This is a genomic window from Aurantimonas sp. NFXS3, from assembly GCF_049132005.1.
Taxonomy (GTDB): Bacteria; Pseudomonadota; Alphaproteobacteria; order Rhizobiales; family Rhizobiaceae; genus Aurantimonas; species Aurantimonas coralicida.
The window spans coordinates 739,169-852,914 of the sequence record NZ_JAGDDZ010000001.1 but is presented as its reverse complement, the minus strand read 5'-3'; the positions used below and the strand labels follow the sequence as shown (position 1 = coordinate 852,914).

The window sequence follows — 113,746 nt, the reverse complement described above, 5'->3', positions numbered from 1 at the left end:
CCTCGCGCCGCCATCTCGCCCAGGAATATCTCGACCTCGTCGACAGCGTCGATCTGGAAGCGCCGGCCGACGAGACGACGGCGGTCGCGCTCAGCCGTGCCTTCGCCGCCTATCTGCAATCCTGCCGCGCCGACAGCGCCGCCCTCTCGACGCTGCCGCCGGGGCGCTTCCTGATGCCCGGCGACCTCGAAGGTTCGCCGGCCCTCACCTTCGCGCCGCTGCCGGTCGAGCCCGGCCGGACCTATCCCAAGGGCTCGCTCGCAGCCCATCTCGCGCGCCGCTACGAGGCCTACAAGACTGTCGTGGTCAAACCTTTCTTCCGCGATCATTTCGCCCGCCTCGACCGGCAGATCCTGCTGGTCGACGTGATGCAGGCGATCAATGCCGGCCCTGAGGCCGTCCGCGATCTCGAAACCGCCCTCGCCGACATTCTCGGCTGCTTCCGCCCCGGTCGCTCGACCTGGCTCGGCTCCTTCCTGACGCGGCGGATCGACCGCATCCTGGTCGCCGCCACCAAGGCCGACCATCTCCACCGCGACAGCCACCGGCGGCTGGAGGGCATCGTGCGCCGGCTGCTCGACGACGCCATCGCCCGCGCGAAGTTCTCCGGCGCCCGCACCGACGTCCTCGCCCTTGCCGCCGTGCGCGCCACCCGCGAGGCCAGCGTCGAGGATGGCGGCGAGACCCTGCCCGTCATCGTCGGCACGCCGGCCGAGGCCGAGACCATCGGCGAGGAAACCTTCGACGGCCGCACCGAAACGGCGATCTTCCCCGGTGACCTGCCCGCCGACCCGGCGCGGCTGTTCGTCGACGGGGCTGAACCCGACCCGATCCGCTTCGTGCGGTTCAAGCCGCCGCGGCTGGAGCGCGATGCGGCGGGGCTGACCCTGTCGCTGCCGCATATCCGCCTCGACCGCGCCCTGCAGTTCCTCATGGGAGACCGGCTGTCATGACGAGCGACGACACGCAGGACGGTCGCCGTCCGCGCCGCCGGCCCGGCGCCTTCCGCCTTGACGAGGCCGGGATGCAGCCCGAGCGGGCGCCGGAGGCAGAAGCCGCGACGGCGAGCCGCACGCCGCGGGCCATCGAGAATATCGCGAAGATCCGGCTCGACCCCGAGGACGCCATCGAGCGCGAGGCGGTCGCGGTTCTCGACGACGAGCCGGCGGCCCGGCGCAAGCGGCGCTTCTCCTTCGGCAAGCTGTTCCTCGCCGCGCTGGGCCTGCTGGTCTCGCTCGGCATCGGCCTCGCCGTCGATGCCCTCGTCCGCGATCTCTTCGCCCGCTGGGAGTGGCTGGGCTGGGGCGCCGTGGCGCTCGCCGCACTTCTCGTCGTCGGCGCGCTGGGCGTCGCCCTGCGGGAAGTGATCGGCCTGATGCGGCTGGCCGCCGTCGACCGCGAACGCCAGGCCGGCCGCGCCGCCTATGAAGCCAACTCGACCGAGGATGCCCGCAACGTGGTGCGCGGCCTCTCCACCCTTCTCTCCGGCCGCCCCGAGACCGCCAAGGGCCGTGCGAAGATGGCGGAGCTGAAGGACGAGGTGATCGACGGGGCCGATCTGGTGGCCCTGGCCGAGCGCGAGTTGCTCGGGCCGCTCGACATGAAGGCCCGCGCGCTCGTCCTCGCCTCCTCCAAGCGCGTCTCCGTTGTCACCGCCGTCAGCCCCAAGGCGCTGGTCGACGTCGCCTATGTCCTGTTCGAGACGGTCAAGCTGATCCGCCGCATGTCGGAGCTCTATGGCGCCCGGCCCGGCACCCTCGGCCTGATCCGCCTGACCCGCGACGTGGTCGGCCATCTCGCCGTCACCGGCACGATCGGCATCGGCGACGGGCTCGCCCAGCAATTGCTCGGCCATGGCGTCGCCGCCAAACTCTCCGCCCGGCTCGGCGAGGGCGTTGTCAACGGCCTGCTCACCGCCCGCGTCGGCCTTGCCGCCATGGACCTCTGCCGGCCCTTGCCGTTCCTCCGGCTGCGCCGCCCGTCGATCTCCGATGTGCTTGGCGACCTGACCGTCATCGGTGCGGCCCGAACGCCACAGGCGGGGTCGACCGAGCCGCGCACGCCCGGTTGAGCGATCCGTCGCAAGGCTGTGTTAACCCTTACGGATCATAAAGGGGGCTAGGAAACAGCCACTTGCGCCGTCAGGAAGGTCCGCTCATGTCCCGCATGCTGAACGCCGGTCTCGCTCTCGCCATCGCGGCCGGTTCGGCCATCGCGACGCCTGCTCTCGCCGATCCCGACAAGGCGTTCTTCCGCCAGGTCGTCGGCCAGTGGTCCGGCCCGGGCGAGATCGTCGCCGGCAAGTACAAGGGCACCAAGTTCGTCTGCGACTTCGCCGGCTCCGAGCATCCCAAGGCCACCGGCGTCGCCCTCGACGGTTCCTGCCGCGTCGGCCTGTTCTCGCAGCCCATGCACGCCGAAGTCCTGCGCTCCGGCACCAGCTATCGCGGCGCCTTCCAGGACGGCGCCAAGGGCAAGGGCCTCGACATCGTCTCCGGCAATGTCGATCGCGACCGCATCATCGTCGGCCTCGACCGCAAGCAGCTGAAGGGCGCCATGGTCGCCCGCCTCGCCGACGCAGAGACGCTGGCAATCACCGTCTCGGTCACCGTCGCCTCCGAACTCGTCCCGGTCATCGGCATGAACCTGAAGCGCACCGGCGCCACCCGCCAGAGCGCGCTGACAGACTAAAAGCGGCAATGGTCGTCGGACCGAAAGCCGCGGCAACCGGGGCGGCCATCGTCAACTCGGTCCGATACGAGCCCCTGCTCGATACAGACGCCGACCGACGACCTGTTCGGGGCCGTCCTTTGCGCGATCCGACATAGGCAGCCTCACCGGCGGTCCAGTTGGCGTTGGCCGATCCTAACTCATCATATTCGAATTTCGTTGAAACGGACTGCTACGAGGTGACACCCGCGAGCGCCCGCTTACGCTTGGAAAGAGGTCTCGCACAGGACCATGGGGCTCTATTGGAAGATTCTCCGCCTCCTCTTCAGAAAGTTCAATTCGCGGCGGCGTAGGGCGCCTAAGAGAACCGGTGCTGGCCCCAGCGACAGGTTGAGGAAGCTCCAACCGGGCACTGTGCTCAAGGGCAGGTGTTGGGTAATCGATGGCGACACCATCATCATCGACAAGATCCACATTCGGCTAGCCGGCATCGACGCGCCTGAACTCGACCATCCCTGGGGCGAACGTTCCAAATGGGCACTGTTTCGATTGTGTAAGGGCCAGGTCGTAACGGCTCGGCTGACGCCCGAATTCTCCTACGACCGAGTCGTGGCGGAATGTTTCCTTCCTGATGGTCGCGATCTTGCAGCCGAACTTGTCCGCTGCGGCCTCGCTCTCGACTGGCCAAAGTACTCCGGCGGCAAGTACCGGCATCTCGAGCCGGCTGACGCACGACGCAAGCTGTGGCGCGCCGCCGCCCGGCAAAGAGGCGAACCGCACCTGCCGGAGCACGTTGGATAGCAGTCAGACCGTGGGAGGCCGATATCCACGCGACGCGGAATGGGGGACCGATCGATCTCTGATGCTCGCGCCTGCAACGCTCAGTTCACGCACCCAATTCTCCTCCCAGGCCTTCTTTCGGACGCGTGATCGAGACCAGGTTCGGGTCACATCACTTCTCCGCAAAGCCGACAGGTCGAGGTGATCAACGGTTTCGCAGCCATGCCAGGGCGCCGGGCGCCATTCCCTTGAATTTCGGCGCGTCCTCCAGCGGCGCGACGAGGAGCCAGGCGTCGTCGACGAGCTGCCATTTCAGCCGGTGGTAGAGCTTGGAGCGCGTCAGCGCGCTGTCGATGAGATAGATGCCGTCGCCCAGCCTGAAGCCGTCTCCGTGGAGATCGATGTCGATGCCCTGCCACCGCTCGTCGCAGAGAAAGAGGTAGAGCTGGGTCATGCCGGTCCGTCTCGCCTTCGCCTGACATCCACTCGGACCTGCCCGGTCCGTCCCGTCGATTGACCGCCTGGGCCCGGAACACCCCGCCGTGCCAGCGCCCAAGTCCGCTACGCGGCCCCGCACCGCCGCTCTCATGCGTCGGCGTGTTCCTCTCGCCACCATTCGCCGTCGGCGCTGGCGGGCTGGATCCCCTCGGGGTCGATCGCCGCGATCCAGTCGGCCACCGTCCGGCCGCCGAAGGCGAGCTTAGACGCGATGTCGGCGAGCGGCACCAGCACGAAGGCGCGCTCGGTTACCCTGGGATGCGGCAATGTCAGCGCGTCGTCCTCATAGGGTGAGGCCGCATAATCCAGCACGTCGAGGTCCAGCGTGCGCGGCCCCCAGCGCTCGCGCCGCTCGCGGCCGAAGAGCCGCTCCGTCGTCAGGCACAGTTCCAGGAGATCGCGCGGCGCCAGATCGGTCTCGACCGCCGCGCAGGCGTTGACGAAGTCCGGCTGGTCGGTTTTGCCCCAGGGTGGCGTGCGATAGAGCTTTGAGACCGCGACCACCGCCGTGTCGTCGCGCGCGTCGAGCCGCCGCAGCGCCGCCGCCATCTTCGCTGCCGGATCGCCGATATTGCCGCCGAGCCCCAGATAAGCCCGTGCGCTCACCAGCGTTCGCCTCGCATGGCGCGGAACATGGCGTCGGTCACACGCAGCGCGTCGCGATTGGCCGCCACGTTGTGGACGCGGAAGATGTCGGCGCCGCGTTCGCGCATCAGCGCGCTGGTCGCCGCCGTGGCAATGTCCGGCTCGGGATCGTCGCGCCCGACCGCGCCGCGCACGAAGCGCTTGCGCGACGTCCCGACCAGCAGCGGATGGCCCAGCGCCTGCAATTCGTCGAGCCGGGTCAGGAGGATCAGGTTCTGCGGCCCGTCCTTGGCGAAGCCGAAGCCTGGATCGACCACGATCGCCTCGGCCGGAACCCCGGCCCCGCGCGCAATGTCCAGCGACCGGTTCAGGAACAGATACTGGTCGGCGATCATGTCCTCGAGCGTCTCGCGCTCGCGGCCATTGTGCATCAGGCAGAGCCCCGCGCCGGTCTCGGCCGCGACCGTGGCGATGCCCGGGTCCTTCTGCGCGCCCCAGATATCGTTGACGATGTGGGCCCCCGCCTCGACCGCCATGCGGGCCGTCTCGGATCGGTAGGTATCGACCGAGATCACGCAGTCGGAGCACGCCGCCAGCGCCTCGATCACCGGCATGATCCGCCGCTGCTCCTCGGCGGCGTCCACCGGGGTCGCGCCGGGCCGGGTTGATTCGCCGCCGATATCGACGATCGTCGCGCCTGCCTCGACCATCCGCAGCGATTCCGCCACCGCAGCGTCGACGCTGGCATAGCGGCCACCGTCGGAGAAGCTGTCGGGCGTCGCGTTCAGGATGCCCATGATGCAGGCCGGGCCGTTGAGGTCGATACTGCGGCCATGGCCGACGCGCCAGGTTCCGCCGCGCGGTTCGGTCAGCTTCATCGCGTGTCACCTTGCCAGCATTGCATCAGGGTCTGGTAGCGCGCGGCCCGGCCGGGTGCAATCGCGTCGCCGGGCAAGCGCGCCGGGTCGACGGGCAGGCGCGCGAAAACGCCGCGACCGGGCCCTTTCTGCCGGTCGCCCACTGGCCCCGGAGGCCTTGCGCGCTAGCCTGTGACGTTCAGCCCACCCTGCCACTGCCCGCGAAAGCCGCCGATGCAATACCACGCCATCCACCAATGGGTCCGCCAGCGGATCGAGATCACGACGCTCGTGGCCGCGCTGACCGCGGCAGCCGCGATCTGGGGGTTCGTCTCGCTCGCCGGCGAGGTGGTGGAAGGCGACACCAAGGGGCTCGACACCGACATCCTGCTCTGGTTCCGCAGCGCCACCGACCCGCAGGACCCGCTCGGCCCCGGCTGGATGGAAGAGTTCGGCCGCGACATGACCGCCCTCGGCGGCACCGGCGTCCTCGTCATGCTGACGCTGTTTGCCGGCGGCTTCCTGTGGATGCAGGGCAAGCGCCGCTCGATGATCATGATCTTCGCCGCGGTCGGCGGTGGCTTTGCGATGAGCCAGCTTCTCAAGTTCGGCTTCGACCGGCCGCGTCCCGACCTCGTGCCGCACGGCTCGATCGTCTACACGGCCAGCTTCCCGAGCGGCCACTCGATGATGTCGGCCGTCACCTATCTGACGCTGGCGATCCTCGTCGCCCGCGTCCAGGAGCGCCACCGGGTCCGCATCTACCTCATCACCATTGCCTGCTTCCTCACGGTGCTGGTCGGGGTCAGCCGCGTCTATCTCGGCGTGCACTGGCCGACCGACGTCCTCGCCGGCTGGACCGCGGGCGCCGCCTGGGCGGTCGGCTGGTGGATGCTGGCCCGCTGGCTGGAGGAACGCGGCGCGGTCGAGCCGGAAGCCCAGACGATCGACGACCCCGTCGATTCTGCCACGACCTGACGCCGAATGCGGCAGCTCACGAGCGCTTCCATGGCCGCCCCGACCGGGCGGCCATAGGCGATCTCTATGCGCCTTTCGTCGCGCTTGCACGCCCGTAAGCCCTGATTCGCCAAGGCGTTAACACCTTCGCGCCGCGAAATTGACGCAATCGGCTTGCGGAGCCGCCATTGCTATGGAAATGATCATGCCTTCGGACGCGGCGTTTCTGACACTTTCGCGCGCGCCAAACAGACCGGCATCCCAGAAGCACCGGAAAACGGGCGGGCAATGGAATATTTTCTTCAGCAATTGATCAACGGTATCACGCTCGGCTCGATCTACGGGCTGATCGCCATCGGATACACGATGGTCTACGGCATCATCGGCATGATCAATTTCGCCCATGGCGAGATTTTCATGATCGGATCGTTCGTCTCGCTTACGGTCTTCTTGGCGCTCGCCGCCCTCGGCATCACGTTCCTGCCGCTGGTGCTGCTGATCATGGTGCTGGTCGCCATGCTCTGCACCTCGCTCTGGGGCTGGACGGTGGAGCGGGTCGCCTACCGGCCGCTGCGCGGCTCCTTCCGGCTCGCCCCGCTGATCACCGCCATCGGCATGTCGATCTTCCTGCAGAACTTCGTGCAGGTCACCCAGGGTGCCCGCGTCAAGCCGCTGCCGCCGCAGATCCAGGGCGGCATCACGCTGATGGATTCGCCCTCCGGCATCGTCGTGCAGCTGAGCTACATGCAGATGATCATCATCGGCATGACCATCGTCCTGATGGCCGGCTTCTCGCTGCTGATCTCGCGCACCTCGCTCGGCCGCCAGCAGCGCGCCTGCGAGCAGGACCGCAAGATGGCGTCTCTGCTCGGCGTCAATGTCGACCGCACGATCTCGCTGACCTTCGTGCTCGGCGCCTCGCTCGCGGCGGTCGCCGGCATGATGTACCTGCTCTATTACGGCGTCATCGACTTCTATATCGGCTTCATCGCCGGGGTGAAGGCGTTCACCGCGGCGGTTCTGGGCGGCATCGGCTCGCTGCCGGGCGCCATGCTGGGCGGCCTCGCCATCGGCCTGATCGAGACCTTCTGGTCCGGCTATTTCTCGGTCGAGTACAAGGACGTCGCCGCCTTCTCCATCCTGGCGATCGTGCTGATCTTCATGCCCTCCGGCCTGCTCGGCCGGCCTGAAGTCGAGAAGGTCTGATCGCGATGGCCAGCACGACATCAGCCACCGCGGCGAACCGCCCCGAGGGCGCGGAGATCCTGTCCGAAGAGCGGCGCGACGCGGCGCGGGGCGAACCGCCCTTCACCGAAGCGCCGACCGGCGACAGCCGCCTCGTCGCCTCCCTGAAGGAGGCCGGAATCACCGCGGCGATCATCGCGGTCATCACCCTGTTCTTCCTGGCCTTCCGGTCCGATATCGCATCGGGCGGCCTGTCCCTGACCCTGCGGCCGGAGCTCTGGCTGGTCTGGGTGGCGATCGCCTTCGGCGTCCGCTTCCTCCTGTCCTACTTCGTCTTCCGCTCCGAACAGCCGATCACCGGCTTTCTCAAGAAGACCTTCGCGCCCACCGCCCGCGGCCTGCCGATCGGCAAGGTCCTCGGCATCGCGCTCCTGCTGGTCGCGCTGACCCTGCCCTATCTCCTGGCGACGCTGGTTCCGAGCCAGAACCGCTATCTCCTCGATCTGGCGATCCTGATCCTCACCTATGTCATGCTGGGCTGGGGACTGAACATCGTGGTCGGCCTCGCCGGCCTGCTCGATCTCGGCTACGTCGCCTTCTACGCGGTCGGCGCCTATTCCTTCGCGCTGCTGTCGACGAATTTCGGTCTCGGCTTCTGGGTCTGCCTGCCCATGGCCGGCCTGTTCGCGGCGATGTGGGGCGTCATGCTGGGCTTCCCGGTGCTGCGCCTGCGCGGTGACTATCTGGCCATCGTCACCCTCGCCTTCGGCGAGATCATCCGCATCGTTCTGTTGAACTGGTACGAGTTCACCGGCGGCCCGAACGGCCTCCTGGGCATTCCCAAGCCGACCCTGTTCGGCCTGGAGTTCAACCGCGGCGACAATTCCTTCGCGGAGTATTTCGGCCTCGAATACGACACCGTGCAGCGCTTCGTGTTCCTCTACTACATCATCCTGGCCCTCGCCCTGATCACCAACTTCGTCACCCTGCGGCTGCGCAAGCTGCCGGTGGGCCGGGCCTGGGAAGCGCTGCGCGAGGACGAGATCGCCTGTCGCTCGCTCGGCATCAACACCACCAACGTCAAGCTCACGGCCTTCGCCACGGGCGCGATGTTCGGCGGTTTCGCCGGCGCCTTCTTCGCCACCCGGCAGGGCTTCATCTCGCCGGAGAGCTTCACCTTCATCGAATCGGCGATCATCCTCGCCATCGTGGTGCTCGGCGGCCTCGGCTCGCAGCTCGGCGTGGTCATTGCCTCGGTGGTGATGATCGGCGGCATCGAACTCTTGCGAAACCTCACCATCCTGCAGGCGGTCTTCGGTTCGGACTTCGATCCGACCCAGTACCGCATGCTGATCTTCGGTCTCGCCATGGTGGCGATCATGGTGTGGAAGCCGCGCGGCCTGATCTCGTCGCGCTCCCCATCCGATGTCTACAAGGAGAAGAAGAAGATCGGCGCCGATCAGGTCTCCCAGGGCGAGGGTCACTAATGTCGAACACCTCTCACCGCTGGTCGCTCGACCCGGTTCTGACCGTCGAGCATCTGACGATGCGCTTCGGCGGCCTGACCGCCGTGGACGACCTCTCCTTCAATGTCGGGCGCGGCGACATCACCGCCCTGATCGGTCCGAACGGCGCCGGCAAGACCACGGTCTTCAACTGCGTCACCGGCTTCTACAAGCCGACCGAGGGCCGCATCGCCATGCGCCGGGGCCGCAATGTCCCGGACGCCAAGATCGCCGCCCTCACCCGCAGCGGCAACCAGTACGACCGCGACGACGAGCATGCGGTGTTCCTGCTGGAGCGGATGACCGACTTCCGCATCACCGAGGTGGCCGGCGTCGCCCGCACCTTCCAGAACATCCGCCTGTTCGGCGGCATGACGGTGCTGGAAAACCTGCTGGTCGCGCAGCACAACAAGCTGATGCGCGCCTCCGGCATGACCATCGGTGGCCTGTTCGGCCTGCCCGGCTACCGGCGCGCCGCCGCCGAAGCCAAGCGCAAGGCGATCGAATGGCTGGGGCATACCCGCCTTCTCGACCGCGCCGACGACCCGGCCTCCGACCTGCCCTACGGCGCCCAGCGCCGGCTGGAGATCGCCCGGGCCATGTGCACCGATCCGGCGCTGCTGTGCCTCGACGAGCCGGCCGCCGGCCTCAACCCGCGGGAATCGGCCGAGCTGAACACGCTCTTGCGCTACATCCGCGATGAGCATGACGTCTCGGTTCTGCTGATCGAGCACGACATGGGCGTGGTGATGGAGATCTCCGACCACATCATCGTGCTCGACTACGGCAAGAAGATCTCCGACGGTTCGGCCGCCGAGGTGCGCGACGATCCCAAGGTCATCGCCGCCTATCTCGGCGTCGACGACGAGGAGGTGGAGCAGGTCGAGCAGGATCTCGGCGTCAAGAAGGCCGGCGCGTCGACGCACGCCGCCGACGGCAGTCAGGGAGACATGGCATGAGCGCGGTCGCGCCGACGCCCGCGGGGGAGCCGATGCTGGCGGTCCGCGGCGTGCATACCTTCTACGGCAAGATCCAGGCGCTGCGGGGCGTCGATGTCGACGTCTTCGCCGGCGAGATCGTCACGATGATCGGCGCCAACGGGGCCGGCAAGTCGACCCTGATGATGACCATCTGCGGCAATCCGCAGGCCCGCGAGGGGCAGATCCTCTATCGCGGCGAGGACATCACCCACATGCCGACCCACGACATCATGTCCCGGTCGATCGCCCAGTCGCCGGAAGGGCGTCGCGTCTTCGGCCGGATGACCGTGATGGAGAACCTCCAGATGGGGGCCATCATGGAGGACGAGAAATATTTCGACGACGACCTGCGCAAGGTCTTCGAGCTGTTCCCGCGCCTCAAGGAGCGGCGCGGCCAGCGCGGCGGCACCCTGTCGGGCGGCGAGCAGCAGATGCTGGCCATCGGCCGGGCGCTGATGAGCCGGCCGAAGCTCCTGCTTCTGGACGAGCCGTCCCTCGGCCTGGCCCCACTGATCGTCAAGCAGATCTTCGACGTCATCCGCGAGCTCAACGCCAATGAGGGGCTGACCGTGTTCCTCGTCGAGCAGAACGCCTTCCATGCCCTGCGGCTCGCCCATCGCGGCTACGTCATGGTCAACGGCACCGTCACCATGTCGGGCACCGGCAAGGAGCTTCTGGCCCGCGAGGAAGTGCGCAGCGCCTATCTGGAAGGGGGAGCCCACTGATGGAATCCGAAATGGGCCTGCTCTGGGAAGTCGCCCTGCCCGAATTCCTGCTCGTCACCGTTGTTCTCGGCGGCGGCGGTGCCTGGATGATCGGTCGCTCCACCGCGCTGACGTGGAACGGCTGGGGTCTGATGACCTTCTACGTGCTGTTGCTGACGATTGCCGTCCGCTTCATTCACTTCAGTCTGTTCGGCGGCTCGTTCTTTCTGCCGCCGGCGACATTCGGCACCGCGATCTACTATGGACTGATCGACTTTATCGTATTGTTGGCCATTGCCGGCATCGGGCGCAGCTATGTCCGCAACCGTCAGATGTCTCGGCAGTACGGTATATTGCACGGTAACCATCGCTGACTCTGCCGCATTAATGAGCGCCGGCGAAAAACTGTGCCGGGGCTATTCCAACGGCAGCGAATCCGGTCTTAAATCCCCCTCGGTAGAGGACGGTCAACACCGCCTCGTGGCCCACCGGCCGCCAGAATCAACAGGAAGGTTCCCATGAAGAAAGCACTCCTAGCCGGCGCAGCGCTCAACCTGGTATTCGCTGGCGCAGCGTTCGCCGAGATCACGATCGGCGTCGCCGGCCCCATGACCGGCCAGTACGCCAGCTTCGGTGAGCAGTTGCGCACGGGCGCCGAGCAGGCTGTCGCCGACATCAACGCCGCCGGCGGCGTGAATGGCGAGATGCTGAAGCTTTCGGTCGGCGACGACGCCTGCGATCCGAAGCAGGCCGTGGCCGTGGCCAACCAGTTCGCCTCGCAGGGCGTGCCGTTCGTGGCCGGCCATTTCTGCTCGGGCTCCTCGATCCCGGCCAGCCAGGTCTATGCCGACGAGCAGATCGTCCAGATATCCCCGGCCTCGACCAACCCGGACTTCACCGACAAGCGCCCGGGCGACGGCGTGTTCCGCGTCTGCGGTCGTGACGACCAGCAGGGCGAAGTTGCCGGCAAGTACATCTCGGACAACTTCCCGGATGCCAACGTCGCGATCATCAACGACAAGACCGCCTACGGTAAGGGCCTCGCCGACGAGACCCAGAAGTACTACGAGGAAGCGTCCGGCAAGAAGCCGGCCCTCGTCGAGGCCTATACGGCCGGCGAAAAGGACTACACCGCCCTCGTCACCAAGATGAAGGAAGCCGGCATCAACCTGCTCTATATCGGCGGCTACCACACCGAAGCCGGCCTGATGGCGCGCCAGATGCGCGAGCAGGGCATGGACACCGTGCTGATGTCGGGCGACGCGCTCGTCGCCGAGGAATACTGGGCGATCACCGGCGACGCCGGCCAGGGCACGCTCATGACCTTCTCGCCGGATCCGCGCAAGAACGAGGCCGCAGCCCCGGTCGTCGCCGAGCTCGAAAAGGCCGGCAAGACCGCCGAGGGCTACGTGCTCTACACCTATGCGGCGATCCAGGCCTGGGCCGACGCGGTCAAGAAGGCCGGTTCCACCGACTTCGATCCGGTCGTCACCGCCCTCAATGATGGCGACTACGCCACGGTCATCGGCGACCTGACCTTCGACGACAAGGGCGACGTCACGCTGCCCGGCTACGTCGTCTACGAGTGGAAGGACGGCCAGTACGACTACGTCGACGGCGCCGCCCAGTAAGCATCAGGACGCGGCAGACGCCGCATTCCGACATGACGAAGGCCCCGGTGCATCGCGCCGGGGCCTTTGTCATTCAGGGCAATCAGCTCGACTGTCCGAGCACACTCCCGCTTCCGTGACCTCCGCCCGCCATGGGCGGGGACGGCGACCGGTATTCCGCCTTCAGTCCTGCCCGTGCTTGAACACGGCGGCGCGCTTCTCGCGGAAGGCGGACATGCCCTCCTTCTGGTCGGAGCCGGAAAACAGCGCGTGGAAGGTGCGGCGCTCGTGCAGCAGCCCCTCGCGCAGCCCCACCTCGAACGACCGGTTGGTGGCTTCCTTGGCGGTGATCGTCGCGGGCTTGGAGAACTCCGCAATGGTCCGCGCGGCGGCCATCGCCTCCTCCATCAGCGAGGCGGCGGGCACCAGCCGCGACACCAGCCCCATCCGCTCGGCTTCCTCGGCCTCGACCATCCGGCCGGTGAGGATCATGTCCATGGCCTTGTACTTGCCGACGGCGCGGGTCAGGCGCTGCGAGCCACCCATGCCGGGAATGACGCCGAGCTTGATCTCCGGCTGGCCGAACTTCGCCGTGTCGGACGCGATGATCAGGTCGCACATCATCGCCAGTTCGCAGCCGCCGCCCAGCGCGAAGCCGGACACCGCCGCGACCATCGGCGTGCGCACCCGCTCCAGCATCTCCCAGTCGGAGAACCAGTCGGCGAGCATCATCTCCATGACCGTGCGGTCTTCCATCTCCTTGATGTCGGCACCGGCGGCGAAGGCCTTTTCCGAACCGGTGATCAGGATCGCGCCGACGCCGGGGTCGCGGTCGAGTTCGGCGGTCAGCCGGACGATCTCGCGCATGACCTCGGAATTCAGCGCATTCAGCGCCTTCGGCCGGTTCAGGGTGAGGATCGCGACGCGGCCCTCCCGGCTGGTGAGTACGACCTTGTCTTCGCTCATCTGTCCTCCTCTTGCGGGGCCCTGCCCGCTCTCGGCTCTGCGACATGGGGCGACGGTCCGGGCTGCCGTCCTTGGCAACCCGGCCGCCGCGATCGCGGTCCTTATTTCGGGGCCATGCGGATGGCGCCGTCGAGGCGGATCGTCTCACCGTTGAGCATCGCGTTCTCGGCGATGTGGACGACCAGCCTGGCGTATTCCTCGGCGGTGCCGAGGCGCGAGGGGAACGGCACCGCGGCGGCCAGCGAGGCCTGCACCTCTTCCGGCATGCCGGCCAGCATCGGCGTCTCGAAGATGCCCGGGGCGATGGTCATCACCCGGATGCCGGTCTGCGCGAGATCGCGGGCCATCGGCAGCGTCATGCCGGCGATCGCCGCCTTGGAGGCCGAATAGGCGAGCTGGCCGATCTGGCCGTCGAAGGCAGCGACCGACGAGGTCGAGACGATCAGGCCGCGTTCGCCATCGGCGTTGAGCGGGTCGCCCTCGGACATCAGCTGCGCCACCTGCGAGGCCATGTTGAAGGAGCCGATCAGATTGACCGCGATCACCTTCTGGAACAGTGCCGGGTCATGGGCCGCGCCCCGCGAGATGGTCTTGCGGCCCGCCACGATGCCCGCGCAATTGACCAGGATGCGCGGCGTGCCGATCGCCTCGACGGCCAGCGCCAGTGCCTGCCGGACCGATTCGGAATCGGACACATCGCAGCGCACGAAGACGCCGCCGATCTCGTCCGCGACCGCCTGCCCGGCCTCCTCGTTGAGGTCCAGCACCGCGACCTTGCCCCCCTTGGCGGCCAGTGCGCGAGCCGTGCCGCGCCCGAGACCCGAGCCTGCGCCGGTCACGATCGCCGGTGTCGTCGTTCCGATATCCAAGCATTTCTCCATGCGTTGCGGGTCGGGACCGCGAAGATGCGGCGCCTCGCCCCTTGGGATGTGATCTATTGCCGTAGCCCCGCGCGTTCCCCGGCGAAAGCCGGAAATGATGCCGGCGCGCGATCTTTCCCCCTCGTCTTCCACCCGGCCGCGCCACGTCGTATGCACGGCAGCGATCTGTCACAGGAGTCCGGCATGTCCCGTACCGTTTACGTCAATGGCGCCTACGTTCCCGAGGAAGAGGCGACGATCTCGGTCTTCGACCGCGGCTTCCTGTTCGCCGACGGCGTCTACGAGGTCACCACCGTCCTGTCCGGCAAGCTGGTCGATTTCGGTCCGCACATGAAGCGGCTGGCGCGCTCGCTCGGCGAACTCGACATGCCCTCGCCCGCCAGCGAGGAGGACTTGCTGACGATCCACCGCGAGCTGGTCGCCCGCAACGGCCTCGACGAGGGGCTGATCTACATGCAGGTGACCCGCGGCGCCGCCGATCGCGACTTCCTATTCCCGCCGAAGGACACGGCGCCGTCCCTCGTCCTGTTCACCCAGGCCATGGTTCTGCGCGACAAGCCGGCGGCGCGCACCGGCATCCGCATCGCCTCGGTGCCCGACCTGCGCTGGGCGCGCCGCGACATCAAGACGGTGCAGCTCCTCTACCCGTCCATGGCCAAGATGGAAGCCAAGTCCAAGGGCGCCGACGATGCCTGGCTGGTCGAGGACGGCGTCGTCACGGAGGGCTCGTCCAACAACGCCCATATCGTCACAGCCGACGGCACGCTGATTACCCGCGACCTGTCGCATTCGATCCTGCACGGCATCACCCGCGCCGCGGTGCTGAAGCTGGCGGCCGACGACGGCGTCAAGGTCGAGGAGCGCAGCTTCACCCTCGAAGAGGCGAAGAACGCCAGCGAGGCCTTCGTCACCTCCGCCTCCACCTTCGTCATGCCGGTGGTGGAGATCGACGGCCAACCGGTCGGCAGCGGTGCGCCCGGACCGATCGCCAGGCGCCTGCGCGAGATCTACCTCGCCGAGGCCGACCGCACCGCCATCTGACGGCCTCGGGACGCCGGCCGCTCGGCACGTCGCCGGTCGGCGCCGCGACCGCCAGCGAAGCCGGTGATCGGCTTCGCTTTCGTTTCTTGCGCTTCGGTTTCGTTTTGCCCATGATCGCTCCGTCACGGGAGGAGTGAACCATGCTGTCGGACCGACAGACACAGATACTCGAAAGTGCCAAGCGCAGCGGCCGCGTCTCGGTGGAGGAACTGGCGGCCCGCTACGACGTGTCGGTCCAGACCATCCGTAAGGACCTGAACGACCTTTGCGATCAGCGGCTTCTGGCCCGCGTCCATGGCGGCGCGGTGCTGTCTTCCGGCGTCGAGAATGTCGGCTACGACGCCCGCCGCACCATCGCGGCGGACGAGAAGGGCGCGATCGGCCGGGCGGTTGCCGATCTCGTGCCGGACCGCGCCTCGCTCTTCGTCAATATCGGCACCACGACCGAGGCCGTCGCCCGCGCGCTGCTGCGCCATGCCGGGCTGATGGTCATCACCAACAACATCAACGTCGCCACCGTCATGCGGCCCTATCCGGAGATCGAGGTGGTGATCGCCGGCGGCGTCGTGCGCCGCTCCGATGGCGGCATCGTCGGCGAGGCGGCGGTGGATTTCATCCGCCAGTTCCGGGTGGATTTCGCCGTCATCGGCGTCTCGGCCATCGATCCCGACGGCTCGCTCCTGGATTTCGACTATCGCGAGGTGCGCGTCGCCCAGGCGATCATCTCCAATGCGCGCCACGTCATCCTGGCGGCAGATTCGTCCAAGTTCGAGCGCAGCGCGCCGGTGCGGATCGGCCATCTCGACCAGGTCCACACCTTCGTCACCGACGTCGCGCCCGACGGAATCCGGCAGATCTGCCAGGAGCGCGAGGTCCGTCTGATCGAGGCCGGCCGGCGCGATGCGACCAAAGCCGACGCCGCCGAGTAGTTTTCGTTTGACGTTCGGTTTGGTTTCGTAATAGCCTCCTCACATTCGCAATCGCAACCTCAAATGTTGCGGTGCGAAGCCTGGGGAGGCTCTTCTGGATTACGACGTTTTCATCATCGGTGGTGGAATCAACGGCTGCGGCATCGCCCGCGACGCCGTCGGCCGCGGCTACCGTGTCGGGCTCGCCGAGATGAACGATCTCGCCTCCGGCACGTCCTCCTGGTCGACCAAGCTGGTGCATGGCGGCCTGCGCTATCTCGAACACTACGAATTCAGCCTCGTGCGCCACGCCCTGATGGAGCGCGAGGTGCTGTGGAGCATCGCGCCGCACATCATCCGGCCGCTGCGCTTCGTCCTGCCCCACCATGACGGCCTGCGCCCGGCCTGGCTCCTGCGCCTCGGCCTGTTCCTCTACGACCATATCGGCGGCCGGCGGAAGCTGAAGGCGACGACCACCGTCGATCTCGACGGGCCGCTGGGCGCGCCGTTGAAGGACGATTTCCAGAAGGGCTTCGAATATTCCGACGCCCGCGTCGACGACGCCCGCCTCGTGGTCCTCAACGCCCGCGATGCGGCGGCGCGCGGCGCCGACATCATGGTCCGCACCAAGGTGACCGAGGCGCGGCGCGAGAAGGACGGCTGGGTCATCGCCCTCCACGACCAGGAGACCGGCGCGGTCCGCTCCGTCACCGCGCGTTTCCTGGTCAATGTCGGCGGCCCCTGGGTCGACGCCATCATCCAGAATGCCATGGGCCGCAACGGCGCCAACCACATCCGCCTCGTCCAGGGCTCGCACATCGTCACCCGCAAGCTCTACGACCACGACCGCGCCTACATCTTCCAGAATGCCGACGGGCGGATCATCTTCACCATCCCCTACGAGGACGACTTCACCCTCGTCGGCACCACCGACCAGGACTATGAAGGCGACCCGTCGCAGGTGGCGATCAGCCAGGGCGAGATCGACTATCTCCTGTCGGCCGCCAGCGAGTATTTCGCCAGGCCTGTCGTCGCCGAGGACATCGTCTGGACCTATTCCGGCGTGCGCCCGCTCTTCGACGATGGCGCCTCGAAGGCGCAGGAGGCCACCCGCGACTACGTGCTGAAGGTCGAGGGCGAGAATGGCGAGGCGCCGGTCCTCAACTGCTTCGGCGGCAAGATCACCACCTACCGCGTCCTGTCGGAAGAAGTGCTCGGCAAGATCGCCCATCATCTCGGCGCCAAGGGCAGGAGCTGGACCGGCGACGAGCCGCTGCCGGGCGGCGACTTCGCCGTCGACGGCGTCGGCGCGCTGGAAGCCGCACTGCGCCAGGCGGCGCCCGAACTCGACGCGGCGACGATCCACCGGCTCGTCCGCTCCTACGGCACCGACGCGGCGAGATTTGCCAGGACCGGTGCACTCGGCCGGGATTTCGGGCACGGTCTCTACCAGGCCGAGATCGACTGGCTGATCGCGGAGGAATGGGCTCGCACGGCAGAGGATATCCTGTGGCGCCGCACCAAGCTCGGCCTGCGCTTCAGGGCCGACGAGACGGACGCACTGGCGCAATATGTGACGCAGCGACAGAATGAACGGAGGACGGCCGCCGAATAGAACCGGCGCGTCTGGGAGGACACATTGCTCGAATTGCAGAACGTCAGCCGCAGCGTCGGCGGCGAAAAGCACATCATAGACGTCTCGCTGACCCTCGACCGCGGCTCGCTCAACGTGCTGCTCGGGCCGACGCTGGCCGGCAAGACCAGCCTGATGCGGCTGATGGCCGGCCTCGACGCGCCGACGTCGGGCCACGTCGTCATGGACGGCAAGGACGTGACCGGCGTGCCCGTGCGCAAGCGCAACGTGGCCATGGTCTACCAGCAGTTCATCAACTACCCGACCCTGACGGTCTACGAGAACATCGCCTCGCCGATGCGCATCGCTGGCAAGTCGGCGGCCGAGATCGAGGCCGCCGTCCAGAAGGCCGCGGCGCTGATGAAGCTGACGCCCTTCCTCGACCGCACGCCGCTCAACCTCTCCGGCGGCCAGCAGCAGCGCACGGCGCTCGCCCGCGCCCTCGTCAAGAACGCCGAACTGGTGCTGCTCGACGAGCCGCTGGCCAATCTCGACTACAAGCTGCGCGAGGAACTGCGCGAGGAACTGCCGAAGATCTTCGCCGAGACCGGCGCGATCTTCGTCTATGCAACCACCGAGCCCCACGAGGCGCTGCTTCTGGGCGGGCGCACCGCGACCCTGTCCAAGGGCCGTGTCACCCAGTTCGGCGAGACGCCAGACGTCTATCGCCAGCCCCATGACCTCCTGACCGCGCGCACCTTCTCCGATCCGCCGCTCAACGTCATGGCCTTCACCAAGGCCGGCAGCCGCTTCACCTCGCCCAACGGCGTCGTCTTCGAGGCCGCGCCGAGCCAGGCAGCCCTGCCGGACGGCCGCTATCTCAGCGGCATCCGGCCCCATCACCTCACCGTCGAGACCGGCGACACCACCGGCACCGTCTTTCCGGCGGTGATCAGCCTGACCGAGGTCACCGGGTCGGAGACCTACATCCACGCCGAGGTCGGCGAGGACCGGATCATCGCCCTCGTCCACGGCGTGCGCCGCCACGAGACCGGCGAGACCATCCGCCTGTCCTTCGATCCCGCCAGCCTTCTCGTCTTCGACGAAGCGGGCAACGCCGTCGCGGCGCCCGCCCGACACGCGGCCTGAGGAGAACGCCATGGCCCGCATCCGCCTCGACCATATCCGCCACGCCTATTCGCCGGCCCTCGCCGCGGCCGACATCTACGCCCTGCGCGAGGTCCACCACACCTTCGACGACGGCGGCGCCTATGCGCTGCTCGGGCCGTCGGGCTGCGGCAAGACCACGCTGCTCAACATCATCTCCGGCCTGCTGACCCCGTCCGAGGGCAGCGTCCTGTTCGGCGACGACGACGTGACCATGCTGACGCCCGAGGCGCGCAACATCGCCCAGGTGTTCCAGTTCCCGGTCATCTACGACACCATGACGGTCCGCGAGAACCTGGCCTTCCCGCTGAAGAACCGGAAGGTGCCGGCCGCCGAGATCAAGACCCGCGTCGAGGACATGATCGGCCGCATCGGCCTCGAGGCGAAGGCCGATCGCAAGGCCCGCGGCCTCACTGCCGACGAGAAGCAGAAGATTTCGCTCGGCCGTGGCCTCGTGCGCTCCGACGTCAACGCCATCCTCTTCGACGAGCCGCTGACCGTCATCGACCCGCACATGAAGTGGCAGCTGCGCTCGGAACTGAAGCAGCTCCACCGCGAATTCGCGATGACCATGGTCTACGTCACCCACGACCAGACCGAGGCGCTGACCTTCGCCGACAAGGTCGTCGTCATGTACGAGGGCGAGGTCGTGCAGATCGGCACGCCCGAGGAACTGTTCGAGCGGCCCCAGCACACTTTCGTCGGCTATTTCATCGGCTCGCCGGGCATGAACGTCCTACCCTGCCGGATCGACGGCAGCGACGCGATGGTCTCCGACATGCGCATCGCCCTGCCGGGCGGCCGCGCGGCCTATGCCGCCGGGGCGAAGACCGAACTCGGCATCCGGCCGGAATTCGTCACCATCGTCGACCGCGGCGACGGCGACGCCGTGCCGGTGACCATCGACAAGGTCGAGGACGTGGGATCGGAGCGCATCGTGCGGGCCCGGCTCGGCGAGCATCCGCTGAGCGCCATCGTGCGCGAAGGCGTCGCCATCCCCACCGACGCGGCCATGCGCTTCGCGCCCGACGCGCTCAATCTCTATGCCGATTCCCGGCTGGTCGGACGGGTCTAGGGAGAACGCACATGGACAAGACCTGGAACAACAAAGCCTGGTTCATGGTCATGCCGGTGCTGGTGCTGGTCGCCTTCTCCGCCGTGATCCCGCTGATGACCGTGGTCAATTACGCGGTGCAGGACACCTTCGGAAACAACCAGTTCTTCTGGTACGGCACCGACTGGTTCGAGGAGGTGCTGACCTCGGCGCGTTTCCACGACGCCCTCGTCCGCAACCTCGCCTTCTCGGCCATCATCCTGACCATCGAGGTGCCGCTCGGCATCCTCGTGGCGCTGGCCATGCCCCGCAAGGGGATCTGGGTGCCGGTCTGCCTCGTCCTGATGGCGCTGCCGCTGCTGATCCCCTGGAACGTCGTCGGCACGATCTGGCAGGTCTTCGCGCGCACCGACATCGGCCTGTTCGGCTACACGCTCGCCTCGCTCGGCCTCGACTACAATTACGTGCAGGACCCCTTCGACGCCTGGGTCACCGTCATCATCATGGATGTCTGGCACTGGACGAGCCTCGTCGTCCTCCTGTGCTACGCCGGCCTCGTGTCGATCCCGGACGCCTATTATCAGGCCGCCAAGATCGACGGCGCCTCGCGCTGGGCGGTGTTCCGCTTCATCCAGCTGCCCAAGATGGGCCGCGTGCTGCTGATCGCCGTGCTGCTGCGCTTCATGGACTCGTTCATGATCTACACCGAGCCCTTCGTCGTCACCGGCGGCGGACCGGGCAACGCCACGACCTTCCTGTCCATCGACCTGGTGAAACTGGCACTGGGCCAGTTCAACCTCGGCGAGGCGGCGGCGATGAGCCTGATCTACTTCCTGATCATCCTCGCGCTGTCCTGGGTCTTCTACACCATCATGACCAATGTCGGCACCGAGCGCCCGATGAAGGGAGGCGACAATGACTGACACCACGGCAAACCGCGACGTCGTCGAGGCCCCGGGCGCCGGCGCCGTGCCGCCGACCGGCCGCTCCGGCGAGGCGATCGCCCGGCGCAGCCGCAAGGCATCCGGCGGCTTCCGCTGGAAGGCGCTGATCCCGATCCTCTACATCGTCTTCCTGCTGCTGCCGATCTACTGGCTCGTCAATATGAGCTTCAAGACCAATCAGGAGATCCTGAGCGGGCTGACGCTGCTGCCGGAAAACCCGACCCTGCGCAATTACACGGTCATCCTGACCGACCCGTCTTGGTACAACGGCTACATCAACTCGATCATCTATGTCGTTCTGAACATGGTGATCTCGGTCTCGGTGGCGCTGCCGGCGGCCTACGCCTTTTCGCGCTTCCGCTTCCTGGGCGACAAGCACCTGTTCTTCTGGCTTCTGACCAACCGCATGGCGCCGCCGGCGGTGTTCGCCCTGCCCTTCTTCCAGCTCTATTCGGCCTTCGGCCTGATCGACACGCATATCGCCGTGGCGCTCGCCCACTGCCTGTTCAACGTGCCGCTGGCGGTGTGGATCCTGGAAGGCTTCATGTCGGGCGTGCCGAAGGAGATCGACGAGACCGCCTATATCGACGGCTATTCCTTCCCGCGCTTCTTCTTCAAGATCTTCACCCCGCTGATCGCCAGCGGCATCGGAGTCGCGGCCTTCTTCTGCTTCATGTTCTCCTGGGTCGAGCTGCTCATCGCCCGCACCCTGACGGTAACCGACGCCAAGCCGATCTCGGCGATCATGACGCGCACGGTCTCCGCCTCCGGCCTCGACTGGGGCGTCCTCGCCGCGGCCGGCGCCCTGACCATCATTCCCGGCGCGATCGTGATCTGGTTCGTGCGCAACTACATCGCCAAGGGCTTCGCCCTGGGGAGGGTGTGATGCGCATCACCGCACCGACAGCCAAGACGGAGGCCTGCCGATGATCGACCTCAGCTGGATGGCCTGGACCTGGCCGACCGCCACCTTCTTCATCGCGATCTTCGCCCTCATCGCCCTGATGGGCGTCTGGGAGAAGGTGTCGCCCGGCGGCAATCCCCGCGTCGGCATCCTGCGCTTCGAGACCACCCGCGGCGACCGGCTGTTCGTGTCGCTGCTCGGCTCGGCCTTCATCTGCCTCGGCTGGCTGTGGGGCGTCGACCTGCCGCTCTGGTATGCCCTCGGCCTCTGCGCCGTCTTCTTCGTTCTGGTTTTCCGGCTCGTCTGACGGGCCGGAACCGGGCCACACCGCGTCGTCGCCGGTCGACGCGGACATGCCCATCGCTCGCACCGGCTCACACTGGGAGGACATTCGACATGATGAAACGATATCTGATGGGAACGGCCGCCACGTTGGCGATCGCCCTGGCCGCAGGGCCGGCCATGGCCGACATGGAGGCGGCCAAGAAGTTCCTCGACGCCGAGATCGGCGATCTGTCCACCCTGTCCCGGGAGGAGCAGGAGAAGGAGCTGCAGTGGTTCATCGACGCGGCGAAGCCCTATCAGGGCATGGAGATCAAGGTCGTCTCCGAGACCATCACCACCCATGAATACGAGTCCAAGGTGCTGGCCCCGGCCTTCACCGCCATCACCGGCATCAAGGTCAGCCACGACCTGATCGGCGAGGGCGACGTCGTCGAGAAGCTGCAGACGCAGATGCAGTCGGGCGAGAACATCTACGACGCCTACATCAACGATTCCGACCTGATCGGCACCCACTGGCGCTACCAGCAGGTCCGCAACCTGACCGACTGGATGGAAGGCGAAGGCAAGGAGGTCACCAATCCGGGCCTCGACCTCGACGACTATATCGGCACGTCCTTCACCACCGCGCCGGACGGCAAGCTCTACCAGCTTCCCGACCAGCAGTTCGCCAACCTCTACTGGTTCCGCTACGATTGGTTCAACGACGAGAAGAACAAGGCCGACTTCCAGGAGAAGTACGGCTACGAGCTCGGCGTGCCGGTCAACTGGTCGGCCTATGAGGACATCGCCGAATTCTTCACCGGTCGCGAGATCGACGGGAAGAAGGTCTATGGCCACATGGACTACGGCAAGAAGGACCCGTCGCTCGGCTGGCGCTTCACCGACGCCTGGCTGTCCATGGCCGGCAATGGCGACAAGGGCATCCCGAACGGCGTGCCGGTCGACGAATGGGGCATCCGCGTCAACGAGCAGAGCCAGCCGACCGGCTCCTGCGTCGCGCGCGGCGGCGACACCAACGGCCCGGCCTCGGTCTACGCCATCGAGAAGTATCTCGACTGGCTGAAGGCCTACGCCCCGCCGGAGGCCCAGGGCATGACCTTCTCCGAATCCGGCCCGGTCCCGGCCCAGGGTGCCATCGCCCAGCAGATCTTCTGGTACACCGCCTTCACCGCCGATGCGGTCAAGGAAGGCCTGCCGGTGGTCAACGAGGACGGCACGCCGAAATGGCGCATGGCCCCCTCGCCGCACGGCGTCTACTGGGTCGACGGCATGAAGCTCGGCTACCAGGACGTGGGCTCGTGGACCCTGATGAAGTCGACCCCGGTCGACCGCGCTCAGGCTGCCTGGCTCTACGCTCAGTTCGTCGGCTCCAAGACCGTCGACGTGAAGAAGGCCCATGAGGGCCTGACCTTCGTGCGCGAATCCACCATCCGCGACGAAAGCTTCACCGAGCGGGCACCGGAACTCGGCGGTCTCATCGAGTTCTACCGCTCGCCGGCGCGCAAGCAGTGGTCGCCGACCGGCACCAACGTGCCGGACTACCCGAAGCTGGCACAGCTCTGGTGGCAGGCGATCGGCGACGCGTCCTCGGGCGCCAAGTCGGCCCAGGAAGCGATGGACTCCCTCTGCGCCGAGCAGGAAAAGGTGATGGAGCGCATCGAGCGCGCCGGCATCCAGGGCGACATCGGCCCCAAGCTCAACGAAGAGCAGGACATGGAGTACTGGGTGGAGCAGGCCAAGGCCAACGGCACGCTGGCACCTCAGCCCAAGAAGGAAGACGAGAAGGAACAGCCGATCACCGTCAATTACGACGAGCTGGTGAAGAGCTGGGCCGACGCCAACGCGTCCAAGTGACCGTCTGACATCTGAGAAACGAAGGCCGGGGTCAGCCCCGGCCTTCTGCCATCGCGAACACCAGCATCCAGAAGGGGACGGCATGTCCGGATACGTTCTCGCCATCGACCAGGGCACGACGTCGACCCGTGCGATCGTCTTCGACGACGGCTTCCATATCCGCGGCCTCGGCCAGCAGGAATTCCCGCAGCATTTTCCCCATTCGGGCTGGGTCGAGCACGATCCCGAGGACATCTGGACCTCGACGCTCGCCACCATCCGCACGGCGCTCGCCGACGCCTCGCTGTCGGCCTCCGACATCGCCACCATCGGCATCACCAACCAGCGCGAGACCACGCTGATCTGGGATCGCGACACCGGCAAGCCGATCCACAACGCCATTGTCTGGCAGGACCGCCGCACCGCCGAATTCTGCCGCAAGCTGGTCGCCGACGGCCACGAGCCGGAGATCACGCGCAAGACCGGGCTCCTGATCGACCCCTATTTCGCCGGCACCAAGATCGCCTGGCTGCTCGACAATGTGGAGGGTGCCCGGGCCCGGGCCGAGGCCGGCAAGCTCGCCTTCGGCACCGTCGACAGCTTCCTCCTGTGGCGGCTGACCGGCGGCCGGGTCCATGCCAGCGACGCCACCAATGCCTGCCGCACCATGCTCTTCGACATCGAGGCGCATGACTGGGACGACGATCTCCTGCGGCTCCTCAGAGTGCCGCGCGCGCTGCTGCCCGAGGTCAAGGATTGCGACGCCGCCTTCGGCACCAGCGACCCCGGCCTCTTCGGCGCCGCCATCCCGATCTGCGGCATGGCCGGCGACCAGCATGCCGCGACCCTCGGCCAGGCCTGCTTCCAGCCGGGCATGCTGAAATCGACCTACGGCACCGGCTGCTTCGCCGTCCTCAACACCGGCGACACCAGGGTGCCCTCCTCCAACCGGCTCCTGACGACGATCGCCTATCGGCTGGCCGGCCGCACCACCTTCGGCCTCGAGGGCTCGATCTTCGTGGCCGGCGCCGCGGTGCAGTGGCTGCGCGACGGGCTCGGCCTCGTCGACCGCGCCGACCGCACCGGCCCGATGGCGGGGGCCGCCGACGACGCCCAGGAGGTCTATATGGTGCCGGCATTCACCGGCCTCGGCGCGCCCTGGTGGGACGCGGAGGCGCGCGGCGCGATCTACGGCCTGACCCGCAAGACCGGCCCCAACGAGCTCGCCCGCGCCGCCCTCGAATCCGTGTGCTTCCAGACCGCCGACCTGTTGTCCGCCATGAAGAAGGACTGGACCGGCGCCTCCGACACCATCCTGCGCGTCGACGGCGGCATGGTCGCCTCCGACTGGACCATGCAGCGCCTTGCCGACATTCTCGATGCCCCCGTCGACCGTCCGGTCGTCCTGGAAACCACGGCGCTGGGCGCCGCCTGGGTTGCCGGACAGAAGGCCGGCGTGTGGCCCGACATGGCCGGCTTTGCCGAACGCTGGAACCTCGAACGCCGCTTCGAGCCGCGCATGGATGCCGTCACCCGCGGCCGCAAGCTCGCCGGCTGGGCCGATGCGGTGAAGCGGACGCTGAGCTGAGCCGTTCGGCGCGTCGCTGGACACGCGGATATCCCGACACTAAGTTAGGGTATCCTTGCGGATCGGAGCACGATCATGCCGCTCTATGTGAAAGACCCGGAAGTCGGCGAACTCGCCGAGAAGCTCGCCGCGCTGACGCAGACGACCAAGACCGAAGCCGTCCGGCGCGCCCTTCGCGATGCTCTCACCCATGCCCGCACCACAAGCGCGCCGGAAACAGGCGAGGCGTCCTATGTGGAGCGGGGGCTGCGTTTCTCCCGCGACATTCTGAACGATTATCCCCCCGGTGCGCATCCGCAGCCGGTCACAAAGGAATGGATCGACAGCCTCTATGAGGACGGCTGATGTATGTCGATGCATCGGCCCTCGTCGCACTCATCCTGGCGGAACCGGATGCGCCGGACATCCTTGCGCGGATGGAATCGGCGGACCGGCTGTTCACCAGTCCGACCGGCCTGTGGGAAGCGGTGGTTTCCTGCACCCGCCGCATGGACTGGGACCCTGAAACCGCGCGGTCTGCTGTCGCGAGATATCTCGACGGAATGCAGATCGCCGTCGTGGACATGCCCGCAGCAACCGCGGACCGCGCCATCGACGCCTATGCGCGCTACGGCAAGGGTCGGCATCCGGCAGCGCTGAATTTCGGCGATTGCTTCGCCTATGCCTGCGCCAAGCATTTCGACGTGCCGCTGCTCTACAAGGGCAACGACTTCGCCCGGACCGACATCGACGCCGCCTGACCGCCGGTCCGCCGCGCAGCTAAGCAATGCGATGCGCCTCACCCGTTGACCTTTGCCCCGCGATCCGGTCTGTCGTCAGCCGACACGGCGCCGCATCCGGCTGACGCTCACAACATCCCGCAAGAGATTTGCCATGGCCACCAAGGACATCGTCTATATCGCCCTGTTCGCCGCCCTGATGGCGGTGCTGGGCGTGTTTCCGCCCCTGATGATCCCGGCGCTCGGCATTCCGATCACCGCCCAGTCCATGGGCCCGATGCTGATGGGCGGCATTCTCGGCGCCCGGCGCGGCACCCTGTCGATGCTGCTGTTCCTCGCCCTCGTCGCGGTCGGGCTGCCGCTCCTGTCCGGCGGCCGCGGCGGCCTCGCGCCCTTCGTCGGTCCGTGGTCTGGCTTCATCTATGGCTGGCTCGCCGCAACCTTCGTCATCGGCTGGCTGACCGAACGGTTCTGGAACCGCCTGTCCTTCCCGCTCGCCTTCGTCATTGCGGTCATCGGCGGCATCGGAATCATCTATCTGGTCGGCATTCCCTGGTATGCGGCGATGTCGGGCATGGGCCTCGTCGAAGCCTTCATCGGCTCGGCCGTCGCCTTCATCCCGGGCGACCTGATCAAGGCCGGCGTCGCCGCGGCGGTCATCATCGCCGTGCGCCGCGCCTATCCGCTGATCGCGCCCCGGACCTCCGCCCGCTCGGCCTGACCGGCAACATGCGGATGGCCGCCTCGTGATCGCCCTGACCGGCGTCGCCGCCGAACGCGGCGGCCGCCGCGTCCTGTCCGATCTGGACCTGACCCTCACCGAACGCCGGATCGCCATCGTCGGCGCCAACGGCTCCGGCAAGAGCACCTTCGCGCGCCTGCTCAACGGCCTTGTCCTGCCCAGCGAAGGTAGCGTCACCGTTGACGGCCTCGACACGAGGTCGAGCGGCAAGGAGGTGCGCCGGCTCGTCGGCTTCGTCTTCCAGAACCCGGACAACCAGATCGTCTATCCGACCGTCGCCGAAGATATCGCCTTCGGGCTGAAGGGGCGCGGGCTGGACAAGCCGGCGATCGCCGCCCGGGTCGCCGCAACGCTTGACCGCTTCGGCCTGACCGGCATGGACGACCGCCTCGCCCATGAACTGTCCGGCGGCGAACGCCAGATGCTGGCGCTGGCCGGCGTCATGGCGACGGCGCCGCGCTGGCTGGTCATGGACGAGCCGACGACGCTGCTCGACCTGCGCAACACCCGCCGCGTCATGGACGCGGTCGCGGCGCTGGATCAGCATGTCGTCTTCGTCACCCACGATCTCGACCTGATCGCCGGCTTCGACCGGGTGCTCGTCTACGAGGCCGGCCGTCTCGTTGCCGATGCGGCACCGGCCGAGGCTGTGGCCGCCTACCGGGCCATCGCAGGATGATCGCCGGGCTTTACCGGCCCGGCACCAGTCCGGTCCACCGCGCCCGCGCCGGCGGCAAGCTCGCGGCTCTGCTCGGCCTCGGCACGCTGCTCTTCGCCATCGCCGATCCCTGGCTCGCGGCCGCGGCCCTCGTCGTCACCTTGGCCGCCCACGGCCTGGCGCGCATTCCGGCCCGCGTCGCCTTTGCCCAGATCCGCCCCGCCCTGTGGATTCTCGGCATTCTCTTCGCGGTCCAGCTCTGGCTGGTCGGGCTCGACGCCGCCCTCTTGCTGGTCCTGCGCTTCGCCACGCTGATCCTCGCCGCCTCGCTCGTCACCCTGACCACCCGCACCGCCGAGCTCGTGGCGGTCATCGAATGGGCGCTGTCGCCATTGGCGAGGCTGGGCGTCGATGTGGCGAAGGTCGGCCTCGCCATCTCGCTCGCCATCCGCTTCATCCCCGCCGTCGCCGCGATCGTCGAGGAGGTCCGCGAGGCCCAGCGGGCGCGCGGCCAGGACCGCAGCATGATCGCGCTGGCCGTGCCGGTGATCATCCGCCTCCTGAAGATGGCCGACGAGATCGCCGAGGCGATCGACGCCCGCTCCTGACGGGAGAAATTCCCGTTGTGCGATAGGGCGTGACGGGCCGCACCGGGACGCGCTAGATGAAGCCGGGCACGCGAAGGATCATGGGAGGATCGTTCATGCGATGGATTCGGGCGACGCTCTGCGCCGCACTGGCTCTGGCGCTGTGGACCGGTTTCGCGGCCGCCGAGAACGACGCGGCGCATGCGCCGGTTCGGATCGGCGTTCTGAAATACGGCACCGTCAACTGGGAACTCGACGCCATGAAGCGCGCCGGGCTCGACGCCGCCAACGGCGTCGATGTCGAGATCGTGCCCTTCGCCGGCGAGGACGCCTCGACCGTGGCGCTGCAGGCCGGTTCGGTCGACATGATCGTCTCCGACTGGCTGTGGGTCTCGCGCCAGCGGGCGACCGGCGCCGACTTCACCTTCGTCCCCTACTCCACCTCGGTCGGTTCGATGATGGTGCCGGGCGACAGCCCCGTCGCCGACCTGGGCGACCTGACCGGCAGGACCATCGGCGTCGCCGGCGGCCCTCTGGACAAGAACTGGCTGCTGATCCAGGCGCTCGCGAAAAAGGACCACGGCACCGACCTGGCGGCCGAAAACGACATCGCCTATGGCGCACCGCCGCTCCTGGCCGAAAAGGCCCGGACCGGCGAGCTCGATGCCGTCCTCAATTACTGGCACTACGCCGCCCGGCTGGAGGCGCAGGGCTTCCGCACGCTGATCTCCGGCACCGACGCGGCGATCGCCATGGGCACCGACGGACCGGTCGCGGCGATCGGCTGGGTGTTCAGCGAGGCCTTCGCAAAGGACCATCCGAAGGCGGTCGAGGGCTTCGTTGCCGCCGACAAGGCAACCAAGCAATTGCTTGCGACCTCCGACGACGCCTGGGACGCGCTCAAACCGCTGATGAAGGCCGAGGACGACGCGACCTTCCGGATTCTCCGCGATCGCTACCGCGAGGGCATCCCTGGTCGCAGCGGAGCCGACGAGGCCGTCGACACCGCCAGGCTCTACGAGGTTCTGGCCGAGATCGCCGGATCGAAGCTGGTCGGGCCGTCGGACACGCTCGTCGATGGCACCTACTGGACCGGCGACGGGAATGGCTCCTGAGGCAACCGCCGGCGGTCGCGGCAGGTCCTCGGCCGGCATCGCGCCGGCGCTGGTGACGACGCTGTCGCTGCTCGGGCTCCTGGCCGCCTGGTGGATCGCCGCGGTCATCGCCGACAGCCGCGTCCTGCCGACGCCGCCTGCCGTGTTCGACGCCTTCTGGCGCGATGCCGTCACCGGCGAGCTCTTCTACCATCTCGCGATGACGCTGATGCGCGTTGCCGCGGCCTTTGCCATCGCCATGATCATCGGCTCGGCCATCGGCGTCGGCCTCGGGATCGACGCCCGCGCCGACCGCTTCTTCGACCCGTGGCTGATCCTGTTCCTCAACATCCCGGCGCTGGTGGTGATCGTCCTCGCCTATATCTGGTTCGGGCTGAACGAGGCGGCGGCCGTCGGGGCGATCGCGATCAACAAGATCCCCAATGTCGTCGTCACCATGCGGGAGGGCGCCCGCTCGCTGGATCGCGGCCTTTCGGAGATGGCGTCGGTCTACCGCTTCGGACGCTGGCGGACCCTGCGCGACGTCGTGCTGCCGCAGCTCCAGCCCTATTTCGCGGCGGCCTCCCGCTCCGGGATCGCGTTGATCTGGAAGATCGCCCTGGTCGTTGAGCTCCTCGGCCGTTCCAATGGGGTCGACTTCCAGATCCACCTCTATTTCCAGCTTTTCGATGTCGCGGCGATCCTCGCCTACACCCTGGCCTTCGTCGCCATCATGCTCCTGATCGAGTTCCTGCTTGTCCAACCCCTCGAAGCCCATGCCACCCGCTGGCGCGCCCGGCCCGCTTGACGTCGCCATCCGCGACAAGGTGTTCGCGACGATCGACGGCGTCCGGCTGGCCGCGATCGACGCGGTCGCCTTCACCGCACCGCCGGGCAGCTTCACGACGCTGATCGGCCCCTCCGGCTGCGGCAAGACGACGACGCTGCGGATCATCCTCGGGCTCGACCGGAACTATACGGGCCATGTGCGCCTGCCCGCCGCCGACGGCCGCATCGCCGCCGTGTTCCAGGAACCGCGCCTCCTGCCCTGGCGCACGGTCGAACAGAATGTCCGCCTTGCGCTGCCCGAAGCGCTTGAGGGCGCCGATCTCGACGCTTTGTTCGAGACTTTGGGCCTTGCCGCCATGCGCGGCCGCTATCCCGGCGAGCTCTCGCTGGGTCTTGCCCGCCGGGCGGCGCTGGCCCGCGCCTTCGCCATCGAACCGGCGCTGCTGCTGCTCGACGAGCCCTTCGTCTCGCTCGACGAGGCGACCGCCAACCGGCTGCGCGCCCTGCTCATGGAGGTGTGGTCCGCCCGCCCGACGACGGCGCTGATGGTCACCCACAATCTGCGCGAGGCGGTGGAACTCTCCGACCGGATCATCTTCCTCACCGAGCGGCCGGCACGGGTCCGGGGCATCCACGACATCGACACGCCGCGATCCGAGCGCGATACCGCTTGGCGCGACGCCGCGGTCCGGGCGATCGACGCCCGCTTCCCGGGCGTTCTCTAGGCTTCAGGGGGCCGTGGCTCGCGTCTAGCTGCCGGGGTCCGTCGCTCCGGCCGGCACGGCGACCAGCTCGAAGCGGATCGTCACGGCCCTGTCCAGATACTGCCCGGTCGGATCGTTGGCGACGCCGAGATCGAAGGCGGTCCGGTCGACCGTCGCGCTCCCGACCACATGCGCCGTGCCGTCGCCGTCCTGTTCGAAGCGGAAGGGGACCGTCACCGGCAGGCTCTTTTCCTTGATCGTCAGCGTGCCGCCGGCTTCATAGCCGGTCTCCAATGCGCGGAAATCGCTGAGTTGCAGCGTCACGGTCGGGTGCGTCTCGCTGGCAAAACCGTCCGTGCTCTGCACCTGCGGCGCGACGAAGCTGTTGTCGACATCGATCGACGCCGCATCGATGGTGATGCTGGCCTCGGCCAGATCCAGCGCCTCCGGGGAAAAGCGTACATCCGCCTGCCACGCGCCGATGGTGCCGGTCAGCGTCTTGCCCGAAAACTGCGTCTCGAAGCCGAGCCGGCTCTGCGCCGGATCGACGATCCAGTCGCCGCCGGCAGGGCCCGCGTCGGGTGCCGCCGTCGCGCGGTCGGCGCGCGTCGCCCCTGCCTCGAGGAGAGCGTCGGACTGGCCGGCCACAAGCCCGCCGCCCAGCGCGGACAGCACCACCGCCAGCGCGATCGGGATTGCGATCAGCCGGGTCTGCGGTCGCGCCATGCCGTGATGCGGCAGCATGCGCGAGAAGGACGGAACCGCATCGACCAGCGAATGCTTCAGCGCGCCGGCCACATGCAGGACGAGAAGCCCGAGAAACGACAGCGCCAGCCATTTATGGGCAAAGCCGAAAACATCCTCGAGCGCAGCGGCGTCCATGCCGGGGACCAGCGCGGCCACCGGCAGATGCGGCCATTCGAGACTGTCGATGAGGAAGAGATAGGTCGGGATGCCGGCGGCTGCGGCCGAGACCAGCAGCCAGCCCGACAGCGGCACGATGAGCATCAGGGCGTAGAAGGCCAGATGGACCAGGCCGGAGGCTGCCCGCTCGGCGCGCGTGGTGGTCGGCGCCAGCGCCGGCGGCGGATTCACCAGCCGCCAGGCGATCCGCGCCAGCGTCAGGCAGAGCACCAGGATGCCGATGGTCTTGTGCCACTGGAACAGCGCGAACCGCAGCGCGTCCGGCATGGCGTCGAGATGCACCATGGCGAGGCCGACGGCGAGCTGGAACAGGATCGCCAGGGCGATCGTCCAGTGCAGCAGGATCGCGCCGCTGGTGTAGCGCGTATAGGCCGCGGACCAGCCGGCTGTCGGGGACACGCTCATCAGACGCTCCGTGGCGGGAATGGGGAAGGATCAAAACGACCGCGAACGGCCGCACGCCGGACCTGCTTGCCGACGGCGTTGGACGTTGGGGATGGTGCAGTCGCGGGCGGCGGGACGCGAGAGCGCCCCGCCTTCAGGCGATCAGGACTGGGGAACGAATTCCGCCTCGATCTCCAGCAGCACCTCGGCGGCGACCGGCCCGGCCAGCGCCTCGATGCCGTATTCGGTGCGGTCGACGGTCATCGCACCGGAAAAGCCGACGGCCGGCTTCTGCGACATCGGATGCGGGTTGAGGGCGGTGTTGAAGGTGACGTCCAGCGTCTCTTCATGGGTCTGGCCGTTCAGCGTCAGGTCGCCGGTCACCGTGCCGGTGTTGTCGCCGGTCAGCTCGATCGACTTGGACACGAAGGTGATCTCGGGGAACTTCGCCGCGTTCAGGAACATGTCGCTGGCGATCTCGGCGTCGAAATCCTTGTCGTCGGCCGGATAGTTCGTATCCACCGAAGCCGGATCGATCGTCGCGGTCAGGCTCGACTGCGCCGGATCCTCGGAATTCAGCTCCAGCGTGGCCGAAATCGTCGAGAACCGGCCGATATAGGTCGACAGGCCGAAATGCTTCACCTTCCAAAGAACATTGGTGTGCAGCGGATCGGCGACATAGGTTCCGGCGGGCACGTCGATGCTCTGCGCATGAACGGAGCCGGCAAGGCACAGTGCGGCGACGGTGGTCAGCAAGAAACGCATGAAAACTCCTCTGGGACAGAAAGCCTCTGGGGCTGCCGGTACACTACGGATTTTCTGCACTGCAAAAAGACGCCACCGCCGAGACAGACTGTTCAGGGGCATTCCCCGGCGCAGCCGCGATCCGGGATCGTAGCGACGGGTCGCCCGGCGTCGCCCATGACCCCGCTTGGCGCTTGACCTCTTCGCGCCTGCGTCGGACTTTCAATCCCATGAACACGATTCGATCCGTCTGCGTCTATTGCGGCTCCTCCGCCGGCCGCGATCCCCGATATCTCGAGAGCGGCCGACGCCTTGGCGAGGCGATCGGCGCCGCCGGCATGCGCCTCGTCTATGGCGGCGGCACGCGCGGCATCATGGGCGCGGTCGCCGAGGGCGTGATCGCCAAAGGCGGCGCCGTGACCGGCATCATCCCGCGCTTCCTCATCGACATGGAGGCGACCGAGAGCGAGCTGACCAGGCTGGACGAGTTGATCGTCACCGAGGACATGCACGCCCGCAAGCACCAGATGTTCGAACGCTCCGACGCCTTCGTGGCCCTGCCCGGCGGCATCGGCACGCTGGAGGAACTGATCGAGATCCTCACCTGGAGCCAGCTCGGCCGCCATGCCAAGCCGGTCATCGTCGCCAATGTCGGCGGCTTCTGGGACCCGCTGTCCCGGCTGATGGACCATATGAGCGCCGAAGGCTTTCTCCACACGGCCCATCAGGTGCGCCCGATGGTGATCGACGACGTCGATTCCATCGTGCCGGAACTGGTCACGGCCCTCGCCGGCGACGACGCGCATCGCCGCGGCCGGGCGGAGATCGTCGAGAAGCTCTGACGCCGCCGCACCCGCGGCCTCGCAGCCTTCCAGCCCCGTCGCACGACCATGCGCCCGCCCCCGGACTGCCGGCGGCGGGCGCCTTTGCTTGCGTCGCGGCGCCCGCGTCCTACATCGAAGGCATGGCGGCGCCCGGCCGCACCCCATTCCTCCCCGTCAAACGACCCGAGAAGACAAGGACACGCCGCATGGCCGAGAAGCGCTCGACCCCGAAGATCGAGGTCCGTACCGCCGAGAAGAGCGACGTCACCGACATCATCGCCCTCTCCTCCAAGGTCTTCAAGGACGACGCGCCCTATACGCGCGGCATGATCCTCGGCCAGCTCTCGGCCTTTCCCGAGGGCCAGTTCGTCGTGGTCTACGAGGGCGAGATCGTCGGCTATGCCGCGACCATGATCCTCGCCGAGGAAAAGGCGCTCGGCCAGCACAGCTGGGGCGAGGTCACCGGCGGCGGATATGCCGCCATGCACGACCGCAAGGGTGAGTGGCTCTACGGCACCGAGGTCTGCGTCGACCCGGACCGCCGGCGCCTGCGCATCGGCAAGCGGCTCTACGACGCCCGCCGGCGCCTGTGCCAGGATCTCGACCTCAAGGGCATCGCCTTCGGCGGCCGCATGCCGGGCTACCAGCGCCATGCCAAGAAGTTCGTCACCCCGGAAGCCTATCTGGAGGCGGTGAAGGCCAATGACGTCAAGGACCCCATCGTCTCGTTCCACCTGAATGCCGGCTTCGAGCCGCAGGGCCTCCTGAAGAACTACTATCCCGGTGACAAGGCGTCCGGCGGCTACGGCGTCCTGATGCTGTGGCGCAATCCCTATTACGATCCGGCCCGCGAGGAGCAGCCGGTCAACCGCGGCAATCCCGACATGGTGCGCATCGTCACCGTGCAGATGAAGGCGCGCAAGATCGCCCAGCCGCAGGATTTCTACGACGCGGTCGAATATTTCGTCGAGGTGGCGTCGGAATATGGCGGCGACTTCGTCGTCTTCCCCGAACTCTTCACCCTGATGCTGCTCTCCTGCGAGCCGGAGGAGCTGAAGCCCGACGCGGCGATCCAGCGGCTGACCGAGCACACGCCGGACTTCGTCGAGCGGTTGAGCGAGATGTCGATCCGCCGCAACATCAACATCATCGGCGGCAGCCACGCCACCAAGACCGACGACGGCGACATCCAGAATGTCGGCTATGTGTTCCTGCGCGACGGCTCGGTGCACGAGCGCGAGAAGACCCATCCGACGCCCAACGAGCGCCAGTACTGGCAGATCAAGGGTGGCGACCCCACCGACACGATCGAGACCGACTGCGGCCCGATCGGCATCATGATCTGCTACGATTCCGAGTTCCCGGAAGTGGCGCGCCGCCTCACCGACCAGGGCGCCCGGATCCTGTTCGTGCCGTTCAACACCGACACCCGCCACGGCTATCTGCGGGTGCGCTATTGCTGCCAGGCCCGGGCGATCGAGAACCAGTGCTATGTCGTGACGTCCGGCATGACCGGCAATCTGTCCAACGTCGACAATCTCGACATCGAATACGCCCAGTCGGCGATCTTCACCCCTTGCGACTTCCCCTTCGCCCGCGACGGCATCGCCGCCGAGGCGTCGGAGAATGTCGAGATGGTCACCGTCGCCGATCTCAATCTGGCGACGCTCAACTGGGCCCGCTACGAGGGCTCGGTGCGCAATCTGCGCGACCGCCGGCTCGACCTCTACAAGGTGCGCTGGTCGGACGGCGGCTGAGCCGTCCGGCTCAGGCCGTCTGCGGGGTGAGTGCGGCGGCCCGCCGCCGCGCCCGCCCGTTGCGGAACAGCGCCACGGTGTAGAGCACCACCGCGCTCCAGATCAGGCAGAAGGCGACCAGCTGCCAGTTCGAGAAGGGCTCGCCGAAGACGAAGACGGCAGTCAGGAACAGGAGCGTCGGCACCATGTATTGCAGGATGCCGATGGTCGAGTAATGCAGGAGCCGCGCGCCGGCGGCGAACAGCATCAGCGGGATCGCCGTCAGCGGCCCGGCGAAGATTAGCATGCCGGCCACGTAGCCGCCGGTCATCACGTGGTTGTCGCCCGGCAGGAAGGCCAGGAGCAGCACGCTCGGCACGGCCAAAAGCGCCACCTCCAGGAAGAAGCCCTCGGTCGAGCCGACCGGCACCATCTTGCGCAGCAGCCCGTAGGTGCCGAAGGAGAAGGCCAGGACGAGCGAGATCCACGGCAAGCCGCCCGCCTTGATCGTCAGGATCACCACCGCGATGCCGGCCAAAGCAATGGCCGTCGCCTGCAGGCGGTTCGGCCGCTCGCCCAGGATCACCGCGCCCAGAAGCACATTGACCAGCGGGTTGATGTAATAGCCGAGCGCCGCGTCCAGCGCCTGGCCGGAGGCGATGGCGTAGACATAGGTGCCCCAGTTGAACGAGATCAGCGAGGCCGTCAGCGCCGCCAGCGCCAGGGTCCGCCACTGGGTGAAATACCGCCAGACGCCGCCCAGCAATTCCTGCCACCACAGGACGAGCACCGCGAAGGGGATCGCCCAGATCACCCGATGCGCCACGATCTCCAGCGGCGAGACGTGGCTCAGGAGCTTCATGTAGATCGGGAGAACCAGACCCCAGATCGCGTAAGCGCCAAAGGCATAGAAGAAGCCCTTGTTCGCGCTGCCGGCGGCTTGCATGGATGTGCTCGATAATAAGGGTGAGTGACGGCTTCCTGTAACAGAGCCGCCCCCGTCCCGACACCCGCTTTCTGGTGATCGGACCGATCGCGAATGATGATCGACATGGGCCCGGCGGGATCAGCCCTGCCGGCCGAAGCGGTCCGTTGCCCGGATCAGCCGGTCGAGAATCCCCGGCTCGTTGAAGGCGTGCCCCGCCCCCTCGACCAGGTGCAGATCCGCGTCCGGCCAGGCCTTGTGGAGTTCCCAGGCGATGCGGGCCGGACACGGCATGTCGTAGCGCCCGTGGATGATCTCGCCGGGAATGCCCTTCAGACGATGCGCGTCGCGCAGCAGCTGCCCCTCCTCCAGCCAGCCGGCATGAACGAAGAAGTGATTTTCGATCCGCGCGAAGGCGATGGCGAAATGCGGGTCGGAGAAGTCCGCCGTCAGCGCCGCCGAGGGCATGAGCGTGATGGTCTCGCCCTCCCACAGGCTCCACGCCTGTGCCGCCGCAAGCTGCTCGGCCGGATCGTCGCCGACGAGGCGCCGGCGATAGGCCATCATCATGTCGCCCTGCTCGGCAGGCGGGATCGGCGCCAGGAATCGCTCCCATTTGTCCGGGAACATCTCCGAGACGCCGAACTGGTAGTACCAGGACAGCTCCGCCTTCGTCAGCGTGTAGATGCCGCGCAGCACCAGCGCGTCGACCCGTTCCGGATGGGTCTCGGCATAGGCGAGCGCCAGGGTCGAGCCCCAGGAGCCGCCGAAGACCAGCCAGGTCTCGGCCCCGACCATGGCGCGCAGCCGCTCGATGTCGGCGACCAGATGCCAGGTGGTGTTGGCCTCGAGCTCGGCATGGGGCGTCGAGCGACCGCAACCGCGCTGGTCGAAGAGGAGAACGTCGTAGACCACCGGATCGAACAGGCAGCGATGCGCTGGCGAACAGCCGCCGCCCGGCCCGCCATGCAGGAACACCGCCGGCCGGCCGCCCGGCGTGCCGCAGCGCTCCCAGTAGACCCGGTGTCCGTCGCCGACATCCAGCATGCCATGGGCGTAAGGCGCGATGTCCGGATAGAGGCCCTTGAGGCCGGTCGCATCATTCATGGCCGTTCCTCTTCTTCGGCATCCGGGCGATCGGCATGCTGATACGACACGATCTCTGCCAAAAACGGATTGGCGGCGATATCGGCGGCGGTCGAACGCACGGGCAGGTCGCTGAGCCGGTCGGTGTAGGGCAATTGTGCCTCGACGCCGAACTGGATCGTCGGCGCGATGGCCGCCGGATCGTCGAAGGCGCCGATGGCCAGCGCCATGCCGTCCGGCGCCTCGTAGGCCAACGGCGTCCCGCAGTTTTCACAGAACCCGCGCACCACATGGTTCGACGAACGGAACCGCGCCGGCTCGCGTTTCGTCCACACGCAGCCGCCCTCCGGCACCGACACCAGCGGCGCGTAGAAATTGCCGAACGCCTTCTGGCACATGCGGCAATGGCAGATCGACGCCTGCCCCAGTGTCCCGGTGATGCGAAACCGCACCGCGCCGCACTGACATCCGCCCGAATGACCCATCCGCCCGATCCTCATCGCCCGTCCGGCGCCCGAACGCGCCGCCACGAGGATAGACCCGCGCCCGCACGTCTCCAACAGGCAGACCCCAAGTGTGACCCGCCTCGAATTGCAACCCATGGGAGAAAACAGGGTTGCCCTCTTAGGTTGCATATGCAATATTACGTAACGTAATAATTGCAGCGCAAGGGAGGTGGAACGGCATGTCCGACATATCGACCCTCCTCGACACGCTCGGCCCCTGCGACCCGACCCTGCGCATCGGCGTGGTGGACGGCACGCCCGACCTCGCCATCCCCGCCCTCGCCGATGCGCGGCTCGACCTGGAGCCCACGATGCGCATTGCCGAGGCGCACGGGCCGGACGCCCATGGCACCGAGATCTGCAGCGTGCTGTTCGACCGCGAGGGCGGCCTGGCCCGCGGCTGCAGCGGTCTCATCCTGCCGGTGTTCTTCCCCGATCCGCGCCCCGCCTACATGGCGCCCCGCGCCACCCAGACCGACATCGCGCGCGGGATCTACATGGCGGTCGAGCGCGGTGTGGCGATCGTCAACATCAGCGCCGGCCAGCTGTCCTCGACGCCCGAGGCGTCCCGCCATCTGGAGGATGCGCTGGATCTGTGCGAGCGCAAGGGCATCCTCGTCGTGGCCGCCACCGGCAATGACGGCTGCGCCTGCCTACATGTCCCGGCCGCCGTCGCCAGCGTTCTGGCGGTCGGCGCGATGGATGCGGCGGGCCGGCCGCTGCAAAGCTCCAATTTCGGCGCGAGCTACGGCGCCAACGGCATCCTGGCGCCCGGCGCGGGCCTGACCGTCTCCAGCCTGCGCGGCGAACGCGTCCAGCGCAGCGGCTCGAGCTTCGCCACCGCGGTGGTCACCGGGGTCGCCGCACGGCTGCTGTCGGCCGCCCGACGCGCCGAGAGGTCCCTCGGCCCGCTTGACATCCGCCGGATCCTCATCGAGACCGCCCGCCCCTGCGACCCGCAGGCCGATGGCGAGTGTGCGCGGGTTCTCGCCGGACGGCTCGACGTTCGGGGAGCGATCGAACGCCTTCGTCAGACACTGGAGCCGGAGCTGGAGGGGGCGGTTTTCCTCCCGCGATCCGGGAACGACCAAGCTGGGAGAGAGCCAATGATCAGGGAAACCCTATCCGTCAGCCCGTCCGCGGCGACCATGTCCCCGCCCGGACGATCCGGCATCGCCGGCGCCGTCCTTCAGTCCGATTGCGGCTGTGGCCGCGGCGGCAAGAAGCAGGCGGCGCAGCAGGAACTGGCCGCCGGCGCGATGGACGACGCGGACGAGTTCGACGAGGACATGCTCGCCGCCGGCGACGATGGCGGGGATGACGACGACGGCGACGATGATGTGGAGGTCGCGGGCGCCATGCAGTCGGCCCGGCCGGTGCGGCGGCGGCGCGGCGCGCTGGTAGAGGCCCGCGAGGTCCGGCAGTCGAGCGTGACCCAGCAGGGCTGCGGTTGCGGCGGCGCGGCCAAGGAGCCGCAGAAGGTCTATGCCATCGGCTCGGTCTGGTTCGATTTCGGCAACGAGCCGCGATACGACGCCATCGTCCAGCGCATGGGCGATCCCGTCGCCGCCAACACGCCGGCGGCGCTGATCGACATGCTGAAGAGCGATCTGTCCTTCGCCACCGGCATCACCTTCATCCTGATGCAGGAACAGATCCCGATCTACGCCATCACACCGGCCGGCCCCTTCGCCCAGGAGGTCTATGCCGACCTGCTCGACGCCATGCAGACCAGCCTCGACAACACCGGCGATTTGCAGCGCGTCGCGATCCCGGGCTTCGTCCACGGTTCGACGCGGCTGATGAACGGCCAGATCCTGCCGGTGATCTATCCCGACCCGCGCGGCATGAGCAAATGGAAGCCGATGGAGCTGGTCAACGCCGCCAAGGCCGCGATCGGCGAGGAGAGCGTCAGCGACGACGCGATCTTCAACTTCCTCGTGCGCACCTATGACGAATTGCGCAATCTGGGCATCAGCCCCGAGGACCGGGCGATCAACTTCGCCGCCACCAATGCCTATCAGGGCGCCAGCGTCTTTGCCGACGGCATGAATCGCGGGCTCGAGCTCTACAGCATCACCGTCGCGCGCAGCCCGATCTGCCGGCCGGATTCCGATTGCTGGGATGTGCAGGTGACGATGTTCGACGCCGAGAACGAGCGGCGCGCCGCCCGCGTCTACCGCTTCACGGTGGATGTCAGCGAGGTCCTGCCCGTCACCGTCGGCGCCGGCCGCAACTGGAGCGTCCCGCTCAGCGCGTTGACGTGACCCGAGCCCATCCGCCGGGCCTGCCTGCGCGCGCCCGGCGGTTCCCGGCGTCGGCGCATGATGTGCCGGCGCCAGACCTGCGAACCTGAAGGAGAACCAACATGAGACGACCGATCCAGGCTCCGCCCGTCCAGCGCCATGGCAGCGGCCTGGCACAACTCTCGGGCACGGTCAGCCAGTCCGGCTGCTGCGTGCGGGTGGCCGGAATCTGCCTCGCCAGCTCTCCGATCTGCTGAACGGGCCGGATCATCCGAGCCCGCATCGGAAGACCGTTCGGCCTTAAAGACCCGCCGGTCGGTCCCAACGGGATGGGCGTCGCGCGACAGGCGCGCCGGCCATCCGGACATGCCAACGACCCACAGCCAGTCACCAACAGGGAGAAGTCATCATGAGATCCCCCATGCAATCGGCTCCGGTCATGCGCGGAGCGACTTTCGTCACGGATTCGGGCGGCGTCGGCCAGTCCTTCAGCTGGCGATGCCTGCTGAAGTGTGGCGTCAAGCTCGCCCGCTGCGCCCCCCAGTGCATTCCGAACCCGCTGAGTTCCGGCTGCATCAGCTGTCTCGGCTCGTCCTACAACACCTGCAAGAATTGCTTCTGACGACACCGGCGATCGCCGGCCCATCCGACCGGGCCGGCGGTCGCCCCGCAACGCACGATCCGCGTTGCACAAATGGACCCCACGGTCCGAGACTCGCCGCGTGCTACGCCTCTTGCGAGCGCGCCCCCGCATGATCCCCTTCGACAGGGAGGCTCAGACGATGGACATGCCCCGTCAGGCGAAGCCCCAGCCTCGCAATTTCATGCAGGAACTCGTCGGCCGGCAATGGGCGCCGACGGCCGAGGACCGCAGCGTGCCCGAAGCGCTGCGCCTGGAGGAGACCACCAGGCCGAAGCGCCGTCGCAAGAAGGCGGACGGCGCGTGCCTGCGCCAGCTCATGACCTTTTCGGTCGGCTGAGGCCCACCGCCCCCGCCGGCAGGGTCACAATTCCCTTGCGAAGCGCTCCGTCGCTTTCAGGAGTTCGTTCAGGATGCCCGGCTCGGCGAAAGCGTGGCCGGCGCCCTCGACCATGCGATAATCCGCCCGCACCCAGGCCTGGGCCAGCTGCCAGGAGGTGATCGCCGGCGTCACGACGTCGTAGCGCCCCTGCACGATGACCCCCGGAATGTCGGCGAGCCGGCCGGCGTCGCGGATCAGCTGCCCCTCCTCCAGCCACAGATCATGGTAGAAATAGTGGTTCTCCAGCCGGGCGAAGGCGATCGTCGCGTCCGAGACGGGACCGCCGGACGCCGGCTCGCCGCCCGGGGCGGTCCGCAGCATGACCGTCGCCGATTCCCAGCCGGTCCAGGCCCGCGCCGCCTCGGCCCGCACCGCCCGGTCCGGGTCGGTCAGGCGCATGCGATACGCCGCGATGATGTCGTCCTGCTCATTCGCCGGGATCGGCCCCAGGAGGTTTTCCCAGCGGTCGGGAAACAGCCGGTTGGCACCGCCGTCATAGAACCAGTCGAGCTCGGCCCGCCGGCCCGAGAAGATGCCGCGCAGGATCAGCCCCGAAACGCGCTCCGGATAGGTCTCGGCATAGGTGAGCGCCAGCGTCGCCCCCCAGGAGCCGCCGAACATCAGCCAGCGCTCGACGCCGATCAACTCGCGCAGCCGCTCCAGATCGGCGACCAGATGCCATGTTGTGTTGCCCTCCAGCTCGCCGAGCGGGGTCGAGCGCCCGCAACCGCGCTGGTCGAACAGCAGGATCCGGTAGCGCTCCGGATCGAACAGCCGCCGGTGCTGGGGCGACGCACCGCTCCCGGGCCCGCCATGCAGGAACACCACCGGGATGCCGCGCGGATTGCCGCACAATTCGTAATACAGCTCGTGCCCGTCGCCGACGGCAAGGCGTCCGGTCTCATAGGGCTCGATGGCGGGATAGGGCTTGCGCGTTGGTTCACTCATTCCCTGCCTTGTAGGGCAGACAACGCCGCTTGGCATCGGGGCACACCGATGAATTCTCGACGAGCGACGGGGAAGTGCCGAGTGCCGAGCCGACTGCGACATCCCGCTGCCGCAACGTCACGCCTAGCGGCTCCGCGACGCCCAACCGCCACCGCCAGATCGCCAACCTCCCAGCTGCGTCATCCTCGGGCTCCGACCCGAGGCCCCATGCCAAACCGTTCCCACCGCCGCCACGGCAACGGGCTCCCCTCCCCGATCGCCGCGACGGGGCGATGCCGAGGAATGGGTCCTCGGGTCAAGCCCGAGGATGACGCCGTGGGTGGGGTGTGTGTTGTGGATGGATGGCAAGCGTTGATGGGGTATGCGCAGTGGGTGACTGGCAGCGTGATGGCGGCCCTTGAATGGTTGATCGACACAGACGCCCGCACTGAACTCCCACCAGCTCAGCCCCCGCCCTCGCCACAAAGGGCGCCGCCCTCCCAGCCGCGTCATCCTCGGGCTCCGACCCGAGGCCCCATGCCAAGCCGTTCCCACCGCCGCCACGGCAACGGGCGCCCCTCCCCGTCCGCCGCATCGTGCGCGATGCCGAGGCATGGGTCCTCGGGTCAAGCCCGAGGATGACGCCGTGGGCGGTAGGAGCGCCGTGGATGAATGCAGGCGTTGGTTGGGTATGCGCAGAGGGTAACTGGCAGGCGTGATGGTAGCGCTTGAATGGGTGACCGGCGCAGTCGCCAGCACGGCACTCCCACCAGCTCAGCGGCCGCGCCCTCACCACAAAGCGCGCCAACCTCCAAGCTGCGTCATCCTCGGGCTCCGACCCGAGGACCCATGCCAAACCGTTCCCACCGCCGCCACGGCAACGGGCGCCTCTCCCCGACCGCCGCGACGTGGCGTTGCCGAGGAATGGGTCCTCGGGTCAAGCCCGAGGATGACGGCGTGGGCGGAAGGAGCGTTGCGGACGGCTGGAAGGCGTTGATGGGGTATGCGCAGAGGGAAACTGGCGGGCGTTGAGGTGGCCCTTGGATGGTTGACCAGGGCAGACGCCCGCACAGCACACCCCCGCGGTTCAGCACCCCCCGCCCTCGCCACAAAGGGCGCCGACCTCCCAGCCGCGTCATCCTCGGGCTCTGACCCGAGGACCCATGCCAAACCGCTCCCACCGCCGCCACGGCAGCGGGCGCCCCTCCCCGATCGCCGCGACGTGGGGATGCCGAGGCATGGGTCCTCGGGTCAAGCCCGAAGATGACGCCGTGGGTGGGATGAACGGCGTGGAGGGATGGCAGGTGTGATGGTGACCAGTGAATGGATAGCCGGTGCAGTTGCCAGCACGTGGGTCCCAGCACCGCAGGCGCCCACCGCCGCCCCACTGCCGCCGCTAGCGCTTCATCTCCCAGGTGGTGATGCGTTCGCCGGTGTCGGGGTCCTTGCCGTCCTTGAGCTGGATGCCCTCGGCGAGCAGGTCGTCGCGGATGCGGTCGGCCTCGGCGAAGTTCTTCGCCCGCAGGAGATCGAGGCGCTCGGCGATCCGGGCGGCGATGGCGTCCGTCGGCACCGGCGCGGCCAGGTCCGACGTCGCGGCGAGATAGCCGGATACGTCGATCCCGATCAGGTCGAGGCAGGCGCGCAGCGCGGCCGGGTCGGCCTTGCGCAGCGCGTGCAGTTCGGCGATGGCGGCGGCACTCGCCAGATCATCGGACAGGGCGGCGAGGAAGCGCTCGCTCGGCGCGGAGGGCGCGACCTCGGCCACGGCCCGCGCCCAGCCGGCCAGCGCCTCCTCGGCCTCCTCCAGACGCTTCACCGAGAAGTCGATCGGCTCGCGATACTGGGTCATCAGCATGGCCAGCCGCAGCACGGCGCCCGGCCAGGACCGCCGGCCGAACCGCTTCGTGTGCAGGAGGTCGTGGATGGTGACGAAATTGCCGTCCGACTTCGACATCTTGCGGCCCTCCAGCTGGAGGTAGCCATTGTGCATCCAGAGCTGCGCCATCGCCGCGGTGCCGTGGGCGCAGCGGGACTGGGCGATCTCGTTCTCGTGATGCGGAAAGATCAGGTCGAGCCCGCCGCCATGGATGTCGAAGGTCTGGCCGAGATAGGCCTCGCTCATTGCCGAGCATTCGATATGCCAGCCGGGACGGCCCTTCGGCATGCCGGTGCGGCCTGCGGCCTCCCAGGCCTCGCGGCCCCAGGGCGCCTCCCAGCCCGGCTCGCCCCGCGACGACAGTTTCCACAGGACGAAGTCCCCCGGATTGCGCTTGTGGCCTTCGACCGCGATGCGCGCGCCGGCCCGCTGCTCGTCCAGCCTGCGGTTCGACAGCTGGCCGTAATCGGCCATCGAGGTGACGTCGAACAGCACTTCGCCGCCCGCCTCGTAGGCATGGCCCTTCTCGATCAGCGTGGCGATCATCGACACCATGTCGTGGCCGTCGCTGCGCCCGGTGACGAAATCGGTCGCCCGCGGCTCGTGATCGGGCGGAAGGCAGCCGAGCGCCGCGACGTCGGCGTGGAACTGGTCGGCCGTCGCCTGCGTGACCTTCGCGATCGCCGCATTCAGCGGCAGGTCCGGATAGTCCCGCGCCGCCCGTCGGTTGATCTTGTCGTCGACGTCCGTGATGTTGCGCACATAGGTGACGTGATCGGCGCCGTAGAGATGGCGCAGCAGCCGGTAGAGCACGTCGAAAACAATCACCGGCCGGGCATTGCCGATATGGGCGTAGTCGTAGACGGTCGGCCCGCACACATACATGCGCACATGCCGGTCGGCCTCGGCCTTCCCCGGATCCTGCCAGTCGAGCGGCCGGAACTCCTCCTTGGCGCGCTTCATGGTGTTCCAGAGCGTCAGCCCCCGAAAGCCGTCGTCCATCACTCGTCCCCGGTCGTCTGCATGGTTGCGGAGGCTCTCGCTAACGCCATTCGGCCCGGCTGACAAATCGCGGCGGAGACCCGCGCCGACGGACCCCACGATTCATGACATTCGGACATGCGGCTTGATCGAAAACGGACGGCGCAATTTCCATTCGCAAAGCGTACCAAACTGGAAATATTCCAATCGCCTGGAACCCTTTCACTGTATCGCGATTGCCACTGCATGCCCCAAACGAAGGTGGCGCACCGAGGTTGTGATTTCGGTTTAGAATTTGCCGCTAATCTGGCGCAATCGGGGTCATTGGTTGCGGTCCCATCCAGCCGACGAGACATGGCAATGAGCAGCAGCAACAGTATCGAATTTCGTTCCAAGAGCGAGCGTGAGCGCGACATCCATCTGGAGCGCAATTACCGCGAGATCGGCAACCGCGCGATTGCCGCGGCGAGCCAGTCCTGCTGCAAGCAGAAGCGCGTCGAGACGCGCCGGGACAGCCACGCCGGCGCCGACCTGACCGCCGCCCACTAAGGCGACGGTCGCGGATCTCAGAAATCCGCGCTCATCAGCAGCGTGATGGACAGAAGCGCCATCACGGCGGCGATCGAAACGTCCAGGATCCGCCATGCGGCGGGTCTGACGAAGACGGGCGCAAGCAGCCGCGCACCGTAGCCCAGCGCCACGAACCACACCGCCGAGGCGATCATCGCCCCGCCGGCATAGGCCGTGCGCTCGCTCGCCTCGCCATAGCGGGCCGACAGGCTGCCCAGCAGCACCACCGTGTCCAGATAGACATGCGGGTTGAGGAAGGTCAGCCCGAGCACCACGCCGATCGCGGCCCGCCGGCTCATCAGCCGTGCGCCACGGACCGCCATCGCGTCCGGATGGAACGCCCGCCGCAGCGCCAGCACCGCATAGACGGCGAGGAAGGCCGCGCCGCCCAGCGTCACCAGCCGGACGATCTCCGGTGCACCGGTGATCAGCGTGCCGAGCCCGGCGACGCCGGCGGCGATCAGCGCCGCATCCGCCAGCGTACAGACCAGCACCACCGCCAGCACGTGGTTGCGGGCCAGCCCGCGCTCGAGCACGAAGGCGTTCTGCGCCCCGATCGCCACGATCAGGCCGAGACCCAGCGCAAAGCCCCGCGCCCCGGCCGCAAGCAGTTCCATTCAGCTATCCGTCACCGATCGAGAGCAGGAGAGCCGCCTCAATGGGCGGCGATGAACGCGGTCAGGATCTCGCGCGCGGCGAGCAGATCGCGCTTGTCGATCATCTCGGCCACCGTGTGGATGTAGCGCGTGCCGACGGCGATGCCGACCGCCCGCGCTCCCGAGGCCGCCTGCTGGACGGCGGCGCCGTCCTGTCCGCCGCGGGCGAGGATGGTCCGCTGGAAGGCGATGTCCTTGGAGCGGGCCAGCGCCTCGATCTCGCGCACGAGGTCGATGTCGGCAATGAAGGACCCATCCTTCAGATGCAGGCCGAAGCCCTTGCCCTGCACCGTGGTGCGGTCCTTTTCCGGCACGCCCGGCGTGTCGCAGGCGAGCGTCGTGTCGACGCCGATGCCGATGTCCGGCTGCACGCCGAAGGCCGCCGTCTTGGCGCCGCGCAGGCCGACTTCCTCCTGGGCGGTGAAGGCGACCGTCAGTTCGCAATCATGGGTCTCGCCCGCCTCGACCAGCTTGCGCACGGCCTCCAGGCCGAGCCAGCAGGCGATGCGGTTGTCCAGCGCCTTGGAGACGATCTTCTCGCCCATCTCCTCGAAAGGCTCGTTCATCACCACGAAGTCGCCGACCTGCACCATGTCCTTCGTCGCCGCGCCATGGCCGATATCGACGAAGAACTCGTTCGGCTCCGGCATCTTCTTGCGCTCTTCGGCCGACTGGATGTGGATCGGCTTGCCCTCGGCGTTCATCACGCCCTTGAAGTCGCCGTCGTCGGTGCAGACGAGGACGCGGCGCGAGAACAGATTGCGCGGATCGAAGCCGCCGACCGGATCGATGTGGATGAAGCCCTTGTCGGTGATGTGGCTGACGAGGAAGCCGATCTCGTCCATGTGGCAGAGCAGCATGACCTTCTTCGGCTTGTCGCCCTTGCCCTTGCGGGTGCAGATCAGCGAGCCGAGCGTATCGACGCGGATCTCGTCGAACAGGCCCTCCGCCTCTTTGGTGATCAGGTCGCGCACGCGGTGTTCGCGGCCGGGCACGCCGGGGGTTTCGCACAGACGCTTCAGAAGATCGGTGTTCACGGGGCTATCGTCCTGTTGGAAATGTCAGAAGAGCGAGGGCTGGATCGGGCCATCGGCCGCGCCGTCGTCCGGCTCGGACGCGGTCTCCACCGGCAACTGGATATCGGGGCCGGTATTGGCAACCTTGTTGACCTTGTCCGACACCCGCACCGGCTCGAAGAAATCGTCGTTCGCCGCGGTGAGTATGTCGCCGACCGACGCGGGATCGTGGGTGCGGCAGTCCAGCCAGCGGTCGTGATCCTGTGGCAGGACAACCACCGGCATCCGGTCGTGGATCGGCGCGATGCCGGGATTGGCGGCCGTCGTCAGGATGGCGGCGGTGTCGATCTCGCTGCCGTCCGGCGCCAGATAGGTCTCCATCAGCCCGGCAAAGGCGAAGGGCCGGCCGTCCGCCGGACGCAGGAAATACGGCTCGGACTTCGCCTTGCCCTGCCGGCGCCATTCGTAGAAGCCGGTCGCCGGCACGAGGCAGCGCCGGTAGCGCATGGCGCCGCGAAAGGCGTTCTTCTCGCTCGCGGTCTCGGCCCGGGCGTTGATCAGCAGCGGAAACGCCTTCAGATCCTTGACCCAGGACGGGATCAGGCCCCATCGCACGATCAGCGCCGTGCGGTTCGGCAGATTCGCACCGGGCCGCTCGGGCTGGCCGCCGATGGCGATCAGGATCGGCTGGGTCGGCGCGATGTTGTAGCGTGGCGGAAACGGATCGAGCTCCGCCAGCGCCAGCAGCGCGGCGACGTCGTCCGGGGGTGCCGTGAGAGTGAAACGTCCGCACATGCCGGCTGTTGAGCCGCAGCGCCCGCGTCCTGTCAAGCGGGTCGCGGCCGATCCGGCAAGCGGAGTGAAGAGGACCTTGCCCATGCCAGAGACCAGCCCCCGTCCGCTTCTCGGCGTCTCCTGCGGCCTCGTCGCCGAGGACCGCCTGCTTCTCGTCGAACGCGGCCGACCGCCCTTTGCCGGCAAGCTGAGCCTGCCCGGCGGCAAGCTGCGCTTCGGCGAAGCGGTCGCGGCCGCCGCGCGGCGCGAACTGGCCGAGGAGACCGGTGCGGTGGCGGACAATCTCGCCTTCGTCACGCTGCACGAGGCGATCGATCCGGATTTCCACGCGGTGATCGCGGTCTTCGGCGGACGGCTGATGGCCGGCAGCGAACTGGCGGCGGCCGACGATGCGGCGGCGCTGCACTGGCTGGCCCTCGCCGACATCGAGGCCGCCGAGGCTGCGGGCCGCACGACGCCCGGTCTTTACGATGTCGCACGGAAGGTCCTCGCCACCTGCGCGGAAAACTGACACACCGGGGGCAACGAACGGCGTGCGATTCCTGTTGCCCGAAAGGCGCAGGCGCGGGAGATAAGCGGCCGGGCATCGGACCGATCGTTGCAATTGTCTTAACGAAGGACGAAACATCGGCCATGCGTCGAATGATGATAGCCGCGACGGCCGCACTGGTGGTCTCTTTCGCCGGTTCCGTGGCGGGCGATCACCGGGCGCTGGCCCAGGAGAGCGCCCCGGCGGAGACCGTGCCGGAAGCTGCAGCGCCGCGGGGCGAGGCAGCATTCCTGAAGCCGCTCGGACGGCTGGCGTCGATCCTCGGCTCCATCCACTTCCTGCGGACCCTGTGCGGCGACACCGACGCGGCGATCTGGCGCCAGAAGATGGAAGAGCTGCTGGCCGAGCAGGCGCCGGGAGAGGCCGACCGCCGCTATCTGATCGGCAGCTTCAACAGCGGCTACCGGGCGTTCGAATCGACCTATCGCGAATGCACCCCCGCCGCACGGGTCGCGGTGAACCGCTATCAGGGCGAAGGGGTCACTCTGGCACGCGAAATCAGTGCCAGATACGGGAATTAACCGATGATTAACGGTTCGGAAAAACGGCGAGACTGTTCGCGCCCGGATCGTGCTAGGACCTTAACGGGACGTGAAGCCGCATGGCTGGAATTGAGGGAATCGGAATGATCGATTTGCAGAGCGCCGAACTGGACGAAATGATCCAGGCCGAAAAGAAGCAAGTCGCATTCGAGTATCACAACGAAGCCTGGGCCGACGGCATTTCCGACGGCATCGAGGCCGAGATCCTCGCCGAGACTGCCATTGCCACCGCCCTCACCGAGCTGGTGCGCCGCCATGGCGAGGACGACGTCCTCGAAATGGTCGAGACCCTGCGCCAGCGCATCGAATATGGTGAATTCCGTCCCGACCGGATCATCCAGTAGCCTCTGCCCTCCCCGCGGTCCGGATATTTTACCGCACCCCATCGTCCAACGCAGCGGAGGTCCGTCGTGCCGACGCGCCTGACCCTTGCCCTCAGCACTGCTCTCTTCGCGCTGGCGACCCTCGTCGCCGGCGACGCGCTGGCGTTGTCGCAGATCGACCCCGTCGAGGGCCGCTCCGGCTCACGTGAAGGCATCATCGCGGTGCCGCTACCGCCGCTGACGGATGCGCCGGCCAGCGAGACGGAGTCCGGCCGGCCGCAGGGACCGGGCGAAGGCACCGATGCCGGCGAAGTGCCGCTGTCGCCGGAAGACGAGGTCGAGCCGGGCGACACACGTCCGGCGCCCGCCGAAGGGCCCGAACGCCGGCGTGAACCGAGGCCCGCCGGCGAGGCGCCGGCCGATGCCACCGATCGTCCCGGCCCCGGCACCCCGCGTCAGGACGGGGCGCGGGCAAGGCCGGACGGCGCAACCACCAATTACCAGACCGAACGGGCGCCGAGCGCGGCTCTCGCCTCGGAAGTCGCCTATGGCGATGCCGGGCTGCCGCGCCCGGTCCGCGACCTGCGGGCCCGGCTGATGGCCGTGGCCAGAAGCGGCGAGATCGAGAAGCTGGCGCCCTATATCGAACGCGGCGACCACGGCACGGTCCTGTCCTTCGGCCAGGGCGGCGAGGACCCGATCGCCTTCCTGAAATCGGCCTCCGGCGACGGCGAAGGGATCGAGATCCTCGCCATCCTCCTGGAAGTGTTGCAGTCGGGCTATGCCCGGATGGAGCCGGACACCGACAACGAGATCTATGTCTGGCCCTATTTCACCCAGCAGCCGATGGATTCGCTGACCAAGCCGCAACTGGTCGAGCTGTTCGAACTGGTGACCGCCGGCGACTACCGGAACATGCGCGAATTCGGCGCCTATAATTTCTACCGGGTCGGCATCTCGCCCGAGGGCCGGCTGGAATTCTTCGTCGCCGGCGACTGAGCCTTTAGCGTCTCCGGCCGGTCAGCCGGCTTTCGCCGCCATCAGCCGTTCAAGCTGCGCTGCCGTCTCCTGCGCCCCCATCGCCTTGGCCGCGCCCAGCGCGTCGACGCCGTCCGCGGCGCGAGCCTCGAGATCGGCGCCGCGCTCCAGGAAATAATCGACCATCTCGGTGCGGTTGAACATCGCCGCCATCATCAGCGGCGTGCGCCCGTCCGGCCCGCTGCCGTTGATGGCGGCGCCATGGTCGAGAAGCAGCCGCGCAATCTCCGCCTCGCCCTTGAAGGCGGCGCCGGCCAGCGGTGTCTGGCCGCGATCGTTGACCAGCGACGGATCGGCGCCGCGTTTCAGCAGCAGTTCCGTCAGTTCGACATGGCCGTGATAGCTCGCCAGCATCAGCAGGCTGTCGCCCTTCTCGTTGCGCAGATTGGGCGGCAGGCCCTTGTCGAGGAAGTCGGCCATGGCGACGGCGTCGCCGCCGCGCGCCGCCTGGAAGACCATGGCGGCCAGCGCCAGCGTCTCCTCGTCGAATTGTGGGGCGGGGCCGTTCGCCTCGTCCTGCATGGCCGTCTCCTTGATCCGTGGCGTCTGCACCGTGCGGACTTAGGAAGTCGCTGACGGATGCCAAGCCATGGGACGACAGACGGCCCCCGGCCGCCTCAGCCCTGGCCGCCTCAGCCCCGGCCGCCGAGCGGCGCCAGGGTCTCGACGAACTCCACCGGCTCGCCGGTCGACGGCGCGACAAGCTCGCCCTCCCACATGGCCCGACGGCCGCGCACCAGCGTGCCCACCGGCCAGCCGGTGACCGCCTTGCCGTCATAGGGCGTCCATTGCGAGCGCGAGCCGATCCAGTCGTCGGTGATGGTGGCGTCGCGCTTCAGGTCGACGACGGTGAAGTCGGCATCGTAGCCGAGCGCGATGCGCCCCTTGCGCGACAGGCCGAAGATCCGCTGCGGGCCGGCCGAAGTCAGGTCGACGAAGCGGGCAAGCGACAGGCGGCCATTGGCGACATGGTCGAGCATGATCGGCACAAGGGTCTGCACGCCGGTCATGCCGGAGGGCGATTTCGGATAGATTGCGAGCTTCTCTTCCAGCGTGTGCGGCGCATGGTCGGAGCCGAGAACGTCGACGACGCCGGCCGCGATGCCGTGCCAGATGCCGTCGCGGTGGCGTGCGTCGCGCACCGGCGGGTTCATTTGCAGCTTGGTGCCGAGCCGGCTGTAATCCTCGGCACTCATGGTCAGATGATGCGGCGTCGCCTCGCAGGTAACGTTGCGCTTGTGCCCGGCGAGATAGACGATCTCCTCGGCCGTAGAGATGTGCAGCACGTGGATGCGCGCGCCCACCTGCTCGGCAATGCCGACCAGCCGCTCGGTGCATTGCAGCGCCGCCACCTCGTCGCGCCAGACCGGATGCGACGCCGGATCGCCCTCGACCCGCAGGTCGGCGCGGTCGCGCAGCCGGAACTCGTCCTCGGAATGGAAGGCGGCGCGGCGGCGGGTGCGGCGCAGGATCTCGCGCACGCCGTCATCGTCCTCGACCAGCAGCGAGCCGGTCGACGAGCCCATGAACACCTTGATGCCGGCCGCGCCCGGCAGCCGTTCCAGCTCGGCGACGTCGGCGGCGTTCTCGCGGGTACCCCCGACCCAGAAGGCGAAGTCGCAATGCATCCGGTGGCGGCCGCGCGCCACCTTGTCGGCGAGCGCTTCCTCGCTGGTGGTCAGCGGATTGGTGTTCGGCATCTCGAAGACGCAGGTGACGCCGCCCAGCACCGCGGCGCGCGATCCGGTCTCCAGGTCTTCCTTGTGGGTGGCGCCCGGCTCGCGGAAATGCACCTGGCTGTCGATGACGCCGGGCAGGATGTGCAGCCCGGTGCAGTCGATCACCTCGCCGGCCAATGCCGCGTCCAGCGTGCCGATCGCGGCGATGCGCCCGTCGACGATACCGACGTCGCGCTCACCGGCGCCGTCCTGGTTGACGACGATGCCGCCCTTGAGAACCGTGTCGAAGGTCGCGGCGTTGCTGGCACTCGTTCCCATGGCGTCGTTCCGTGCTTGTCCCTCTGGAGTGCCCGGCTTACGTAAACAGGCAGGATCACACAAGCGAGCCGTCCATGCCCTATGCCCGCCTGCCGGAGCGCAGCCTCCTTGCCGTCACCGGGGAGGCCGCCCATCATTTTCTGCAGAACCTCGTCACCGCCGACCTCGACAGTCTGGCCGAAGGCGAGATGCGCCCCTGCGCGCTGCTGACGCCGCAGGGCAAGATCCTGTTCGAATTCCTCATCGGCAAACAGGCCGACGGGCTGCGCATCGATGTGGCGACAAGCGCCGCCGCCGATCTGAAGAAGCGCCTGACCCTCTACCGCCTGCGCACCAAGATCGGCATCGAATCGCCCGACCTGCCGGTCCATGCGGTGTGGGAAGAGCCCGACCTCACCGCCGCCGAACTTCATGCCGATCGCCGTTTCCCCGAGGGCGAGATGGCGCGGCTCTACGGCACTCCGCCGGAAGGGCTCGCCGAGGCCTCCGCCGACGATTACCGCCTGCGCCGCATCCGCGCCGGCATCGCCGAGGCGGAGACCGACTATCCCGGCTCCGACGTCTTCCCGCATGACGTGCTGTTCGACCAGAATGGCGGCGTGTCCTTCCGCAAGGGCTGCTTCGTCGGCCAGGAGGTCGTCTCGCGCATGCAGCACCGCGGCACCGCGCGGCGGCGGCTGATGCTGCTGGCCGGCGAACGGCATTTGACGCCCGGCTCCAACATCGAGGCCGGCGGAAAGACCATCGGCACCGTCCTGTCGGCCGACGGCACCGAGGGCTTCGGCTTCCTGCGGATCGACCGGCTGGCCGGCGCCCTGTCGCGCGGCGACGAATTGTCGGCCGACGGCGTGCCGGTGACGGCGACGATCCCGCCCTGGGCCGGTTTCGCCCTGCCCGAACCCGCCGGCGCCGATGGCGAGACCGCCGGAAGCGAGGCATGAGCCGCACCGACGCGAAACCGCAGCGCGTCTGGCAGCGCATGCTGTCGGGCCGCCGGCTCGACCTGCTCGATCCCTCCCCGCTCGACATCGAGATCGAGGACGTCGCCCATGGCCTGGCGCGTGTCGCCCGCTGGAACGGCCAGACCCGCGGCGATCACGCCTTTTCCGTCGCCCAGCATTCGCTGATCGTCGAGGCGATCGTCGCGCGCCGCGAGCCCGATCCGCGCTGGCGCCTTGCCGCGCTGCTGCATGACGGCCCGGAATATGTGATCGGCGACATGATCTCGCCCTTCAAGAGCGTCATGGGCGGCGACTACAAGCTGGTGGAAAAACGCCTGCAGGCGGCGCTGCATCTGCGCTTCTCCCTGCCGGCGACGCTGCCCGCCGCCGTCGAGAAGGCGATCAAGGCCGCCGACCGGCTGTCGGCCTATCACGAGGCGACGCTGCTTGCCGGCTTCGACGAGCGCGAGGCGGCGCAGTTCTTCGGCAAGCCCGGCGCGGCGCTGCTCGATGCCGCGGATTTTGCCCCCGTCCCGACCGCGGCGACGGAAGCCGCCTTCCTCAGGCGCTTCGCCGAACTCGACGCCGCGCTGGCCGGCGCGGCCGGCTCCAGCGACCGGGCCCCGGCCAAAGCGTCGCGGCAGGGGTGACATCGGCGCATCCCGGCGCGATATGTGGACCCATGTCCTATCTCGTCGTCTCGTCCCTCGCCGAACTACCCGCCACGGTCGCCAGCCATGGCGCCCAGGATCTGGTCACGCTGATCAACGCCGACACGCGGGTCGACCGGCCGTCCGGCATCGCGCCGGACCGGCATCTGTTCCTCGGCTTCAACGACATCGCCGAGCCGATCGAGGGGCTGACGGCCCCGACCGTCGACCATCTCGACCAGTTGCTGGACTTCGGCACGCGCTGGCGCCGCGACACGCCGCTGGCGGTGCATTGCTGGGCCGGCATCAGCCGCTCCACCGCCGCCGCCTATATCCTGGCGCTGTCGATCAATCCGGATCTTCAGGAAGAGGCGCTGGCGAACGAGCTGCGCAGGCGGGCGCCGTCCGCCACCCCCAATCCGCGCCTCGTCGCCCTCGCCGACGACAAGCTGCAGCGCGGCGGCCGCATGGTTTCCGCCATCCGCGCCATCGGCCGCGGCGAAGACGCCTTTTCGGGCACGCCCTTCATCTTGCCGCTGACGCTCTGATCGACGAGCGGCGGCGTCAGCCCCGCGGCTTGTAGACGTGGTCGGGGCCCGGGAAGCTGCGGCTGCGCACCTCATCGGCATAGTCCGCGATGGCCTGGCTGGCGGCCTCGCCGAGCGCGCCGTAGCGCTTGACGAAGCGCGGCACGCGCGGCGTCAGGCCGAGCATGTCCTCCAGCACCAGGATCTGGCCGTCGCAGGCTGCCGAGGCGCCGATGCCGATGCTGGGCGCCGCGATCTCGGCCGTGATCGTCTCGGCCAGCGGCTCGACGATGCCTTCCAGCACCACGGCGAAGGCGCCGGCGTCACTGACCGCCTTCGCGTCGGCAAGGATGCGGTCGCGCGCGGAGTCGTCATGGCCCTGGCTGCGAAACCCGCCCATGGCGTTCACCGCCTGGGGCGTCAGGCCGACATGGGCCATCACCGGAATGCCGCGCTCGACGAGGAAGGCGATGGTCGGCGCCATGTGCTGGCCGCCTTCCAGCTTGATCGCGCCGCAGCCGGTCTCCGCCATCACCGTCGCCGCCGCGCGAAACGCCTCCTGCGGGCTCGCCTCGTAGCTGCCGAAGGGCATGTCGACGACGATCAGTGCCTTCTCCGTCGCTGAGACCACGGCCCGGCCATGGGCGATCATCAGTTCCAGCGAGGCGCCGAGGGTGGACGCCATGCCGTGCTCGACCATGGCGAGGCTGTCGCCCACCAGGATGAAATCCACATGCGGATCGACCAGAGCCGCCATGGTCGCGTTATAGGCCGTCAGGGCCACGATGGGGGTGGCGCCCTTGCGGCCGGCAATGGCGGGCGCCGTTAGGCGGGTCGTGCGAACCGGCGTGCTCATGCGGCCTGCCCTCCCGTTTCACGCCCTTGCGCTTTCTCTGCGACGCGCTGGTCGATCAGCAGCACGTCGCCGAAGCGGGCGGTCACCAGGATCACCACCGGCCGGTCGTCGATCGCCGTCACCGCATCGAGGTTTGCCGCGTCGCGAATGTCCAGCGAGGCGAGATCGGCGCGCGGCTCGGCGGCGATGATCTCCCGCATGGCCGCCAGCACCGGCTCCGGCTCGGCGGCACCGGCCCGCAGCAGCGCCTCGCCCCGGTCCAGCGCCCGCGCCAGCACCACGGCCGCGTCGCGGTCCTGAGGCGTCAGCCGTACATTGCGCGACGACATGGCGAGACCGTCGGCCTCCCGCACCGTCGGCACGCCGACGATGGCGACCGGCGACGACAGGTCGGCGACCATGCGGCGGATCACGGTGAGCTGCTGGTAGTCCTTCTCGCCGAAATAGGCCCGGTCCGGCTGGACGATGTTGAACAGCTTGGTGACCACCGTCGCGACGCCGCGAAAGTGCCCCGGCCGCGCCGCGCCGATCAGGATCTGGCCGAGCGGCGCGAGATCGACGGATGTCTGCAAGGGTTGCGGATACATTTCCGCCACCGTCGGCGCGAACACCTGGACGCCGGCGAACGCCGCCAGCTGCGCGAGGTCGCGTTCCAGATCGCGCGGATAGGCGTCGAGATCCTCGTTCGGCCCGAACTGGGTCGGGTTCACGAAGATCGTCACCACCACGACGTCGTTCTCGGCGCAGGCCCGCTCTACGAGCTTCAGATGGCCGGCATGGAGATAGCCCATGGTCGGCACCACGCCGACGCTCTCGCCCCGGGCCCGGCATTCCGCCAGCGCCGCCCGCATCGATCCGATCTCGCTATGTACCTGCACGCAGTCCTCCCCACCGTCTGGCCGCGGCTTTTATCGTCTGCGGGGCGCGAGCGAAAGCCGTCGCAACCGGTTGCGGGACCGGACTTGTGGGCGACCGATCAGCGCCGGTGATCGCTGCGATCACGGAAACGCGGTTTCACGGGCGATGCGCCGGGTCTAGTAATGGCAGCGAACCGATGCGGGGATGACGAGATGAGCGCGACGACGACGACCGCGAGCGCCGACCGGACGCCATGGCTGGCGATTGCCGCCGGCTGCCTGATCGCGCTTCTCACCTTCGGGCCGCGCTCGGCGATCGGCTTCTTCCAGATCCCGATGCTCACCGACAATGGCTGGAGCCGCGAGGATTTCGCCATCGCCATCGCCATCCAGAACCTCTTCTGGGGCGCCGGCCAGCCGCTGTTCGGCGCCATCGCCGATCGCTTCGGCACCGCCAAGGTGCTGGTCCTGTCCGGCTTCCTCTATGCCGCGGGCCTGGCCATCACCGCCGTCGCGTCAACGCCGCTCTGGCTGACCATCGGTTCGGGCGTCCTCGTCGGGCTGGGCGTCGCCGCCGGCTCCTTCGGCATCGTGCTCGCGGCCTTCGCGCGGCGGGTCTCGGCCGAGCAGCGCTCCTTCGTCTTCGGCCTCGGCACCGCCGCCGGCTCGGCCGGCATGTTCGTCTTCGCGCCGCTCAGCCAGGGACTGATCGACCGTTTCGGCTGGTCGGATTCGCTTCTGGTCCTGTCGGCGATGATGCTGCTGGTGCCGCTCTTCGCCTTCGCCCTGCGCGGCAACAGCCGCACCACGCGCGGCCATTCCAGCCTGGTGGCGGAGATCGAGCAGACCATGGGTGCGGCGCTGCGCGAGGCTTTCGCGACGAAGAGCTACGTGCTTTTGACCACCGGCTTCTTCGTCTGCGGCTTCCAGGTCGCCTTCATCACCGCCCACTTCCCGGCCTATCTCGCCGACAAGGCCATCGCCCCGGTCTGGGCGGTCACGGCGCTGGCGCTGATCGGCTTCTTCAACATCATCGGCTCGATCGCCTCGGGCCTCATCGGCCAGCGCTATTCCAAGCCGCATTTCCTGGCGCTGATCTATGTCGGCCGGTCGATCGCGGTGACGATCTTCCTGCTGACGCCGATCACGCCGCTGACGGTGGTGGTCTTCGCCGTGGTCATGGGCCTGTTGTGGCTGTCCACCGTGCCGCCGACCAACGCCCTCGTCGCGATCATGTTCGGCACACGCTATCTCGGGCTCCTGGGCGGCCTCGTCTTCCTGTCCCACCAGATCGGCTCGTTCCTCGGCGTCTGGCTGGGCGGCTATCTCTATGCCGTCGCCGGCTCCTACGATCCGGTGTGGTGGCTCGGCGTCGGGCTGGGTCTCGTCGCGGCGCTGGTCCACTGGCCGATCCAAGAGGCGCCGGTGGTGCGGGCGCCGGTTCCGGCCTGAGCCAGCCTTCCAACTGCGACTAGGCAGCGATTCCGATCTTGCGCAGCGCCGACAGGAAGCCGGCGCGCGCATCCGGCACGTCGATCCCGCGCGGCTCGTAGACATGGCGGCCAAGGAAATAGCCGGTCAGGCGGTACCCCGCCGCCAGCGATTCCGCATCGCTGGCCGTGGCGGCATCGGCGAGGAAGGCGGGCAATGTCAGCAGCTTGTCGTGCCACGGCGCGCCGGCGTCGCGGCTGACCGCCCGGCCGGTGCGCGGCGAAACATAGGCGAGATCGTCACGCTGGCCGGTGGCGGCGCAGCGCTCCAGGTCGAGGCCGAAGCCCAGCTCCTCCAGGAGCGCGATCTCGAAGCGCAGCATCAGTTCGGCGACGAGTTCGGGCCGGTCGAGATGATCGACGATGATCTGCAGCCCGTCATAGAGCCGCGCATGGGGATCGCGCTCGGCCAGAAGCCGCAGATGCGCCGCGACGAGTTGCACGCCGTTCAACCCGACGCCGGATTCCATCAGCCGGGCGGCGCGCAGTTCCAGCGGTTCCAGAACGAAGGCGCCCATATGCTCGTCGAGCCGGGCGCGCCAGTGGACGGCGACGGAATTGCCCGGCTGCAGCACCGGCTGCTGCTTGCGCGAGCGCCCGCCCCGCACGAGGCCGAGATGCCGGCCCCGCGCACGCGTCATCACCTCGGCGACGACACTGGTCTCGCCGAGGCGCCGCACGCCGAGCACGATCGCTTCCTCACGCCATTCCATGTCACATCAGCGCCGCAGCGCACTTCGGACCGGTCCGCCGCGACGGCAGGAGCGGCCGCAGGCGGTCAGCTGGAATAGTCCAGCCCCATCTCGCGATAGCGCTCGGGATCGTCGCCCCAATTGCCGCGCACCTTCACGAACAGGAACAGATGCACCTTCTGGTCGGCCGCTTCGGTGATCTCCTTGCGGGCCGCCGAACCGATCGCCTTGATGGTCTCGCCATTGTGGCCGATCACGATGCGTTTCTGGCTGTCCCGCTCGACATAGATGGTCTGCTCGATCCGCACCGAACCGTCCTGGCGCGTCTCCCACAGCTCGGTCTCGACATGCGAGCTGTAGGGCAGCTCCTGGTGCAGGCGCAGATACAGCTTCTCGCGGGTGATCTCGGCGGCGAGCTGGCGCAGCGGCAGGTCGGTGATCTGGTCTTCGGGGTAGTACCAGGGCCCTTCCGGCAACGCCTTGGCCAGATAGTCCATCAGGTCGCCGCAGCCCGAGCCGTTCAGCGCCGAGATCATGAAAATCTCGTCGAAGGCGACGCCGCGCTCGGTGATCTGCTGGGTCAGGCCGAGCAGCCGGTCGCGGCGCATCTGGTCGACCTTGTTGAGCAGCAGGACCTTGGGCTGCTTCACATCCTTGAGGCGTTCGAGAATGGTCTCGACCTCCTCGTTGATGCCGCGGTCGGCGTCGATGATCGCCAGCACGATGTCGGCGTCGCGGGCGCCGCTCCATGCGGTGCGCACCATCGCCCGGTCGAGCCGGCGCTTCGGCGCGAAGACGCCCGGCGTGTCGACGAAAACGATCTGCGTGCGATCGCGCATGGCGATGCCGCGCACGAGGGCCCGGGTGGTCTGCACCTTGTGGGTGACGATCGACACCTTGGTGCCGACGAGCTGGTTGACCAGCGTCGACTTGCCGGCGTTGGGGGCGCCCAGCAGCGCCACGAAGCCCGAGCGCGTCGGTCCTTCTGCGGCAGGCGCGGCGCTCGCCTCGGTCGTCTCGTTGCCGGTCGTGTTGTCGTCTTCGGTCAATTGTCGTCCTTCCAGACGGATTCGCGAATGAGCACCGCCGTGGCGGCCTCCTGTTCGGCAATGCGGCGGGACCGGCCCTGCCCGTCCGCGGGAGCAACGTCCGGGATCGAGACCCGCACGGTGAACAGTGGATCATGGTCGGGGCCGGAGCGCTCGACGATCTCGTATTGCGGCGTCACGGGCCCGCGCGTATGCGCCCATTCCTGCAGCGCCGTCTTGGCATCGCGGCGTGCGGCGACACTCTTGCCAAGCCGCCCGCCCCAGTAACGCACGATGAAGTCGCGCGCCGTATCGAGCCCCTCACCCAGATAGATAGCCGCGATCAGCGATTCCACCAGATCGGCGCGAATGCTCTTGGTGCGATCGCTCTTCAGCTTCTTCAGGTCGCCGCCATGGCGGACGAACTCGTAGAGGCCCAGCTCGTCGGCGATCTCGGCGCAGGTATCGGCGCTGACCAGCGAATTCAGCCGCAGCGACAGCTCGCCCTCGTCGGCACCGGGAAACATGTCGAACAGCTTTTCGGCGACGACCAGGCCGAGCACCCGGTCGCCGAGAAACTCCAGCCGCTCGTAGCTGCGTTCGCCCTCGCCCTTGCCGCCCTTGCTGGAGCGCAGGCTCGAATGCGTCAGCGCCCGCTCGAACCGCGCCTTTTCATGGAACGTGATGCCGATCCGGCGTTCGAGCTCCTCGAGCGGCTTGTCCGCCTTCAGCCGAGCCATGTCAGGATGCGGCCCGGCCGCAGGTCGGTCGGCCATTTCCAGATTTCCAGCGGGGACACGTCGCCCTCCACCGAGAAGAAGATCACCTGGGCCTTGCCGACGAGGTTCTCGAACGGCACGTAGCCGACGTCGAAGCGGCTATCGAGCGAGTTGTCGCGATTGTCGCCCATCATGAAGTAATGCCCCTCGGGCACCACGAATTCGCGGGTGTTGTCGCCAGCCGAATTCGGGCTGAGATCGAGCGTCATGTAGCTGACGCCGTTCGGCAGCGTCTCGCGGAAGCGCGGCACCGGCGTGCCGTCCTCGGCGACGAAGTCCTCGACCTTCTCGCGTTCGACCGGTTTGCCGTTGATCGACAGGACGCCGTCGACCACCTGGATGCGGTCGCCCGGCAGGCCGACCAGCCGCTTGATGTAGTCGACGTCTTCCTCGCGCGGCTTGCGGAACACCACCACGTCGCCGCGATCGGGCTGCGAGGCCATGACCCGGCCGTCGAACAGCGGCGGCGACAGCGGCATCGAATATTGCGAGAAGCCGTAGCTCCATTTCGACACGAAGAGATAGTCGCCCACGAGCAGCGTCGGCATCATCGAACCCGACGGAATCGAGAACGGCTGGAACAGGAACGTGCGGATGACGAGGGCGAGCAGGAGCGCCTGCACGATCACCTTGAGGGTCTCGCCGATCCCCCCGGATTCCCTACGTTCGGCCTTCTCGACCATGCTTCGCCTTTCGTCGCCCCATCGCAGCGCGGCAAAGCCGCCCGCGCCTTCTACCGGCTCGCTCCGACAGGAGCAATCCGCTCTGCGTCAAACTTCGCGCCGCCCAAACGCGCGCCCCGTCGCCCTCGTCGCGGCGGCCTGTCAGGCCGCCCGTCCGGCGTCGCCACCCGCGGCATCCGGGTCGCGCAGACCGCGCGGCGGCCGTCCGGCGATGATCTGTCGGGCGCGGCGCCGCTGGAAGCTGCGCGCCGTGAAGAACACCAGCGCGTAGCTGGCCAGCCCGGCGATCAGGCCCAGCGGCAGGCAGCCGACCAGCATCGGCTTCACCACCGGATCCCAGATGGCGATGAAATCCATGTGGCCGAGGGCCGTACCCAGCCCTTCGGGCGATTTCTCGTGCACCGGCGGCGCATGCAGCATGAACTGGCCGGTTTCGTAGGTGATGCCCCAGATCAGCGGGAAGGTCAGCGGATTGCCGGCCGCCGTGCCCAGCGCCGCGGCTGCCATGTTGCCGGCGATGACATAGGCGATGGCGAAGGCCAGCAGGAAGTGGAAGCCGATGAAGGGCGTGAACGAGGAGGCGACACCTGCCGCCACCCCGGCCGCGATGGCATGCGGCGTCGCGTTCAGCCGCAGCACCCGCTTGCGCAGATAGCGGAAGGAGCGGCGGAACGAGCGGCGCGGCCACAGGATCGTGCGGATCCGCGCTGCTAGATTCTCCGGCTGGCGCCGCCTGAACAACATTCCGGTCGCATTCCCCAATCCGCGTCAGATCGCGGCGATCAGTCTTGCCTGCGCCCGGTGCGGAAAGGCCGCACTGTCGCTGGCGATGGTCCCGCCCGGTCGGCTACAGGTTGCGGCTACCCGGCTTGACCGGCGGAATTGCGGCCAGTTCCGGCGGCAGGGCGTCGGCCGGATAGGCCGGCACCTCGTATTCGGCCAGCGCGATCAGCGGCACGCCGACATCGACCTTGCCGGCCGAGCGGTCGATGATGCAGGCCGCCGCCAGCACCTCGGCGCCCAGCCCGCGCAGGCATTTCACGGTCTCGCGGATCGACAGGCCCGTGGTGACGATGTCCTCGACGATGACCACGCGGTCGCCGGGAGAGATCTCGAATCTCCGCAGCCGGAACACGCCGTTCTCGCGCTCTACCCAGATCGCCGGCGCGCCGAGATGGCGGGAGGTCTCATAGGCCGGGATGAGCCCGCCGATGGCCGGGCCGACGACATAGTCCGGCGCCGGCGACACCTCTTCCCGAATACGCTCGGCCAGCGCCTTGCACAGCCGCTCGGTCAGATGCGGATGCATGAACACCCGGGCCTTCTGCAGGAAGACCGGACTGCGCAGCCCCGAGGTCAGGATGAAGTGGCCTTCCAGATAGGCGCCGGCCTCGCGGAATATCGCGAGCACTTCCTCACTGGTCATGAACGGGTCTCCTCGGCTGCTGTTGCAGCGGTTCGATACGCTGGCTGGCCGTCAGGCTCAACCGTTGACCCGCACGACTTCCGAGACGCAGGGCTTGGCGCGGAGCTGACGCAGGGTCTGGGTCAGGTGCTGGACGTCCCAGACTTCCAGCTCCAACACCATCTTGGTGAAGTCCGGCGCCGTGTTGACCATCGTCAGATTGTGGATGTTGGCGTCGTTGGCGGCGACCGTCTCGGCGATCTCGGCCAGCGAGCCCGGCTCGTTGATCGCCGAGATCATGATGCGGGCCGGAAAGCGCTCGTTCATCGCCTCGTCGATGTCCCAGCGCACGTCGATCCAGCGGTCCGGCTCGTCGTCGAAGGCGATCAGCGCCGGCGACTGGATCGGATAGATGGTGATCCCCTTGCCCGGCTCGATGATGCCGACGATGCGGTCGCCCGGCACCGCGCCGTCCGGGCCGAAGCTCACCGGCATGTCGTCGCCGGCGCCGCGGATGGGGATCGCCTTGCCGCCCTTCTTCGACTTCTTGGAGCGGCCGGGCACCCGGAAGATCATGCCGGCGGCGGTGCGTAGGTTGACCCAGCCGTCCTCTTCCCGGTGCGGTGACTTGCGGGTGACGCGGCTGTCCTGGAAATCCGGATAGGCCGCCCGCACGACGTCCGCCGAGTTCAGCTCGCCGCGGCCCACCGCCGCCAGCGCGTCCTCGACCTCGCGCTGGCCGAGCTTGGCCAGAAGCGGCTTCAGCGCGTCGCGCGAGAAGGTCTTGCCCGAGCGGGCGAAGGTGCGTTCGAGGATCTGCTGGCCAAGGCCGGAATATTGCCGGCGGATGGCGGCGCGGTTGGCCCGGCGGATCGCCGAGCGCGCCTTGCCGGTGACCGCCAGGTTCTCCCAGGCCTGGGGCGGCGTCGCGCCCTTGGCCCGGATGATCTCGACCTCGTCGCCATTCGACAATTCGGTGACCACCGGCATGATCCGGCCGTCGATCTTGGCGCCGACGCAGCTGTCGCCGACATCGGTATGCACCGCATAGGCGAAATCGATGGGCGTCGCGCCGCGCGGCAGCGCGATCAGCCGGCCCTTCGGCGTGAAGCAGAAGACCTGGTCCTGGAAGAGCTCGAGCTTGGTGTGCTCCAGGAACTCCTCGGGATTGTCGCCCTCGGCCAGAAGCTCGATGGTGCGCCGCAGCCAGCCATAGGCGTTGGAATCCTTGGAGAGGTGGACGCGCTGGTCGCCGTCGCCCTCCATGTCCTTGTAGAGCGTGTGGGCGGCGACGCCGTATTCGGCGACCTCGTGCATCCGGCGGGTGCGGATCTGCAGTTCGACGCGCTGGCGCGACGGACCGACGATGGTGGTGTGGATCGAGCGGTAGTCGTTCTGCTTCGGGGTCGAGATGTAGTCCTTGAACCGGCCCGGCACCATCGCCCAGCTGCGGTGGACGATGCCCAGCGTGCGGTAGCACTCCTCCTCGGTCTCCACGATCACCCGGAAGCCGAAGATGTCGGAGAGCTGCTCCAGCGACAGCGCCTTGCGCTGCATCTTGGAGAACACCGAATAGGGTTTCTTCTGCCGGCCGCTGACCGTGGCGACGATGCCGTTCTCGCGCAGGCGGTCGGTCAGGTCCGTCTCGATGCTGGCGATCCGCGACGCATGGCGCTGGTTCAGCTCTTCGAGGCGCGCCGAGATCGTCTCGTAGGCTTCCAGATTGACATGCCGGAACGCCAGGTCCTCGAGCTCCTCGCGCATGTCGTGCATGCCCATGCGCCCGGCCAGCGGCGCATAGATGTCCATGGTCTCCTGCGAGATGCGGGCCCGCTTTTCCGGCGCCATGTGGCCGAGGGTGCGCATGTTGTGCAGGCGGTCGGCCAGCTTGACCAGGAGGACCCGGATGTCGTCGGCGATGGCCAGGAGCAGCTTGCGCAGGTTCTCCGCCTGCGCCGCCTTCTTGGAGACGAGGTCGAGGCGCTTGAGCTTGGTCAGGCCCTCGACGAGCTGGCCGATCTTGGGGCCGAAATGCTGGTCGATCTCCTTGCGGGTGGCGTCGGTGTCCTCGATCGTGTCGTGCAGCAGCGCGACGGCGACGGTCGCCTCGTCGAGATGCATGTCGGTGAGGATCGCCGCGACCTCCAGCGGATGCGAGAAATACGGATCGCCGCTCGCACGCTTCTGCGCGCCATGCTTCTGCATGGCGTAGACATAGGCTCGGTTGAGGAGCGCTTCATCGAGATCGGGCTTGTAGGCCGCCACCTTCTCGACGAGTTCATATTGCCGCATCATGGGATTGGGGATCGGGTCCGCAAAGAGAAAGGGGCGCGCCGTCAACGACGGCACGCCCCTCAATATAAGACTGTGAGGCCGCCGACCGAAAGTGCCGGCATTCCCAAAAGCTTAATAATCGTCGGTCTTTTCCGGCGGGACCAGGCCCTCGATGCCGGAGAGGAGCTCTTCCTCGGACATCCGGTCGAAGGAAACCGGCTCGTCGTCGCCGGCCTCGGCGGTGGCCGCGATGCTGCGGGTCTCGGCCGGGGCCGAGGCGGGCTGCGGTGCCGGCTCCGGCTCGTCGACCTCGACATGCTTCTGCAGCGAGTGGATCAGGTCTTCCTTGAGATCGCCGGGCGACAGGGTCTCGTCGGCGATCTCGCGCAGCGCGACCACCGGGTTCTTGTCGTTGTCGCGATCGATGGTGATCGGCTGACCCTGGGAGATCTGCCGGGCGCGATGGCTGGCGAGCAGGACCAGCTCGAACCGATTGTCGACCTTATCGACGCAATCTTCTACGGTGACGCGGGCCATGCCTGTCTCCTGAGTATCTGAAATTCGAAGAGATGAACGCGTCGCATATACCGTTTGTGGGCGTACGGCAAGGGTCGGACGCTGCGCTATCCCCTGCCCTCGTTGACAGCGCCGCGGCGGCCAGAATAAGCGAAGCGCAACTGACCGGCTGTCGCCGACCGGCGACGGCGCCGGCCTGAAACGGCCGGCCCGCAGACCCTCGTGCCGCCTGCGCTCATCCTGTCGAGCCTGCGGATGCGTGCCCTCCCTCATGCGAGAAAGCAGCCATCCATGTTCGATCAACGCGAAAAGATCGCTCTCTTCATCGACGGGGCCAATCTCTATGCCGCCTCGCGCGGGCTGGGCTTCGACATCGACTACAAGAAGATGCTGCGCAGCTTCGAGGCCCGCGGCTATCTCCTGCGCGCCTATTATTACACCGCCCTCGTCGAGGACAACGAATACTCCTCGATCCGGCCGCTGATCGACTGGCTGGACTACAATGGCTACCGCGTCGTCACCAAGCCGGCCCGGGAGTTCACCGATGCGAGCGGCCGGCGCCGGATCAAGGGCAACATGGACATCGAGCTCGCCGTCGACGCGATGGAGCTGGTCGACACCGTCGACCATTTCGTCCTGTTCTCTGGCGACGGCGACTTCCGCTCGCTGGTCGCGGCCCTGCAGCGCAAGGGGCGCAAGGTGTCGGTCGTCTCCACCCTGACCAGTTCGCCGCCGATGATCTCCGACGACCTGCGGCGCCAGGCCGACCATTTCATCGAGTTGGCGAACCTGAAGGCCGAGATCGGCCGCGACCCGGCCGAGCGAGAGGCGCGGATCGCCCGCCGCATCGAGGCCGAGGAAGCCGCCGCGGCCGTCGAAGAGGACGACGACTATTGAGCGCCACCATCGCGCCGCGCCGTCCGTCGACGCTCCGGATCGAAAAATGAGTTCAACGCCCGCGCCCGAAAACCTGCCGGCGGAGCCCTCCCGCGATTGCCCGCTCTGCCCGCGGCTCGTCGCATTCCGCGAGGAATGGCGGGCAAAGGAGCCCGACTGGCACAATGCCCCGGTACCGACCCTGCTACCGCCCAAGGGGGCTGGCGCGGTGCGGCTGCTGATCGCCGGTCTGGCGCCGGGGCTGCGCGGTGCCAATCGCACCGGCCGGCCATTCACCGGCGACTATGCCGGCGACCTGCTCTACGCGACGCTGGCGCGCTACGGCTTTGCCAATGACCGCTTCGCCGCCCGCACCGATGACGGGCTCGAACTGATCGACACGGCGATCGTCAACGCCGTGCGTTGCGTGCCGCCCCAGAACAAGCCCGTGGGTGCCGAGATCAACACCTGCCGGCAGTTCTTCTCCGGTCGGATGGCGACCTTCCCCAAGCTCGCGGCGGTCGTGACCTTGGGCCGCATCGCCCATGACTCGACGGTCCGCGCGCTGGGCGAACGCCCCTCGGCGGCCCCCTTCGGGCACAATGCCCATCACATGGTCGGCGGCATAGCGGTGTTCTCGAGCTATCACTGCTCGCGCTACAACACGAATACCGGCCGGCTGACCGAAGCGATGTTTCACGACGTGTTCGAGAATGCGGCGGCGTTCCTGAAGCGCTGAACGTCAGCGCCAGTGCGCCATGATCGCCGCCTGCGCGTCAGCGCCCGGCGGACAGCCAGGCGACGACATCCGCCGCGTTCCGGTCGGGCGGGAACACCGGGTAGAACACCTTGTCGATGCGCCCGTCGGTGATGATCATCGCCATGCGCTTCAGATACAGCCCGCCGTCGAGTTCGAAGAACGGCAGGTCGAGGGCGCGGCGCAGATCGCCCGCGGCATCCGACAGCAGCGGATAGGGCAGATGCAGTCGCTCGGCCGCCTCGCGCTGCTCGTCAATCGTCTGGGTGGACAGGCCGAACACCCGTGCGACGCCGAGCGCCTGCAATTCGGCATGATGGTCACGGAAGCTGCAACTCTGGGGCGTGCAGCCGCGTGCGCCGGGGAAGTCGTTCCAGCCTTCGGGCAGCGCCGCGTCGGGCCGGCCGGTCATCGGATAGACATAGAGGACGAGGCGGCCGGGCAGACGCGACAGGTCGACCGCTGTCCCGTCCGTTGCCGGCAGCGGCACCGCCGGCAGGCGCGTGCCTTCCAGATGTGCGGCCCCGCCGTCGTCGGTCGGCGGCGTCAGATCATCCGGCAGTCTCGACACGTCGACCATCGGCCTCTTCCCTGGCTCAGGCTTCCTTCAGGATCCGCTGCTTCTGGCGGTTCCAGTCGCGTTCCTTCATGGTCTGCCGCTTGTCGGGCGCGTTCTTGCCGCGCGCCAGCGCCAGCTGCAGCTTGGCCACGCCGCGATCGTTGAAATAGATCCGCAGCGGCACCAGCGTCATGCCGTCCTTCTGGATCGCGCTCGCCAGCCGGCTGAGCTGCGTGCGATGCACGAGGATCTTCCGCCGCCGCTTCGGCACATGGTTGAAGCGGTTGGCCTGCAGATATTCCGGCAGGTTGGAGTTGATCAGCCAGAGCTCGCCGCCCTCTTCGCTGGCGTAGGACTCGGCGATCGACGCCCGCCCCTCGCGCAGCGACTTCACCTCGGTCCCGGTCAGGACGAGGCCGGCCTCAAGCGTGTCGAGGATCTCGTAATTGAAGCGGGCCTTGCGGTTCTCCGCCGCAACGTTCGAGCCTGCCGATTTCTTCTTCTTCGCCATTCAAACCTCGCGCGCGGCCCAGCCGCGCTCCTCTCGCCCCATGATATAGGGGCGAGACGGCATGGTTTCGACCGTCGCGCGACGGCCGATCAGCCGATCAGGCCGGCATGCTTCAGCGCCGCGTCGATCGTGCGTTCGGTGGATTCGTCGATCGGCACCAGCGGCGAGCGCAGGCGGTTGCCCAGCTTGCCGAGCTTCGACAGCGCGTATTTCACGCCGGTCGGGTTCGGCTCGATGAACAGCGCCTTGTGCAGCGGCATCAGCTTGTCCTGGATCTCCAGGGCCTTGGCGTAGTCGCCCGCAAGGCAGGCCGACTGGAATTCGGCCCCCAGCTTCGGCGCGACATTCGCCGTCACCGAGATGCAGCCCTGGCCGCCATGGGCATTGAAGCCGAGCGCCGAGGCGTCCTCGCCGGACAACTGCAGGAAGTCGGGGCCGCAGGTGATCCGCTGCTCCGACACGCGCTCGACGCGGCTGGTCGCGTCCTTGACGCCGATGATGTTGGAGAAATCCGCCGCCAGCCGGCCCATCGTCTCCGGCGTCATGTCGATGACCGAGCGCCCGGGGATGTTGTAGATGATGATCGGCAGCGACACCGACCGGGCGATGGCGGCGTAATGGGCGTAGAGGCCCTTCTGGTTCGGCTTGTTGTAATAGGGCGTGACGACCAGAAGCCCGTCGGCGCCGGCCTTTTCGGCGAACTGCGCGAGTTCGATCGCCTCGACCGTGTTGTTCGAGCCGGCACCCGCCACAACCGGCACCCGGCCACGCGTCGTCTCGATGCAGATCTCGACGATGCGCTTGTGCTCGCCATGGGTCAGTGTCGGGCTCTCGCCCGTCGTGCCGACGGGCACCAGACCGTGCGAGCCCTCGCCGATCTGCCATTCGACGAAGGCCGCGAACGTCGCCTCGTCCAGCGATCCGTCTTCGGCGAACGGCGTCACCAACGCCGGCAGCGAACCCTTGAACATGCTCTCTCTTTCTCCCCACATGCCGGTCATCGAACGGCGGCACGCGCTTCGTCTCGTGAATGTCATCTGGCCGACGACCGTCGCCCGCTGGACCACCCGAAGATGGCGTGCCGGAAGCTGCAATCGGTCCGGGATCGCGGCACCATATTGAAGCGGTCGGGGCGAAACAAGCAGCGCCCGCAGGCCGTCCCGCCCGAAGCCTCGTGACTGTTGCCGGTAACGGCGCTTTAATCGTGGTCGTGAGAGATTTGCAAACCATTCCGGCAATCCGCCATGCCCCGATCGCGACGGTCACAGGCAGCGGCGATTGCGAGCGGAAGTGGCGGGACCCGGCAGTCCATCTGCCTCGGTCCGGACGTCCAGAAGGTTGGCCATGACAGCACAGAATCTTGCGCAGCGGCTCGTGATTGCAGCGGTGATCTCCGCCATGACGGCCACGTCCACACTGGCCCAGGAGGCCGTGTTGCCCCTGCTCGGCCCGTTGCCGACGTCGCGGCCCGCCGTCCATGCGGCCGGGGTCCCGATGGATCCGTGGCGCTTTGGCCGAACGGTCACCACCGCACGCCAGAACCCGGCCCTCGCCCAGGCCGCCCCCGCGGCGACCCCGGCCGGCGCCAGCGCCTTCACCGCCTCGATCGCGGCGATGACCCCGCGCCTCGGTTCGGTGCAGCCGATGCGCGGCGAGTTGAAGGACGGCCTGCAGGCGCTCTCCGACCGCAATGCCCAGAAGGCCCGTGCCATCCGCGAGGGCATGGTGCCCGGCTCGCTCGACCGCCACATCCTCTCCTGGGCGATCGGCCTGACCGGCGGCAAGGACGTGCCGGCCGCCGAGATCGCCCGCACCGCCACCGAGCTCGCCAGCTGGCCCGGCACCAAGACGCTGCGGATCAACAGCGAGAAGGCGCTCTATCGCGAGCAGCTGCCGGCGGGCGAAGTGATCCGCGCCTTCGGCAACGGCAAGCCGGAAAGCCCCGAGGGCGCGATGGCGCTGGCCCGCGCCTATCTGGCCGCCGGCGATGCCGGCCGCGCCAAGGCGCTGGTGTCGCGGGTCTGGCGCGAGGAACGCCTCGACAAGGATGTCGAGCGCCAGTTCCTGGCGAATTTCCAGTCGCTTCTGTCGCGGGCCGACCACAAGCGCCGCATGGACATGCTGCTCTATGCCGAGCGCGTGACCGATGCCGGGCGCGTCGTCGGCATGGCCGGCGCCAAGGCACTCTACGCTGCGCGCGCCGCGGTGATCCGCAACGAGGGCAACGCCGCCAAGCTGTTGTCGGCGGTGCCCAAGGCCGAGCGCGCCGATCCGGGCTACCGCCTCGCGCTGATCGAGTACAATCGCAAGCACGACAAGGTCGAGGAAGCCGCGCAACTCCTCATCGACGCACCGCGCGACGTCGATGCGCTGGTCGATCCCGACGCCTGGTGGAACGAGCGCCGCATCGTCGCCCGCGATCTCCTCGATCTCGGCAAGCCGAAGCTTGCCTATCGCGTCGCCGCCATGCATCTGGCCGAAAGCGCCTCGGAACAGGTCGAGGCCGAGTTTCACGCCGGCTGGATCGCCCTGCGTTTCCTCAACGACCCGGTGACGGCGCAGCGTCATTTCGCCCAGATCGTCCAGATCTCCAGCATGCCGCTGTCCCTGTCGCGCGGCTATTACTGGCTGGGCCGTTCGGCGCAAGCCGGCGCCTCGGGCTCGGCGGCCAGCTATTACGCCAAGGCCGCGCATTATCCGGCGACCTATTACGGTCAGCTTGCGGCCGCGCGCCTCGGCCGCAAGCCCGAAGCGATCAGCTTCCCCCGTCCGAGCGACGCCGAGCGCCGCCGCTTCGAGCAGCGCGAGGCGGTCCGGGCGATCCGGCGCCTGGAGGAGATCGGCTCCGACTGGCGGGCCGACAGCCTCTATCGCGCGCTTGCGGACGAGTTGGAGAGCCCGGGCGAACTCGCGCTTCTCTCGGTCATGGCGGAGCGGCGCGGCGACCATCATCTGGTGCTGCAGGTCGGCAAGCTGGCCTACTGGCGCGGCATCGACGCCCCGGCCCTCGCCTTCCCCATCGGCGTGATCCCGGCAAGCGCCAACATCTCGGCGGCAGGCAAGGCGCTGGCCTATGCCATCGCGCGCCAGGAAAGCGCCTTCAACCCGAAGGCCCGCTCATCGGCCGGCGCGCTTGGCCTCCTGCAGCTCATGCCGAACACCGCCAAGAGCGTCGCCCGCAAGGTGGGTGTCAGCTATTCGCCGGACCGGCTGACCAGCGATCCTGGCTACAACGCCACCCTCGGCGCGCATTTCCTCGGCGAGCAGATCGCCGATTTCGGCGGCTCCTACGTGCTGACCTTCGCGGCCTACAATGCCGGCCCGCGGCGCGCCCGCGAATGGATCGAACGGTTCGGCGATCCGCGCGGCAAGCCGCTCGACCAGGTCGTCGACTGGGTCGAGCGCATTCCCTACACCGAGACCCGCAACTACGTGCAGCGCATCATGGAAAATTACGGGGTCTACAAGATGCGCCTCGGCGCCGGCTTCGACATCGAGCGCGACCTGCGCTTCGGCCGCGGCGGCTGACCGCCGCCGCTTGAAGCCCGGAAGTGGCAGCAGGCGCGCCGGCCTCAGCCGGCCGCCTTGCCCTGTGACAGGGCACGGGCCTGTTCGACCCAGGCCTCCCGGCCGATCCGGCCGCTGAAGCCGATCGCCGCTTCGATCGCCGCGATCTCGCTCTCGCCGAACGCCGCGATCTGGTCGAAGCGGAAGATGCCCTGCTCGAACAGGAGACGCTCGACCGTCGGGCCGATCCCCTTGATCCGCGTGAGATCGTCCGGCGCCTGCGCCCCCTCTCCCGTGTCGATCACCGGCGCATCGGCGGCTGCGGCAGCAGGCGGCGCCTCGACGCCCGCATCCTCGCCGCCCGCACTGGCTGAACTGTCGGCGTCCAAATCCGTCTCCACGTCCGCGCTCGCCGGCGCGCCGCGCAACGGCGCCGGCCCTCCGGCCGTGCGGAACGCGGCGACATAGGACCCGTCATCGGCAGGCACCGGCGTCAGGGCCGGCGGCACGGCGCTGTCGTCCTCGACCATCCCGGGCGCTGCCTCGCCGCCATCGAGATTGGCATAATCCACCGTCCGGAAATCCTGGTCGAAGCGCGCGGAACGGTGCTTCAACGCCAGCGGGTCGGCCGGTATGCCCTCACGATCGGCGAGGTCGGGCGTCGGCGCGTCGGGATGCGGCCCGGAGAACGCGATCCGTTCGCCGGGAAGCTGCGGCATGGGATCGGGAACGCGCCCGGCCTCGCTACCGCGGATCACCTCCGCTGCAATGACGCTGCCGCCGAAATTCGAGAACACACCCGACTGGCTGGGTTCGGCCGGTCGCCTCTGGTCCGGCGGCGGCGGGCTCCAGGTCGAATGCATGCGCCGCTGACGCGCGCGATCCTCAGCGATCGTCGCCCGGTCCCGCGACAATCGGGTGTAGTCCACCGAGCGGAAATTGCGGTCGAAGGGTGCGGCCCGGTGCTTGACGGCGAGCGGGTCTTCCGGCGGGACCGGTGCCGCAGACTTGGGCGCGGCGGCAGGCTTCGCCGCCACCTCTGCCTTCGCGGAGTCTGCGCCCCCTCCGTTCGATGCGGACGGCACGTCCTGACCGGCAACGTCCTGCGAGTCGGTCTCGGGCGGAGCAGGAGCAGGCCTCGCCGCAGCATTGTCGACGGCCTCGGCCCCGTCCATGCGCGCGGGGGCCGGTGTTTCAGCAGCTTGGGAGGTCTTGTCGTCCCTGGGCCCTCGGCTCCCTGCCCGGCCGCTGTCGCCGCGAAGAAGGCGGGACAGTCGGGTGAGACCTGCGGTCGTGGCGGCAAGCACGATCAACTTGCCAAGGAAGGACGTCATCTGGCCGGCTCCGCAGTCGATGAAGATGCGGGACTAGCTAGTGGGAGTGTGCAGCGCGGCAACCGCCGGTCGGCAGGACCGTCGATCCGCCGGACGGACGTCTTGCGGTGACAGTCACGGCCACAAACAAAAAGAGCCCGGCGCGAACGCCGGGCTCTCTAGACGATATGTCTGCTCTATTAGAAGGAGCGGACGAAGCGGAGGAAGCCCGCCGTCTGGTCGATCGAGTTGTCAGCGAAGCCGTTGTCGCCGTTGAAGTCGAGGTTGGCGTAGGAGATCTCAGCCAGCATGTCGAAGTTGTTGGTGATCTCGTAGCCGACGTTACCGACCAGCTTGTAGTAGTCGCCGTTGCCACGGTTCGTGAAGGCGGTGGCAGTGGTGAAGCCGTAGGTGTCGAAGGTCTCACCGTAGACGCCGGACACGGCGATGCCGAGCTTGCCGAACTGCTGAGCGTAACCAGCACCGATCTGCCACTCGACCGGCAGGGTACCGGTGAACAGGTCGATCTGCGTGCCGAGCGTAGCGGCATTCGAGAACAGGCCGATCGTGGAGTAGCTCGACGGGTCGAAGGCGTAGGAACCCTCGATCTTCAGCTCGGAGTCGGCAGCGATCAGGTCCGTGAGGGACAGACCGGCCTTCAGAGCGAAAGCACCATCGTCTTCGCGCGGATCGAAGCCGACGACGAACGGTGCGAAGGACGCACGGTTGATCAGGCCCGTAGCGAAGTCGACTTCCTCGTCGTACGAACCGGCGAGGTAGATCGAGCCCCAGCCACCGGCATAGGCCAGGCGACCAACGACGTCCGGAGCAAAGTCGCCCGTGCCATCGTCTTCGAGCGACAGAGCGGCGGTAAAGCCGTTTGCAGCGTAGGTGTAGGAGACGCGGTTGGTCTGGTAGTCACCGACCGGCAGGTCCGTGTCCGTCAGCAGGCCGTCGCCTTCGGTCCAGAGGCTGTCCAGGTAACCCATGGTCAGGCCACCGAGCTGGATGAAGCCCATGTCCATGCGGTAGTTGGCGTCGTTGCTGTAGGCGCCGAAGGCGTTCTGAGCCTGGACGCGAGCGAAGGCGCGCAGGGTGCCGAGCTCGGTCTCTTCACGAGCGTCGAAGTTCAGGCGGACGCGGACGGCGGAGCCGGCCTGGTAGTTGTCGCCTTCGAGGTTCGTGAGGTAGTCGTTGCCGAAGTCGTCCTCGATGCCGCCAGCGACGTTGTACTGGAAGCGTACGTAGCCGTTGATCGACAGGCAGGTCTCGGTGCCCGGGATGTAGTAGAAGCCCGTGCCGTAAACGTCGCAAACGCGAACGTAGTCGACCGGCTCCGGAGCAACCGGCATAATGACGTCCGCAGCGCGGGCGCCGGAGACTGCGACGAGAGCCGCAGCGGAGCCGAGAAGAAGGCTCTTAATGTTCATGTCCTGACCTCCAGTCATTTTTTATAGGTTAGGGTTGGGCCTTATACGAAGGACAGCCTTCCCTGCCCCATCCCCTGTGCGAAAGTCCGAAGCGAATGCCCCCTCGATCTCTCTGTGGCGACAATATCCACCAGCGTTCTGGATGCAATCGCCTAAATGCCACATTGGGGCTTCTGGGGTGCTTTGGACACACCCCTGTTGCGGGGATGCCACTTTTTCATTCACCACTTGTTAAGAATCGCCGGTTTGCAGGGGTTTGCGGCCACCTCTGACGGCCTTCGCCCGGGGCCTTGCCGGGTCCCGGACCGCGCGGAACAGGCCCTCCAAACGGCATTTGCCCCTTCGCGGCCCGAAATGCGGCGCGGGTGATTCCCGCCCCGAAACGGCCGTCCGGCGGGTCAGAGTCGGAAGATCGGCGCCCCGAGATCGCGGAAGTCCCGCTCGCGGCAGGTCAGGACGATGATCTGCAGATCTTCCGCCGCCTTCTGCAGGACGAGATGCATCCGTTCCAGGCGCTTCTCGTCCGTATTGACCAGCGCATCGTCGAGGATCACCGCGGCCGGATGCCCGCCCTTCTTCAGGACATGGGCCAGCGCGATGCGGGTGACGACCGCCACCTGTTCCCGCGCGCCCGCCGACAGGCGGCGGAAATCCTCCGCGACGCCGGCCCGGTGCAGGCTGCGGATTTCCAGCGTGGTGTCGTCGAGTTCGATCTCGGTGCCGGGATGAATCAGCTTCAGATACGGCGCGACCTGGGTCTTGATCGGCCCCAGCCAGTGTTCGCGCGCCTCGCGCTGGGCGCCGATCAGCGTGGTGTGCAGCAGACGCGAAGCGTCGGCTTCGAGCCTGAGGCGCGAGAGCCGCGTCTCCAGCGTGCCGATCTCGCCCTCGAGACGGGCGATCTCCTCGCCGAGGCCGGTGGCGCCCTGGGCCCGCAGCTCGCCTTCCAGCGTGAGCGCTTCGTCCTTCAGCGCCGCCATGTCGCGGCGGATCGATTCGAGCGCCTTCCTGCGCGTCGTCAGGGTCAGGCGCACCGTCTCCGGATCGGCATTGTCGCGTTCGCGCTGGCGCATCGCCGCAACGGCGGCCTTGGCCGAACGCTCCAGCTCCGCGGCCGCCAGATCCTCGGCCAGTGCCGTGCGCGGCCGCACGGCTTCGGCCTCGGCGAGTTCGCGGCGCAGGCGATCGGCCTCGGCCTGCCGGAAACCGGCTTCCGACTCTGCCGCGGCAATCCTGGCAAGACTGCCGGACGCGGCCCGGCGCACCTGCTCCAGCTCGGCGCCGGCTGCATCGAGGCGCCGCCGCGCTTCCTGGCGGATCTGCCGGATGCGCTCGCCATCGGCCGCAATCGGCTCGGCGGCATCTCCCGCGGCCTCCGGCGAGAGGGCTGCGCGCCGGGCAAGGTCAGCCCGCAACTCCTCCAGCGTCGACACCGTGGCCGTCACGCCCTCGGGCAGCAGCGCCGCCAGCTGCTTGGCCAGTGCAGCCGCTTCGATCCGGCGGTCTTCGGCGACTCTGGCGCGGGCGCGCGCCGCGTCGGTCGATTCGACGCCGAAGCGTTTCAAGAGCGCCGCGCGCTCGGTTGCCGCCGCTTCGCTGTCATGGCGGAGGGTTTCCGCGTCACCGCCGGGCTCCACCACGATCCGGCCGAAGCCGTCGAGCGTGAAGCCGGTGGGGACCGTCACCCGGACGGCAGCGCCGGGCGCCACGGCCTGCCCGGCCGGGTCGGTGACGCCGGCGTCGCCGTCGGGCTCGAACCGGATGGTCGGCGCGGCCACCGAAAGGCGGACCGCGGCGTCGCGCACCCGCTGGTCGGCCGCATCGAGCGCCTTGATCGCAGCCGCGTCGATCGCCGGCGCGCCGTCGGGCCGGCGCAGCTCGGCGAGGCGCGCATCCAGCGTCCGGCCTTCCTTCAGGCGGCGCTCCAGCGCGGCGATCTCATCGGTCAGGCGCTTCACCTCGGCGCGCGAACGCTGGGCCTCGTCGGCGGCGTCGGCCTGTTCCGCGGCCAGCCGCGCGGCCTCGCGCGCCGCTTCCGCCCGCTCCAGTCCGGCCCGCTCCTCGATGCCGGCCGCCCGCAACTCGTCGAGCGTGGCCGCACTCTCCCCGGCCACCCGCGCCGCCTCGGCAACCGTCGCCATCAGCTTGTCGCGCTGGGACAGGCGCTCGGCCGCCGCGTCGCGCCGCGCCAGCGCATGCTGCACGTCGCGCTCGGCCTCGCCGCATTCCCGGTCGAGATTCTCCGCGCGGACCGCCGCCGCTTCCGCCGCTTCCAGCGCCTGCTCGGCTTTCGGCAGAGCGGCGTCGCGCTCATAGGCGCGCAGCTTGCGCCGGCGCTCCTCCAGACGGTCGAGCCGGTCCTGGAAGTCGCGCCAGAGCGCCGTCTTGGCGGACAGCTCGTCGCGCAGCTCAGAGAGACGCTCTTCCGTCTCGCGCACGGGCGACGAGCGGGCGACCTTAAGCGTCTCGGTAAAGAAGCGGTCCTGCAGCGCCTTGGCGCTGGCGATCAGGCTGCGCCCGCGCTCGCCGCCGAGAATCTGCCCGACCTCGCCCTCCAGCGAAGCCGTCACCGCGTCGCGGCCGACACCGACATCGAGGCCGCCGGTCGAGCGCCCCTGCTCCACCCACAACAGGCCGAAGGCGCCCTGGTGCTTGTCGAGCTTGGGCTCGCCCGCGCCCGGATGGGTGAAGCGGAACAACTCGGCGAGATGCTCCTCCACCGCGTCGCCCGACAGCTTGCCGCCGGCCCAGACGAGCTCGGCCGCCGGCCGCTGCAGGAAGGCCTTGGTCAGCGTGTAGCTCGTCCCGTCGATCTCGAAACCGACCTCGACCTCGGGCCGCGCCTGCCGGTCATAGGGTCCGAGCGCCTTCACCGCCTCGCCGCCGGCCCGGTGCTTCTGGAAGAAGGCGGCGCGCAGCGCGGTCAAGAGCGTCGACTTGCCGGCCTCGTTGTCGCCGACGATGACATTGAGGCCCGGCTCGATCAGCGGCAGTTCGGCCGAGCGGATACCGGCGAAATCGGTGAGGCGAAGCGACTTCAGATACATGGCTCAGCCCTTTGCCGTGCCGGAGCCGTCGGCCGCGGTGCCTAAGAGCCGGCGGTGCTCGACATAGGCCATGCGCAATGCCAGCTGCGCGGCGGCGCGCTCCGGGTCCTGCGGATCGGCTGCCCGTTCGCGCAGCCGGTCGATGGCCACGCGCACGAAGCCGCCGACATCGATCAGGTCGAGATCCTCCGCGTCCGGCTCGTCGATCAGCCCGGCGTCGCGCAGCCGCAGATCGAAGAGCCGCGCCGACCACTCGCCCAGCGCCGCGTCCAGCCGCACCCGTTCGCGCAGCGGCAGGCTGCCGGTCAGGGTCAGGTCGAGCAGCGTCTCGCCGGGACGGGTCAGTTCCGCCAGGGCCGCGTCGAGACCGTCGATGGCGCCGTCGAGCCTGAGTTCCATCGCGCGCCAGTCGAAACGGGCGGTGCGTACCCGCTCGATGCGCGGCGCCGCGCCTGGCGCGTCGATCTCGACGATCGCCACATGGCCGGGCTCGTTGGCCGGATAGCGGTCCGGCTCGGGCGTGCCGGCATAGACCGTGCGCGGTGCGATCTCGACGAAGCCGTGCCAGTCGCCGAGCGCCAGATAGTCGAGCCGCGCCCGCTCGGTGCGGTCGTCGGCGATCGGATTGCCGGATTCGGCCTTGGCCGGCAGCCGGTTGGCGACCGAGCCATGGGCCAGCCCGATGCGCACGGCGCCGGCGGGCGTCTCGGCGTGGTCGAACCAGGCCGTCAGATCGGCGCCCTCGTGGCGGCGGGTCAGCGGCGCCGGCAGGATCACCGCCGCGCCGTCCTTCAGATCGATCGGCTCCGGCCGGTCGGCGATGGCCACCGCGGCCTGGCCGCTGCGCCGGCGCAGCCGCGTCCAGACGGATTCGCTCAAGGCGGCGTCGTGATTGCCCGGCAGCATGATCCATGGGCCGGAAAAGCCCGCCATCGCCTCCAGCGTCCGGTGCAGATCGCGATCGGACACCGTGTTGTCGTCGAAGGCGTCGCCCGCCACCAGCACCGCGTCGCAGCCGCGCGCCTGCGCCAGCGCGGCGATCCGCGCGACCACGGCGAAACGCTCGGCCCGCAGTTCGCCGCGGCGGTCCGGCTCGAACTGGCCGAAGGGCTTTCCGACCTGCCAGTCGGCGGTATGGAGAATCCGGATCAAGGGCTTGGCGCGGTCAGTTCGGTTGCAGGGCGAGGATGGCGTTCGCAGAACGTGCTGCCCGAGTGCCGGCCGATACGCAAGGTTGCGGCGGCACAGCCCTTAGCCATCAACCACTTTTCGCCGGCCGCCAACGCGCGCAGGGCGACGGGGTGACTCAACGGGAACGAGTCGCCGCCCGCGTCCGTTCTACCGGCGCGGCAGTCTGTCTTGTCTGGAGTATGTGAATGGCGCCTCGTCCCATCTGGAAAGGCCAGATCCGGCTTTCCCTCGTCTCAATCCCGGTCGAAATGTTCTCGGCCACCCAATCCGGTGCCTCGATCAGCTTCCGCCAGATCCATCGCGAGAGCGGCAAGCGCATCCATTACGACAAGGTGGTGGAAGGCATCGGCCCGGTCGACAAGGACGAGATCGTCAAGGGCTACGAGGTCGGCAAGGACGACTACGTGCTGCTCACCGACGAGGAGATCGAGGACGTCAAGATCGAGACCAAGAAGACGCTGGAGCTCGTCCAGTTCGTCGACACCTGCTCGATCCCGCCGCTCTATTTCGACAAGCCCTATTATGTCGTGCCCCAGGACGAGCTGGCCGAGGACGCCTTCCGCGTCGTGCGCGACGCCTTGCGCCAGGCCAAGAAGACCGGGCTCGGCCAGTTGTCGCTGCGCGGCAAGGAATATCTCGTGGCGCTGCGCCCCTGCGGCACCGGCCTGCTGCTGGAGACGCTTCATTACGAGGACGAGATCCGCAAGTCCGATACCATCTTCTCCGACATCTCCGACGCGGAGACCGACGGCGATCTCCTCGACGTCGCGACCCAGCTCATCGAGAAGAAGACCGCCCCCTTCGACGCCTCGAACTTCAAGAACCACTACACCGCGGCCCTCAAGGCGCTGATTGCCGAGAAGCGCAAGAAGGGCGGCAAGGCCCGCGTCACCGTCGAGGACGACGAACCGGCACCGGCCAGCAAGGGCAGCAATGTCGTCGACCTGATGGCGACCCTGAAGAAGAGCCTCGAAAGCGGCGGCGGCGACAGCGGCGAGAAGAAGAGCGGGGCCAAGTCCGGCGCGTCGTCCGCACGGGGCAGCAAGGCCAAGACCACGCCGAAGTCGCGCAGCACCAAGGCGAGCGGCAGCAAATCGACCAAGTCCGGCTCGGCTGCGAAGGCCACCACCAGCCGGCGCAAGAGCGCCTGACGGGTCGCGGTCATGGCAGCAAAGAGCGACGCCCTGCTCGAAACCTACCGGCAGAAGCGCGACTTCGCCAAGACGCGCGAGCCCAGCGGCTCGGAGGCGGAGAAGATCGCCGGCGACGGCCTGTTCTTCTGCGTCCAGAAGCATGACGCGACGCGCCTTCACTACGATTTCCGCATCGAGTGGGAAGGCGTCCTGAAGAGCTGGGCGGTCACCAAGGGGCCCAGCCTCGACCCCGCCGACAAGCGCCTCGCGGTCCGCACCGAAGACCATCCGATGGACTACGGCACCTTCGAGGGCACGATCCCCAAGGGCGAATATGGCGGCGGCACGGTGATGCTCTGGGACCAGGGAACCTGGGAGCCGCTGGAGGATCCCGACAAGGGCTTCGCCAAGGGCAGCCTCAAGATGCATCTCGAGGGCGAGCGCATGCGCGGCAACTGGGCGCTCGTGCGGATGAAGCCGCGGAACGGCGAGAAGCGCGAGAACTGGCTGCTGATCAAGGAGAAGGACGAGGCGGTCGATCGTCGGCGCAATCTCCTGAAGGCCGACAAGAGCGTGAAGACCGGGCGCAGCATGGCCGCCATCGCCAAGGGCGACGACGTCTGGGACACCGACCGCACGGCCGACGACGCGAGCGAGGAACCGGGCGGCAAGAAGAGCAAGGCGTCCTCGACCGAGACGAAGACCGCCGCGAAGGACAAGAAGCCGTCGGCCAAGCCCGCCAAGGGCAAGGCGGCCAAGCCGCTGCCCATGCCGGCCTTTTCCCCGCCGCAGCTCGCCACCCTCGTCGATACGGCACCGGCCGGGCGCGACTGGGTCCACGAGATGAAATATGACGGCTACCGCGTGCTGATCGCCATCGGCGACGGCAAGGTCAGCTGCTGGACCCGCAACGAGCAGGACTGGACCGAGCGCTTCACCGGCATCGCCGAGGCCGCCGCGACGCTGAACTGTCGCAGCGCGCTGATCGACGGCGAGGTGGTCGCTTTCGACGCCGATGGCGGCACCGATTTCTCCACCCTCCAGAAGCATCTGTCGGAGGGCGGCCCCCTCTCCTGCTTCTGTTTCGACCTCCTGCATCTTAATGGCGAGGATCTGCGCGATGAGCCGCTCACCGACCGCAAGGCGGCGCTGCGCGATCTCCTCGACGGGCACGAGACCCAGACGCTGCTCTACAGCGATCACATCACCGGCAGCGGCGAATCCGTCTTCAAGAAGGTCTGCGCCTCCGGCCATGAAGGCATCATCGCCAAGCGCGCCGATGCGCCCTATCGCAGCGGCCGCTCGCGCAACTGGCTGAAGGTGAAATGCACCCGCCGGCAGGAATTCGTCATCGGCGGCTGGAAACCGTCGGACAAGAAGAGCCGGCCGTTCTCCTCGATCCTGCTCGGCGTGATGGACGGTGACACGCTGGTCTATCGCGGCCGTGTCGGGTCGGGCTTCGACGAGGAGGCCATGGCCGATCTGAAGGCCCGCTTCGCCGATCTGGCGCGCAAGACCTCGCCCTTCGCCGAACTCGCCTCCGATGTGAAGCGCGCCGCCCGCTTCGTCACGCCCACTCTGGTGGCCGAGATCGAGTTCGCCGAGATCACCGCCGACGGCTCCATCCGCCACGGCGTCTTCAAGGGACTGCGCGAGGACAAGGAGGCCGGGGACGTGACCGACGAGCGACCGACATCCGCTCCGGCGTCGGGGCGCAAGGGCGGCAAGTCCGCCGCGAAGGCGACCCCGTCGCCGCAGGGCACCGGCGCTGCGCCCGATCGGGTGGCCGATGTGCGGCTGACCCATCCCGGGCGCGTGGTCTTCGAGGGCCAGGGCGTCACCAAGGGCGACCTCGCACTCTATTACGAGAAGATCGCCGACCGCATGCTGGCCCATGCCGGCAACCGGCCGCTGTCGCTGGTCCGCTGCCCGCAGGGCGGCGACAAGCGCTGCTTCTTCCAGAAACACGACAGCGGTGGCTTTCCCGACGCGGTCGAGACCGTCGCCGTCACCGAGAAGGACGGCAGCAAGGCCGATTATCTCACCGTCGGCAGCGCCGCCGGCCTCGTCGGCGCCGTGCAGATGAACACCCTCGAATTCCACATCTGGGGCGCCCACAACGACAGGCTGGAAAAGCCCGACCGGCTGGTCTTCGACCTCGATCCCGACGAGGGCCTCGATTTCGGCGACGTGAAACAGGCCGCCTTCGACCTGCGCGACAGCCTCGCCGATCTCGGCCTGACGACCTTCGCCATGGTCACCGGCGGCAAGGGCGTCCACGTCATCGCGCCGCTGGAGCGCCGCCAGGGCTGGGACGATCTGAAGGCCTTCGCCCGCGGTTTTGCCCATCTGCAGGCGCGCGAGGAGCCGGACCGGTACGTCGCCACCATGTCCAAGGCCAAGCGCACCGGCAAGATCTTCATCGACTGGCTGCGCAACGAACGCGGCGCGACGGCCATCGCCCCCTATTCCACCCGCTCGCGCGCCGGCGCGCCGGTGGCGACGCCCGTCACCTGGGACGAACTGGCCGAACTCGACGCCGCCAATGGCTTCACCCTCGACGCGGTCGCCGCCCGCCTCGAGGAAGCCGATCCCTGGGCCGACTACGATTCGGTACGCCAGTCGCTGACCAAGGCGATGCTCAAGGCGGTGGCGGAATGAGGCGCCGCCGCCGCGCTTGATTCCCGCCCCCCGCTGACGCAGTTTCGCTGCGCATCAGCTCGGGAGGTTGCCCATGCCCATTTACGCGCTCGACGAAGACCGGCCGGAATTGCCGGACGATAACAGCGTATTCGTCGCGCCGGGGGCGCATGTCATCGGCCGGGTGCGGCTCGGCCGCAATGTCGGCATCTGGTTCGGCGCCGTGCTGCGCGGCGACAACGAATGGATGACCATCGGCGACGACACCAACATCCAGGACAATTGCACCCTGCACAGCGATGCCGGCTTTCCGCTGACCATCGGCGCCGGCTGCACCCTCGGCCACGCCGCCATCGTCCATGGCTGCACCATCGGCGACAATTCGCTGATCGGCATGGGCGCGACGGTGCTCAACGGCGCCAAGATCGGCCGCAACTGCATCGTCGGCGCCAATGCGCTGGTGACCGAGGGCAAGGAATTCCCCGACAATTCGCTGATCGTCGGCGCGCCGGCGCGGGTCGCCCGCACGCTGGACGAAAAGGCCGAGGCCGGGCTGAAACTGTCGGCCGAGCATTACGCCCGCAACGCCCAGCGCTTCGCCAGGGGCCTCGTGCCGATCGAGCCGGGCAACGCCAAAGCGCCGAAGGCCTGACCCCACGGCCCGGCCATCGCCGCCGGGCCGCATGCCTGCCGCGTCGCCCCGCGCTGCGACGGCTCTTTCCATTCCCGTCCGGAGTTCCCCATGCCGCTCTTCACCGATCTCGTGCGATTGCTGCCCGCTTCGGTGCCCTTCGTCGGGCCGGAAGCGCTGGAGCGGCAGACCGGCGTGCGCTTCAAGGCGCGCCTCGGCGCCAATGAGAGCGTCTTCGGCCCGTCGCCGAAGGCCGTCGAGGCGATGACGCGGGCCGCCGCCGACAGCTGGGGCTATGGCGATTCCGCCAATCACCACCTGAAGGAGGCGCTGGCGGCGCATCTCGGCCTCGCGCCGGACAACATCATGGTGGGCGAAGGCATCGACGGGCTGCTCGGCCTGCTGGTGCGCCTCACCTGCGAGCCCGGCGACCGCGTCGTCACCTCCCACGGCGCCTATCCGACCTTCAACTACCATGTGGTCGGCCACGGCGCGGCGCTGGACTTCGTGCCCTATCGCGACGACCGCGAGGATCTCGACGCGCTGATCGCCCGCACCCGCGAACTGAAGCCGAAGCTGCTCTACGTCTCCAATCCCGACAATCCGACCGGCTCCTGGTACGAGGCCGCGGAGATCGAGCGGCTGATCGACGCCGTGCCGGCGGAGACGATCCTCGTTCTCGACGAGGCCTATGCCGACATGGCCCCCGCCTCGGCCCTGCCGGCGATGGGCGTCATGCGCCCCAATCTTCTGCGCTTCCGCACCTTCTCCAAGGCCTATGGCCTTGCCGGTGCGCGCGTTGCCTATGCCATCGGCGAAGCCGGGACGATCGTGCAGTTCGAGAAGGTCCGCAACCATTTCGGCATTTCGCGCGTGTCGCAGGTCGGCGCGCTCGCGGCGCTGCGCGACCAGGACTATCTGCGCCGGACGGTGGAGAAGATCGTGGCCGCTCGCGGCAGGCTGGCGGAGATCGCCACGACGGCCGGGCTGATCCCGCTGCCGTCGGCGACCAATTTCGTCGCCATGGATTGCGGCGGCGACGGGGCCTATGCCCGCGCGATTCTGGAGGCCGTGATCCGGCGCGGCGTGTTCATCCGCATGCCGGGCGTTGCGCCGCTCGACCGGATGATCCGCGTGACCGTCGGCCGCGACGAGGATCTGGCGATCTTCGAGACCGCGCTCGGCGAGGCGCTGACGGAAGTGGGCCGGCCCCGGACGGCCTGACGGCGGCCGCTTGTGTCAGAGGCGGGGCGACGATGCGCCCGATGCCGTGAAGACGCGTCGCGTGTGATCAGTGACGGGTCATCCACTGGCGCGCGGCGCGCAGCGCGGCGGCGACCTCGGCCTTCGACATCTGGCTGGCGACGTCCTGCCGGTGATAGGCGGCCGCGTCCGATCCCTTGCGATCGGCGAGGTTGAAATACATGTGGGCGGCGACGAAATCGACCGCGCCGTCATGGCCGCAGGCCGCGCGCATGCCGAGGTCGAAGAGGATGTCGGCGTCGACGAACACCGCGCCGCTGGCCGAGATGTCGTCGTAGTTCTGGAAGTCGATGCGAGCCATTGTCTTTCGCGTCCCTGTCGCTGTTGATCGGCTGCTGTCCGATGGGTCGAGAATGACCGCGACGACTGAAGGGGTGCTTAAAGTTTTCGATTAATTCGAGATAAATGCGTGTGAGCATTTGGTTCGGGAAAACGCGCTCAAGCCCATGAACCTTCGGGACAATCCGATCTGAGGACGGACCGCTTCCGTTTCGGAAGATTCACCCATTGCTAACCGTACACTCGCATTCCATGCCTCTGCGGCAGATCTTCCGCCCTGGTGCCCATCGCCGATTTTGCCCATCCGGCAGGCGCGCCAGCATTGCCATTTGCGGCGTCTCGTTTACTCTTACGTGAAGGGAAGCGTCACGGTGTCGAGGAGGACGCCGGCTTGCCCTGATGGGGAGCGAGAACATGAAGCGACTGATACTGGCGGCCGTGCTCGGCCTTGGCATGGGCGGCATCGCGCACGCCGATCCGATCGAGGGCAACTGGAAGATGCCGTCCGGCTACAATGCCAAGATCACCAGCTGCGGCGGCGCCTTCTGCCTGACCTACACGACCGGCCCCCACAAGGGGAAAACCTTCGGGCAGATGCAGCCGACCGGCAAGGGCAAATATGCCGGCACGGTCACCGACTACACCAAGGGCGGCAAGGAATATTCCGGCAAGGGCGCGCTGTCCGGCAACACGCTGTCGGTGTCCGGCTGCGTCCTCGGCGGCCTGATCTGCCGCTCGCAGAGCCTCACCCGCCTCTGATCCGGCCGGGTGGGCAGGCCTCCCTGCCCGCCCGTTCCGCGAACCACTTGGCGCGTACCGGCCCGCATCGGTCCGTCATCGATGGCGACATATCGGCTGCGCAACCCTTGGCGCGGCAGCGGCGTTCTGTCTGTTCGATCCTGAACAGACCACGGAGCCCGCCATGAAGACGATCCTCATCGCAGCCGCCGCCGCCATGGCGCTCGGCACCTCCGCATGGGCCGCCGAGCCCATCGTCGGCAAATGGCGCGCGCCGGGTGGCGGCATCGTGCAGGTGTCGAGCTGCGGCGGCGCCTATTGCGCCGAAGTGATCTCCGGCCAGCACAAGGGCAAGTCCGTCGGCCGCATGACCGGCAGCGGCGCCGACTACGAGGGCGAGGTGATCGACCCCCGCGACGACCGCACCTACAGCGGCAATGCCGTGGTCAAAGGCGGCAAGCTGGAGCTCACCGGCTGCGCCCTCAAGATCTTCTGCAAGACCCAGACCTGGGTGAAGCTCTGAGCCGCGCCGCCTGACCGGCACCAACAACCGACCGCCGCCGCGCACCAACACTCGCCCCGTCTGCGGCTCCGCACCCACTCTCGCCCGGCCATCCGAGCCGGGCGCGTGTCAGCCTCGCTTCAGCGCCATGTGCAATTGTGGCGAAAATGCTGTAGGGCGGCACCATGATGACACGAATGACCGCGCTGACGGTCCTGATCGCCGGGATCGGCACTGTCCTGAGCTTCCTGGTGCAGGACATCGGCGAGCGCCCCGGCAGCGCCTTCGGATCCCTGACCGGCGACGATTGCGATTATCGCCGCGGCATCGTCTGCCCGCTGGTCCGCGATCCGATCGTTCTGCAGAACACCACCGGCGGATTTTGAGACCCGGCGTCTTCTCGCTGCCGTGACAGCCGGTTAGACAGGGGCATGACCGAGATCGTTCCCGCCCCGGCCGAGAGCCGCATCGTCACCCCCGAGACCGCCGAACGCCGCCCTTACTGGGATGCGCAGGAGGCCGTCGCGGAAGTCATCCGCCTTTATGGCCGCTCCGTCGCCTTCCTGTCCGACAGCTTCGACGCGGTGCTGAAGGATGGCGATCTCGACCATCGCTACCGCGCCTATTATCCGGAAATCTCGCTGGCCACGACGACCCATGCGCGGGTCGATTCGCGCCTCGCCTTCGGCCATGTGCCGCGCCCTGGCCGCTACGCGACGACGGTGACCCGGCCGGACCTGTTCGAGCGCTACCTGGTGGACCAGATCGCGCTCCTGATCCGCAATCACGGCCAGCCGGTGCTGGTCGGCGATTCCACCACGCCGATCCCGCTGCATTTCGCCTTCGGCGAAGGCACCTATGTGGACGGCAGCATGGCCGAGCGGCTCGACCGGCCGCTGCGCGACGTCTTCGACGTGCCCGATCTGGAAGCCACCGACGACCGCATCGTCAACGGCAACCACGAGACCGGCCCCGGCGAGGAAATGCCGCTGGCGCCCTTCACGGCCCAGCGCGTCGACTATTCGCTGCACCGGCTGTCGCACTACACCGCGACCCATCCGGCGCATTTCCAGAACTTCGTCCTGTTCACGAACTACCAGTTCTACATCGACGAATTCTGCATGATGGCGCGCGAGATGATGATGCGTGGCGGTGATGGCTATGTCGAATTCGTCGAGCCGGGTAATGTCGTCACCAGCCCCGGCGAGGCCAAGCCGCATCAGGGCGTCGCCCCGTCCCGGCTGCCGCAGATGCCGGCCTATCACCTCAAGCGCGCCGACGGCCACGGCATCACCATGGTCAATATCGGCGTCGGCCCGTCCAACGCCAAGACGATCACCGACCACATCGCCGTGCTGCGCCCCCATGCCTGGCTGATGCTCGGCCATTGCGCCGGCCTCAGAAACAGCCAGGAGCTGGGCGACTACGTCCTTGCCCATGCCTATGTGCGCGAGGATCACGTCCTCGACGCCGACCTGCCGGTCTGGGTGCCGATCCCGGCGCTGGCCGAAGTGCAGGTGGCGCTGGAGAAGGCCGTCGAGGAGGTCACCGGCCTGTCCGGCTACGAGCTGAAGAAGATCATGCGCACGGGCACGGTCGCCACCATCGACAACCGCAACTGGGAACTGCGCGACCATCGCGAGCCGGTCGAGCGGCTGTCCCAGTCGCGGGCCATCGCCCTCGACATGGAATCGGCGACCATCGCGGCCAACGGCTTCCGCTTCCGCGTGCCCTACGGCACCCTCCTCTGCGTCTCCGACAAGCCGCTGCATGGCGAGTTGAAGCTGCCGGGCATGGCGACGGAATTCTACAAGCGGCAGGTGGCCCAGCATCTGCGCATCGGCATGCGGGCGCTGGAGCTGATGTCCGAACTGCCCTCCGAGCGGGTTCATTCGCGCAAGCTGCGCTCCTTCTTCGAGACGGCGTTCCAGTAGACACCATGGCAGGGACCGGAACGACAGACCCGCCGGCGCGTGGGCGAACCGGCGGTCGCCGCTGGCTGCGGTGGACGCTCGCGGCCCTGGCGCTGGCCTGCGCCGTGGCGATCGTCGCCGGCTTCTTCGGCGATCGCGTCGCCGCCTTCGATTCCGTTGGGCATTTTCGCGCCCATCTGTCGGTCGCCGCCCTGCTCGTCGGCATCGCCGCGCTGATCGCCGGCCCGGCCATCCCGCGCATCGCCGGCGCCGCGGCACTCGCCGCAGCCCTCGCCGGCTTCGCGACCGTGGCGCCCTATGTCCTGCCGGACAGCACCCCGATGGCCGCCGACGCCGTCGAGGGCCGGCCGGCCTATCGGCTGCTGCAGATGAATCTGCGCTACGACGTCGCCGAGCCGGCCGAGGCCATCCGCCGGATCGCCGCCGAAGCGCCCGACATCGTCACGCTGCAGGAAACCGGGCGCGACTGGCAGGCGCGGCTCGAAACCCTGTCGGCCACCTATCCGCATCAGTTCTACTGCAGCGGCCCCTTCGCGCAGGGCAACGTCGCCATCCTGTCGAAGCGCCCCTTCGTCGACGAGGCCGGATATTGCGACGTGGTGAACGGCTTCGCCGCGCGGCGCATCGACTTCAACGGCACCGTCGCGACCATCGTTTCCCAGCATTTGCAATGGCCCTGGCCCTTCGGCCACTGGCGCCAGCTGGACGAACTGCAGGAGACGCTGGGCCTGCTCCGCGGCCCGGTGCTGGTCGCCGGCGACTTCAACGCCGCGCCGTGGAGCGCCGCACTGGAAACCTATGCGGCGGCCAGCGGCACGACACCGACGACGGGCATCGGCTTCACCTGGCTCCTGCGCGCCCTGCCGGGAGCATTGGCGCCCTATATCGGCCTGCCGATCGACCACGTGCTGGCGACACCCGGCATCGTGGTCCGGCAGCTCGGCACGCTGGCGCCCACCGCCTCCGATCACCTGCCGATCGCCGCGACCTTCAGCCTGCCGGCCCCGGCGCCGGCCGCCCCGGATACCCCGCTGGCCGCCGCGCTGTAGCTCTGCGGCCGTTCCGGCTTCGATATTATCGGATAGACCGGGCACTCGTCGCCCTGAGGCGGCACCAGGTTGATGCTCTGGTTCGGATCGTTGGTGGCCTCGGGGATCCTGTAATGCCCCCTTACTGCGGCGCGACCGACACCAGGATCTCGTTCAGCGCCTGTGTCCGTTGCGCGATGACGAAAGCCCGGCAGGACGGATAGGACAGGTGCCGGCCGATCGAACCGTAATTCGCCGGATCCAGGTAGAACAGGCAGCTCTTGTCGCGGTAGGTGAGCCACGCCCGCTGCTCGTCGCGAAGCATCGGCTGGCTCTCCTCGGGAAGCTCCGCCAGGAGCGCCTGCCACGCCGCGTTGAGGCGTGCATCCTCGCGCTCGATCCAGGCACCGCCGCAGTCCCCCATCTCCCGCATGCTGGCATCGGCCTCGCGCAGGCACGCATCATAGGCGTCGTCGGCGCGCGCCGGCAGCGCCAGCAGGAGGGCCAGGAGGATCAGCGGCAAAGCCAGGCGCATGGCGGTCTCCCCTTCACGACACGACGTGCAACGCTGCGCAGGTCAGCGAGACGCGGCTCCTACATCACCTGATAGACCGGCCCCTCGCCACCCTGCGGCGGCACCCAGTTGATGTTCTGGTTCGGGTCCTTGATGTCGCAGGTCTTGCAGTGGACGCAGTTCTGGGCGTTGATCACGAACTTCTCCTCGCCGCCCTCCTGCACCCATTCGTAGACGCCGGCCGGGCAGTAGCGCTGCGACGGGCCGGCATAGACCGCGAATTCGGAATCGTGCTGCAGCTGCGGGTCCTTGACCTGCAGATGGACCGGCTGGTCCTCCTCGTGATTGGTGTTCGACAGATACACCGAGGAGACCTTGTCGAAGGTCAGGACACCGTCGGGCTTGGGATAGTCGATCTTCTTATGCTTGGCCGCCGGCTCCAGGCAGGCATGGTCGGGCTTGCCGTGCTTCTGGGTGCCGAAGAACGAGAAACCGAACAGCGAGTTGGTCCACATGTCGAGGCCGCCCAGCCCGATGCCGAGCAGGGTGCCGTATTTCGACCAGAGCGGCTTGACGTTGCGCACCGGCTTCAGGTCGCGGCCGATCGCCGACGTGCGCCATTCGTCGTCATAGGCCGACAGCACGTCGTGGGCGCGCCCCGCCTTGATCGCCTCGGCGGCCTTCTCGGCGGCCAGCATGCCCGAGGTCATGGCGTTGTGGACGCCCTTGATCCGCGGCACGTTGACGAAGCCGGCCGAGCAGCCGATCAGCGCGCCGCCCGGGAAGACCAGCTTCGGCACCGACTGCCAGCCGCCCTCGGTGATGGCGCGCGCGCCATAGGCGATGCGCTTGCCGCCTTCCAGGAGTTCGGCGATGTCGGGATGCGTCTTGAAGCGCTGGAATTCCTCGAAGGGCGACAGATACGGGTTCTTGTAGTTCAGGTGGACGACGTAGCCGACATAGACCTGGTTTTCGCCCAGGTGGTACAGGAACGAGCCGCCGCCGGTGCCGCTGTCGAGCGGCCAGCCGAAGGAGTGCTGGACCCGGCCCGGCTTCGACTTGGCCGGATCGATCTCCCACAATTCCTTCAGCCCGATGCCGAACTTGCCCGGCTCGCGGCCCTCGTCGAGGCCGTAGCCGCGGATCAGCTGCTTGGCCAGCGAGCCGCGCACGCCCTCGCCGATCATCACGTATTTGCCCATCAGCGCCATGCCGCGCTGATACATCGGGCCGGGCTCGCCGGTGCGGGCAACGCCCATGTCGCCGGTGGCGACGCCGATCACCGCATTGCTCTCGTCGTAGAGGATCTCGGAGGCCGCGAAGCCCGGATAGATCTCGACGCCCAGCGCCTCGGCCTTCTCGGCCATCCACTTGCACACGAGCCCCAGCGACACGACGAAATTGCCGTGATTGTTCATCAGCTTCGGCATCAGCGCATTGGGCAGGCGGAGCGAGCCGCTGGCGCCGTAGAGATAGAACCGGTCGTCGGTGACCTTGGTCTTGATCGGCGTCTCTTCCTCGCGCCATTCCGGCAAGAGGATGTCGAGGGCCGAGGGATCGAGCACGTTGCCGGACAGGACATGGGCGCCGACCTCGGCGCCCTTCTCCAGGACCACGACGGAGAGCTCCGGATCGATCTGCTTTAGCCGGATCGCCGCCGACAGACCCGCCGGCCCGGCGCCGACGATCACCACGTCGAATTCCATCGACTCGCGTTCGGGCAGGGTCTCGGTCTGGCTGGCGGTATCGCTCATCGTCTCTGGGTCCTTTCGGTGGCGCGGGCAGATGCCGCGCATCCTCGTACACATTCGCACCGTGTGCCGTCGTTCCAAGACTAGGGCACGGGCCTGTTTGGACGAGTTCTAGCCTGATTGACCTTTCCGTCAAACAGCCGGCGTCGTGCGGATCGTCGCGGACGTCCCCGGCCCTTGACGCGCCGCCCGCGGGCGGATCAGACAGCACCGGCCCGACACAAGGAGACCGGCTTGAACGCGCTCTATCTCGGCATCGCGATTCTCTGCGAGATCGTCGGTACCACCGCCCTGAAATCCACCGAAGGCTTCACCCGGCTCGCACCCTCGCTGGTCACCGTGGCGACCTATGTGCTCGCCTTCTACTTCCTGTCGCTGCCGCTGCGCACCATGCCGGTCGGCATCGTCTATGCGATCTGGTCGGGCACCGGCATCGTGCTGCTGGCCCTGATCGACATCCTCTGGTTCCGCGTCACCCTCGACCTGCCGGCCCTTCTCGGCCTGGCGCTGATCGTCGGCGGCGTCCTCGTCATCAACCTGTTCTCCCAGTCGCTCGGACACTGACGCCGCCGTCGCGCCGCGCGGAAAAATCGGCTAGGGAATGGCCATGAACGCCGAGCCCCACCCCATCGACCGCGAGGCGGCCATCGCCCTCCTCGAATGGTACCGCGCCGCCGGCGTCGATGCGGTGACCGGCGAGGCCGCGCGCGACCGCTTTGCCGAGACGCAGGCCGAGATCGCCGCCCGCAAGGCCCGGCGCGGCCCGCCGGCGGGCGCCACCCCGGCAGCGTCCGGCGATGCCCCGCGCCCCGCACAGGAGACGAGGGCCGCCCCGGCCAGGACGCCGCAGCCGGCCGAGGAGCCCGGCTTCCCCTCGCCGCGCATCGCGGTGCCCGACGATATCGCCGTCGCCGATGCCCGCGAACGCGCCCGCTCGGCGACGACCCTGGCCGAGTTGCGGGCCGCGCTGGAGGATTTCGACGGCTGCAATCTGCGGATCTCGGCCCGCTCGACGGTGTTCGGCGACGGCAGCGAGACCGCCGATGTGATGCTGGTCGGCGAAGCGCCGGGCCGCGAGGAGGACACCGCCGGGGTGCCCTTCGTCGGCCGCTCCGGGCAGCTCCTCAACCGCATGCTGGAATCCATCGGGCTCGAGCGCGAGGCGGTGCGGGTGACCAACACCGTGCCCTGGCGCCCGCCCGGCAACCGCCCGCCGACGCCGGCCGAAACGCAGATCTGCCTGCCCTTCGTCCAGCGCCATATCGAACTGGTGGCGCCGAAGATCCTGGTCTGCCTCGGCTCGCCCTCGGCCAAGGCGATCCTGGGGGCGCAGGAGGGCATCCTGCGGGTGCGCGGCCGCTGGACGACCTACAGCTTCGGGCTGGAGCAATGCGACGCGATCGACGCGGTGGCGATGCTGCATCCGGCCTATCTGCTGCGCCAGCCGGCCCAGAAGCGCCTCGCCTGGCGCGACCTGATCGCCCTGCGCGAGCGTCTGGCGCAGAAATCGACGCCGGGCTGACGCGGGACCGGGCCGCCGCACGAATCGGCGGCGAAAAGGCACTCGCCAAATCGGTCCGAAACGCCTAGCTCTGCCCGCGAGGCAACGCGCCGCATCGACCACACCGTTCCAGGGCCGTCCCATGCCACTGCAGATCCTGCCGATCGCCGCACTGCTCGCATCGACCTTCTTCCTGATGGCCGGCGCCGGTCTGATGGGCATTCTCCTGCCGGTGCGCGGCTCGATCGAGGGCTGGTCGAGCTACCAGATTGGCGCCTTCGGCACCTCCTACGCCATCGCCTTCACGGTCGGCTGCTTCGTCATGCCGGTGATCGTGCGCAGCGCCGGCCATGTGCGTACCTTCGCCAGCCTCGCCGCCCTCCTGGCGATCTCGGTGCTCCTCAGCGGCGTCCTCATCGACCCGCTGGCCTGGATCGTCTTCCGCGCCATGGCCGGCTTCGCGCTGGCCGGCACCTACATGGTCGTCGAGAGCTGGCTCAACGAGCGGGTCACCAACGAGAGCCGCGGCAAGGTCTTCTCGATCTACATGGTGGTCACCATGGCGGCGATGATGGGCGGCCAGTACGTCATGCCGCTCAGCCAGCCCGAGCTGACCATTCCCTTCATGCTCTGCGCGATCCTGTTCGCGCTGGCGGTGATCCCGACGGCGCTGTCGCGCGCCGCCTCGCCGAAGCCGCTGACCAGCGTGAAGATCGATGTCGGCCTGATCTTCCGCAATTCGCCCGTCGCGGCCGTCGGCGTGCTCCTGGCCGGCATCATGTCCGGCGGCTGGAACAACATGGCGCCGGTGTTCGGCCAGAAGATCGGCCTGTCGACCACCGAGATCGCCACCCTCGTCGTCGTCGCCATGGCCGGCGGCATCGTCTTCCAGGTGCCGCTCGGCCGCTTCTCCGACCGGATGGACCGACGCTACGTGATGACCGCAGCCGGGCTGATCGGCTTCATCGCCGCCGTCCTCGGCGTCTATGTCGACGTCATGCCCTGGGGCGCGACGGTCTATTTCGTCGTCGCCTTCATCCTCGGCGGCATCGTCTACCCGTCCTATTCGCTGGCCGTGGCGCATGCCAACGACTACGCCGCCGACGAGGATTTCGTGAAGATCTCCAGCGGCCTTCTGATCCTCTACGGCGTCGGCACGATGATCGGCCCGATCTATGCGGCATTCCTGATGGAGAGCTTCGGCCCTGAAGGCATGTTCCAGGCCGTCGGCACCTCGGCCGTTGCCTATGCCGCCTATTCCTACTACCGGACCTACCGCCGCGAGGCGCTGCCGGTGGACGAGCGGGCGGACTTCCAGACCGTGCCGCTGGCCCGCACCCAGACGCCGACCAGCTTCACGCTCGATCCGCGCGCCGAAGCCTCGATCACCGCCGAGGAGGAACTCGCCGCCAGCGACGAGGCCGAGGCGGCCGAGGCAATGGCCAGTGCCGAAGCGGAGGCGGAAGCAGAAGCAGAAGCGGCGCAGGCCAGTGCCGAGTCAGAGAGAGCAGCAGAGGCTGAGGCAGCAGCCGACCGAACCGACCGCGATGCCGCCACCGCGCGTCCGGCCGAACCGGTGACCCCGCCGGACGACAAGGCCGGCGGCATCTGAGCACAAGACGCGGACGCCAGCTCCCTCCCCGGCCTCGGGCGATCATCCGCGCCCTTCGCGAAAGCGGGACCTGTCGAACGCCTCCGGGTCTTGCACCCACACAAACGAAAACGGGCGGCCGTGATGGCCGCCCGTTTCGCGTTTCGGACCTGTCCGGCGGTCAGCCGATGCGGCCGCCGCCCTGCTTGGTGATGGCCACCACCGACGGACGCACCGGCATGTCGTCCTTGAAGTCGGGCCAGCGGGTGGAGAGATCCTCGTAATAGGACGGCCGGCCGAAGCCTTCCCAGTCCTCGCCGCCATCGGCCGGGTGCTGGACCGCCACGAAGGCCGTCTGCATGTCCGGCAGGATCAGCGGACCGCACATCTCGGCGCCCACCGGAACGCGGAAGAACAGCTTCGACGTGCCGCGGGCCGCGCCCTCGGTGTCGACGGCGAAGAGGCCGTCGGTGCGGCCCGTCGCCTTCGGCGAATTGCCGTCGGTGGACACCCACAGCCGGCCCTCGGCATCGACCGCGCAATTGTCCGGCATGCCGAACCAGCCGTTCTTCGTCGTTTCCGTGGAAAAGGTCGCGCCGACATCGGCGACCGACGGGTCGCCGCATTTCAAAAGGACTTCCCACGTGCCCTTGGTCGCGGCGAAGTCGCCGCCGTCCTCGGCGATCTCGATGATGTGGCCGAAGGCGTTCTTGGCGCGCGGATTGGCGGCATCGGCCTCCTCGCGCTTGGTGTTGTTGGTCAGCATCACGTAGACGCGGCCATTGGTGCCGTTCGGCTCGATGTCCTCCGGACGGTCCATCTTGGTCGCCTCGAGAAGATCGGCCGCGCGCCGGGTCTCGATGACCACGTCGGCCTGGCTTTCGAAACCGTTCTCGGCGGTCAGCGGGCCTTCGCCGAAGACCAGCGGCATCCAGGTCAGCGAGCCGTCGTCCTCGAACTTGGCGACATAGAGCGTGCCCTCGTCGAGAAGGTCCATGTTCGCGGCCCGGTCGTCGGGATTGTAGGTGCCCGCAGTGACGAACTTGTAGACATAGTCGAAGCGCTCGTCGTCGCCGAGATAGAACACCACCCGACCATCCGCCGCGACGATGGACTCGGCGCCTTCATGCTTGAAGCGGCCGAGCGCGGTGCGCTTCTTCGGCACCGAGTTCGGGTCCTCGACATCGACCTCGACGATCCAGCCGAAGCGGTTGGGCTCGTTCGGCTCCTTCGACACGTCGAAGCGATCGTGGAAATTGCCCCATTCGTAGCTGCCGTCCGGCACGCCGTAGCGCTCGTAATTCTGTGCTTCCCGGTGATCTGCCGGCAGTTCGCCGACGAAATAGCCGTGGAAGTTCTCCTCGGCCATGATGTAGGTGCCCCACGGCGTGACGCCGCCGGCGCAATTGTTGATGGTGCCGAACACCTTGGTGCCGGACGGATCGGCTGTCGTCTGCAGCCGGGCATGGCCGGCGGCCGGGCCGCGCAGCTCCATCTCGGTTCCGGCGGTGATGCGGCGGTTCCTGGCGCCGTCGGTCACCACCTGCCACTTGCCGTTCTCCTTGCGGATCTCGACGATGGTGCCGCCATGGGCCGCCATCTCGATGTCGACGCGCTTCTGGTCGGCCGCGGCGACCGTGAGCTTGTCGCCCTCGACCTTCACGATGCCCGGGAACATCAGGTGTTCGTTGGTATATTCGTGATTGACGACGAGCAGACCATGCTCCGACGAACCGTCGATCGGGATGAAGCCGACATAGTCGTTGTTGTAGCCGAACTGGCGCGCCTGGGCTTCCGGCGTCTGGTTCGCCGGATCGAATTCCGGTGAATCGGCAAACACCGGATCGCCCCAGCGCAGCAGCACGTCGGCATCGTAGCCTTCGGCGATGTGGTGCATCTCGTCGACGCCGGCCTCGACCTCGGTGAAGTCGAATTTCGAGCCAGCGGCGCCTTCGGCATGGGCCTCGTCGGCGGCCATCAGCGCCAGCGGGCTCACCGTGGCGGCGATCGCCGTGGCAGCCATCGAGCCGCGCAGGAAGTCGCGGCGCGAGAAGCGCGTCGCGATCACGTCGCCCATGGTGCGGTTGTCGGTCGGGTTCAGACCGTCGCCATCGGCCTCTTCGAGCTGGCTGGTGCGGAATACCGCACGGCTTGCATGTTCGTTCATCGACGCCCCCTGATCTTGCGAAATCCGGCACCGTCCAACTTTTGGAACGGTTCCAGCATCGCATAATCAGGCAAGGTCACAAGCCGATGACACGCCACTGTGAAGGCGCGCGGGTGGCGGGCGGGCCTGCGCCGGCGGGCGTTTCAGCCCGTCGGCGGGGTGACGCGGCGGGCCCGCGAGCGCTCCAGGCCCAAGCGGTGCTCGCGCCAGATGATGAAGATGCCGGCCGACACGACGATGGCTCCGCCGAGGATCGTCGTGCCGCTCGCCGCCTCGTCGAAGATCACATAGCCGATGATGATGGCGAGGATCAGCGAGGTGTATTCGAAGGGCGCGATGGTCGAGGTGTCGGCATAGCGGTAGCAGGCGGTCAGGAGCAGCTGGCCGACGCCGCCGCACAGGCCGGCGAGGATCAGGAAGCCGGCCTGCTCCCATGTTGGCACCACCCAGCCGAAGAAGATCGACAGCGCCGCCAGCGCCGACGAGGTCAGCGAGAAATAGATGACGATGGTGGCGGTCTTCTCGGTGTGGACCAGCCGGCGGATCTGGATCATCGCGATGGCGGCCACGGTGGCCGAGACCATCGCCGCGGCAATGCCGATCGCCTCGCCATCGGCCAGCCCGTCACTGCCGAGCGACAGTTTCGGCAGCGTCACGACCATGATGCCGATCAGCCCGACGAGCACCGCCGACCAGCGGTAGAGCCAGACCACCTCCTTCAGGAAGATCGCGGCGAACACCACGGTCAGCAGCGGCGCGCCATAGGTGATGGTAATCCATTCGGGATAGGGCAGCCGCGTCAGGGCGAAGAAGCCGAACCCCATGGAGGTGACGCCGATGACGCCGCGCCAGACATGGCCGCCGAGATGGTCGGTCGTCAGCGCCGTGCGCAGATCGCCGAGCCAGGCGAGATAGATGACGACGGGCACCAGCGCGAAGAACGAGCGGAAGAACACGATCTCGCCGGCCGGAATGCCCTGGGCCCCCGCCTTGATGGAGGTCTGCATGCCGACGAAGACCACGACGGAGATGCATTTGAGCATGATGCCGAGCATCGGATTGGGCGAGGCCGCGTCGCCAGGCACCTGTGGCATTCGTCCCCTCAGACCGCCGCACCCCTTTGCAGGCGCCGGCATCGTCGATCACGCGTTTCTGTCATCGCCCGGCTGAGCATCTCACGGACAGCCGGGCGACGTTTAAGGGCCCTAGCGGGCGGCCTGCAGCGCTTCCCAGACCCGCAGCGGCGTCGCCGGCATGTCGATATGGGCCACGCCCGCCGGCCGCAGCGCGTCGACGACGGCATTCATCACCGCCGGGGCCGCGCCGATCGTTCCCGCCTCGCCGGCGCCCTTGATGCCGAGCGCATTGGTGGTGGACGGCACGTTGCGGGTCTGGAAGTCGAAATACGGGAAGTCCCAGGCCCGCGGCATGGCGTAGTCCATGAAGCTGGCGGTCACCAGCTGGCCGGTCTCGTCATAGACGGCGTTCTCGATCAGCGCCTGACCGATGCCCTGCGCGACGCCGCCATGGATCTGGCCGGCCAGAAGGATCGGATTCACCGTCACGCCGAAATCGTCGCAGATCGTGTAGGACAGAAGCTCGGTCATGCCGGTCTCGGGGTCGATCTCGACCTCGCAGACATGGGTGCCGTTCGGATAGGTCGCCTCGTCCTGCTTGAACTCGCCGACCGCCTTGCGATCGTCGTCGGACTTGGCCGCCGCCGCCAGCGCGGCGAAATCGATGGCCCGGTCGGTGCCGACGATCCGCGCCTCGCCGCCTTCCAGCTCGATGTCCGTCGCGGCGGCTTCCAGTTCGTCGGCGGCCAGCTTCTTCAGCTTCTCGGCCAGCGACTGGCTGGCCCGGCGCACCGACACCGCGCCCAGCGGGATGGAGCGCGAACCACCGGTGCCGCCGCCGGTCGGGGTCTCGTCCGTGTCGCCCTGGCGCACGTCGATCCGGTCGTAGTCCAGCTTCAGCGCCTCGGCGACGAACTGGGCATAGGCCGTGGCATGGCCCTGCCCGTTGGTCTGGGTGCCGATCTTCAACTCGATCCGCCCCTCATGCGTCAGTTCCACATAGGCCGGCTCGGAGCCGGGGAAGGCGCAGGCTTCCACATAGGTCGCAAAGCCGATGCCGCGCAGCTTGCCGTTCTTGCGGGCCGCTTCACGCCGGGTCTCGAAGCTGGCCCAGTTCGCCCGCCGCAGGCCGGCGTCCAGATGCCCGGCGAAATCGCCGGTGTCGTACAGGCGACCGATCGGGGTGCGGTAGGGCAGCTGGTCGGAGCGGATGAAGTTGCGCTTGCGGATCTCGTCGCGCCCGAGACCGAGCTCGATGGCGCATTCGTCCACCAGCCGCTCGATCAGATAGGCCGCCTCCGGCCGCCCGGCGCCGCGATAGGCGTCCACCGGGACCGTGTTGGAATAATAGAGGTGGCAATCCACGTCGATCGCCGGGATGTCGTAGAGGCCGGTCGCCATCGACATGCCGAACCACGGGATCATCGGCCCGAACTGCGAGGCATAGGCGCCGAGATTGGCGTGCAGATCGATCTTCAGCGCCAGGAACCGGCCGTCGGCGTCCATCGCCATCGAGCCCCTGACGATGTTGTCGCGGCCATGGGCGTCGGTGACGAAATGCTCGGTGCGGTCGGCGGTCCACTTGACCGGCTGGCCCAGCCGCTGCGCCGCGACCAGCACCAGCGCGTGCTCGCGATACAGAAACGCCTTGGTGCCGAAGCCGCCGCCGACGTCGCGGGTGACGACGCGGATCTTGTCCTTGCCGACCTTCAGGACGCGCGCCGCCAGCGTGTCGCGCATGCCGTGCACGCCCTGGCTGCCGGTGGTCAGCGTGTAGCGCTCGCTCTCGGCGTCATATTCGCCGACCGAGGAACGGACCTCCATGTAGTTGCAGACGAGGCGGTTCTGCACGAGGTCGAGGGTGGTGACATGCGCCGCCTGCGCGAAGGCCGCCTCCGTCTTCTCCCGGTCGCCCTCATGCATGTGACCGGCGATGTTGCCGTCGCGATCGTCCCAGGCGAGGACATGGCCGGCCTTGGCCGCCGCCAGGTCAGGCACCGCGTCGAGCACGTCGTAGTCGATCTCGACCAGTTCGGCCGCGTCGCGCGCCTGGATCGCCGTCTCCGCCACGACGAAGGCGACCGCGTCGCCGACATGGCGCACCGTGTCGCGGCACAAAACCGGCGCGTCATGGGGCTGGAACGGGTCGCCGCCCACCTGCTTGGGGCTGGCGAGACAGGGCACTTCGCCGAGTTCCGCAATGTCGGCATGGGTCAGCACCATGCGCACGCCCGGCGCGCTGCGCGCCGCTTCCAGGTCGCCGATGGTGAAGCGGGCATGGGCATGCGGCGAGCGCACCACCGCGGCGTGCAGCAGGCCCGCGCGGGTCTCGTCGTCGGTATAGTGGCCCTCGCCCCGGATGAAGGCGTCGTCTTCCTTGCGCAGCACCGACGCGCCGAGGCCAAACTTTGGGGTCATGACGTTCATGGGAAAGCTCCTTCGACGCGAACCGATCGCCGTGGACAGGACCCGTTCGCAACGGGAGGGTCGGCCACAATGGTCTTAAACACCACTTATTGCTTCCGGCGCAGCCCGTCGAGGGTGGAGGTTGCCGGCCCGCCGCATGTGCCCCTCCGCCGCACGCGATTGGCAATCTGCGGTTTCCGGTCTAACTGCCGGGAAAATCAGGAAAGGGAAGCCCATGCTGCGCAGTGAAGACGGCCAGACGATCCGGCTGGAAGATTATCGCCCGACCGATTTCATCCTGCATTGCGTGGACATGACGGTCCGCCTGTTCGAAGGCCGGGCCGAGATCGACACGCGGCTGGTGCTGGAGCGCCGCGAGGGCGTGGCCGAGGATGCGCCGCTGGTGCTCGACGGCGACGAGCTGGCCCTGACCGGCCTTGCCCTCGATGGCGCCGTGCTCGAGGCCGATGCCTATACGGCGACGCCCGACCGGCTGACGATCCGCCAGGCCCCGGCCCGCGACCGCTTCCTTCTCGACATCGCGACCCGCATCGTGCCGGAAGAGAACACCAAGCTGATGGGGCTCTACCGCTCCAACGGCATCTGGTGCACCCAGTGCGAGGCCGAGGGCTTCCGCCGCATCACCTATTTCCTCGACCGCCCCGACGTGCTGGCGCCCTACCGGGTCCGCATCGAGGCCGACCGTACCGCCGCCCCGGTCCTCCTGTCGAACGGCAACCCGACCGAGAGCGGTGATCTCGGCGACGGCCGCCATTACGCCGTCTGGGACGACCCGTTCAACAAGCCGGCCTATCTCTTCGCGCTCGTCGCCGGCGATCTCGATTCCATCCGCGAACCCTTCACCACCGCCAGCGGCAAGCCGGTCGAACTCGCCGTCTACACCGAGAAGGGCCGCGCCGGGCAGGCCGGCTACGCCATGGACGCGCTGAAGCGCTCGATGGTCTGGGACGAGCGCCGCTTCGGCCGCGAATACGACCTCGACGTGTTCAACATCGTCGCCATCGCCGACTTCAACATGGGCGCGATGGAGAACAAGGGCCTCAACGTCTTCAACCACAAATACGTGCTGCTCGATCCGCAGACGGCGACCGACACCGACTATGCCGGCGTCGAGACGGTGATCGCCCACGAATATTTCCACAACTGGACCGGCAACCGCATCACCTGCCGCGACTGGTTCCAGCTCTGCCTGAAGGAAGGCCTGACGGTCTATCGCGACCAGGAATTCAGCGCCGACGAGCGCTCCGCCACGGTGCAGCGCATCGGCGCGGTCCGGCGCCTGAAGGCGCACCAGTTCCCCGAGGATCAGGGCCCGCTCCAGCATCCCGTCCGGCCGACGGAATACAAGGAGATCAACAACTTCTACACGGCCACCGTCTACGACAAGGGCGCCGAGATCGTCCGGATGCTCGCCACCATCCTCGGCGAGGATGGCTTCCGGAAGGGGATGGACCTCTATTTCGAGCGCCATGACGGCGACGCCGCGACGATCGAGGACTATCTCGCCTGCTTCGAGGCGGCCACGGGCGTTGACCTCTCGCATCTGGCCGTCTGGTACAACCAGGCCGGCACCCCGACCCTGTCGGTGCGCGAGGACTACGACGCCGGCGCCGACCGGCTGACCCTCACCCTGCGCCAGTCGCTCGACGAGGGCGCCGCCGGCACGAGGACCGATCCGGTCCATATCCCGGTCCGCTTCGGCCTCGTCGGCTCCAACGGCCAGGACAAGGACGCCGTGCCGACCCATGGCCCGGACGTCGAGGGCGACGTCATTCACCTGACCGAGGCCGCGACGACGCTGGTCTTCGAGAATCTCGGCGAGCGCCCCTACCTCTCGATCCTGCGCGACTTCTCAGCCCCGGTGAATCTCGACTTCGCCCAGAGCGAAGCCGACCGGCTGGCACTGGCACGGCTCGATCCCAATCTCTTCAACCGCTGGAGCGTCCTCAACGATCTCCTCGGCGAGGCGATGGTGCGTGCCTGCCGCGCGGGCGGGGCGGCAACCGCCTCGCCGCTGCCGGCGGAGATCGTCGACGCGGTGCTGGCCACCGCCACCGATCCCGCGCTGGAGCCCGCTTTCCGGGCCCAGGCCCTGGCCCTGCCGGCCGAACCGGACGTGGCGCGCATGCTCGGCCGCGACGTCGACCCGCAGATCGTCCACGACGTGGTAGACGCCGCCCGCCGGGCGATCGGCACCGCCGGCGTCCAGGTCTTCGAGCGGCTGGCCGCCGAGATGGCGACGGTCCAGGCCTTCTCCCCCGACGCCGAAAGCGCCGGCCGGCGCTCGCTCGCCAATGCGGCGCTCGCCTATCTGACCGCCGCCACGAACGACCCGGCGGCGGCCGAGGCGCAATATGCCAGCGCCTCCAACATGACCGACCGCCTCGCAGCGCTCGGCATCCTCGTCCATCGCTTCCCGGATGCCGCGGCGTCGCAGGCCGCGCTCGACGATTTCTACCGGCGCTTCGAGACCGACGAGCTGGTGCTCGACAAATGGTTCGCCCTGCAGGCGACCGTGCCCCGGCCCGAGACGCTGGAGACGGTGATCGCCCTCACCGGCCACGCAAAGTTCTCCATGCGCAACCCGAACCGCGTGCGCGCCGTCATCGGCACCTTCGCGGCCGGCAACCAGCTTGCCTTCCACCGCCCCGACGGCGCCGGCTATCGCTGGGTGGCGGAGCGGCTGGTCGAGCTGGACCGCCTCAATCCGCAGATCGCCGCGCGCATCGCGACCACCTTCCGCTCGTGGCGCAGCTTCGAGCCGACCCGCCGCGAGCAGGCCGAAACGACTCTGCGGCAACTGCTTGAGACTGAACATCTTTCGACGGATCTTGGAGATATCTTGGGAAGGTCTTTGAAATGACTCGTCAATTCGTTGACTCCCAGATTCTGCCGCAATTCCACGCTGGACAAGGTGATTCGCATTTGCTCAATTGGTAATGATTCGGATCGGCGGCGTTCCTGATCGTTAAGATGCGGTTTACGAGGGGTGAGCATGCGAGCGGACGCGTCCAACGCGCCGGCAGGGGGACTATTGTCCCGATTCGAGGCCCTGCTGACTGCGCGAACGGAAATCGCTGGACACGCCAAGATGTTGGCGGCCCCGGCCTACCGACAGCTTCTGCGCTCCGAGAAGGCGCTTCGCCGCTCGATCCCCATCCTCATCGTCTCCTTCCTGGCGCTCGCGGCGGTCATCCGCCTGGCGACCCTCGTCGAGGAGCGGATGGCACTGGAAGAAGGCGCCGTGCGCGACCTGACCATCGCCACCGCGCTGATGCGCGCCGAGAGCCACGCCATCGAGGCCGATGGCGACGGTGTCGCGCTGGCGGCGGATCTGCTGGCCAGCGCCCTGCCCGCCGAACTCCTGCGCCACGGCCGCTTCGCCGTGGTCAGCGACAGTGACGGCATGATCGTCGCGGCCATGCCCGGCTTCGAGAACCTCGTCGGCGGCGACCTCAAGCGCCTGATCGGCGAGCATCAGGAACTTTTGATGTTCGGCGAGCGCGCCGGCGTGCAGGACACCCGCTTCGGCAGCGAACCGGCCCTCGTCGCCAGCGCCCGCCTTGCCGACAATCAGGGCATCCTCACCTTCGTCCAGCGCGAGACCGACCTTCTGTCCGAATGGCGCCATTCGGTCTCGGTCAACGTCACGCTCTTCGCGCTGACCTCCACGATCATGCTGGTCGTGCTCTACGCCTATTTCCGCCAGGCGACGCGGGCCCAGGACGCCGACGCGCTGTATCTGGAAACCCATCAGCGGGTCGATACCGCCCTGTCGCGCGGTCATTGCGGGCTCTGGGACTGGGACATCGCGCGCGGCCGCATGTACTGGTCGCGCTCCATGTACGAAATTCTTGACCTCTGCCCCAGGGACAGCGTCCTGGCCTTCGGCGACATCGCGCCGCTGATGCATCCCGACGACGGCAGCCTGTTCGAGGTCGCCCGGCAGGTCGCCGCCGGCAAGATCACCAGCCTCGACCGCGTCTTCCGCATGCGCCACCGCAACGGCAGCTATGTCTGGCTGCGGGCCCGCGCCGAGGTGTCGCGCACCGCCGAGAACGAGGTCCACCTGATCGGCGTGGCCGTCGACGTGTCCGAGCAGCAGGAACTGGCGCGTCGCACCGACGAGGCCAACACCCAGCTGAACAACGCCATCGAGAACATCTCCGAGACCTTCGTCCTGTGCGACAGCCAGGATCGCCTGGTCCTGTGCAATTCCAAATATCGCGAGACCTTCGGCCTGACCGAGGCGGACGTCGCCCGCGGCACGCCGCTGGCCACCGTCATGGCCAAGGCCCGCAAGCCGATCGACAGCCATGCCGTCACCAGCCCGACTTTCGCCAGCGGCGAGCGCGCCTCCGAGGCGCTGCTGCCCGACGGCCGCTGGCTGCTCCTGTCGGAGCGCCGCACCGCCGACGACGGCTTCGTCTCCATCGGCACCGACGTCACCCAGCTCAAGCTGCATCAGGCCCGCCTGTCGGATTCCGAGCGCCGGCTGATGGCCGTCATCGACGATCTGTCGATCGCCCGGCGCGACGCCGAGCGCAAGGCGGTCCAGCTCACCGAGATGAACCAGAACTACGCCGCCGAGAAGGAGCGCGCCGAGACGGCCTCCAGCGCCAAGACCACCTTCCTGGCCAACATGTCCCACGAGCTGCGCACGCCCCTCAACGCCATCCTCGGCTTCTCCGAGATCATGCGCCAGGGCACCTTCGGCCCGATCGGCTGCCCGAAATACGGCGAGTACGCCGAGGACATCCACCAGAGCGGCCACTACCTGCTGAAGCTGATCAACGACATTCTCGACATGGCCAAGATCGAGGCCGGTCGCCTGGTCCTGAACCACGAAACCGTCGACCTCAGCGAGATCGCCACCGAGACCGGCAAGATCATCGAGGTCCAGGCCGACCAGAAGGCCATCCGCCTCAATGCCGACGTGCCGGAGCGCATGGAGCTGACGGTGGACCGCCGCGCGACCAAGCAGATCGTGCTGAACCTCCTGTCCAATGCCGTGAAGTTCACCGACAATGGCGGCACAGTGAAGATGAAGCTGCGCACGGTCGGCGACGCGGCGCTGATCACCATCGCCGACAACGGCATGGGCATTCCCCGCGCCGCGCTGAAGAGCCTCGGCAAGCCCTTCGAGCAGATCGAGAACGAGCTGACCCGCACCAACAAGGGCACCGGTCTCGGCCTCGCCATCGCCCGCTCGCTGGTGGCGCTGCAGGGCGGCCGCATGCGGATCAGCTCGCAGGTCGGCGAAGGCACGATCGTCGCCATCCGCCTGCCGCTCACCCCTGCCCCGGCACAGACCGAAGCCCTCGACCAGACCGCCGTCGCCTGACGCCTCGCGCGGCGACGCCGCGACGGCACGACCGCGCCCACAGCCCTGCGAAGATCAGTCCACGCTAGGGAGCCAGGCGGTCACGCATCCGCGCGGCTGACAGGACGAAGGACGTCGTCAGCCCCCTTGCGCCGCCGTCGCGGCATCGGCCGGCACCGTCTCGTCCTCGCCGGAGACCGGCAGCAGCGTGTTGAAGGCGTGCCGCACCCGTGCCGCCGTCCTGGCGAGCAGCGGCGCCACTTCCCCCGGCTCCTCCAGCCCCAGTGCCCGCGTCAGCCGGTCGGCCAGCCCGGGCGGCAGATCCTCGATCCGCTCGACCCCGGTCGGGCCGAGCCGCAGGATCTGGATGACCGACGTATAGGTCCGCATCGCGCCCGGCAGGTCCACCGGCGCTCCGTCGGCATCAACGGCGGCGAGATCGGCGGCGGAAAGGACAGACACGGTCGGGCTGCCGACGAGATCGGAATCGGCCCGCCCGGTCAGCAAGGCCCATTGCGCCAGAAACTCCAGGTCGATCAGGCCGCCCGGGATCAGCTTCAGATCGAGCGGGCCCTTGGGCGGCTTGTCGCGGTCGAGCCGCGCCCGCATGTCGGCCACGTCGCGGCTGGTCATGGCCTCGTCGCGGGCCTCGCCGAGAATGTCGCAGATGGTGTGGCCGACCTCGTCGCGGAACTCCGGATCGCCGGCGATCGGCCGCGACCGGGTCAGCGCCATGCGCTCCCAGGTCCAGGCGTCGGTCGCCTGGTAGCGGCGGAAGGAATCGATGCGCGTCGCCAGCGGCCCCATGTTGCCCGACGGACGCAGGCGGAAATCGACCTCGTACAGGATGCCCTCGCGCATCTGCACGGTCAGCGCCGCGATCAGGCGCTGGGTCAGCCGGGCGAAATACAGCCCCGTGGCGAGCGGCTTGTCGCCGTCCGATTCCTCGACATCCGGGTCGTGGTCGTAGAGCAGGATCAGGTCGACATCGGAGCCGGCGGTCAGCTCGCAATTGCCCAGCCGCCCCATGCCGAGCAGCGCCAGCCGTGCGCCGGGCACCCGGCCATGCTTCTCGGCGAAGGCGTCGCCGACCGCCTTGAGCGTGGCGTCCAGCACCACATTGGCGATGTTGGAGAAGGCCGGCCCCGCCTCCCCCACATCGACGACGCCGCTGAGGAGGCGCGCACCGACCAGGAAACGCTGTTCGGAGGCGAAGATCCGCAGCCGTGCCAGAATGTCTTCATAGCCGTTCGCCTCCGACAGAAAACTCGCCAGCCGCTTCTCCATCATCGCGCTCTCGGGCACCTCGTCGAAGAAGGCCGGGTCGAGCAACGCGTCGAAGACATGCGGGCGCGCCGCGATGGTCTCGCGCAGCGCCGGAGCCGATGTGATGATCAGCGCCAGAAGATCGAGGATGCGGGGGTTGGAGGCGATCAGCGAGAAGAACTGGATGCCCGCCGGCAATCCCGCCAGAAACGTGTCGAAGGCGGCGATCGCCCCGTCCGGGTCCTTGGCGTTGGAAAAGGCTGCCAGCAGCATCGGCAGGCCCGAGGCCAGGCGCTCGCGCGCCGTCTCCGACCGCGTCGAGCGGTAGCGGCCGAACCCCCAGCCGCGCACGATCCGCGCGACGTCCTCCGGCCGGGCGAAGCCCAGCTCCTTCAGCCGTGCCAGCGCGTCGGGATCGTCCTCGCTGGACAGGAGCCGCTTGGAGACCGCCTCCTCGCCCTCTCCCGCATCGCGCTCGCGGCCGTCGTTGAACAGGCTCGTATAATGCCGGTCCACGCGGCGCAGATGCGACAGCAGCGCCTCGGCGAAGGCCTCGCGACCGTCGAACCCCGCCAGCCGCGCAATGCGCTCCAGCCCTTCCTCGTCCTCCGGCAGCGTGTGGCTCTGCTCGTCGGCGACCATCTGGATGCAGTGCTCGATTCGCCGCAGGAACCAGTAATCCTCGAGGAGGTCGCGGGCCGTATCGGCGGTGATCCAGCTCCCCTCGGCCAGCTCGTGCAGCGCCTCGTCGGTGCGCCGGCTGCGCAATTGCGGCGCCCGTCCGCCGGCGATGAGCTGCTGGGCCTGGACGAAGAACTCGACCTCGCGAATGCCGCCCCGCCCGAGCTTCACATTGTGGCCACCCACGGCGATGTCGTCGAAGCCGCGATGGCGATCGATGCGGGTCTTCATCGCCTGAATGTCGGCGATCGCCGCGAAGTCGAGATATTTGCGCCAGACGAAGGGCGTCAGCTCCTGGAGGAACGCCTCGCCCGCCGTCCGGTCGCCGGCGATGGTGCAGGCCTTGATCATCGCGGCGCGCTCCCAGTTGCGCCCGGAGCCCTCGTAATAGCTCATCGCCGCATCGGTGGAGATCGCCAGCGGCATCGCGCCCGGGTCGGGCCGCAGCCGTAGATCGGTGCGGAAGACATAGCCGTCCGCGGTCCGCTCGCCGACGATCCGCACCAGCCGCCGCACGATGCGCGAGAAGGTGTCGACCGATTCGGTCGGATCGGCGGCGACCGACTGCTCGGGATCGAAGAACACGATCAGGTCGACATCGCTGGAATAGTTCAGTTCGCGCGCGCCCAGCTTGCCCATGCCGAGGACGAACAACCCGCATCCGGCCTCCGGGTCGGCCGGGTCGGGCAGCGCGATCTTGCCGCTCTTGTGGGCCGCGATCAGGCAGAAGCGCAGCGCCGTCGCGACCGCCGCTTCGGCCAGTTGCGACAGATCCTCGGTGGTCTCCTTCACGCTCGCCGCGCCGAACAGGTCGCGCAGCGCGATCAGCAGCGAGACCTCGCGCTTGATCAGGCGGATCGTCGCCATCAGCGCCGTCTCGCCCTGCTCCGCCACCTCCATGTCGCGCAGTTCGCCGATCCGCTGCGCAATTCTTTCACGCGCCGGCGCGTCGAACAGCGCGTCCAGCCATTCGGGGTGCTGGAGCATCTGGGTGTTGAGATAGGTCGAGAGGTCGAGCACCGCGCCGAGCCGCGCCACGTCCGGGCCGCCCCGCGCGAGAAATTCGCCGAGCCGCGTCAGATCCTGCGCCGCCGCCGCCTTGCTCAGGTCAGTGAGCCACGCCTCCGCCTTGCCGGGATCGAGCGGCGTCGGGGCGATGTCGCCGCCGATGCCCAGACCGCTGTCATGCTCTTGCGCCGTGTCCTGTTTCGCCATCGGCGACCGTCTTTCCATCCTGAGGAAACTCCAGGACCACTCTAAGGCCCGGCGCCGCATCCTCAAGCGCGAGACGTCCGCCATGCACCCGTGCGATCGCCTGGACCAGCGACAGGCCGAGGCCGGAGCCCGGCAGCGAACGGCTCTGGTCGAGGCGGTAGAAGCGCTCCAGCACGCGCTCGCGCTGGTCGGCGGGCACGCCGGGACCGTCGTCCGACACCGACAGGCGGCAGACGCCATCGGTCAGTTCGAGCCGCACGGCGATCCTGGCGCCGCCGCCATCCGCAACGCCGTATTTCAGCGCATTGTCGATCAGGTTCGACAGGGCCTGGGCGATCAGTTCGCGGCTGACGGAGGCCTGCACCGGCGGGCTCGGCACAAAGACCAGCGTCGCGCCGGCTTCCTCGGCGAGCGGCTCGTAGAGTTCGCAGACATCCGCCACGATCCCGGCGACGTCGACGCGGGTCTTGATCACCGGATGCGATCCCGCCTCGACCCGCGAGATCATCAGCAGCGCGTCGAAGGTGCGGATCATCTGGTCCGCCTCGGCGATCATCCCCTCCAGGACGGTGCGCGTGCCGGCGGCGTCGACATCGGCCGACAGCGCCGCCTCGGCACGGTTGCGCAGGCGGGTCAGCGGCGTCTTCAGATCGTGGGCGATGTTGTCGGAGACCTGGCGCAGGCCCTCCTGCAGCAGGGCGACGCGGGCAAGCAGCGTGTTGAGATTGTCCGACAGCCGGTCGAACTCGTCGCCCGTGCCGGTCACCGGCAGGCGTTCGGTCAGGTCACCGGCCAGGATCCGCGCGCTCGCCCCGGACATGCGGTCGAGGCGCTGCAGTGCCTGCCGTCCAACGAGGAACCACGCGAACAGCGCCGCCGCCCCCATCAGCGCAAAGGCCAGGATCAGCGCGCTGCGTACGATCTGGCGGAAGCGTTCCTGCTCGGTCTGGTCGCGGCCGACCAGCACCCGCATGCCGTTCGGCATGCTGACCACCTGCGCCACCGCCAGATGGTAGCGGTCGCCCGGATCGTCGGCGAAGCGCTCATAGCCGAAGGGCTGTTCGGTAAAGCCGCCCTCGTCGAGGACGCCCGCCTGCAAGCTCTCCACATTGCCGGCGAGAATGCGCCCGGTGGCGTCGGTGACGAGGTAGAGCGAGGCGCCCGGCTGGCGTGCGCGACGGTCGATGGTGCGCACCAGCCCGGCAATGCCGGCGGCATCGTAGATCTGCGCGATCTCGCCGATTTCCTCGTTGATCGCCGCCCGGCTCTGGTTCTGCAGAATGCTCGACGCCGTCGCGGTGACATAGAAGACGAGGATCACGGCGGCGACCGAGAACAGCAGGAAATAGACCGCCGACAATCGGACGGCGGTCATCCGCATCAGGGCCTTCAACCGCGCCATCGGGGCTTACGCGTCGCTGCGCATGATGTAGCCCGAGCCGCGCACCGTGTGCAGCAGCGGCGTGTCGAAGTCGCGCTCGATCTTGGAACGCAGCCGGGAGATATGCACGTCGATCACGTTGGTCTGGGGGTCGAAATGATAGTCCCAGACATTCTCCAGCAGCATCGTGCGGGTCACGACCTGGTTGGCGTGCTTCATCAGATATTCGAGCAGCCGGAACTCACGCGGCTGCAGCACGATCGGCTTGCCGTTGCGGCGCACCTCGTGGGACAGCCGGTCGAGCTCAAGGTCGCCGACCCGGTAGCTGGTCTCCACGTCCTTGCTGCCGCGGCGCCGCCCCAGCACCTCGATGCGGGCCAAGAGCTCGGAAATCGCGAAGGGCTTGGCGAGGTAGTCGTCGCCGCCCGCCCGCAGTCCAGTGACCCGGTCGTCCACCTGCCCCAGCGCCGACAGGATCAGCGCCGGCGTCTCGTTGCCCTTTTCGCGCAGGCCCGAGATGATCGACAGGCCGTCGCGCCTCGGCAGCATGCGGTCGACGACGAGAACGTCGTAGCTTCGGCTGTCGGCCATGTGAAAGCCGTCGTCGCCATCGCCGGCATGTTCGGCGACGTGACCGGCCTCGCGCAGCGCCTTGACCAGATAGGCCGCGGCTTCGCTGTCGTCTTCGATGATCAGGATGCGCATGGGGTCGGGCAGCGTTGCGGGGCTCGGGGAGAAGGACATCTCGGTTTCTCCTATGTGAACCATTCGGCGCAAAAGAAAAGCGGCTGACCGGCGTGCCGGGCGCAGGCCTGGCGCGTCGGTCAGCCGCCGCGGGTGGAGAGAGCGAGGCCCGAAGGCCTCGCCATCATCGTCGGAAGGATCAGCTCTTGGCGATCGGCAGCGCCACGAAGCGGTTCTGCCCGTTGGTCTGGAGCTGGAACAGCGCCGCCTTGCGACCGGATTCCGCAGCGGCGTCGATCGCCGACTGCACATCCTTCTGGGTCTCGACCGTCTCGCCATTCACCGCGATGATGATGTCGCCGGCCTTGATGCCCTTCTCGGATGCCGAGGAATCCGGCTTCACGTCGGTGACCACGACCCCCTCGCCGTCTTCCGACGGGGTCAGGGTCAGGCCGTAGCCCGACAGCGAGGACGGATCGACCGGAACGCCCGAACCGCGGGCCGAGGCGGCCTCGTCGAGGCTGGACAGATTGCCCAGTTCCACCGAAACGTCCTGCGCCCTGCCATCACGCCAGATGGTCACGTCGACCTTGGTGTCCGGGCGGTAATTGCCGATCATGCGGGCCAGCTCGCGCGGACCCTCGACCGTCTCGCCGTTGACCGCGGTGATCACGTCGCCGGTCTTGATGCCGGCCTTGGTCGCCGGGGTCTCGTTGTCCGGCAGGGTGACGATGGCGCCCTTCTCCTCGTCGAGGCCGACCGCCTCGGCGATGTCGTCGGTGACCGGGGCGATCTGCACGCCCAGCCAGCCGCGCTCGACGCTGCCGTCTTCGCGCAGCGACTGGATGACGTCCTTGGCGACCGAGGCCGGGATCGCGAAGGCGATGCCGACATTGCCGCCCGACGGCGAGAAGATCGCCGTGTTGACGCCGATGACCTTGCCGTCGAGACCGAAGGCCGGGCCGCCGGAATTGCCGCGGTTCACCGCCGCGTCGATCTGCAGGAAGTCGTCATAGGGGCCGGCGCCGATGTCGCGGCCGCGGGCCGAGACGATGCCGGCCGTCACCGAGCCGCCGAGGCCGAACGGGTTGCCGACCGCCACGACCCATTCGCCGATGCGCACGGCGTCGTCATCGCCGAACTCGACATAGGTGAACTTGGTGTTGCTCTCGTCGACCTTGAGCAGCGCGAGATCGGTGCGCGGATCGGTGCCGATCAGCTCGGCGTCGTACTCCGTGCCGTCATCCATGACGACGGTGTACTGGCTGCCGCCCTCGACCACGTGGTTGTTGGTCACCACGAAGCCGTCGTCGGAGATGAAGAAGCCCGAGCCCTGGCCCATACGGGTGCGCGGCTCACGATCCGGACGCATGCCGTTCGGGGCGTTGTCGCGGCCCGGCACGTCGAAGAAGCGGCGCAGCGGGTGATCTTCCGGAAGGCTGTCGAAGGGGCTGCCCATCTGCGGGCCGCGGCCCTGCGACATGGTCGGGGTCACTTCCTGGGTAACGCGGACGGAGACGACGGCCGGCGAGACCTTCTCCACCACGTCGGCAAAGCCGAAATTCTGCACCGGTGCCTCGACCTTCACCGGCTCGGCGAAGACCGGCACGGTGTTGCCGACGACGCCGGTCAGCGCGACGCTGGCGACGCCCGCGGCCAGAACGCCGGCAATCAGACCGCCACGCTTCGTCTTGTTCGCATCGTTGCGCATTGGAAACCCTCTTCGATTGGTCTTCGATCCCTGTGGCGCCGGCACGAGCCGTGCGCCATCGATGGATGCCAATCTAGGGATGGCCAGATTACGGGACCTTTTCGGGCGTGTGAAATCTTCGTAAGGTTGGCGCCTTGACGCCCGGAACCGTCAGCCGCGCGAGCGCGTCACCTCGGCGATCGCCGCTTCCTCTTCCGGCGAGAGCGCCGTCGGCGCCGCAGCCTGCCGGCGGCCGCGCACGGTGATAATGGCAAAGCCGATGCCGGCCAGAAGCACCACCACCGGCGTGCCCCACAGCGCCAGCGTCGCCCAGTCGAAGCGCGGCTTCAACAGCACGAACTCGCCATAGCGCGAGACCAGATAGTCGATGACCTCGTCATCCGTGTCGCCCGCCACCAGCCGCTCGCGCACCAGGAGCCGCAGATCCTTGGCGAGATCGGCATTGCTGTCGTCGATCGACTGGTTCTGGCAGACGAGGCAGCGCAGCCCCGTCGACAATTGCCGCGCCCGCGCTTCCAGCGCCGGATCGCTCAGCACCTCGTCGGGCGTCACCGCGAAAGCCGGTGCCGCGCCCTGCGGCCCAGCGATCACGAGGATGGCGAGCGCCAGGCTCGCGGTGATGGCGCGCCAGCCCGGCCGGATCACGCTTCGGCTCCCGTCGCCAGCTGCCGCTTGCGGCTGCGCGCCGGCGCACCGACCCGCAGGCGCCGGTCGAACAGCGACACCGTACCGCCCACCGCCATGAAGATCGCGCCGATCCAGATCAGCGTGATCAGCGGCTTCCACCAGACGCGCACCACGATCGACGCGCCGTCCGGCGAGGGATCGCCCAGCGAGATGTAGAGCTGTGAGAACCAGCGTGTGTGGATGCCGGCCTCGGTCGTCGGCATCTGCCGCGCCGGGTAGAAGCGCTTGGCGCTTTCGATCATGCCGGCATCGAGACCGTCGCGGCGCAGCGTGAACGTGCCCACCTGCTCCTCGTAATTCGGCCCCTGCCGCTGCTGCGCGCCCTCGTAGCGCACCTCGTAGCCGCCCGCATTCACCGTCTGCCCGGCCCGCATCGCCGTCACGGTCTCGGTCTGGAAGGCCGAGGCGGTGATCACGCCGAGCACCGTCACGCCGAGGCCGAAATGCGCCAGCACCGTGCCGAAGGCCGAGCGCGGCAGCCCGCGCAGGCGGGCAAGGCCCGTGCGCCAGCCGACCTTGGCGAAGTTCGCCCGCACGAACAGATCGGTCAGCGCGCCGGCCATCAGCCAGACGGCGAGGCCGAAGCCGAGGGCCGCAAGGATGCGCGTGCCGGAGGTCAGCGCCACGGCGATCAGGATGGTCAGCATCGCCGCGCCGATAGCGAAATACAGCCGCTGCGCCGCGGCCAGCAGGTCGCCGCGCTTCCACGCCAGCAGCGGGCCGAACGGCACGGCAAACAGCAGCGGCACCATCAGCGGGCCGAAGGTGAGGTTGAAGAACGGCTCGCCGACCGAGATCTTGGCGCCGCCCAGGACTTCCAGCACCAGCGGATAGAGCGTGCCGACCAGCACCGTCGCGGTGGCCGTCGTCAGGAACAGATTGTTGACGACCAGCGCTCCCTCACGGCTGATCGGCGCGAACAGGCCGCCCGCCTCCAGCGACGAGGCGCGCAGCGCAAACAGCGCCAGCGACCCGCCGATGAACAGGCACAGAATGGCGAGGATGAAGACGCCGCGGGTCGGGTCGGTAGCGAAGGCATGGACCGAGGTCAGGACACCCGAGCGCACCAGGAAGGTGCCGAGCAGCGACAGCGAGAAGGTCAGGATCGCCAGAAGGATCGTCCAGATCTTCAGCGCCGAGCGCTTTTCCATCACCAGCGCCGAATGCAGCAGCGCGGTGCCGGACAGCCACGGCATGAAGGAGGCGTTCTCCACCGGGTCCCAGAACCACCAGCCGCCCCAGCCGAGCTCGTAATAGGCCCAGTAGGAGCCCATCGCGATGCCGGCGGTCAGGAA

106 protein-coding genes (2 of these 106 cut by a window edge) are annotated in these 113,746 nt (G+C 68.0%); 60 read left to right on the top strand and 46 right to left on the bottom strand.

Translation table 11 applies throughout. The features are described 5' to 3' along the window. The 4 genes from J3367_RS03870 to J3367_RS03855 all read left to right on the top strand — a co-directional run. Positions 1-953: the 3' portion of a YcjX family protein gene (locus J3367_RS03870; RefSeq protein WP_024348616.1), read on the top strand. The gene continues 493 nt to the left of window position 1, outside the view; 953 of the gene's 1,446 nt are visible here — the last part of the coding sequence; the start codon falls outside the window, past its left edge; it ends in the stop codon at positions 951-953. Beyond that, entirely contained in the window at positions 950-2,071 is a 1,122-nt protein-coding gene (locus J3367_RS03865) for a YcjF family protein (RefSeq protein ID WP_024348617.1), read from the top strand. Before J3367_RS03870 ends, J3367_RS03865 begins: the two co-directional genes overlap by 4 nt. An 86-nt stretch (positions 2,072-2,157) precedes the next feature. Further along, entirely contained in the window at positions 2,158-2,691 is a 534-nt protein-coding gene (locus J3367_RS03860; RefSeq protein ID WP_024348618.1) for a hypothetical protein, read from the top strand. A 270-nt stretch (positions 2,692-2,961) separates the two neighbouring features. Next, positions 2,962-3,471: a thermonuclease family protein gene (locus J3367_RS03855; protein ID WP_421460216.1), complete on the top strand. Its 510-nt coding sequence runs from the start codon at positions 2,962-2,964 to the stop codon at positions 3,469-3,471. Positions 3,472-3,655: 184 nt separating this feature from the next. Here J3367_RS03855 and J3367_RS03850 read toward each other — a convergent pair whose 3' ends face one another. The 3 genes from J3367_RS03850 to folP all read right to left on the bottom strand — a co-directional run bounded on the left by J3367_RS03850 (position 3,656) and on the right by folP (position 5,411). Continuing rightward, entirely contained in the window at positions 3,656-3,904 is a 249-nt protein-coding gene (locus J3367_RS03850; RefSeq protein ID WP_024348620.1) for a hypothetical protein, read from the bottom strand. Between the two features lie 131 nt (positions 3,905-4,035). Beyond that, positions 4,036-4,554 (bottom strand): 2-amino-4-hydroxy-6-hydroxymethyldihydropteridine diphosphokinase, encoded by a 519-nt coding sequence (gene folK / locus J3367_RS03845; protein WP_024348621.1) that lies wholly within the window; start codon positions 4,552-4,554, stop codon positions 4,036-4,038. Continuing rightward, entirely contained in the window at positions 4,551-5,411 is an 861-nt protein-coding gene (folP, locus tag J3367_RS03840; protein ID WP_024348622.1) for a dihydropteroate synthase, read from the bottom strand. The genes folK and folP overlap by 4 nt, the downstream gene beginning before the upstream one ends. Positions 5,412-5,624: 213 nt before the next feature. Between folP and J3367_RS03835 the strand changes: the two genes are divergently transcribed. From J3367_RS03835 to J3367_RS03805, 7 genes are all read left to right on the top strand, one after another. Further along, entirely contained in the window at positions 5,625-6,368 is a 744-nt protein-coding gene (locus J3367_RS03835; RefSeq protein ID WP_024348623.1) for a phosphatase PAP2 family protein, read from the top strand. A gap of 267 nt (positions 6,369-6,635) precedes the next feature. After that, positions 6,636-7,553, top strand: coding sequence for an ABC transporter permease subunit (locus J3367_RS03830; protein ID WP_009209006.1), 918 nt, complete (start codon positions 6,636-6,638; stop codon positions 7,551-7,553). Positions 7,554-7,558: 5 nt separating this feature from the next. Then, complete coding sequence (gene livM / locus J3367_RS03825; RefSeq protein WP_024348624.1) at positions 7,559-9,019, top strand: high-affinity branched-chain amino acid ABC transporter permease LivM; 1,461 nt, start codon at positions 7,559-7,561, stop codon at positions 9,017-9,019. Continuing rightward, positions 9,019-9,996, top strand: coding sequence for an ABC transporter ATP-binding protein (locus J3367_RS03820; protein WP_024348625.1), 978 nt, complete (start codon positions 9,019-9,021; stop codon positions 9,994-9,996). The genes livM and J3367_RS03820 overlap by 1 nt, the downstream gene beginning before the upstream one ends. Next, entirely contained in the window at positions 9,993-10,742 is a 750-nt protein-coding gene (locus J3367_RS03815) for an ABC transporter ATP-binding protein (protein WP_009209003.1), read from the top strand. The genes J3367_RS03820 and J3367_RS03815 overlap by 4 nt, the downstream gene beginning before the upstream one ends. Continuing rightward, positions 10,742-11,095, top strand: a complete 354-nt coding sequence (locus J3367_RS03810) for a DUF6867 family protein (RefSeq protein WP_024348626.1) — start codon at positions 10,742-10,744, stop codon at positions 11,093-11,095. Before J3367_RS03815 ends, J3367_RS03810 begins: the two co-directional genes overlap by 1 nt. 144 nt (positions 11,096-11,239) lie before the next feature. Further along, positions 11,240-12,352 carry a branched-chain amino acid ABC transporter substrate-binding protein gene (locus J3367_RS03805; protein ID WP_024348627.1) on the top strand — a complete coding sequence of 371 codons (1,113 nt, stop codon included), beginning with the start codon at positions 11,240-11,242 and terminating at the stop codon, positions 12,350-12,352. Between the two features lie 162 nt (positions 12,353-12,514). Here J3367_RS03805 and J3367_RS03800 read toward each other — a convergent pair whose 3' ends face one another. Together J3367_RS03800 and J3367_RS03795 are read right to left on the bottom strand one after the other, a co-directional pair. After that, positions 12,515-13,297, bottom strand: coding sequence for an enoyl-CoA hydratase (locus J3367_RS03800; RefSeq protein WP_024348628.1), 783 nt, complete (start codon positions 13,295-13,297; stop codon positions 12,515-12,517). A 101-nt stretch (positions 13,298-13,398) separates the two neighbouring features. Then, positions 13,399-14,178, bottom strand: coding sequence for an SDR family NAD(P)-dependent oxidoreductase (locus tag J3367_RS03795; protein WP_051141475.1), 780 nt, complete (start codon positions 14,176-14,178; stop codon positions 13,399-13,401). A 183-nt stretch (positions 14,179-14,361) separates the two neighbouring features. Here J3367_RS03795 and J3367_RS03790 point away from each other — a divergent pair, with 183 nt between their 5' ends. The 18 genes from J3367_RS03790 to J3367_RS03705 all read left to right on the top strand — a co-directional run bounded on the left by J3367_RS03790 (position 14,362) and on the right by J3367_RS03705 (position 30,789). Beyond that, positions 14,362-15,219 (top strand): D-amino-acid transaminase, encoded by an 858-nt coding sequence (locus J3367_RS03790; RefSeq protein WP_024348630.1) that lies wholly within the window; start codon positions 14,362-14,364, stop codon positions 15,217-15,219. 140 nt (positions 15,220-15,359) lie between these two features. Continuing rightward, positions 15,360-16,148 carry a DeoR/GlpR family DNA-binding transcription regulator gene (locus J3367_RS03785; RefSeq protein WP_024348631.1) on the top strand — a complete coding sequence of 263 codons (789 nt, stop codon included), beginning with the start codon at positions 15,360-15,362 and terminating at the stop codon, positions 16,146-16,148. A gap of 94 nt (positions 16,149-16,242) precedes the next feature. Then, the gene (gene glpD / locus J3367_RS03780; protein WP_024348632.1) at positions 16,243-17,742 is read left to right on the top strand and encodes a glycerol-3-phosphate dehydrogenase; all 1,500 of its coding nucleotides are present in this window, start codon (positions 16,243-16,245) and stop codon (positions 17,740-17,742) included. A 24-nt stretch (positions 17,743-17,766) separates the two neighbouring features. After that, entirely contained in the window at positions 17,767-18,849 is a 1,083-nt protein-coding gene (locus J3367_RS03775) for an ABC transporter ATP-binding protein (RefSeq protein ID WP_024348633.1), read from the top strand. A gap of 10 nt (positions 18,850-18,859) precedes the next feature. Next, the gene (locus J3367_RS03770; protein WP_024348634.1) at positions 18,860-19,942 is read left to right on the top strand and encodes an ABC transporter ATP-binding protein; all 1,083 of its coding nucleotides are present in this window, start codon (positions 18,860-18,862) and stop codon (positions 19,940-19,942) included. A gap of 11 nt (positions 19,943-19,953) precedes the next feature. After that, positions 19,954-20,844, top strand: a complete 891-nt coding sequence (locus J3367_RS03765; RefSeq protein WP_024348635.1) for a carbohydrate ABC transporter permease — start codon at positions 19,954-19,956, stop codon at positions 20,842-20,844. Beyond that, the gene (locus J3367_RS03760; protein ID WP_024348636.1) at positions 20,837-21,751 is read left to right on the top strand and encodes a carbohydrate ABC transporter permease; all 915 of its coding nucleotides are present in this window, start codon (positions 20,837-20,839) and stop codon (positions 21,749-21,751) included. The genes J3367_RS03765 and J3367_RS03760 overlap by 8 nt, the downstream gene beginning before the upstream one ends. Before the next feature lie 40 nt (positions 21,752-21,791). Then, entirely contained in the window at positions 21,792-22,076 is a 285-nt protein-coding gene (locus J3367_RS03755) for a DUF2160 domain-containing protein (protein ID WP_029702490.1), read from the top strand. A 92-nt stretch (positions 22,077-22,168) separates the two neighbouring features. Continuing rightward, complete coding sequence (locus tag J3367_RS03750; protein WP_024348638.1) at positions 22,169-23,908, top strand: ABC transporter substrate-binding protein; 1,740 nt, start codon at positions 22,169-22,171, stop codon at positions 23,906-23,908. An 82-nt stretch (positions 23,909-23,990) separates the two neighbouring features. After that, entirely contained in the window at positions 23,991-25,475 is a 1,485-nt protein-coding gene (glpK, locus tag J3367_RS03745; RefSeq protein ID WP_024348639.1) for a glycerol kinase GlpK, read from the top strand. A gap of 75 nt (positions 25,476-25,550) precedes the next feature. Then, positions 25,551-25,820, top strand: a complete 270-nt coding sequence (locus J3367_RS03740) for a type II toxin-antitoxin system VapB family antitoxin (RefSeq protein WP_024348640.1) — start codon at positions 25,551-25,553, stop codon at positions 25,818-25,820. Further along, entirely contained in the window at positions 25,820-26,215 is a 396-nt protein-coding gene (locus J3367_RS03735) for a type II toxin-antitoxin system VapC family toxin (protein WP_024348641.1), read from the top strand. The genes J3367_RS03740 and J3367_RS03735 overlap by 1 nt, the downstream gene beginning before the upstream one ends. 133 nt (positions 26,216-26,348) lie before the next feature. After that, positions 26,349-26,915: a biotin transporter BioY gene (locus tag J3367_RS03730; RefSeq protein WP_024348642.1), complete on the top strand. Its 567-nt coding sequence runs from the start codon at positions 26,349-26,351 to the stop codon at positions 26,913-26,915. A 25-nt stretch (positions 26,916-26,940) separates the two neighbouring features. Beyond that, complete coding sequence (locus J3367_RS03725) at positions 26,941-27,615, top strand: energy-coupling factor ABC transporter ATP-binding protein (RefSeq protein WP_024348643.1); 675 nt, start codon at positions 26,941-26,943, stop codon at positions 27,613-27,615. After that, positions 27,612-28,202 (top strand): energy-coupling factor transporter transmembrane component T family protein, encoded by a 591-nt coding sequence (locus J3367_RS03720; protein ID WP_024348644.1) that lies wholly within the window; start codon positions 27,612-27,614, stop codon positions 28,200-28,202. The genes J3367_RS03725 and J3367_RS03720 overlap by 4 nt, the downstream gene beginning before the upstream one ends. Positions 28,203-28,297: 95 nt before the next feature. Further along, the gene (locus tag J3367_RS03715) at positions 28,298-29,296 is read left to right on the top strand and encodes an ABC transporter substrate-binding protein (RefSeq protein WP_244495452.1); all 999 of its coding nucleotides are present in this window, start codon (positions 28,298-28,300) and stop codon (positions 29,294-29,296) included. After that, on the top strand, positions 29,286-30,083 hold the full coding sequence (locus J3367_RS03710) for an ABC transporter permease (RefSeq protein WP_421460206.1): 798 nt from the start codon (positions 29,286-29,288) through the stop codon (positions 30,081-30,083). Before J3367_RS03715 ends, J3367_RS03710 begins: the two co-directional genes overlap by 11 nt. Beyond that, on the top strand, positions 30,052-30,789 hold the full coding sequence (locus tag J3367_RS03705) for an ABC transporter ATP-binding protein (protein WP_024348647.1): 738 nt from the start codon (positions 30,052-30,054) through the stop codon (positions 30,787-30,789). The genes J3367_RS03710 and J3367_RS03705 overlap by 32 nt, the downstream gene beginning before the upstream one ends. A 24-nt stretch (positions 30,790-30,813) precedes the next feature. Here J3367_RS03705 and J3367_RS03700 read toward each other — a convergent pair whose 3' ends face one another. Both J3367_RS03700 and J3367_RS03695 read right to left on the bottom strand, forming a co-directional pair. After that, the gene (locus J3367_RS03700) at positions 30,814-32,097 is read right to left on the bottom strand and encodes a cytochrome b/b6 domain-containing protein (RefSeq protein WP_024348648.1); all 1,284 of its coding nucleotides are present in this window, start codon (positions 32,095-32,097) and stop codon (positions 30,814-30,816) included. Between the two features lie 141 nt (positions 32,098-32,238). Next, the gene (locus J3367_RS03695) at positions 32,239-32,841 is read right to left on the bottom strand and encodes a YceI family protein (protein WP_024348649.1); all 603 of its coding nucleotides are present in this window, start codon (positions 32,839-32,841) and stop codon (positions 32,239-32,241) included. A 209-nt stretch (positions 32,842-33,050) separates the two neighbouring features. Between J3367_RS03695 and J3367_RS03690 the strand changes: the two genes are divergently transcribed. Both J3367_RS03690 and J3367_RS03685 read left to right on the top strand, forming a co-directional pair. Beyond that, a complete protein-coding gene (locus J3367_RS03690; protein ID WP_024348650.1) occupies positions 33,051-33,662 on the top strand; it encodes a TIGR00730 family Rossman fold protein in 612 nt (203 codons plus the stop codon). A 188-nt stretch (positions 33,663-33,850) separates the two neighbouring features. After that, on the top strand, positions 33,851-35,401 hold the full coding sequence (locus tag J3367_RS03685; protein WP_024348651.1) for a GNAT family N-acetyltransferase: 1,551 nt from the start codon (positions 33,851-33,853) through the stop codon (positions 35,399-35,401). A gap of 10 nt (positions 35,402-35,411) precedes the next feature. On the opposite strand, the gene rarD is transcribed toward J3367_RS03685, so the two are convergent. The 3 genes from rarD to J3367_RS03670 all read right to left on the bottom strand — a co-directional run bounded on the left by rarD (position 35,412) and on the right by J3367_RS03670 (position 37,891). Further along, on the bottom strand, positions 35,412-36,326 hold the full coding sequence (gene rarD, locus J3367_RS03680; protein ID WP_024348652.1) for an EamA family transporter RarD: 915 nt from the start codon (positions 36,324-36,326) through the stop codon (positions 35,412-35,414). Positions 36,327-36,446: 120 nt separating this feature from the next. After that, entirely contained in the window at positions 36,447-37,412 is a 966-nt protein-coding gene (gene pip, locus J3367_RS03675) for a prolyl aminopeptidase (protein WP_024348653.1), read from the bottom strand. Then, positions 37,409-37,891 carry a GFA family protein gene (locus tag J3367_RS03670; RefSeq protein ID WP_421460330.1) on the bottom strand — a complete coding sequence of 161 codons (483 nt, stop codon included), beginning with the start codon at positions 37,889-37,891 and terminating at the stop codon, positions 37,409-37,411. The genes pip (J3367_RS03675) and J3367_RS03670 overlap by 4 nt, the downstream gene beginning before the upstream one ends. Positions 37,892-38,076: 185 nt before the next feature. Between J3367_RS03670 and J3367_RS03665 the strand changes: the two genes are divergently transcribed. From J3367_RS03665 to J3367_RS03655, 3 genes are all read left to right on the top strand, one after another. After that, positions 38,077-40,164, top strand: coding sequence for a PatA/PatG family cyanobactin maturation protease (locus J3367_RS03665; RefSeq protein ID WP_024348655.1), 2,088 nt, complete (start codon positions 38,077-38,079; stop codon positions 40,162-40,164). A gap of 101 nt (positions 40,165-40,265) precedes the next feature. Next, entirely contained in the window at positions 40,266-40,400 is a 135-nt protein-coding gene (locus J3367_RS03660; protein ID WP_280137480.1) for a hypothetical protein, read from the top strand. Between the two features lie 495 nt (positions 40,401-40,895). Next, a complete protein-coding gene (locus J3367_RS03655; protein WP_024348657.1) occupies positions 40,896-41,123 on the top strand; it encodes a hypothetical protein in 228 nt (75 codons plus the stop codon). A 24-nt stretch (positions 41,124-41,147) separates the two neighbouring features. On the opposite strand, the gene pip (J3367_RS03650) is transcribed toward J3367_RS03655, so the two are convergent. Together pip (J3367_RS03650) and cysS are read right to left on the bottom strand one after the other, a co-directional pair. Then, entirely contained in the window at positions 41,148-42,113 is a 966-nt protein-coding gene (gene pip / locus J3367_RS03650; RefSeq protein WP_024348658.1) for a prolyl aminopeptidase, read from the bottom strand. Between the two features lie 1,375 nt (positions 42,114-43,488). Next, on the bottom strand, positions 43,489-44,973 hold the full coding sequence (cysS, locus tag J3367_RS03645) for a cysteine--tRNA ligase (protein WP_024348659.1): 1,485 nt from the start codon (positions 44,971-44,973) through the stop codon (positions 43,489-43,491). A 339-nt stretch (positions 44,974-45,312) separates the two neighbouring features. On the opposite strand from cysS, the gene J3367_RS03640 reads away from it, so the two are divergent. After that, positions 45,313-45,501, top strand: a complete 189-nt coding sequence (locus J3367_RS03640; protein WP_024348660.1) for a hypothetical protein — start codon at positions 45,313-45,315, stop codon at positions 45,499-45,501. A gap of 17 nt (positions 45,502-45,518) precedes the next feature. On the opposite strand, the gene J3367_RS03635 is transcribed toward J3367_RS03640, so the two are convergent. Genes J3367_RS03635 through J3367_RS03625 form a run of 3 tightly spaced genes read right to left on the bottom strand, consistent with a single transcriptional unit; the run spans position 45,519 to position 47,989 of the window. Beyond that, the gene (locus J3367_RS03635; RefSeq protein WP_024348661.1) at positions 45,519-46,133 is read right to left on the bottom strand and encodes a LysE family transporter; all 615 of its coding nucleotides are present in this window, start codon (positions 46,131-46,133) and stop codon (positions 45,519-45,521) included. A gap of 44 nt (positions 46,134-46,177) precedes the next feature. Next, positions 46,178-47,215 carry a M42 family metallopeptidase gene (locus J3367_RS03630; RefSeq protein WP_024348662.1) on the bottom strand — a complete coding sequence of 346 codons (1,038 nt, stop codon included), beginning with the start codon at positions 47,213-47,215 and terminating at the stop codon, positions 46,178-46,180. A 24-nt stretch (positions 47,216-47,239) separates the two neighbouring features. Continuing rightward, on the bottom strand, positions 47,240-47,989 hold the full coding sequence (locus tag J3367_RS03625) for an SOS response-associated peptidase (protein ID WP_024348663.1): 750 nt from the start codon (positions 47,987-47,989) through the stop codon (positions 47,240-47,242). A gap of 82 nt (positions 47,990-48,071) precedes the next feature. On the opposite strand from J3367_RS03625, the gene J3367_RS03620 reads away from it, so the two are divergent. The 4 genes from J3367_RS03620 (at position 48,072) to J3367_RS03605 (ending at position 50,403) form a co-directional block, all read left to right on the top strand. Next, on the top strand, positions 48,072-48,500 hold the full coding sequence (locus J3367_RS03620) for an NUDIX domain-containing protein (protein ID WP_024348664.1): 429 nt from the start codon (positions 48,072-48,074) through the stop codon (positions 48,498-48,500). Positions 48,501-48,622: 122 nt separating this feature from the next. Beyond that, on the top strand, positions 48,623-49,060 hold the full coding sequence (locus J3367_RS03615; RefSeq protein WP_081651767.1) for a TIGR02301 family protein: 438 nt from the start codon (positions 48,623-48,625) through the stop codon (positions 49,058-49,060). A 104-nt stretch (positions 49,061-49,164) separates the two neighbouring features. After that, on the top strand, positions 49,165-49,425 hold the full coding sequence (locus J3367_RS03610) for a hypothetical protein (protein WP_035694394.1): 261 nt from the start codon (positions 49,165-49,167) through the stop codon (positions 49,423-49,425). Between the two features lie 66 nt (positions 49,426-49,491). After that, positions 49,492-50,403 carry a hypothetical protein gene (locus J3367_RS03605; protein WP_024348667.1) on the top strand — a complete coding sequence of 304 codons (912 nt, stop codon included), beginning with the start codon at positions 49,492-49,494 and terminating at the stop codon, positions 50,401-50,403. A gap of 21 nt (positions 50,404-50,424) precedes the next feature. Here J3367_RS03605 and J3367_RS03600 read toward each other — a convergent pair whose 3' ends face one another. Both J3367_RS03600 and J3367_RS03595 read right to left on the bottom strand, forming a co-directional pair. After that, positions 50,425-50,964, bottom strand: a complete 540-nt coding sequence (locus J3367_RS03600) for an ankyrin repeat domain-containing protein (RefSeq protein WP_024348668.1) — start codon at positions 50,962-50,964, stop codon at positions 50,425-50,427. 110 nt (positions 50,965-51,074) lie between these two features. Continuing rightward, positions 51,075-52,439: a dihydroorotase gene (locus tag J3367_RS03595; RefSeq protein ID WP_029702497.1), complete on the bottom strand. Its 1,365-nt coding sequence runs from the start codon at positions 52,437-52,439 to the stop codon at positions 51,075-51,077. A 74-nt stretch (positions 52,440-52,513) separates the two neighbouring features. On the opposite strand from J3367_RS03595, the gene J3367_RS03590 reads away from it, so the two are divergent. Genes J3367_RS03590 through J3367_RS03580 form a run of 3 tightly spaced genes read left to right on the top strand, consistent with a single transcriptional unit; the run spans position 52,514 to position 54,578 of the window. Continuing rightward, the gene (locus tag J3367_RS03590) at positions 52,514-53,380 is read left to right on the top strand and encodes a YgfZ/GcvT domain-containing protein (protein WP_024348670.1); all 867 of its coding nucleotides are present in this window, start codon (positions 52,514-52,516) and stop codon (positions 53,378-53,380) included. Beyond that, positions 53,377-54,030: a YfbR-like 5'-deoxynucleotidase gene (locus J3367_RS03585; RefSeq protein WP_024348671.1), complete on the top strand. Its 654-nt coding sequence runs from the start codon at positions 53,377-53,379 to the stop codon at positions 54,028-54,030. Before J3367_RS03590 ends, J3367_RS03585 begins: the two co-directional genes overlap by 4 nt. 32 nt (positions 54,031-54,062) lie before the next feature. Beyond that, positions 54,063-54,578: a tyrosine phosphatase family protein gene (locus J3367_RS03580; protein ID WP_024348672.1), complete on the top strand. Its 516-nt coding sequence runs from the start codon at positions 54,063-54,065 to the stop codon at positions 54,576-54,578. 16 nt (positions 54,579-54,594) lie between these two features. Here J3367_RS03580 and panB read toward each other — a convergent pair whose 3' ends face one another. Both panB and panC read right to left on the bottom strand, forming a co-directional pair. Next, the gene (gene panB, locus J3367_RS03575) at positions 54,595-55,413 is read right to left on the bottom strand and encodes a 3-methyl-2-oxobutanoate hydroxymethyltransferase (protein WP_421460199.1); all 819 of its coding nucleotides are present in this window, start codon (positions 55,411-55,413) and stop codon (positions 54,595-54,597) included. Further along, complete coding sequence (gene panC / locus J3367_RS03570) at positions 55,410-56,291, bottom strand: pantoate--beta-alanine ligase (RefSeq protein ID WP_024348673.1); 882 nt, start codon at positions 56,289-56,291, stop codon at positions 55,410-55,412. Before panC ends, panB begins: the two co-directional genes overlap by 4 nt. Before the next feature lie 192 nt (positions 56,292-56,483). Between panC and J3367_RS03565 the strand changes: the two genes are divergently transcribed. Further along, complete coding sequence (locus J3367_RS03565) at positions 56,484-57,722, top strand: MFS transporter (RefSeq protein WP_024348674.1); 1,239 nt, start codon at positions 56,484-56,486, stop codon at positions 57,720-57,722. Between the two features lie 19 nt (positions 57,723-57,741). Here J3367_RS03565 and recO read toward each other — a convergent pair whose 3' ends face one another. The 8 genes from recO to rpoZ form a co-directional block, all read right to left on the bottom strand. Then, a complete protein-coding gene (recO, locus tag J3367_RS03560) occupies positions 57,742-58,473 on the bottom strand; it encodes a DNA repair protein RecO (protein ID WP_024348675.1) in 732 nt (243 codons plus the stop codon). A 65-nt stretch (positions 58,474-58,538) separates the two neighbouring features. Next, complete coding sequence (gene era / locus J3367_RS03555; protein WP_024348676.1) at positions 58,539-59,501, bottom strand: GTPase Era; 963 nt, start codon at positions 59,499-59,501, stop codon at positions 58,539-58,541. Next, positions 59,498-60,220 (bottom strand): ribonuclease III, encoded by a 723-nt coding sequence (gene rnc / locus J3367_RS03550; protein WP_029702499.1) that lies wholly within the window; start codon positions 60,218-60,220, stop codon positions 59,498-59,500. The genes era and rnc overlap by 4 nt, the downstream gene beginning before the upstream one ends. Continuing rightward, on the bottom strand, positions 60,208-60,942 hold the full coding sequence (gene lepB / locus J3367_RS03545) for a signal peptidase I (RefSeq protein ID WP_024348678.1): 735 nt from the start codon (positions 60,940-60,942) through the stop codon (positions 60,208-60,210). The genes rnc and lepB overlap by 13 nt, the downstream gene beginning before the upstream one ends. 141 nt (positions 60,943-61,083) lie before the next feature. After that, positions 61,084-61,686, bottom strand: coding sequence for a DUF2062 domain-containing protein (locus J3367_RS03540; RefSeq protein WP_024348679.1), 603 nt, complete (start codon positions 61,684-61,686; stop codon positions 61,084-61,086). Between the two features lie 103 nt (positions 61,687-61,789). Further along, positions 61,790-62,368 (bottom strand): orotate phosphoribosyltransferase, encoded by a 579-nt coding sequence (gene pyrE, locus J3367_RS03535; RefSeq protein WP_024348680.1) that lies wholly within the window; start codon positions 62,366-62,368, stop codon positions 61,790-61,792. Between the two features lie 57 nt (positions 62,369-62,425). Further along, complete coding sequence (locus J3367_RS03530; RefSeq protein ID WP_024348681.1) at positions 62,426-64,642, bottom strand: RelA/SpoT family protein; 2,217 nt, start codon at positions 64,640-64,642, stop codon at positions 62,426-62,428. Positions 64,643-64,753: 111 nt separating this feature from the next. Then, complete coding sequence (gene rpoZ, locus J3367_RS03525; protein WP_024348682.1) at positions 64,754-65,158, bottom strand: DNA-directed RNA polymerase subunit omega; 405 nt, start codon at positions 65,156-65,158, stop codon at positions 64,754-64,756. 270 nt (positions 65,159-65,428) lie between these two features. On the opposite strand from rpoZ, the gene J3367_RS03520 reads away from it, so the two are divergent. Beyond that, a complete protein-coding gene (locus J3367_RS03520) occupies positions 65,429-66,034 on the top strand; it encodes an NYN domain-containing protein (protein WP_009208949.1) in 606 nt (201 codons plus the stop codon). Positions 66,035-66,080: 46 nt separating this feature from the next. Further along, positions 66,081-66,752: a uracil-DNA glycosylase gene (locus tag J3367_RS03515; protein WP_024348683.1), complete on the top strand. Its 672-nt coding sequence runs from the start codon at positions 66,081-66,083 to the stop codon at positions 66,750-66,752. Between the two features lie 37 nt (positions 66,753-66,789). On the opposite strand, the gene J3367_RS03510 is transcribed toward J3367_RS03515, so the two are convergent. The 3 genes from J3367_RS03510 to dapA form a co-directional block, all read right to left on the bottom strand. Next, entirely contained in the window at positions 66,790-67,350 is a 561-nt protein-coding gene (locus tag J3367_RS03510) for a peroxiredoxin (protein WP_024348684.1), read from the bottom strand. A 16-nt stretch (positions 67,351-67,366) separates the two neighbouring features. Next, positions 67,367-67,840, bottom strand: a complete 474-nt coding sequence (gene smpB, locus J3367_RS03505; protein WP_009208946.1) for an SsrA-binding protein SmpB — start codon at positions 67,838-67,840, stop codon at positions 67,367-67,369. Positions 67,841-67,929: 89 nt separating this feature from the next. After that, positions 67,930-68,811, bottom strand: a complete 882-nt coding sequence (gene dapA / locus J3367_RS03500; RefSeq protein ID WP_009208945.1) for a 4-hydroxy-tetrahydrodipicolinate synthase — start codon at positions 68,809-68,811, stop codon at positions 67,930-67,932. A gap of 373 nt (positions 68,812-69,184) precedes the next feature. On the opposite strand from dapA, the gene J3367_RS03495 reads away from it, so the two are divergent. Beyond that, a complete protein-coding gene (locus tag J3367_RS03495; RefSeq protein WP_024348685.1) occupies positions 69,185-71,368 on the top strand; it encodes a lytic transglycosylase domain-containing protein in 2,184 nt (727 codons plus the stop codon). Positions 71,369-71,412: 44 nt separating this feature from the next. On the opposite strand, the gene J3367_RS03490 is transcribed toward J3367_RS03495, so the two are convergent. The 4 genes from J3367_RS03490 to J3367_RS03475 form a co-directional block, all read right to left on the bottom strand. Continuing rightward, on the bottom strand, positions 71,413-72,384 hold the full coding sequence (locus J3367_RS03490; RefSeq protein ID WP_060576968.1) for a hypothetical protein: 972 nt from the start codon (positions 72,382-72,384) through the stop codon (positions 71,413-71,415). A 476-nt stretch (positions 72,385-72,860) separates the two neighbouring features. Next, complete coding sequence (locus J3367_RS03485; RefSeq protein ID WP_024348687.1) at positions 72,861-74,090, bottom strand: porin; 1,230 nt, start codon at positions 74,088-74,090, stop codon at positions 72,861-72,863. A 398-nt stretch (positions 74,091-74,488) separates the two neighbouring features. Next, the gene (locus tag J3367_RS03480) at positions 74,489-77,137 is read right to left on the bottom strand and encodes an AAA family ATPase (RefSeq protein ID WP_024348688.1); all 2,649 of its coding nucleotides are present in this window, start codon (positions 77,135-77,137) and stop codon (positions 74,489-74,491) included. Between the two features lie 3 nt (positions 77,138-77,140). After that, a complete protein-coding gene (locus J3367_RS03475; RefSeq protein ID WP_024348689.1) occupies positions 77,141-78,289 on the bottom strand; it encodes a metallophosphoesterase family protein in 1,149 nt (382 codons plus the stop codon). Between the two features lie 224 nt (positions 78,290-78,513). Between J3367_RS03475 and J3367_RS03470 the strand changes: the two genes are divergently transcribed. The 4 genes from J3367_RS03470 to J3367_RS03455 all read left to right on the top strand — a co-directional run bounded on the left by J3367_RS03470 (position 78,514) and on the right by J3367_RS03455 (position 83,956). Continuing rightward, positions 78,514-79,479: a Ku protein gene (locus J3367_RS03470; RefSeq protein ID WP_024348690.1), complete on the top strand. Its 966-nt coding sequence runs from the start codon at positions 78,514-78,516 to the stop codon at positions 79,477-79,479. Positions 79,480-79,491: 12 nt separating this feature from the next. Beyond that, positions 79,492-82,122, top strand: coding sequence for a DNA ligase D (ligD, locus tag J3367_RS03465; RefSeq protein ID WP_024348691.1), 2,631 nt, complete (start codon positions 79,492-79,494; stop codon positions 82,120-82,122). A 73-nt stretch (positions 82,123-82,195) separates the two neighbouring features. Further along, positions 82,196-82,753, top strand: coding sequence for a gamma carbonic anhydrase family protein (locus tag J3367_RS03460; RefSeq protein ID WP_024348692.1), 558 nt, complete (start codon positions 82,196-82,198; stop codon positions 82,751-82,753). Between the two features lie 90 nt (positions 82,754-82,843). Next, positions 82,844-83,956 (top strand): pyridoxal phosphate-dependent aminotransferase, encoded by a 1,113-nt coding sequence (locus J3367_RS03455; RefSeq protein ID WP_024348693.1) that lies wholly within the window; start codon positions 82,844-82,846, stop codon positions 83,954-83,956. A 67-nt stretch (positions 83,957-84,023) separates the two neighbouring features. Here J3367_RS03455 and J3367_RS03450 read toward each other — a convergent pair whose 3' ends face one another. Continuing rightward, the gene (locus J3367_RS03450) at positions 84,024-84,296 is read right to left on the bottom strand and encodes a hypothetical protein (protein ID WP_024348694.1); all 273 of its coding nucleotides are present in this window, start codon (positions 84,294-84,296) and stop codon (positions 84,024-84,026) included. Between the two features lie 392 nt (positions 84,297-84,688). On the opposite strand from J3367_RS03450, the gene J3367_RS03445 reads away from it, so the two are divergent. The 5 genes from J3367_RS03445 (at position 84,689) to J3367_RS03425 (ending at position 88,497) form a co-directional block, all read left to right on the top strand. Next, positions 84,689-85,033, top strand: a complete 345-nt coding sequence (locus J3367_RS03445; RefSeq protein WP_024348695.1) for a DUF2147 domain-containing protein — start codon at positions 84,689-84,691, stop codon at positions 85,031-85,033. Positions 85,034-85,196: 163 nt separating this feature from the next. Further along, positions 85,197-85,535 (top strand): DUF2147 domain-containing protein, encoded by a 339-nt coding sequence (locus J3367_RS03440; RefSeq protein ID WP_024348696.1) that lies wholly within the window; start codon positions 85,197-85,199, stop codon positions 85,533-85,535. Between the two features lie 167 nt (positions 85,536-85,702). Continuing rightward, the gene (locus tag J3367_RS03435; protein ID WP_155898338.1) at positions 85,703-85,900 is read left to right on the top strand and encodes a hypothetical protein; all 198 of its coding nucleotides are present in this window, start codon (positions 85,703-85,705) and stop codon (positions 85,898-85,900) included. Positions 85,901-85,945: 45 nt separating this feature from the next. After that, complete coding sequence (locus tag J3367_RS03430; RefSeq protein WP_024348698.1) at positions 85,946-87,448, top strand: AMP nucleosidase; 1,503 nt, start codon at positions 85,946-85,948, stop codon at positions 87,446-87,448. A gap of 5 nt (positions 87,449-87,453) precedes the next feature. Then, the gene (locus J3367_RS03425; RefSeq protein WP_024348699.1) at positions 87,454-88,497 is read left to right on the top strand and encodes an endonuclease/exonuclease/phosphatase family protein; all 1,044 of its coding nucleotides are present in this window, start codon (positions 87,454-87,456) and stop codon (positions 88,495-88,497) included. Positions 88,498-88,618: 121 nt separating this feature from the next. On the opposite strand, the gene J3367_RS03420 is transcribed toward J3367_RS03425, so the two are convergent. Further along, positions 88,619-89,011: a lysozyme inhibitor LprI family protein gene (locus tag J3367_RS03420; RefSeq protein ID WP_024348700.1), complete on the bottom strand. Its 393-nt coding sequence runs from the start codon at positions 89,009-89,011 to the stop codon at positions 88,619-88,621. 59 nt (positions 89,012-89,070) lie between these two features. Beyond that, entirely contained in the window at positions 89,071-90,744 is a 1,674-nt protein-coding gene (locus J3367_RS03415) for an electron transfer flavoprotein-ubiquinone oxidoreductase (RefSeq protein WP_024348701.1), read from the bottom strand. 231 nt (positions 90,745-90,975) lie between these two features. Here J3367_RS03415 and J3367_RS03410 point away from each other — a divergent pair, with 231 nt between their 5' ends. The 3 genes from J3367_RS03410 (at position 90,976) to J3367_RS03400 (ending at position 93,854) form a co-directional block, all read left to right on the top strand. Then, positions 90,976-91,305, top strand: coding sequence for a DMT family transporter (locus J3367_RS03410; RefSeq protein WP_024348702.1), 330 nt, complete (start codon positions 90,976-90,978; stop codon positions 91,303-91,305). A gap of 37 nt (positions 91,306-91,342) precedes the next feature. Further along, positions 91,343-92,263 carry a uracil-DNA glycosylase gene (locus tag J3367_RS03405; protein WP_024348703.1) on the top strand — a complete coding sequence of 307 codons (921 nt, stop codon included), beginning with the start codon at positions 91,343-91,345 and terminating at the stop codon, positions 92,261-92,263. A gap of 121 nt (positions 92,264-92,384) precedes the next feature. Then, positions 92,385-93,854 (top strand): MFS transporter, encoded by a 1,470-nt coding sequence (locus tag J3367_RS03400; RefSeq protein WP_024348704.1) that lies wholly within the window; start codon positions 92,385-92,387, stop codon positions 93,852-93,854. Between the two features lie 160 nt (positions 93,855-94,014). Here J3367_RS03400 and J3367_RS03395 read toward each other — a convergent pair whose 3' ends face one another. The 3 genes from J3367_RS03395 to J3367_RS03385 all read right to left on the bottom strand — a co-directional run bounded on the left by J3367_RS03395 (position 94,015) and on the right by J3367_RS03385 (position 99,503). Next, positions 94,015-96,000, bottom strand: coding sequence for a PhoX family protein (locus tag J3367_RS03395; protein ID WP_024348705.1), 1,986 nt, complete (start codon positions 95,998-96,000; stop codon positions 94,015-94,017). Between the two features lie 143 nt (positions 96,001-96,143). Beyond that, positions 96,144-97,094, bottom strand: coding sequence for a DMT family transporter (locus J3367_RS03390; protein ID WP_035694397.1), 951 nt, complete (start codon positions 97,092-97,094; stop codon positions 96,144-96,146). Positions 97,095-97,205: 111 nt separating this feature from the next. Then, positions 97,206-99,503, bottom strand: a complete 2,298-nt coding sequence (locus tag J3367_RS03385) for a xanthine dehydrogenase family protein molybdopterin-binding subunit (protein WP_024348707.1) — start codon at positions 99,501-99,503, stop codon at positions 97,206-97,208. Positions 99,504-99,717: 214 nt separating this feature from the next. On the opposite strand from J3367_RS03385, the gene pepN reads away from it, so the two are divergent. Together pepN and J3367_RS03375 are read left to right on the top strand one after the other, a co-directional pair. Beyond that, positions 99,718-102,366 carry an aminopeptidase N gene (pepN, locus tag J3367_RS03380; protein ID WP_192844239.1) on the top strand — a complete coding sequence of 883 codons (2,649 nt, stop codon included), beginning with the start codon at positions 99,718-99,720 and terminating at the stop codon, positions 102,364-102,366. A 228-nt stretch (positions 102,367-102,594) separates the two neighbouring features. Next, positions 102,595-104,847 carry a PAS domain-containing sensor histidine kinase gene (locus tag J3367_RS03375; RefSeq protein ID WP_244495448.1) on the top strand — a complete coding sequence of 751 codons (2,253 nt, stop codon included), beginning with the start codon at positions 102,595-102,597 and terminating at the stop codon, positions 104,845-104,847. Positions 104,848-104,964: 117 nt separating this feature from the next. On the opposite strand, the gene J3367_RS03370 is transcribed toward J3367_RS03375, so the two are convergent. The 6 genes from J3367_RS03370 to J3367_RS03345 form a co-directional block, all read right to left on the bottom strand. Next, positions 104,965-107,988 carry a bifunctional [glutamine synthetase] adenylyltransferase/[glutamine synthetase]-adenylyl-L-tyrosine phosphorylase gene (locus J3367_RS03370; protein WP_024348710.1) on the bottom strand — a complete coding sequence of 1,008 codons (3,024 nt, stop codon included), beginning with the start codon at positions 107,986-107,988 and terminating at the stop codon, positions 104,965-104,967. Then, positions 107,957-109,390 (bottom strand): sensor histidine kinase, encoded by a 1,434-nt coding sequence (locus tag J3367_RS03365; RefSeq protein WP_024348711.1) that lies wholly within the window; start codon positions 109,388-109,390, stop codon positions 107,957-107,959. The genes J3367_RS03370 and J3367_RS03365 overlap by 32 nt, the downstream gene beginning before the upstream one ends. 6 nt (positions 109,391-109,396) lie before the next feature. Then, positions 109,397-110,074: a response regulator transcription factor gene (locus J3367_RS03360; RefSeq protein ID WP_024348712.1), complete on the bottom strand. Its 678-nt coding sequence runs from the start codon at positions 110,072-110,074 to the stop codon at positions 109,397-109,399. Between the two features lie 178 nt (positions 110,075-110,252). Beyond that, positions 110,253-111,764: a Do family serine endopeptidase gene (locus tag J3367_RS03355; RefSeq protein ID WP_024348713.1), complete on the bottom strand. Its 1,512-nt coding sequence runs from the start codon at positions 111,762-111,764 to the stop codon at positions 110,253-110,255. Positions 111,765-111,914: 150 nt separating this feature from the next. Further along, entirely contained in the window at positions 111,915-112,409 is a 495-nt protein-coding gene (locus J3367_RS03350) for a cytochrome c-type biogenesis protein (RefSeq protein WP_029702509.1), read from the bottom strand. Then, positions 112,406-113,746, bottom strand: partial view of a heme lyase CcmF/NrfE family subunit gene (locus tag J3367_RS03345; protein ID WP_024348715.1) — the 3' portion only. 648 nt of this gene lie beyond the right edge of the window; only the last 1,341 of its 1,989 coding nucleotides appear in the window; its start codon lies beyond the right edge, outside the window — the gene reads right to left on this strand; the stop codon is at positions 112,406-112,408. Before J3367_RS03345 ends, J3367_RS03350 begins: the two co-directional genes overlap by 4 nt.

Bases quoted from the DNA above. Each gene is read 5' to 3' on its own strand.
- rpoZ (WP_024348682.1), bottom strand. From the start codon at position 65,158: ATGGCCCGCGTCACCGTAGAAGATTGCGTCGATAAGGTCGACAATCGG.
- pyrE (WP_024348680.1), bottom strand. From the start codon at position 62,368: ATGACCAGTGAGGAAGTGCTCGCGATATTCCGCGAGGCCGGCGCCTAT.
- J3367_RS03450 (WP_024348694.1), bottom strand. From the start codon at position 84,296: ATGGCTCGCATCGACTTCCAGAACTACGACGACATCTCGGCCAGCGGC.
- rarD (WP_024348652.1), bottom strand. From the start codon at position 36,326: ATGCAAGCCGCCGGCAGCGCGAACAAGGGCTTCTTCTATGCCTTTGGC.
- J3367_RS03625 (WP_024348663.1), bottom strand. From the start codon at position 47,989: ATGTGCGGACGTTTCACTCTCACGGCACCCCCGGACGACGTCGCCGCG.
- recO (WP_024348675.1), bottom strand. From the start codon at position 58,473: ATGGAATGGCGTGAGGAAGCGATCGTGCTCGGCGTGCGGCGCCTCGGC.
- J3367_RS03665 (WP_024348655.1), top strand. From the start codon at position 38,077: ATGTCCGACATATCGACCCTCCTCGACACGCTCGGCCCCTGCGACCCG.
- J3367_RS03610 (WP_035694394.1), top strand. From the start codon at position 49,165: ATGATCGATTTGCAGAGCGCCGAACTGGACGAAATGATCCAGGCCGAA.
- J3367_RS03700 (WP_024348648.1), bottom strand. From the start codon at position 32,097: ATGAGCGTGTCCCCGACAGCCGGCTGGTCCGCGGCCTATACGCGCTAC.
- J3367_RS03805 (WP_024348627.1), top strand. From the start codon at position 11,240: ATGAAGAAAGCACTCCTAGCCGGCGCAGCGCTCAACCTGGTATTCGCT.
- J3367_RS03430 (WP_024348698.1), top strand. From the start codon at position 85,946: ATGACCGAGATCGTTCCCGCCCCGGCCGAGAGCCGCATCGTCACCCCC.
- J3367_RS03520 (WP_009208949.1), top strand. From the start codon at position 65,429: ATGTTCGATCAACGCGAAAAGATCGCTCTCTTCATCGACGGGGCCAAT.
- smpB (WP_009208946.1), bottom strand. From the start codon at position 67,840: ATGGCGAAGAAGAAGAAATCGGCAGGCTCGAACGTTGCGGCGGAGAAC.
- J3367_RS03770 (WP_024348634.1), top strand. From the start codon at position 18,860: ATGGCCCGCATCCGCCTCGACCATATCCGCCACGCCTATTCGCCGGCC.
- J3367_RS03735 (WP_024348641.1), top strand. From the start codon at position 25,820: ATGTATGTCGATGCATCGGCCCTCGTCGCACTCATCCTGGCGGAACCG.
- lepB (WP_024348678.1), bottom strand. From the start codon at position 60,942: ATGGTCGAGAAGGCCGAACGTAGGGAATCCGGGGGGATCGGCGAGACC.
- J3367_RS03715 (WP_244495452.1), top strand. From the start codon at position 28,298: ATGCGATGGATTCGGGCGACGCTCTGCGCCGCACTGGCTCTGGCGCTG.
- J3367_RS03515 (WP_024348683.1), top strand. From the start codon at position 66,081: ATGAGTTCAACGCCCGCGCCCGAAAACCTGCCGGCGGAGCCCTCCCGC.
- J3367_RS03670 (WP_421460330.1), bottom strand. From the start codon at position 37,891: ATGAGGATCGGGCGGATGGGTCATTCGGGCGGATGTCAGTGCGGCGCG.
- J3367_RS03795 (WP_051141475.1), bottom strand. From the start codon at position 14,178: ATGGAGAAATGCTTGGATATCGGAACGACGACACCGGCGATCGTGACC.
- J3367_RS03510 (WP_024348684.1), bottom strand. From the start codon at position 67,350: ATGGTCGACGTGTCGAGACTGCCGGATGATCTGACGCCGCCGACCGAC.
- J3367_RS03640 (WP_024348660.1), top strand. From the start codon at position 45,313: ATGAGCAGCAGCAACAGTATCGAATTTCGTTCCAAGAGCGAGCGTGAG.
- folP (WP_024348622.1), bottom strand. From the start codon at position 5,411: ATGAAGCTGACCGAACCGCGCGGCGGAACCTGGCGCGTCGGCCATGGC.
- J3367_RS03815 (WP_009209003.1), top strand. From the start codon at position 9,993: ATGAGCGCGGTCGCGCCGACGCCCGCGGGGGAGCCGATGCTGGCGGTC.
- J3367_RS03385 (WP_024348707.1), bottom strand. From the start codon at position 99,503: ATGAACGTCATGACCCCAAAGTTTGGCCTCGGCGCGTCGGTGCTGCGC.
- J3367_RS03800 (WP_024348628.1), bottom strand. From the start codon at position 13,297: ATGAGCGAAGACAAGGTCGTACTCACCAGCCGGGAGGGCCGCGTCGCG.
- J3367_RS03860 (WP_024348618.1), top strand. From the start codon at position 2,158: ATGTCCCGCATGCTGAACGCCGGTCTCGCTCTCGCCATCGCGGCCGGT.
- J3367_RS03755 (WP_029702490.1), top strand. From the start codon at position 21,792: ATGATCGACCTCAGCTGGATGGCCTGGACCTGGCCGACCGCCACCTTC.
- J3367_RS03415 (WP_024348701.1), bottom strand. From the start codon at position 90,744: ATGAGCGATACCGCCAGCCAGACCGAGACCCTGCCCGAACGCGAGTCG.
- J3367_RS03695 (WP_024348649.1), bottom strand. From the start codon at position 32,841: ATGCGTTTCTTGCTGACCACCGTCGCCGCACTGTGCCTTGCCGGCTCC.
- J3367_RS03760 (WP_024348636.1), top strand. From the start codon at position 20,837: ATGACTGACACCACGGCAAACCGCGACGTCGTCGAGGCCCCGGGCGCC.
- J3367_RS03830 (WP_009209006.1), top strand. From the start codon at position 6,636: ATGGAATATTTTCTTCAGCAATTGATCAACGGTATCACGCTCGGCTCG.
- J3367_RS03730 (WP_024348642.1), top strand. From the start codon at position 26,349: ATGGCCACCAAGGACATCGTCTATATCGCCCTGTTCGCCGCCCTGATG.
- J3367_RS03740 (WP_024348640.1), top strand. From the start codon at position 25,551: ATGCCGCTCTATGTGAAAGACCCGGAAGTCGGCGAACTCGCCGAGAAG.
- J3367_RS03820 (WP_024348625.1), top strand. From the start codon at position 9,019: ATGTCGAACACCTCTCACCGCTGGTCGCTCGACCCGGTTCTGACCGTC.
- J3367_RS03540 (WP_024348679.1), bottom strand. From the start codon at position 61,686: ATGTTGTTCAGGCGGCGCCAGCCGGAGAATCTAGCAGCGCGGATCCGC.
- J3367_RS03865 (WP_024348617.1), top strand. From the start codon at position 950: ATGACGAGCGACGACACGCAGGACGGTCGCCGTCCGCGCCGCCGGCCC.
- panB (WP_421460199.1), bottom strand. From the start codon at position 55,413: ATGAGCACGCCGGTTCGCACGACCCGCCTAACGGCGCCCGCCATTGCC.
- J3367_RS03440 (WP_024348696.1), top strand. From the start codon at position 85,197: ATGAAGACGATCCTCATCGCAGCCGCCGCCGCCATGGCGCTCGGCACC.
- rnc (WP_029702499.1), bottom strand. From the start codon at position 60,220: ATGGCTCGGCTGAAGGCGGACAAGCCGCTCGAGGAGCTCGAACGCCGG.
- J3367_RS03470 (WP_024348690.1), top strand. From the start codon at position 78,514: ATGGCGCCTCGTCCCATCTGGAAAGGCCAGATCCGGCTTTCCCTCGTC.
- J3367_RS03460 (WP_024348692.1), top strand. From the start codon at position 82,196: ATGCCCATTTACGCGCTCGACGAAGACCGGCCGGAATTGCCGGACGAT.
- pip (WP_024348653.1), bottom strand. From the start codon at position 37,412: ATGAATGATGCGACCGGCCTCAAGGGCCTCTATCCGGACATCGCGCCT.
- J3367_RS03615 (WP_081651767.1), top strand. From the start codon at position 48,623: ATGCGTCGAATGATGATAGCCGCGACGGCCGCACTGGTGGTCTCTTTC.
- J3367_RS03530 (WP_024348681.1), bottom strand. From the start codon at position 64,642: ATGATGCGGCAATATGAACTCGTCGAGAAGGTGGCGGCCTACAAGCCC.
- J3367_RS03375 (WP_244495448.1), top strand. From the start codon at position 102,595: ATGTTGGCGGCCCCGGCCTACCGACAGCTTCTGCGCTCCGAGAAGGCG.
- J3367_RS03400 (WP_024348704.1), top strand. From the start codon at position 92,385: ATGCCACTGCAGATCCTGCCGATCGCCGCACTGCTCGCATCGACCTTC.
- glpK (WP_024348639.1), top strand. From the start codon at position 23,991: ATGTCCGGATACGTTCTCGCCATCGACCAGGGCACGACGTCGACCCGT.
- J3367_RS03585 (WP_024348671.1), top strand. From the start codon at position 53,377: ATGAGCCGCACCGACGCGAAACCGCAGCGCGTCTGGCAGCGCATGCTG.
- J3367_RS03705 (WP_024348647.1), top strand. From the start codon at position 30,052: ATGCCACCCGCTGGCGCGCCCGGCCCGCTTGACGTCGCCATCCGCGAC.
- J3367_RS03590 (WP_024348670.1), top strand. From the start codon at position 52,514: ATGCCCTATGCCCGCCTGCCGGAGCGCAGCCTCCTTGCCGTCACCGGG.
- J3367_RS03485 (WP_024348687.1), bottom strand. From the start codon at position 74,090: ATGAACATTAAGAGCCTTCTTCTCGGCTCCGCTGCGGCTCTCGTCGCA.
- pip (WP_024348658.1), bottom strand. From the start codon at position 42,113: ATGAGTGAACCAACGCGCAAGCCCTATCCCGCCATCGAGCCCTATGAG.
- J3367_RS03370 (WP_024348710.1), bottom strand. From the start codon at position 107,988: ATGGCGAAACAGGACACGGCGCAAGAGCATGACAGCGGTCTGGGCATC.
- J3367_RS03720 (WP_024348644.1), top strand. From the start codon at position 27,612: ATGATCGCCGGGCTTTACCGGCCCGGCACCAGTCCGGTCCACCGCGCC.
- J3367_RS03580 (WP_024348672.1), top strand. From the start codon at position 54,063: ATGTCCTATCTCGTCGTCTCGTCCCTCGCCGAACTACCCGCCACGGTC.
- J3367_RS03810 (WP_024348626.1), top strand. From the start codon at position 10,742: ATGGAATCCGAAATGGGCCTGCTCTGGGAAGTCGCCCTGCCCGAATTC.
- J3367_RS03850 (WP_024348620.1), bottom strand. From the start codon at position 3,904: ATGACCCAGCTCTACCTCTTTCTCTGCGACGAGCGGTGGCAGGGCATC.
- J3367_RS03360 (WP_024348712.1), bottom strand. From the start codon at position 110,074: ATGCGCATCCTGATCATCGAAGACGACAGCGAAGCCGCGGCCTATCTG.
- J3367_RS03600 (WP_024348668.1), bottom strand. From the start codon at position 50,964: ATGCAGGACGAGGCGAACGGCCCCGCCCCACAATTCGACGAGGAGACG.
- J3367_RS03445 (WP_024348695.1), top strand. From the start codon at position 84,689: ATGAAGCGACTGATACTGGCGGCCGTGCTCGGCCTTGGCATGGGCGGC.
- pepN (WP_192844239.1), top strand. From the start codon at position 99,718: ATGCTGCGCAGTGAAGACGGCCAGACGATCCGGCTGGAAGATTATCGC.
- J3367_RS03425 (WP_024348699.1), top strand. From the start codon at position 87,454: ATGGCAGGGACCGGAACGACAGACCCGCCGGCGCGTGGGCGAACCGGC.
- J3367_RS03565 (WP_024348674.1), top strand. From the start codon at position 56,484: ATGAGCGCGACGACGACGACCGCGAGCGCCGACCGGACGCCATGGCTG.
- J3367_RS03420 (WP_024348700.1), bottom strand. From the start codon at position 89,011: ATGCGCCTGGCTTTGCCGCTGATCCTCCTGGCCCTCCTGCTGGCGCTG.
- J3367_RS03690 (WP_024348650.1), top strand. From the start codon at position 33,051: ATGAACACGATTCGATCCGTCTGCGTCTATTGCGGCTCCTCCGCCGGC.
- J3367_RS03655 (WP_024348657.1), top strand. From the start codon at position 40,896: ATGATCCCCTTCGACAGGGAGGCTCAGACGATGGACATGCCCCGTCAG.
- J3367_RS03855 (WP_421460216.1), top strand. From the start codon at position 2,962: ATGGGGCTCTATTGGAAGATTCTCCGCCTCCTCTTCAGAAAGTTCAAT.
- J3367_RS03435 (WP_155898338.1), top strand. From the start codon at position 85,703: ATGACACGAATGACCGCGCTGACGGTCCTGATCGCCGGGATCGGCACT.
- J3367_RS03390 (WP_035694397.1), bottom strand. From the start codon at position 97,094: ATGCCACAGGTGCCTGGCGACGCGGCCTCGCCCAATCCGATGCTCGGC.
- J3367_RS03405 (WP_024348703.1), top strand. From the start codon at position 91,343: ATGGCCATGAACGCCGAGCCCCACCCCATCGACCGCGAGGCGGCCATC.
- J3367_RS03835 (WP_024348623.1), top strand. From the start codon at position 5,625: ATGCAATACCACGCCATCCACCAATGGGTCCGCCAGCGGATCGAGATC.
- J3367_RS03480 (WP_024348688.1), bottom strand. From the start codon at position 77,137: ATGTATCTGAAGTCGCTTCGCCTCACCGATTTCGCCGGTATCCGCTCG.
- J3367_RS03595 (WP_029702497.1), bottom strand. From the start codon at position 52,439: ATGGGAACGAGTGCCAGCAACGCCGCGACCTTCGACACGGTTCTCAAG.
- cysS (WP_024348659.1), bottom strand. From the start codon at position 44,973: ATGGACGACGGCTTTCGGGGGCTGACGCTCTGGAACACCATGAAGCGC.
- J3367_RS03765 (WP_024348635.1), top strand. From the start codon at position 19,954: ATGGACAAGACCTGGAACAACAAAGCCTGGTTCATGGTCATGCCGGTG.
- ligD (WP_024348691.1), top strand. From the start codon at position 79,492: ATGGCAGCAAAGAGCGACGCCCTGCTCGAAACCTACCGGCAGAAGCGC.
- J3367_RS03660 (WP_280137480.1), top strand. From the start codon at position 40,266: ATGAGACGACCGATCCAGGCTCCGCCCGTCCAGCGCCATGGCAGCGGC.
- J3367_RS03790 (WP_024348630.1), top strand. From the start codon at position 14,362: ATGTCCCGTACCGTTTACGTCAATGGCGCCTACGTTCCCGAGGAAGAG.
- J3367_RS03495 (WP_024348685.1), top strand. From the start codon at position 69,185: ATGACAGCACAGAATCTTGCGCAGCGGCTCGTGATTGCAGCGGTGATC.
- J3367_RS03455 (WP_024348693.1), top strand. From the start codon at position 82,844: ATGCCGCTCTTCACCGATCTCGTGCGATTGCTGCCCGCTTCGGTGCCC.
- J3367_RS03710 (WP_421460206.1), top strand. From the start codon at position 29,286: ATGGCTCCTGAGGCAACCGCCGGCGGTCGCGGCAGGTCCTCGGCCGGC.
- J3367_RS03395 (WP_024348705.1), bottom strand. From the start codon at position 96,000: ATGAACGAACATGCAAGCCGTGCGGTATTCCGCACCAGCCAGCTCGAA.
- J3367_RS03355 (WP_024348713.1), bottom strand. From the start codon at position 111,764: ATGCGCAACGATGCGAACAAGACGAAGCGTGGCGGTCTGATTGCCGGC.
- J3367_RS03685 (WP_024348651.1), top strand. From the start codon at position 33,851: ATGGCCGAGAAGCGCTCGACCCCGAAGATCGAGGTCCGTACCGCCGAG.
- J3367_RS03785 (WP_024348631.1), top strand. From the start codon at position 15,360: ATGCTGTCGGACCGACAGACACAGATACTCGAAAGTGCCAAGCGCAGC.
- livM (WP_024348624.1), top strand. From the start codon at position 7,559: ATGGCCAGCACGACATCAGCCACCGCGGCGAACCGCCCCGAGGGCGCG.
- J3367_RS03620 (WP_024348664.1), top strand. From the start codon at position 48,072: ATGCCAGAGACCAGCCCCCGTCCGCTTCTCGGCGTCTCCTGCGGCCTC.
- J3367_RS03365 (WP_024348711.1), bottom strand. From the start codon at position 109,390: ATGGCGCGGTTGAAGGCCCTGATGCGGATGACCGCCGTCCGATTGTCG.
- J3367_RS03750 (WP_024348638.1), top strand. From the start codon at position 22,169: ATGAAACGATATCTGATGGGAACGGCCGCCACGTTGGCGATCGCCCTG.
- dapA (WP_009208945.1), bottom strand. From the start codon at position 68,811: ATGTTCAAGGGTTCGCTGCCGGCGTTGGTGACGCCGTTCGCCGAAGAC.